At 69.1% G+C, this 113,706-nt stretch carries 101 protein-coding genes, 1 pseudogene and 2 riboswitches (2 of these 104 cut by a window edge); of the genes and pseudogenes, 50 read left to right on the top strand and 52 right to left on the bottom strand.

Annotation, left to right across the window (positions count from 1 at the left end; all coding sequences use genetic code 11):
* Positions 1 to 4, bottom strand: partial view of a TonB-dependent receptor gene (locus EIK80_RS04190; RefSeq protein WP_125155692.1) — the start only. It extends 3,080 nt beyond the left edge of the window; 4 of the gene's 3,084 nt are visible here — the first part of the coding sequence; its start codon is at positions 2 to 4; its stop codon lies off the left edge, out of view.
* Positions 5 to 406: 402 nt separating this feature from the next.
* Positions 407 to 688 (bottom strand): DUF1272 domain-containing protein, encoded by a 282-nt coding sequence (locus tag EIK80_RS04185; protein WP_125155691.1) that lies wholly within the window; start codon positions 686 to 688, stop codon positions 407 to 409.
* A 272-nt stretch (positions 689 to 960) separates the two neighbouring features.
* Between EIK80_RS04185 and carA the strand changes: the two genes are divergently transcribed.
* Together carA and EIK80_RS04175 are read left to right on the top strand one after the other, a co-directional pair.
* A complete protein-coding gene (carA, locus tag EIK80_RS04180) occupies positions 961 to 2,145 on the top strand; it encodes a glutamine-hydrolyzing carbamoyl-phosphate synthase small subunit (RefSeq protein WP_125155690.1) in 1,185 nt (394 codons plus the stop codon).
* A 12-nt stretch (positions 2,146 to 2,157) separates the two neighbouring features.
* The gene (locus tag EIK80_RS04175; RefSeq protein ID WP_125155689.1) at positions 2,158 to 2,517 is read left to right on the top strand and encodes a hypothetical protein; all 360 of its coding nucleotides are present in this window, start codon (positions 2,158 to 2,160) and stop codon (positions 2,515 to 2,517) included.
* A gap of 116 nt (positions 2,518 to 2,633) precedes the next feature.
* Here EIK80_RS04175 and EIK80_RS26580 read toward each other — a convergent pair.
* Positions 2,634 to 2,738 (bottom strand): annotated as a pseudogene (locus EIK80_RS26580) (hypothetical protein); the annotation flags it as partial.
* Between the two features lie 60 nt (positions 2,739 to 2,798).
* The gene (locus tag EIK80_RS04170) at positions 2,799 to 3,032 is read right to left on the bottom strand and encodes a flagellar basal body rod C-terminal domain-containing protein (RefSeq protein WP_125155688.1); all 234 of its coding nucleotides are present in this window, start codon (positions 3,030 to 3,032) and stop codon (positions 2,799 to 2,801) included.
* A gap of 358 nt (positions 3,033 to 3,390) precedes the next feature.
* On the opposite strand from EIK80_RS04170, the gene EIK80_RS04165 reads away from it, so the two are divergent.
* From EIK80_RS04165 to EIK80_RS04155, 3 genes are read left to right on the top strand one after another with little or no spacing between them, the layout of a single operon-like run.
* The gene (locus EIK80_RS04165) at positions 3,391 to 5,109 is read left to right on the top strand and encodes a M20/M25/M40 family metallo-hydrolase (RefSeq protein ID WP_125155687.1); all 1,719 of its coding nucleotides are present in this window, start codon (positions 3,391 to 3,393) and stop codon (positions 5,107 to 5,109) included.
* 34 nt (positions 5,110 to 5,143) lie between these two features.
* Positions 5,144 to 5,842, top strand: a complete 699-nt coding sequence (locus tag EIK80_RS04160; RefSeq protein ID WP_125155686.1) for a DUF998 domain-containing protein — start codon at positions 5,144 to 5,146, stop codon at positions 5,840 to 5,842.
* Between the two features lie 29 nt (positions 5,843 to 5,871).
* Positions 5,872 to 6,444, top strand: a complete 573-nt coding sequence (locus tag EIK80_RS04155; protein ID WP_125155685.1) for a hypothetical protein — start codon at positions 5,872 to 5,874, stop codon at positions 6,442 to 6,444.
* Positions 6,445 to 6,508: 64 nt separating this feature from the next.
* Here EIK80_RS04155 and EIK80_RS04150 read toward each other — a convergent pair whose 3' ends face one another.
* Both EIK80_RS04150 and EIK80_RS04145 read right to left on the bottom strand, forming a co-directional pair.
* Entirely contained in the window at positions 6,509 to 7,537 is a 1,029-nt protein-coding gene (locus EIK80_RS04150; protein WP_125155684.1) for an AI-2E family transporter, read from the bottom strand.
* Between the two features lie 86 nt (positions 7,538 to 7,623).
* A complete protein-coding gene (locus EIK80_RS04145) occupies positions 7,624 to 8,244 on the bottom strand; it encodes a TIGR02466 family protein (RefSeq protein ID WP_125155683.1) in 621 nt (206 codons plus the stop codon).
* Between EIK80_RS04145 and EIK80_RS26950 the strand changes: the two genes are divergently transcribed.
* The 7 genes from EIK80_RS26950 to EIK80_RS04110 all read left to right on the top strand — a co-directional run bounded on the left by EIK80_RS26950 (position 8,243) and on the right by EIK80_RS04110 (position 15,971).
* Positions 8,243 to 8,626 carry an antitoxin gene (locus EIK80_RS26950; protein ID WP_125155682.1) on the top strand — a complete coding sequence of 128 codons (384 nt, stop codon included), beginning with the start codon at positions 8,243 to 8,245 and terminating at the stop codon, positions 8,624 to 8,626. The genes EIK80_RS04145 and EIK80_RS26950 overlap by 2 nt on opposite strands.
* 2 nt (positions 8,627 to 8,628) lie before the next feature.
* The gene (locus EIK80_RS04135; protein ID WP_125155681.1) at positions 8,629 to 8,907 is read left to right on the top strand and encodes a type II toxin-antitoxin system RelE/ParE family toxin; all 279 of its coding nucleotides are present in this window, start codon (positions 8,629 to 8,631) and stop codon (positions 8,905 to 8,907) included.
* Positions 8,908 to 8,926: 19 nt separating this feature from the next.
* Entirely contained in the window at positions 8,927 to 10,849 is a 1,923-nt protein-coding gene (gene uvrC / locus EIK80_RS04130) for an excinuclease ABC subunit UvrC (protein ID WP_233586436.1), read from the top strand.
* A gap of 154 nt (positions 10,850 to 11,003) precedes the next feature.
* Positions 11,004 to 11,378: a type IIL restriction-modification enzyme MmeI gene (locus EIK80_RS04125; protein ID WP_125155679.1), complete on the top strand. Its 375-nt coding sequence runs from the start codon at positions 11,004 to 11,006 to the stop codon at positions 11,376 to 11,378.
* Positions 11,291 to 14,428, top strand: a complete 3,138-nt coding sequence (locus tag EIK80_RS04120; protein WP_158624638.1) for a DNA methyltransferase — start codon at positions 11,291 to 11,293, stop codon at positions 14,426 to 14,428. Before EIK80_RS04125 ends, EIK80_RS04120 begins: the two co-directional genes overlap by 88 nt.
* On the top strand, positions 14,425 to 15,303 hold the full coding sequence (locus EIK80_RS04115; RefSeq protein WP_125155677.1) for a restriction endonuclease: 879 nt from the start codon (positions 14,425 to 14,427) through the stop codon (positions 15,301 to 15,303). Before EIK80_RS04120 ends, EIK80_RS04115 begins: the two co-directional genes overlap by 4 nt.
* A gap of 98 nt (positions 15,304 to 15,401) precedes the next feature.
* Positions 15,402 to 15,971, top strand: a complete 570-nt coding sequence (locus EIK80_RS04110; RefSeq protein WP_125155676.1) for a sigma-70 family RNA polymerase sigma factor — start codon at positions 15,402 to 15,404, stop codon at positions 15,969 to 15,971.
* Positions 15,972 to 16,096: 125 nt separating this feature from the next.
* Here the strand turns inward: EIK80_RS04110 and EIK80_RS04100 are convergent, their stop codons facing one another.
* Positions 16,097 to 17,290 carry an aminotransferase class V-fold PLP-dependent enzyme gene (locus tag EIK80_RS04100; RefSeq protein WP_125155675.1) on the bottom strand — a complete coding sequence of 398 codons (1,194 nt, stop codon included), beginning with the start codon at positions 17,288 to 17,290 and terminating at the stop codon, positions 16,097 to 16,099.
* Positions 17,266 to 18,057: a tryptophan 2,3-dioxygenase gene (locus EIK80_RS04095; RefSeq protein ID WP_125155674.1), complete on the bottom strand. Its 792-nt coding sequence runs from the start codon at positions 18,055 to 18,057 to the stop codon at positions 17,266 to 17,268. The genes EIK80_RS04100 and EIK80_RS04095 overlap by 25 nt, the downstream gene beginning before the upstream one ends.
* A 152-nt stretch (positions 18,058 to 18,209) precedes the next feature.
* Here EIK80_RS04095 and rsgA point away from each other — a divergent pair, with 152 nt between their 5' ends.
* From rsgA to EIK80_RS04070, 5 genes are all read left to right on the top strand, one after another.
* Positions 18,210 to 19,286, top strand: a complete 1,077-nt coding sequence (gene rsgA, locus EIK80_RS04090; RefSeq protein WP_125155673.1) for a ribosome small subunit-dependent GTPase A — start codon at positions 18,210 to 18,212, stop codon at positions 19,284 to 19,286.
* A 99-nt stretch (positions 19,287 to 19,385) separates the two neighbouring features.
* Complete coding sequence (locus tag EIK80_RS04085; protein ID WP_125155672.1) at positions 19,386 to 19,724, top strand: hypothetical protein; 339 nt, start codon at positions 19,386 to 19,388, stop codon at positions 19,722 to 19,724.
* A gap of 86 nt (positions 19,725 to 19,810) precedes the next feature.
* Positions 19,811 to 20,854: a glycosyltransferase family 2 protein gene (locus EIK80_RS04080; protein WP_125155671.1), complete on the top strand. Its 1,044-nt coding sequence runs from the start codon at positions 19,811 to 19,813 to the stop codon at positions 20,852 to 20,854.
* The gene (locus EIK80_RS04075; protein ID WP_125155670.1) at positions 20,851 to 21,300 is read left to right on the top strand and encodes a GtrA family protein; all 450 of its coding nucleotides are present in this window, start codon (positions 20,851 to 20,853) and stop codon (positions 21,298 to 21,300) included. Before EIK80_RS04080 ends, EIK80_RS04075 begins: the two co-directional genes overlap by 4 nt.
* Positions 21,288 to 22,013, top strand: coding sequence for a bifunctional 2-polyprenyl-6-hydroxyphenol methylase/3-demethylubiquinol 3-O-methyltransferase UbiG (locus EIK80_RS04070; RefSeq protein ID WP_125155669.1), 726 nt, complete (start codon positions 21,288 to 21,290; stop codon positions 22,011 to 22,013). The genes EIK80_RS04075 and EIK80_RS04070 overlap by 13 nt, the downstream gene beginning before the upstream one ends.
* A gap of 202 nt (positions 22,014 to 22,215) precedes the next feature.
* On the opposite strand, the gene EIK80_RS04065 is transcribed toward EIK80_RS04070, so the two are convergent.
* A complete protein-coding gene (locus EIK80_RS04065; RefSeq protein ID WP_233586414.1) occupies positions 22,216 to 24,156 on the bottom strand; it encodes a hypothetical protein in 1,941 nt (646 codons plus the stop codon).
* Between the two features lie 88 nt (positions 24,157 to 24,244).
* The gene (locus EIK80_RS04060; RefSeq protein ID WP_125155668.1) at positions 24,245 to 25,993 is read right to left on the bottom strand and encodes a DUF6311 domain-containing protein; all 1,749 of its coding nucleotides are present in this window, start codon (positions 25,991 to 25,993) and stop codon (positions 24,245 to 24,247) included.
* Positions 25,994 to 26,158: 165 nt separating this feature from the next.
* Between EIK80_RS04060 and EIK80_RS04055 the strand changes: the two genes are divergently transcribed.
* Both EIK80_RS04055 and EIK80_RS04050 read left to right on the top strand, forming a co-directional pair.
* Positions 26,159 to 26,695 (top strand): hypothetical protein, encoded by a 537-nt coding sequence (locus tag EIK80_RS04055; protein ID WP_125155667.1) that lies wholly within the window; start codon positions 26,159 to 26,161, stop codon positions 26,693 to 26,695.
* A gap of 111 nt (positions 26,696 to 26,806) precedes the next feature.
* Positions 26,807 to 27,952, top strand: a complete 1,146-nt coding sequence (locus EIK80_RS04050; RefSeq protein ID WP_125155666.1) for an alkaline phosphatase — start codon at positions 26,807 to 26,809, stop codon at positions 27,950 to 27,952.
* Between the two features lie 145 nt (positions 27,953 to 28,097).
* Here EIK80_RS04050 and carB read toward each other — a convergent pair whose 3' ends face one another.
* The 3 genes from carB to EIK80_RS04035 form a co-directional block, all read right to left on the bottom strand.
* Positions 28,098 to 31,397 carry a carbamoyl-phosphate synthase large subunit gene (gene carB, locus EIK80_RS04045; RefSeq protein ID WP_125155665.1) on the bottom strand — a complete coding sequence of 1,100 codons (3,300 nt, stop codon included), beginning with the start codon at positions 31,395 to 31,397 and terminating at the stop codon, positions 28,098 to 28,100.
* Between the two features lie 288 nt (positions 31,398 to 31,685).
* On the bottom strand, positions 31,686 to 32,885 hold the full coding sequence (locus EIK80_RS04040; protein WP_125155664.1) for a patatin-like phospholipase family protein: 1,200 nt from the start codon (positions 32,883 to 32,885) through the stop codon (positions 31,686 to 31,688).
* Positions 32,886 to 33,160: 275 nt separating this feature from the next.
* Entirely contained in the window at positions 33,161 to 33,370 is a 210-nt protein-coding gene (locus EIK80_RS04035) for a cold-shock protein (protein ID WP_099575950.1), read from the bottom strand.
* A 366-nt stretch (positions 33,371 to 33,736) separates the two neighbouring features.
* Between EIK80_RS04035 and EIK80_RS26320 the strand changes: the two genes are divergently transcribed.
* Positions 33,737 to 33,913 carry a hypothetical protein gene (locus EIK80_RS26320; RefSeq protein ID WP_199743367.1) on the top strand — a complete coding sequence of 59 codons (177 nt, stop codon included), beginning with the start codon at positions 33,737 to 33,739 and terminating at the stop codon, positions 33,911 to 33,913.
* Positions 33,914 to 33,940: 27 nt separating this feature from the next.
* Here EIK80_RS26320 and EIK80_RS04030 read toward each other — a convergent pair whose 3' ends face one another.
* Both EIK80_RS04030 and pgsA read right to left on the bottom strand, forming a co-directional pair.
* Positions 33,941 to 35,722 (bottom strand): SLC13 family permease, encoded by a 1,782-nt coding sequence (locus tag EIK80_RS04030; protein WP_125155663.1) that lies wholly within the window; start codon positions 35,720 to 35,722, stop codon positions 33,941 to 33,943.
* An 85-nt stretch (positions 35,723 to 35,807) separates the two neighbouring features.
* Positions 35,808 to 36,425, bottom strand: a complete 618-nt coding sequence (pgsA, locus tag EIK80_RS04025) for a CDP-diacylglycerol--glycerol-3-phosphate 3-phosphatidyltransferase (RefSeq protein WP_125155662.1) — start codon at positions 36,423 to 36,425, stop codon at positions 35,808 to 35,810.
* Positions 36,426 to 36,649: 224 nt separating this feature from the next.
* Between pgsA and EIK80_RS04020 the strand changes: the two genes are divergently transcribed.
* Positions 36,650 to 38,335, top strand: coding sequence for a sensor histidine kinase (locus EIK80_RS04020; protein ID WP_125155661.1), 1,686 nt, complete (start codon positions 36,650 to 36,652; stop codon positions 38,333 to 38,335).
* An 89-nt stretch (positions 38,336 to 38,424) separates the two neighbouring features.
* Here the strand turns inward: EIK80_RS04020 and EIK80_RS04015 are convergent, their stop codons facing one another.
* The gene (locus EIK80_RS04015) at positions 38,425 to 40,092 is read right to left on the bottom strand and encodes a hypothetical protein (protein WP_125155660.1); all 1,668 of its coding nucleotides are present in this window, start codon (positions 40,090 to 40,092) and stop codon (positions 38,425 to 38,427) included.
* Between the two features lie 282 nt (positions 40,093 to 40,374).
* On the opposite strand from EIK80_RS04015, the gene EIK80_RS04010 reads away from it, so the two are divergent.
* Complete coding sequence (locus tag EIK80_RS04010) at positions 40,375 to 40,824, top strand: hypothetical protein (protein WP_125155659.1); 450 nt, start codon at positions 40,375 to 40,377, stop codon at positions 40,822 to 40,824.
* On the opposite strand, the gene EIK80_RS04005 is transcribed toward EIK80_RS04010, so the two are convergent.
* Both EIK80_RS04005 and EIK80_RS04000 read right to left on the bottom strand, forming a co-directional pair.
* On the bottom strand, positions 40,821 to 41,231 hold the full coding sequence (locus tag EIK80_RS04005) for a hypothetical protein (RefSeq protein ID WP_125155658.1): 411 nt from the start codon (positions 41,229 to 41,231) through the stop codon (positions 40,821 to 40,823). The two genes, EIK80_RS04010 and EIK80_RS04005, sit on opposite strands and share 4 nt — an antisense overlap.
* A 75-nt stretch (positions 41,232 to 41,306) precedes the next feature.
* Entirely contained in the window at positions 41,307 to 41,960 is a 654-nt protein-coding gene (locus EIK80_RS04000) for an arylesterase (RefSeq protein WP_125155657.1), read from the bottom strand.
* 57 nt (positions 41,961 to 42,017) lie between these two features.
* Between EIK80_RS04000 and EIK80_RS03995 the strand changes: the two genes are divergently transcribed.
* The 8 genes from EIK80_RS03995 (at position 42,018) to EIK80_RS03960 (ending at position 50,314) form a co-directional block, all read left to right on the top strand.
* A complete protein-coding gene (locus tag EIK80_RS03995; RefSeq protein ID WP_125155656.1) occupies positions 42,018 to 42,707 on the top strand; it encodes an ABC transporter ATP-binding protein in 690 nt (229 codons plus the stop codon).
* Positions 42,704 to 45,226 carry an ABC transporter permease gene (locus EIK80_RS03990; protein WP_125155655.1) on the top strand — a complete coding sequence of 841 codons (2,523 nt, stop codon included), beginning with the start codon at positions 42,704 to 42,706 and terminating at the stop codon, positions 45,224 to 45,226. Before EIK80_RS03995 ends, EIK80_RS03990 begins: the two co-directional genes overlap by 4 nt.
* A 91-nt stretch (positions 45,227 to 45,317) precedes the next feature.
* Positions 45,318 to 45,980 (top strand): glutathione S-transferase family protein, encoded by a 663-nt coding sequence (locus tag EIK80_RS03985; protein WP_125155654.1) that lies wholly within the window; start codon positions 45,318 to 45,320, stop codon positions 45,978 to 45,980.
* A gap of 230 nt (positions 45,981 to 46,210) precedes the next feature.
* Positions 46,211 to 46,684: a transcription elongation factor GreA gene (gene greA / locus EIK80_RS03980; protein WP_125155653.1), complete on the top strand. Its 474-nt coding sequence runs from the start codon at positions 46,211 to 46,213 to the stop codon at positions 46,682 to 46,684.
* A 139-nt stretch (positions 46,685 to 46,823) separates the two neighbouring features.
* Positions 46,824 to 47,969 (top strand): mitochondrial fission ELM1 family protein, encoded by a 1,146-nt coding sequence (locus EIK80_RS03975; protein WP_125155652.1) that lies wholly within the window; start codon positions 46,824 to 46,826, stop codon positions 47,967 to 47,969.
* A 46-nt stretch (positions 47,970 to 48,015) separates the two neighbouring features.
* Positions 48,016 to 48,240 (top strand): hypothetical protein, encoded by a 225-nt coding sequence (locus tag EIK80_RS03970; RefSeq protein ID WP_125155651.1) that lies wholly within the window; start codon positions 48,016 to 48,018, stop codon positions 48,238 to 48,240.
* A gap of 157 nt (positions 48,241 to 48,397) precedes the next feature.
* Positions 48,398 to 49,408 (top strand): UDP-2,4-diacetamido-2,4,6-trideoxy-beta-L-altropyranose hydrolase, encoded by a 1,011-nt coding sequence (gene pseG / locus EIK80_RS03965; RefSeq protein WP_125155650.1) that lies wholly within the window; start codon positions 48,398 to 48,400, stop codon positions 49,406 to 49,408.
* 51 nt (positions 49,409 to 49,459) lie between these two features.
* Positions 49,460 to 50,314, top strand: a complete 855-nt coding sequence (locus EIK80_RS03960) for an SDR family NAD(P)-dependent oxidoreductase (protein WP_125155649.1) — start codon at positions 49,460 to 49,462, stop codon at positions 50,312 to 50,314.
* On the opposite strand, the gene pseI is transcribed toward EIK80_RS03960, so the two are convergent.
* Positions 50,311 to 51,363, bottom strand: a complete 1,053-nt coding sequence (gene pseI / locus EIK80_RS03955) for a pseudaminic acid synthase (protein WP_125155648.1) — start codon at positions 51,361 to 51,363, stop codon at positions 50,311 to 50,313. The two genes, EIK80_RS03960 and pseI, sit on opposite strands and share 4 nt — an antisense overlap.
* Positions 51,364 to 51,483: 120 nt before the next feature.
* On the opposite strand from pseI, the gene trxB reads away from it, so the two are divergent.
* The gene (trxB, locus tag EIK80_RS03950; RefSeq protein WP_125155647.1) at positions 51,484 to 52,491 is read left to right on the top strand and encodes a thioredoxin-disulfide reductase; all 1,008 of its coding nucleotides are present in this window, start codon (positions 51,484 to 51,486) and stop codon (positions 52,489 to 52,491) included.
* Positions 52,492 to 52,503: 12 nt separating this feature from the next.
* Here the strand turns inward: trxB and EIK80_RS03945 are convergent, their stop codons facing one another.
* Positions 52,504 to 53,742, bottom strand: a complete 1,239-nt coding sequence (locus EIK80_RS03945; RefSeq protein ID WP_125155646.1) for a cell wall hydrolase — start codon at positions 53,740 to 53,742, stop codon at positions 52,504 to 52,506.
* Positions 53,743 to 53,758: 16 nt separating this feature from the next.
* Positions 53,759 to 54,238, bottom strand: coding sequence for a Dps family protein (locus EIK80_RS03940; RefSeq protein ID WP_125155645.1), 480 nt, complete (start codon positions 54,236 to 54,238; stop codon positions 53,759 to 53,761).
* Positions 54,239 to 54,298: 60 nt separating this feature from the next.
* On the opposite strand from EIK80_RS03940, the gene EIK80_RS03935 reads away from it, so the two are divergent.
* Positions 54,299 to 56,698 (top strand): PAS domain-containing sensor histidine kinase, encoded by a 2,400-nt coding sequence (locus EIK80_RS03935; protein WP_199743366.1) that lies wholly within the window; start codon positions 54,299 to 54,301, stop codon positions 56,696 to 56,698.
* Positions 56,699 to 56,831: 133 nt separating this feature from the next.
* On the top strand, positions 56,832 to 60,161 hold the full coding sequence (locus EIK80_RS03930) for an amidohydrolase family protein (protein WP_125155643.1): 3,330 nt from the start codon (positions 56,832 to 56,834) through the stop codon (positions 60,159 to 60,161).
* Positions 60,162 to 60,203: 42 nt separating this feature from the next.
* Here EIK80_RS03930 and EIK80_RS03925 read toward each other — a convergent pair whose 3' ends face one another.
* From EIK80_RS03925 to EIK80_RS03910, 4 genes are all read right to left on the bottom strand, one after another.
* A complete protein-coding gene (locus tag EIK80_RS03925) occupies positions 60,204 to 61,187 on the bottom strand; it encodes an amidohydrolase family protein (protein ID WP_199743365.1) in 984 nt (327 codons plus the stop codon).
* A 58-nt stretch (positions 61,188 to 61,245) separates the two neighbouring features.
* On the bottom strand, positions 61,246 to 63,198 hold the full coding sequence (locus tag EIK80_RS03920; RefSeq protein WP_199743364.1) for a prolyl oligopeptidase family serine peptidase: 1,953 nt from the start codon (positions 63,196 to 63,198) through the stop codon (positions 61,246 to 61,248).
* An 85-nt stretch (positions 63,199 to 63,283) separates the two neighbouring features.
* Positions 63,284 to 65,998, bottom strand: coding sequence for a TonB-dependent receptor domain-containing protein (locus tag EIK80_RS03915; RefSeq protein ID WP_125155642.1), 2,715 nt, complete (start codon positions 65,996 to 65,998; stop codon positions 63,284 to 63,286).
* Positions 65,999 to 66,128: 130 nt separating this feature from the next.
* Positions 66,129 to 66,220, bottom strand: a riboswitch (glycine riboswitch).
* A 3-nt stretch (positions 66,221 to 66,223) separates the two neighbouring features.
* Positions 66,224 to 66,311, bottom strand: a riboswitch (glycine riboswitch).
* A 266-nt stretch (positions 66,312 to 66,577) separates the two neighbouring features.
* A complete protein-coding gene (locus tag EIK80_RS03910; protein WP_158624637.1) occupies positions 66,578 to 67,621 on the bottom strand; it encodes an ABC transporter substrate-binding protein in 1,044 nt (347 codons plus the stop codon).
* A gap of 79 nt (positions 67,622 to 67,700) precedes the next feature.
* Here EIK80_RS03910 and EIK80_RS03905 point away from each other — a divergent pair, with 79 nt between their 5' ends.
* Positions 67,701 to 68,369 (top strand): response regulator transcription factor, encoded by a 669-nt coding sequence (locus tag EIK80_RS03905; RefSeq protein WP_125155640.1) that lies wholly within the window; start codon positions 67,701 to 67,703, stop codon positions 68,367 to 68,369.
* Positions 68,366 to 69,742, top strand: coding sequence for a sensor histidine kinase (locus tag EIK80_RS03900; protein ID WP_125155639.1), 1,377 nt, complete (start codon positions 68,366 to 68,368; stop codon positions 69,740 to 69,742). The genes EIK80_RS03905 and EIK80_RS03900 overlap by 4 nt, the downstream gene beginning before the upstream one ends.
* Before the next feature lie 43 nt (positions 69,743 to 69,785).
* On the opposite strand, the gene EIK80_RS03895 is transcribed toward EIK80_RS03900, so the two are convergent.
* The gene (locus EIK80_RS03895) at positions 69,786 to 70,379 is read right to left on the bottom strand and encodes a hypothetical protein (protein WP_125155638.1); all 594 of its coding nucleotides are present in this window, start codon (positions 70,377 to 70,379) and stop codon (positions 69,786 to 69,788) included.
* A 316-nt stretch (positions 70,380 to 70,695) separates the two neighbouring features.
* Between EIK80_RS03895 and mprF the strand changes: the two genes are divergently transcribed.
* Entirely contained in the window at positions 70,696 to 73,299 is a 2,604-nt protein-coding gene (gene mprF, locus EIK80_RS03890) for a bifunctional lysylphosphatidylglycerol flippase/synthetase MprF (RefSeq protein ID WP_125155637.1), read from the top strand.
* 28 nt (positions 73,300 to 73,327) lie between these two features.
* Here mprF and EIK80_RS03885 read toward each other — a convergent pair whose 3' ends face one another.
* Both EIK80_RS03885 and EIK80_RS03880 read right to left on the bottom strand, forming a co-directional pair.
* Positions 73,328 to 74,635: a cytochrome P450 gene (locus EIK80_RS03885; protein WP_125155636.1), complete on the bottom strand. Its 1,308-nt coding sequence runs from the start codon at positions 74,633 to 74,635 to the stop codon at positions 73,328 to 73,330.
* Between the two features lie 38 nt (positions 74,636 to 74,673).
* Positions 74,674 to 75,918 carry an MFS transporter gene (locus tag EIK80_RS03880; RefSeq protein ID WP_125155635.1) on the bottom strand — a complete coding sequence of 415 codons (1,245 nt, stop codon included), beginning with the start codon at positions 75,916 to 75,918 and terminating at the stop codon, positions 74,674 to 74,676.
* A gap of 326 nt (positions 75,919 to 76,244) precedes the next feature.
* Between EIK80_RS03880 and EIK80_RS03875 the strand changes: the two genes are divergently transcribed.
* Positions 76,245 to 76,898, top strand: a complete 654-nt coding sequence (locus tag EIK80_RS03875) for a TetR/AcrR family transcriptional regulator (RefSeq protein ID WP_125155634.1) — start codon at positions 76,245 to 76,247, stop codon at positions 76,896 to 76,898.
* Positions 76,899 to 77,275: 377 nt separating this feature from the next.
* On the top strand, positions 77,276 to 79,519 hold the full coding sequence (locus tag EIK80_RS03870; protein ID WP_125155633.1) for a TonB-dependent receptor: 2,244 nt from the start codon (positions 77,276 to 77,278) through the stop codon (positions 79,517 to 79,519).
* 151 nt (positions 79,520 to 79,670) lie between these two features.
* Here the strand turns inward: EIK80_RS03870 and EIK80_RS03865 are convergent, their stop codons facing one another.
* Positions 79,671 to 80,321, bottom strand: a complete 651-nt coding sequence (locus tag EIK80_RS03865; protein ID WP_125155632.1) for a class II aldolase/adducin family protein — start codon at positions 80,319 to 80,321, stop codon at positions 79,671 to 79,673.
* The gene (locus tag EIK80_RS03860) at positions 80,321 to 81,265 is read right to left on the bottom strand and encodes a carbohydrate kinase family protein (RefSeq protein ID WP_125155631.1); all 945 of its coding nucleotides are present in this window, start codon (positions 81,263 to 81,265) and stop codon (positions 80,321 to 80,323) included. The genes EIK80_RS03865 and EIK80_RS03860 overlap by 1 nt, the downstream gene beginning before the upstream one ends.
* Before the next feature lie 79 nt (positions 81,266 to 81,344).
* Between EIK80_RS03860 and EIK80_RS03855 the strand changes: the two genes are divergently transcribed.
* Positions 81,345 to 82,619 (top strand): aminotransferase class III-fold pyridoxal phosphate-dependent enzyme, encoded by a 1,275-nt coding sequence (locus tag EIK80_RS03855; protein ID WP_125155630.1) that lies wholly within the window; start codon positions 81,345 to 81,347, stop codon positions 82,617 to 82,619.
* A 149-nt stretch (positions 82,620 to 82,768) separates the two neighbouring features.
* On the opposite strand, the gene EIK80_RS03850 is transcribed toward EIK80_RS03855, so the two are convergent.
* Positions 82,769 to 84,316, bottom strand: a complete 1,548-nt coding sequence (locus EIK80_RS03850) for a N,N-dimethylformamidase beta subunit family domain-containing protein (RefSeq protein ID WP_125155629.1) — start codon at positions 84,314 to 84,316, stop codon at positions 82,769 to 82,771.
* 361 nt (positions 84,317 to 84,677) lie between these two features.
* On the opposite strand from EIK80_RS03850, the gene EIK80_RS03845 reads away from it, so the two are divergent.
* Positions 84,678 to 86,978, top strand: a complete 2,301-nt coding sequence (locus EIK80_RS03845) for a TonB-dependent receptor (protein ID WP_125155628.1) — start codon at positions 84,678 to 84,680, stop codon at positions 86,976 to 86,978.
* Between the two features lie 87 nt (positions 86,979 to 87,065).
* Here the strand turns inward: EIK80_RS03845 and arsC are convergent, their stop codons facing one another.
* The 4 genes from arsC to EIK80_RS03825 are packed head-to-tail and all read right to left on the bottom strand — an operon-like array spanning position 87,066 to position 89,056.
* Complete coding sequence (gene arsC, locus EIK80_RS03840; RefSeq protein ID WP_125155627.1) at positions 87,066 to 87,479, bottom strand: arsenate reductase (glutaredoxin); 414 nt, start codon at positions 87,477 to 87,479, stop codon at positions 87,066 to 87,068.
* Positions 87,476 to 88,150: an MIP/aquaporin family protein gene (locus EIK80_RS03835; protein ID WP_125155626.1), complete on the bottom strand. Its 675-nt coding sequence runs from the start codon at positions 88,148 to 88,150 to the stop codon at positions 87,476 to 87,478. The genes arsC and EIK80_RS03835 overlap by 4 nt, the downstream gene beginning before the upstream one ends.
* 4 nt (positions 88,151 to 88,154) lie before the next feature.
* Positions 88,155 to 88,688, bottom strand: a complete 534-nt coding sequence (locus tag EIK80_RS03830; protein WP_125155625.1) for an arsenate reductase ArsC — start codon at positions 88,686 to 88,688, stop codon at positions 88,155 to 88,157.
* Complete coding sequence (locus EIK80_RS03825; RefSeq protein WP_125155624.1) at positions 88,685 to 89,056, bottom strand: helix-turn-helix transcriptional regulator; 372 nt, start codon at positions 89,054 to 89,056, stop codon at positions 88,685 to 88,687. Before EIK80_RS03825 ends, EIK80_RS03830 begins: the two co-directional genes overlap by 4 nt.
* Before the next feature lie 55 nt (positions 89,057 to 89,111).
* On the opposite strand from EIK80_RS03825, the gene arsH reads away from it, so the two are divergent.
* The 4 genes from arsH to nadC all read left to right on the top strand — a co-directional run bounded on the left by arsH (position 89,112) and on the right by nadC (position 93,657).
* Positions 89,112 to 89,840: an arsenical resistance protein ArsH gene (gene arsH / locus EIK80_RS03820; protein ID WP_125155623.1), complete on the top strand. Its 729-nt coding sequence runs from the start codon at positions 89,112 to 89,114 to the stop codon at positions 89,838 to 89,840.
* 244 nt (positions 89,841 to 90,084) lie between these two features.
* On the top strand, positions 90,085 to 91,173 hold the full coding sequence (gene nadA / locus EIK80_RS03815; protein ID WP_199743363.1) for a quinolinate synthase NadA: 1,089 nt from the start codon (positions 90,085 to 90,087) through the stop codon (positions 91,171 to 91,173).
* Between the two features lie 124 nt (positions 91,174 to 91,297).
* Entirely contained in the window at positions 91,298 to 92,812 is a 1,515-nt protein-coding gene (locus tag EIK80_RS03810) for an L-aspartate oxidase (RefSeq protein WP_125155621.1), read from the top strand.
* Positions 92,809 to 93,657, top strand: a complete 849-nt coding sequence (nadC, locus tag EIK80_RS03805) for a carboxylating nicotinate-nucleotide diphosphorylase (RefSeq protein WP_125155620.1) — start codon at positions 92,809 to 92,811, stop codon at positions 93,655 to 93,657. Before EIK80_RS03810 ends, nadC begins: the two co-directional genes overlap by 4 nt.
* Here nadC and EIK80_RS03800 read toward each other — a convergent pair.
* The 3 genes from EIK80_RS03800 to EIK80_RS03790 form a co-directional block, all read right to left on the bottom strand.
* Positions 93,654 to 94,070, bottom strand: a complete 417-nt coding sequence (locus tag EIK80_RS03800; protein WP_125155619.1) for an MAPEG family protein — start codon at positions 94,068 to 94,070, stop codon at positions 93,654 to 93,656. The two genes, nadC and EIK80_RS03800, sit on opposite strands and share 4 nt — an antisense overlap.
* Before the next feature lie 85 nt (positions 94,071 to 94,155).
* Positions 94,156 to 95,007 (bottom strand): prephenate dehydratase, encoded by an 852-nt coding sequence (locus tag EIK80_RS03795; RefSeq protein ID WP_125155618.1) that lies wholly within the window; start codon positions 95,005 to 95,007, stop codon positions 94,156 to 94,158.
* On the bottom strand, positions 95,004 to 95,741 hold the full coding sequence (locus EIK80_RS03790; RefSeq protein ID WP_125155617.1) for a 3-deoxy-manno-octulosonate cytidylyltransferase: 738 nt from the start codon (positions 95,739 to 95,741) through the stop codon (positions 95,004 to 95,006). Before EIK80_RS03790 ends, EIK80_RS03795 begins: the two co-directional genes overlap by 4 nt.
* 165 nt (positions 95,742 to 95,906) lie before the next feature.
* Between EIK80_RS03790 and EIK80_RS03785 the strand changes: the two genes are divergently transcribed.
* Positions 95,907 to 96,605, top strand: coding sequence for a cytochrome c family protein (locus EIK80_RS03785; RefSeq protein WP_125155616.1), 699 nt, complete (start codon positions 95,907 to 95,909; stop codon positions 96,603 to 96,605).
* 115 nt (positions 96,606 to 96,720) lie between these two features.
* On the opposite strand, the gene EIK80_RS03780 is transcribed toward EIK80_RS03785, so the two are convergent.
* Together EIK80_RS03780 and EIK80_RS03775 are read right to left on the bottom strand one after the other, a co-directional pair.
* Entirely contained in the window at positions 96,721 to 97,569 is an 849-nt protein-coding gene (locus tag EIK80_RS03780) for an NlpC/P60 family protein (protein WP_125155615.1), read from the bottom strand.
* Positions 97,566 to 98,972, bottom strand: coding sequence for a M17 family metallopeptidase (locus tag EIK80_RS03775; protein ID WP_125155614.1), 1,407 nt, complete (start codon positions 98,970 to 98,972; stop codon positions 97,566 to 97,568). Before EIK80_RS03775 ends, EIK80_RS03780 begins: the two co-directional genes overlap by 4 nt.
* 85 nt (positions 98,973 to 99,057) lie before the next feature.
* Between EIK80_RS03775 and EIK80_RS03770 the strand changes: the two genes are divergently transcribed.
* Complete coding sequence (locus EIK80_RS03770; protein WP_125155613.1) at positions 99,058 to 99,876, top strand: tetratricopeptide repeat protein; 819 nt, start codon at positions 99,058 to 99,060, stop codon at positions 99,874 to 99,876.
* Between the two features lie 4 nt (positions 99,877 to 99,880).
* Here the strand turns inward: EIK80_RS03770 and EIK80_RS03765 are convergent, their stop codons facing one another.
* Complete coding sequence (locus EIK80_RS03765) at positions 99,881 to 100,507, bottom strand: TetR/AcrR family transcriptional regulator (RefSeq protein ID WP_125155612.1); 627 nt, start codon at positions 100,505 to 100,507, stop codon at positions 99,881 to 99,883.
* A 72-nt stretch (positions 100,508 to 100,579) separates the two neighbouring features.
* Here EIK80_RS03765 and EIK80_RS03760 point away from each other — a divergent pair, with 72 nt between their 5' ends.
* Entirely contained in the window at positions 100,580 to 101,464 is an 885-nt protein-coding gene (locus tag EIK80_RS03760) for an aldo/keto reductase family oxidoreductase (protein ID WP_125155611.1), read from the top strand.
* Between the two features lie 66 nt (positions 101,465 to 101,530).
* Here EIK80_RS03760 and EIK80_RS03755 read toward each other — a convergent pair whose 3' ends face one another.
* The 10 genes from EIK80_RS03755 to EIK80_RS03710 all read right to left on the bottom strand — a co-directional run bounded on the left by EIK80_RS03755 (position 101,531) and on the right by EIK80_RS03710 (position 111,207).
* Complete coding sequence (locus tag EIK80_RS03755; RefSeq protein ID WP_125155610.1) at positions 101,531 to 101,728, bottom strand: hypothetical protein; 198 nt, start codon at positions 101,726 to 101,728, stop codon at positions 101,531 to 101,533.
* A gap of 86 nt (positions 101,729 to 101,814) precedes the next feature.
* On the bottom strand, positions 101,815 to 102,798 hold the full coding sequence (locus EIK80_RS03750) for a type II secretion system F family protein (protein WP_125155609.1): 984 nt from the start codon (positions 102,796 to 102,798) through the stop codon (positions 101,815 to 101,817).
* Positions 102,799 to 102,811: 13 nt separating this feature from the next.
* Positions 102,812 to 103,789, bottom strand: a complete 978-nt coding sequence (locus tag EIK80_RS03745) for a type II secretion system F family protein (protein ID WP_125155608.1) — start codon at positions 103,787 to 103,789, stop codon at positions 102,812 to 102,814.
* A 3-nt stretch (positions 103,790 to 103,792) separates the two neighbouring features.
* Positions 103,793 to 105,298 carry a CpaF family protein gene (locus EIK80_RS03740; RefSeq protein ID WP_125155607.1) on the bottom strand — a complete coding sequence of 502 codons (1,506 nt, stop codon included), beginning with the start codon at positions 105,296 to 105,298 and terminating at the stop codon, positions 103,793 to 103,795.
* Complete coding sequence (locus EIK80_RS03735; RefSeq protein WP_125155606.1) at positions 105,299 to 106,864, bottom strand: CpaE family protein; 1,566 nt, start codon at positions 106,862 to 106,864, stop codon at positions 105,299 to 105,301.
* The gene (locus EIK80_RS03730) at positions 106,864 to 107,547 is read right to left on the bottom strand and encodes a CpaD family pilus assembly lipoprotein (protein ID WP_125155605.1); all 684 of its coding nucleotides are present in this window, start codon (positions 107,545 to 107,547) and stop codon (positions 106,864 to 106,866) included. Before EIK80_RS03730 ends, EIK80_RS03735 begins: the two co-directional genes overlap by 1 nt.
* 9 nt (positions 107,548 to 107,556) lie before the next feature.
* Entirely contained in the window at positions 107,557 to 109,215 is a 1,659-nt protein-coding gene (locus EIK80_RS03725; RefSeq protein WP_370450181.1) for a type II and III secretion system protein family protein, read from the bottom strand.
* 20 nt (positions 109,216 to 109,235) lie between these two features.
* Positions 109,236 to 110,132, bottom strand: coding sequence for a Flp pilus assembly protein CpaB (gene cpaB, locus EIK80_RS03720; protein WP_125155603.1), 897 nt, complete (start codon positions 110,130 to 110,132; stop codon positions 109,236 to 109,238).
* A 205-nt stretch (positions 110,133 to 110,337) separates the two neighbouring features.
* Entirely contained in the window at positions 110,338 to 110,850 is a 513-nt protein-coding gene (locus tag EIK80_RS03715) for a prepilin peptidase (protein ID WP_125155602.1), read from the bottom strand.
* A gap of 180 nt (positions 110,851 to 111,030) precedes the next feature.
* Positions 111,031 to 111,207 (bottom strand): Flp family type IVb pilin, encoded by a 177-nt coding sequence (locus tag EIK80_RS03710; protein ID WP_125155601.1) that lies wholly within the window; start codon positions 111,205 to 111,207, stop codon positions 111,031 to 111,033.
* 317 nt (positions 111,208 to 111,524) lie between these two features.
* Between EIK80_RS03710 and EIK80_RS03705 the strand changes: the two genes are divergently transcribed.
* From EIK80_RS03705 to EIK80_RS03695, 3 genes are all read left to right on the top strand, one after another.
* Entirely contained in the window at positions 111,525 to 111,959 is a 435-nt protein-coding gene (locus EIK80_RS03705) for a pilus assembly protein N-terminal domain-containing protein (RefSeq protein WP_125155600.1), read from the top strand.
* Positions 111,960 to 112,048: 89 nt separating this feature from the next.
* A complete protein-coding gene (locus EIK80_RS03700) occupies positions 112,049 to 112,606 on the top strand; it encodes a TadE/TadG family type IV pilus assembly protein (protein ID WP_125155599.1) in 558 nt (185 codons plus the stop codon).
* A complete protein-coding gene (locus EIK80_RS03695; RefSeq protein ID WP_125155598.1) occupies positions 112,603 to 113,184 on the top strand; it encodes a TadE/TadG family type IV pilus assembly protein in 582 nt (193 codons plus the stop codon). Before EIK80_RS03700 ends, EIK80_RS03695 begins: the two co-directional genes overlap by 4 nt.
* Positions 113,185 to 113,187: 3 nt before the next feature.
* Here EIK80_RS03695 and EIK80_RS03690 read toward each other — a convergent pair whose 3' ends face one another.
* A protein-coding gene (locus EIK80_RS03690) for an aminotransferase class IV (RefSeq protein ID WP_125155597.1) crosses the window boundary here: on the bottom strand, positions 113,188 to 113,706 show its 3' portion. It continues 258 nt past the right edge of the window; the window shows 519 of its 777 coding nt (coding positions 259-777); the start codon falls outside the window, past its right edge; the stop codon is at positions 113,188 to 113,190.

The following is a 113,706-nucleotide window of genomic DNA, read 5'->3' as shown; positions in this document are numbered from 1 at the left end:
ACATGTTTCTCTCCCCATGACAGTGCTCTGAGCACTTGTTTCGTTGTCGCCGTACGGCTGATCGGCCGCCCCTTCCCGGTTGGCCGACGATTACGCTCCGCTTGGCGGTGGTAGCGGTCACACTCGACACGGTTACGAGGTAAGTCCTCTCAAGTCAATGTGGTCTGACCTCGCTGTCATGCCCCTTTCACAAGCTTCGCGGGGAGTGAGGCGCCAGAGCCACGCTCACGCGCCGGCCGAGGGAGACCCGTTCGCGATCCTGGCGTGTTCAGGAGGCGTTGGCGGCCGCGCGGGCGAGACGACGCCGACGCGCCGCGCGACGCGGCGGACGTGGGTTCATCGTCATAAAGGGTGTGAAGGCGCCAGACCGGAGCCGTTCATCGATCCGGCTGGACCGGAAACGGCCCTAGTTCCAGCCGGCCGGGCGCTCTGGGTCGCGGCGCGCGGCCGGCGCGTAGCGATGACCCCTGTTCACCCGCCGCAGCGAGGCCGGGTACCGGTGCAGCTGGGCGTCGGGGCGGATCGGCCGGGCCACCAGACCGCCGCCGCAGTCTGGGCAGATCTCCTCGAACCGGACGTCCGCGCAGTCGGCGCAGAAGGTGTGCTCGAAGGTGCAGATTCGGGCCGCGGCGCTGGCCGGCGGCAGGTCCGCGTCGCAGCACTCGCAATTGGGGCGCAGTTCGAGCATGGGGCCGTCCTCCCGTGTTCGTCTGGTGCTTCAGGTCTTTTGCGCCTGGAAGCCTTGTACCATAAGGGCTTTTGAGCCCGTCGCGCGAGGGTGCGCGTTCGTCGATCACGGGAATGTGGCGCCAAGCGAAATCCGCGTGATCAGCGGGGGTTGACCCCCTGCCCCATAGCCCCTAGACACCCCGCCGTTTGCGCGGCGGGCAGGGGTTACCCCTGGCCCGCTTTTTTGCAAAAATGAACATCCGTCAGAATGCGTCAGGAGCGCTCCACAGAATGTCCCAAGACCTTCTCCCCGGCGTCGCTCTTCTTCCAGGCGTCACCGGCGTTCTGGCCCTGGCCGACGGCACGATCCTGCAAGGCGTGGGCTGCGGCGCGGTTGGCGACGCGGTCGGCGAGGTGTGCTTCAACACCGCCATGACGGGCTATCAGGAGATCCTGACCGACCCGTCCTACATGGCCCAGATCGTCGCCTTCACCTTCCCGCACATCGGCAATGTCGGCACGAACGCCGAGGACGTCGAGCAGATCACCGGCGTGGCCGAGACGGCCGCCCGCGGCGCCCTGTTCCGCGAGGTCCCGACCGAGCAGGCCAACTGGCGCGCCAACAGCGACTTCGACGCCTGGATGAAGACCCGGGGCGTCATCGGCCTGGCCGGCGTCGACACCCGCGCCCTGACCCGCAAGATCCGCGAGACCGGCATGCCGCACGGCGTCATCGCCCATTCGCCGGACGGCAAGTTCGACCTCGAGGCTCTCGTCGCCAAGGCCAAGGCCTGGGCCGGCCTGGAAGGCCTCGATCTGGCCAAGGACGCCTCGACCACCCAGACCTTCACCTGGGACGAGGGCCTGTGGTCCTGGCCTGAAGGCTACGCCAAGCTGGACAAGCCCAAGTACGAGGTCGTGGTCATCGACTATGGCGTGAAGCGCAACATCCTGCGCGCCCTGGCCCATGTCGGCGCCCGCGCCACGGTGGTGCCGGCCTCGACCTCGGCCGAGGACATCCTGGCCCGCAACCCGGACGGCGTGCTGCTCAGCAACGGCCCCGGCGACCCGGCCGCGACCGGCGCGTACGCCGTGCCGGAGATCCAGAAGCTGGTCGAAAGCGGCAAGCCGGTGTTCGGCATCTGCCTGGGCCACCAGATGCTGGCCCTGGCCCTGGGCGCCAAGACCGTGAAGATGGAACAGGGCCACCATGGCGCCAACCACCCGGTCAAGGACCTGACCACCGGCAAGGTCGAGATCGTCTCGATGAACCACGGCTTCACCGTGGACAGCGAGAGCCTGCCCGAACCGGTCCAGGAGACCCACGTCTCGCTATTCGACGGCACCAACGCCGGCATCCAGCTGGCCGACAAGCCGGTGTTCAGCGTCCAGCACCACCCGGAAGCCTCGCCCGGCCCGACGGACAGCCTCTATCTGTTCGAACGCTTCGCGGGCCTGATGGACAAGGCGAAATAGGATTCGACAGCGGTGTTCGGGATCGAAAGCATCGAACCCAACACCGGCCTCGAGCGCCTGCGGGCGCTCCACGACTACGCGCTGTTTCCCGAACTGTTCGACGCCATCGCCGACGGCGCGATCATCTATTACGAACCGGCGCTGCGCGAGTTCACGCTTCCCAACGCCGACGGGGTTTCGGCCTATGTGCTGAACCACTGCCCGCTCACGGGCCGTCGCCTGCCGCCGTCCCTGCGCGACGAGTGGTACGACGCCCTGGAGGCCGCGGGCGCCATTCCCGTCGACGCGGCGCCGCCGGTCGACTTCCTGGCCCCGCCCGCCTACCGCGCCGACGCCTGGTGGCGCGACACCGATCTGGCCAAGCTGGACTGAGGGGCTGGACTGAGGGGGCAGGCTGGACCGGGGCCCGCGCGGCCGTTCCGACGGGGCTTTTCACCCCCTCATCAGGCCCTCGATGGCGCTTCCTCCCGCAAGGGGAGAAGGCAAAGGGGGGCCGCCTCCCGCAAGACTAGGGGGCAAAGCGGGAGGCGGCGGCCAGACACCCTGGGCAAGGGGGGCGCACTTCGGGCGTCTGGCGGGGCGCGCTTGTCCAGGCCCGGGGGACGCCCCGAGCGAAGACAGGCCTTTAACGCTGGAACTGAAAGACTGGGCGCTCAGACCTTGAGGTCGAGCAGACGCTTGTTCATCTCGTCGGCCACGCGAACCACCGCCGCATTGGCCTTGAAGTCGGTCGCGGCGCCGATCTGCTCGGTGCGCTCCTTGACGTAATCGACGTCCCCGAGACTCTCAGCGGCCTGGGCGTCCGAAGCCGCGACCCGCTGGGCCGAGGCGTTGAGCCGGTCGGCGGCGGCCATCATGCCCGAGGCGGCGATTGAGAGAGCCTGCATGGGGTGTCTCCGTTCTACGCCTTGGTTATCTGGCCGGTTGGGTTAAGACCTTACAACCAAAAATGGTAAAATTCACGACTTGGTCATCTTTTTTAGCGGCGGTTAACCTTTTGAGCGGCCCTTTCCGGGCGACCGCGACAGGGTGAATCTTCCGCCAACCAAACCCAGCGCGAACGCCGTTTTCGCAAGGCGCGCGCCCCCGCGGCGATGCGAGGCGTCAAGGCCGCCGTCGGCGCAAAACCCGTCCAACATTACAAAACGTTCAGGCTCGGCCGTATCGACAAGCCGCCATCGTCCCGACATGGTTCGCCCCTTCGCGGGCCGGGGGCGGTCCGCTCCCCCGGGAGTCTCCTTAGAAATGTCGTTCACGCGTCATGTCGCGCTCGCCAGCGCCGCCCTGCTCATGGTGGCGCAACCGGTTCTCGCGGCCACACCGGCCAAGCCCGTCGCGGCGGCCCAGAAGATCGCCAGGAAGGCCGCGCCGGCCTCGGACTTCGTTCCCTCGCCCGAGGCCATCAAGGCCCACATGACCTTCCTGGCCGACGACCTGATGGAAGGCCGCGAGGCCGGCACGCGCGGCTATGACATCGCCGCCAACTATGTCGCCGCCCAGTACGCCCTGCTGGGCGTCAAGCCGGCCGGCGACAAGACGGCGACCGGCGTCTCGTACCAGCAGCACGTGCCGCTGATCGCCTTCCGCGGGGCCGGCGAGGGTTCGTTCGGCCTGACGGGCGCAGATGGCCAGACGGTCGCCCTGAAGTACGGCGAGGACTATCTGCCCAATCCGCAGGCCCAGGCCGCCGACCTGAAGGTCGACGCGCCGCTGGTCTTCGTCGGCTATGGCCTGGTCAATCCGGCCACGGGCCGCGACGACTACGCGGGCCTCGACGTGAAGGGCAAGATCGTCGTCATGCTGAACGGCGCTCCGTCGTCGCTGCAGACCGAGGAACGCGCCCACTTCGCCAACCCCAACACCAAGCGTGAGGAAGCCGCCAAGCGCGGCGCCGTCGGCGTCGTCACCCTGTCGAGCCCCAGCGCCGAGAAGCGCCGTCCGTTCGCGGCCGGGGTCGGCATGATGCGCGGCTGGCGAGTGATCTGGCGCGACGCCAACGACGTCGGCGCCATCCGCGCGCCGAGCGCCCCGGCCCTGGCCTCGATCAGCCAGGCCGGCGCGGCCAAGCTGTTCGCCGGCGCCCCGGCGGCCCTGGCCGACGTGATGGCCGAGGCCGAGAAGCCCGAGGGCGCGGTCAAGGGCTTCGCCCTGACCTCCAAGGCCAGCATCGTCGTGAAGACCGAGATCGAGAAGCGCGAGAGCAGCAACGTCGTCGGCCTGATCGAGGGCGCGGACCCGGCCCTGAAGGCCCAGACGATCATCCTGTCGGCGCACCTGGACCACATCGGCGTCCGCGAGAACGCCAAGCCCGGCGAGGACAAGATCAACAACGGCGCGCTCGACAACGCCTCGGGCATCGCCACCCTGCTGGAGGTCGCGCGCGGCTTCAAGAACAGCAAGGTCAAGCCCAAGCGCTCGATCATCCTGCTGGCCGTCACCGGCGAGGAGAAGGGCCTGGTCGGCTCGGACTACTTCGCCAACAACCCGACCGTGAAGAAGGCCGACATCGCCGCCGACGTGAACCTGGACATGCCGGTGCTGCTGTACCCGTTCACCGACGTGATCGCGTTCGGCGCCGACCGCTCGACCATCGGCGAGGCCGTCAAGCACGCCGCCGGCCGCGTGGGCGTCGCGCTGTCCGGCGACCCGATGCCGGAAGAAGGCCTGTTCACCCGCTCGGACCACTACCGCTTCGTCGAGCAGGGGATCCCGTCGGTGTTCCTGATGACCGGCTTCCAGAACGGCGGCGAGGCGGCCTTCAAGGGCTTCCTGAAGGGCAACTACCACCACCCGGGCGACGACCTGAACCAGCCGATCGACTACCAGGCGGCCGCCAAGTTCGCGCTCGTGAACTACGAGATCGCCCGCGAGCTGGCCAACGCCCCGGCCCGTCCGGTCTGGAAGAAGGGCGACTTCTTCGGCGGCACGTTCGCGCCAGCGGGGCATCCGTCTTCCGCCAAGTGATTTGGGGCGGAGTAAGCCGGGCAGAAAAGCACGATTGACCCGGAGGGCGGCGGAAGGGATTCTGCCGCCCTCTTTGTTTTTGATGACGGACCTGCAAAGCGTGACCGCCCGCACTGGCGCCTTCCTGAAGATCGGCGTGATCGCGCCGGCCATCATGGTGGCCGACGTGGCGCTGGCCCAGCGCCTGTTCCCGGGCTTCGACGCCGGGGCCCAGTTCATCAGCGAGCTGGGCGGCCCCAAGGCGCCCCTGCCCGAAATCTTCAATTACGGCATGATGATCGCCGGCGTCGCGGGCCTGCTGGCCGGAGCCGGCTTCACCCACGCCCTGGAGCACGCCGGCGGCCGGCGCCAGGTCTCGGCCTTCGCGGGCCTGTTCGTGGCGCTGACGGGCCTGGGGGCCTTCTTCGCGGGGGTGTTCCACTGGCCCGACCCCATGCATCGCGCCTGCGGCGTGGGCCTGGCCATGCAGTTCGCCCCGCTGTTCACCGCCTGGGCCCTGTGGGGCAGACCGGGCTATCGGCGGCTGGCCCAGTTCTCGCTGGGCTGGTTCTTCGGCCTGCTGCTGGTCTTCGCCCTGCTGACCGGGGTGTGGAACGTCCGCACCGGCTACGACGTCGGCTACTGGCAGCGCGGCCACGCGTTCCTGGGCCTGCTGTGGCTGGCCATCGCCGCCTGGAGCCTGGAGAAGGGCTGGAAGGCGAGCGCCCTGGCGACCGAGCCGGCGGCGGTCTAGGGTCTCCCGACAACGGGAGAACGCCCACCATGACCGGATATCGTTTCGCGACCCTCGGATTGGCCGCACTGGTCCTGACCGCCTGCTCGCAGCAGAAGACCGAGGACCAGCCGGCCGCCACGCCGACCCCGGCCGTGGGCGACGAGACCCGCGCGCCGGCCGTCACCCCCGCCGTCCCCGCGCCCGTGGCCGCCGCCCCCGACGAAGGCGCGACGGTCGGCGGCGACGGCTCGCAAATCCAGCTGTCGGACCTCACCCTCGCCGACCAGCAGGCCCATCCGCTGAAGGGCGAACTGAGCTGCCATTTCCGCGACAAGGCCGGCGCCCTGCTGCTGGTCGCCTCGGGCTTCTCGGGCGTCAAGGAACCGGGCTTCGGCCTGGTCAAGGTGCTGGACTCCGTCGAGCAGGTGGTCGCGCCGGGCGGCTACGACGCCATGGTCAAGGGAACGGCCTTCGGCGGCCAGGGCAAGACGGTGACCATCGCCATCACCGGTCCGGCGACCGGCGGCGGCGAGTCGCCGCCCTCCCCCGCCACGCTGACCTACGACCGCGCCGACGGGGCCAAGCGCGTGTTCGCGGGGACCTGGACCTGCGGTCCGTAGGCGCCGCCTGGAGCATTTTCGACGAAGCGGACGGCGGTTCGCGCCGACCGCGATGCGAGCGCCCCTACTCCGCCGACTCCATCGGGGTCGGATCGCCGTCGTGCGAGATCAGCACCGCCAGCCAGCGCAGGTCGTCGTACTGGGCCAGGGCGTACATCAGGGCCAGGGTTAGCGGGATGGCCAGGAACGCGCCCGGCACGCCCCAGATGACCGTCCACATGCCGACCGCGATCAGACTGGCGGCCGGGTCGATGTTCTGGCTGTCGGCCTGCATCTTGGGCAGCACCAGATTGCCGACCACCGACGAGACGATCTGGATGCCGACGAAGACGGCGATCGCCGGCGTCAGACTGGGAAACTGCAGCAGGGCGAACAGGGTCGGCCCGACGCTGCCAGCCATCACGCCCAGTACCGGCAGGTACGAGAACAGCAGGATCACCAGGCTCCAGAACAGGGCGTTGTCCAGGCCCACGGCGAACATCACCACGCCCGAACCGACCGCGATCATCAGGCCGGTGACCGACTGGACGTACATGTAGCTCTCGACGCCCGAGAAGCTGCGCTCCAGCACCGAGGCCAGACCCCGTCCGCCGCGCTCGGCGACGATCCGTTCGACGCGCTTCTCGATCATCGGCCTCGAGATCAGCAGGAAGAACAGGAAAATCAGGGTCAGGCCCAGCCCCGCCGAGGCGTCCTGGACGCTGCCCAGCAAGCGGTCGGCCAGGGGCGCGAGCTCGACCTTCTGGGCCAGGGACTCCAGGCTCAGGGTCCCGCCGCCGGGCGGGTGGACAAGGGCCAGCAACTGGTCGATCCGCGCCAGCATGGCCGGCATCTCGGCGACGATCCGCGAGGCGCCCTCGATCACCATCGCCATGCTGGCGGCGATGATCCCGCCCACGATCACGGCGGTGATGGCGAACACCATCCAGCGCCGCGCCCTGGGCAGCAACCGCACGACCCGATCGCTCAGCGACGTGATCAGGATGGCCAGCACCAGCGCCAGGGTAAAGGGCCACAGCACGGCGCGAAACACGTACAGCAGACCCGCCCCCACGGCGAAGTTCACCAGAAAGGATGTGCCGGTCTTGCTCACTTGATCTCCGCGAATCCGGTTCGAAGGCGATCATCGCCCGCGCGCGACCGGATGTCCCTGGCCGAAGCGCCCGCCGCCACGCGCGCCTACCGCCAGGCGTAGTTGAAGCTGACGCTGATCCGCTGCTCGTCGGCCTGGTTGGTGGTCACCTCGTGGCGCAGCCAGCTCTCCCACATCAGCACCGCGCCCGCCGACGGCCTGACATAGATGAACGGCCGCAGGGTCTCTGGCGCGTCGTCGACGCGGGTCGGGGCGGCCATCATCATTGGCAGGCGCGGATCCTCGAACTTCAGGGCCGAGGCGCCCGGCGGGATGGTGACATAGACCGTGCCGGAGATGACGCTGTGGGGGTGGATGTGGCCGCTGTGCGAGCCGCCCGGCTCCAGGATGTTGATCCACAGGCTGTCCATGACCAGCTTGCCGCCGGCCAGGTCGAAGGCCAGGTCCTTGGCGAAGGCCGCCGCGTGCCTGTCCAGCTTCTTCTTCAGCGTCTCGAACAGGCTGTCGCGCTGCGGCAGGTCGTTCAGCGAGGCGTAGGAGGTATAGCCCAGATAGCCCTTGTTATAGGCCCAGGCCTGACCGGCCTCGTCGTCCTCGGCGATGGCAATGCAGGCGTCGTGCAGCTCGTCGATGAACGCCTCGGCGTCCTTGTCGCTGGCGAGGCTGGCTTCATAGAGCGGCGTGACGAAGAGCGGGCGCGTGGTCATGGACGGCGTCATAGCGCCCCTTGTGATTGACGACAAACCGCCGATGGAACATAGTCAGAACATGGCCGAGAGCGGACTGACGGTACGGATCGACGCGGCGCTCGCCGAGCGCCTGCGCGCCCGCGCCGAGGCAGCAGGGCTGAGCGTCGAGGCCTATGCGCTCGATATCCTGCGGCGCGATGTCGACCCGCCAGGTGTCAAGGACGCCGAAGCCCGATGGGACGAAGCGCCAGCGCGCGTCCCGTCAGGCAACGGCTTCGGTGAGGACGACGAGGCCTACGCCGATGAGCTGGATCGCATCTGCCAGGAGACGCTGCGCACCGGCGGCGTTCCCTGGGAAAAGGTGGAAGCGCGCCTCAGGACCCTCGGCAAGCCACGCTAGCGATGTTTCGCATCCTCGTCTCGGATAGGGCGTGGGCGGATATCGATCGCCTGGAGACCTGGCTTTGGGATCATGGCGCGACCTACGCCACGGATCTTGGCCATCAGCTCGCGGACGCGATTCTCGAACTGCGCGAGTATCCGTTGCGGACACGGCTGTCTGGAGGCCGCAACCGCGAGCTCCTCGTCGGATTTCACGCCAACCAATACGTCGTGCGCTATCAGGTTCACGGTGACGACGTCGTCGTTCTGCGGATTCACCACGCCCTGGAAGATCGCTGAACGCGCCGGACTCGCCTATATCTGCCCCGTGACCGACACGACGACCGACACCCCCGCCTCCCCTCGCCTGTCCGGCGCCGCCCTGATCAAGGACGAGGTCACGCGCCTGCCCGACGCGCCCGGAGTCTACCGGATGATCGGCGAGGCCGACGAGGTGCTCTATGTCGGCAAGGCCAAGAGCCTGAAGAAGCGCGTCGTCCAGTACGCGCAAGGCCGCTTCCACACCAACCGCATCGCCAACATGGTCGACGCCACGCGGGCCATGGAGTTCATCACCACCCGCACCGAGGCCGACGCCCTGCTGCTCGAGATCAACCTGATCAAGCAGCTGAAACCGCGCTTCAACGTGCTGCTGCGCGACGACAAGAGCTTCCCCGAAATCGTCATCCGCCGCGACCACGACGCCCCGCAGCTGCGCAAGCACCGCGGCGCCCACACCATCAAGGGCGACTATTTCGGGCCATTCGCCAGCGCCTGGGCGGTCAACCGCACGCTGAACACCCTGCAGAAGGCGTTTCTGCTGCGCTCGTGCAGCGACAGCGTCTACGAGACGCGCGACCGCCCCTGCATGCTGCACCAGATCAAGCGCTGCGCCGCCCCCTGCACCGGCCTGATCGGCAAGGACGACTACCAGGCCCTGGTCGACCAGGCCGAGGCTTTCCTGCGGGGCAAGTCCCGCGCGGTGATGTCCAGCATGGCCAGGCAGATGGAAGAGGCCGCCGAGGAGCTGGAGTTCGAGCGCGCCGCCCGCCTGCGCGACCGCATCCGCGCCCTGTCCAGCGTCGCCCAGGAAACCCAGATCAACCCTGAGACCGTCGACGAGGCCGACGTCGTGGCCCTGCACGTCGAGGGTGGCCAGGCCTGCGTCCAGGTGTTCTTCTTCCGGGCCGGCCAGAACTGGGGCAACCGCGCCTATTTCCCGCGCGTCACCGGCAATGCCGAGGAGGGCGAGGACGAGAGGGGCGAGACCACCACCGAGGAGCAGCGCATCCTCACCGCCTTCCTCGGCCAGTTCTACGACGACAAACCGATCCCGCGCCTGATCCTGGCCAACCTGCAGCCGGCCGAGGCCGAACTGCTGTCCGAGGCCTTCGCCCTGAAGAGCGGCCGCAAGGTCGAGATCGCCGTCCCCAGGCGCGGCGAGAAGGCCGACCTCGTTCAGCACGCCCTGACCAACGCCCGCGAAGCCCTCGGGCGAAAAATGGCCGAGGGCAGCGCCCAGACCAAGCTGCTGGCCGGCGTCGCCGAGGCCTTCAAGCTGGACGCGAGCCCTGAGCGGATCGAGGTCTATGACAACAGCCACATCCAGGGCACCAACGCCGTCGGCGGCATGATCGTGGCCGGGCCGGAAGGCTTCATGAAGGGCCAGTACCGCAAGTTCAACATCCGCTCGACCGAGCTCACCCCCGGCGACGACTATGGCATGATGAAGGAGGTGCTGAAGCGCCGCTTCGCCCGCCTGGTCAAGGAGGAGGAAGAAGGCGACAGCGACAACCGCCCCGACCTCGTGCTGGTCGACGGCGGCAAGGGCCAGCTGGACGCGGCCCTGGAGATCATGGCCGACCTGGGCGTCGACGACATCGCCGTGGTCGGGGTGGCCAAGGGCCCCGACCGCGACGCGGGGCTGGAGCGCTTCTTCATCCCCGGCCAGACCCCGTTCATGCTCGAGCCCAAGTCGCCGGTGCTCTACTACCTGCAGCGCCTGCGCGACGAAGCCCACCGCTTCGCCATCGGCGCCCACCGCACCCGCCGCTCCATGGACCTGAAGAAGAACCCGCTGGACGAGATCGAAGGCGTCGGCCCGGGCCGCAAGAAGGCCCTGCTCCACGCCTTCGGCTCAGCCAAGGGCGTCGGCCGGGCCAGCGTCGAGGACCTGGTCAAGGTCGCGGGGGTCAGCCAGGCGCTGGCCGAGCGGATCCATGGGTTTTTCCGGAAGGGGTGAGGCCCTCCCCGCCCCCTTGCGGGAGAGGGTGGCCTGAAAGGCAGGGCGAGGGGTCGCGCGAGCCCCGCCCGACCCGCAAGGGGAAAGGACGCCCTCGCCAAGCGCCGCCGAAGCCGTCTAGGTTGAGATCACTACGGGGGGCGTACTGGGCACCATGACGCTAGACGACTTCATCGCGCGCTGGACCTCGCGAACGGGCGGGGCCGAGCGCGCCAACTACCAGATGTTCTTCACGCAGTTCTGCAGCGTGCTGGGCCTGCCCGAACCCGATCCGGCGGAGGCCGATCGCAGCCGCAACGACTACGTCTTCGAACGCGCCGTGCGCTCCACCACCCTGGACGGCGCCAGCGCCAAGCGCATCGACCTCTACAAGAAGGGCTGCTTCCTGCTGAGGCCAAGCAGTCGCACGCCAAGGGCGGCGACAAGGCCGCGCCGGAGCAGTTGGCCCTGGGCCTGGGCGCCGCCCCCGAAGCCAGCGAGCCGGAGCAGCTGGGCCGTCGCGCGGCCAACCGGAACTTCGACGTCCTGATGCGCAAGGCCTACAACCAGGCCGTCGACTATGTGCACCTGCTGCCGACCGACCACCCGGCCCCGCCGTTCCTGATCGTGGCCGACATCGGCCACTGCCTGGAGATCTACGCCGACTTCTCGGGCACGGGGCGCGGCTACGCCTATTTCCCGGACCGCAAGGGCTATCGGATCTATCTGGACGAGCTTCGCGATCCCAAGGTCCGCGAACGCCTGCAGAAGATCTGGACCGATCCGCACAGCCTGGACCCGTCCCGCGAGGCCGCCCGCGTCACCCGGGAGATCGCCGAACGTCTGGCCGCCGTCTCCAAGTCGCTGGAGGCCTCGGGCGCCAAGGCCGCGGACGTCGCCCACTTCCTGATGCGCAGCATCTTCACCATGTTCGCCGAGGACGTGGAGCTGCTGCCCAAGGACAGCTTCCGGGGCCTGCTGCGCAAGTCTCTGGACAGCCCCGACCGCTTCCCCCAGCGGGTCAAGGAGCTGTGGAAGGCCATGGACCAGGGCGGCGAGTCCCTGGCCATCGACGCCAAGGTCCTGCGCTTCAACGGCGGCCTGTTCAAGGACACCACGGCCTTCGCGCTGGGTCGCGAGGAGATCGGCGAGCTGCTGGCCGCCGCCGAGCGCGACTGGCGCCAGGTCGAGCCGGCCATCTTCGGCACCCTGGTCGAGCAGGCCCTCGACCCGGACGAGCGCCGGCGCCTCGGCGCCCACTACACCCCGCGCGCCTATGTCGAGCGGCTGGTCAATGTCACGGTCATGGAGCCCCTGCGCGACGACTGGCGCGCGGCCCGCACCAAGGCCGAGGCCCTGTCCGACCAAGGCGACCTGGCCGGCGCCCGGGCGGCGGTCAAGGCCTTCCACCACCAGCTTTGCACCACCCGCGTGCTGGACCCGGCCTGCGGCACGGCCAACTTCCTCTATGTGTCGCTGGAGCTGATGAAGGTGCTGGAGGCCGAGGTCCTGGAAACCCTGGCCCAGCTGGGCGAGTCCGAGGGCCTGGGCTTCGAGACCGTCGATCCGCACCAGTTCCTGGGGATCGAGCTCAATCCCCGCGCCGCCGCCATCGCCGAGCTCGTCCTGTGGCTGGGCTATCTGCAACAGCATTATCGCAGCCGCGACGGCCACCCGTCCGAGCCGATCCTGAAGGCCTTCAAGAACATCGAGAACCGCGACGCGGTGCTGACCTGGGACGGCTATCCGGTTCCGGCGGTGGAGGTTCGCAATCAGCAGCGGGTCGAGGCGTTTCCGAACGCCCGGCGGCCGGAGTGGCCGGAGGCGGAGTTCATCGTGGGCAACCCGCCGTTCATCGGCGGCAAGGACCTGCGTGCGCGCCTGGGCGACGGCTATGTCGAGGCGCTGTGGGGCGTCCACAAGGCCATGAACGACAGCGCCGACTTCGTCATGTACTGGTGGGACAGCGCCGCCGAGATCCTGGCCCGCAAGAAGACGATCCTGCGCCGGTTCGGCTTCGTCACCACCAACTCGATCACCCAGGTCTTCCAGCGGCGGGTGATGGAGCGGCACCTGAACGGCAAGCCGCCGATCAGCCTGATCTTCGCCATCGGCGACCATCCCTGGACCAAGGCCGGACGCGAGAGCGCGGCGGTGCGGATCGCCATGACCGCTGCCGCAAAGGGCAAGCTGGATGGCGTGGCTTGGGAGGTCGCGACCGAAACCGGTCTCGACACCGACGAGCCGTTCCTGACCTTCACGGAGAAGCGCGGGAAGGTGAACTCGGACCTGACGGTGGGCGTGGATGTGACGCGCGCGGCCCCACTTCTGGCTAACGAAGGTGTCTGTTCACCGGGCGTGAAGCTGCACGGTTCGGGATTTATCGTTACGCCTACGGAAGCTCGGCACCTCGGCTTAGGCGTCAGGCCAGGGCTAGACCGGTACATACGCCTCTATCGAAACGGCAGAGATCTCACGTCCCACTCGCGTGGTGCCATGGTGATCGACCTATTCGGTCTAAGCTCGGACGAAGTCCGAAAGGAATACCCCGAGGTCTATCAGCACCTTATGGAGAAGGTGAAAGCTGAGCGAGAAGCTCAAGCAGCACGCTCGCCGACGAAAGACGCAATATCATATGTGCAGAGTTGGTGGCTTTTCGGTAAGCCGAGGGCCGACCTTAGAAATGCCCTTGCTGCGCTCAACCGCTACATAGTCACCGTAGAAACAGCTCAACATCGCTGCTTTGTATTCCTCGATGAAGCAGTCATTCCCGATAACCGGCTAATTTGTGTTGCAAGCAAACGAAGCGAAGATCTTGCAGTTCTATCGTCACGTCTCCACGTCGTTTTTGCGCTGGCGACTGGCGGCTCGTTGGAAGATCGGCCGGTTTATACAAAGTCCAAAGGCTTCGACCCCTTCCCTTTCCCCGACCCGCCGGAGGACATCAAAGTCCGCCTGCGTAACCTCGGCGAGGAACTCGACGCCACGCGCAAGACCGTGCTGGCCGAGAACGACGACCTGACCCTGACCGGGCTCTACAACCTGCTGGAAAAGGTCCGCGCCGGGGCCGAGCTGACGCCGGTCGAGCAGGACCAGAAGACGCGCGGCCGGGTGCTGATCCTGAAGGAGTTGCACGACCAGATCGACGCGGCCACGGCCGACGCCTACGGCTGGCCGCGCGACCTGACCGACGAGCAGATCCTGGAGCGGCTGGTGGCGCTGAACGCCGAGCGGGCGCGCGAGGAGGCGGCCGGTCATGTGCGCTGGCTGCGGCCCGACTACCAGATCCCCCGCTTCGCCAAGGGCGCGGCCGCCAAGAGCGGCGACCTCGACCTGGGCGAGGCGCCCGCCGAGGCGGACGACGAGCTGCTGGACTTCCCCAAGGACGCCGCCGACCGCCCGCCGGCCGTGCTGGCCGCCCTGGAGGCCGCCGGCGAGCCGCTGGACGTCCCCGCCCTGGCCCGCCGCTTCAAGAAGGGAGGCAAGCGTATCGAGCAAGGCGTGGTCAAGGCCCTGACCAGCCTGGTCCGCTGGGGTCACGTCACCGCCCTGCCCGACGGCCGCTTCGCCGGCCGCTCCCAGCGTAAGGAGGCCGCATGACCGCCCCCGCCGTCCCCTCCTACGACGCCTACATGTGGCCGATCGTCGAGCGGTTGCGGGCGCATGGGCGCTCGATGACCAACGAGGAGATGCTGGACGACGTCAGCGCCCATATGGGCCTGTCGGAGGCGGTGCGGTCGGCGCCGCACGGGAACTCGGGCCAGACCGAGGTCGAGTACCGGATGGCCTGGGCTCGGACCTATCTGAAGAAGATCGGGGCGCTGGAGAACAGCGGTCGGGGCGTCTGGACGCTAACGCCGAAGGGCGCGGCGATCACCGAGGCCGAGGTGCGCGGCGGTCCTCGCCAGGTGCAGCAGGATTACGCGGCCCAGCGCGCGGCCGCCCCGCCGCGCTTCTCCCTGGACGACACGCCCAGCCCATCGACCGCCTTCGACGCGGCCGAGGAGATCGCGGACGACGCCTGGCGCGGCGCGCTGATGGCCCGGCTCCTGGCCCTCGACCCGTCCGCCTTCGAGCGGCTGTGCCAGCGCCTGCTCCGCGAAGCCGGCTTCTCCAAGGTCGAGGTGACCGGCAAGACCGGGGACGGCGGGATCGACGGCACCGGGGTGCTGCGGATGAACCTGCTGTCGTTCCAGGTGATCTTCCAGTGCAAGCGGTGGCAGGGCTCGGTCGGGGCGCCGACGGTGCGGGACTTCCGGGGCGCGATGGTCGGGCGGGCCGACAAGGGGCTGATCCTGACGACCGGGACCTTCACCGCCGAGGCCCGCCGCGAGGCCGTCCGCGACGGGGCGCCGGCCATCGATCTGGTGGACGGCGAGATGCTGTGCGACCTGCTGCGCCAGCATCGCCTGGGCGTGCGGGTCGAGATGGTCGAGCGGGTGACGATCGACGCCGTCGCCCTCTCCGCGATTTGAAAGAGACTTGGCCCCACCTGAAAGAACACCGTTCTCCGGCGCAACCAATGTTCTCCAGCCTCGTTTGATAGCTTGAGTGTTTTCAAGCGGGGACCGTCATGGACCATCAGGACCAAAAGACCTTCGAGCGTGACCTGGTCGCGCTGATTCCGCATCTGCGCGCCTTCGCCCGTTCGCTGTGCGGCGACGCCACCGCCGCCGACGACCTGGCGCAGGAAGCCGTGGCCAAGGCCTGGGCCAGCCGCAACAGCTTCGCCATGGGCACCAACATGAAGGCCTGGACCTTCATGATCCTGCGCAACCAGTTCTATTCGGAAAAGCGCCGCAGCTGGCGCTCGGTCGGCCTGGACCAGGAAACCGCCGAACGGACCCTGGTGGCCAACACCAATTTCGACGGCGCCATCGCCCTGGACGACCTGCGCCAGGCCATGCTGATGCTGCCCGAGAACCAGCGCGAGGCGCTGATCCTGATCGGCGCCGGCGGCTTCTCGTATGAGGAAGCGGCCGAGATCATCGGCGTCGCCGTCGGCACGGTGAAGAGCCGCGTCAGCCGCGCCCGTTCGGACCTGGTCCAGATCTTCGAGACCGGCAGCTACGAACGCGACGGCAAGCCGGTGCACGAGGCCATGGGCTCGATGCTGCGGGCGCTGGAGCGCTTGGCGGCCTAGGCTAGATCCTGCCCCGCAACGCGGGGGAGGTGGCCCAGAGGGCCGGAGGGGGCCACCGCGACATTCGCCAAGCTCGCCCCCTCAGTCGCTCCGCGACAGCTCCCCCGCAACGCGGGGGAGCATCTTTAGGCTAGCGCCCGGCATATCCCGCAGAACGCCGCCACATCCCCTTCGTCGTGATAGACCGACAGCCCGATCCGCAGCACGTCGTCGCGGACGTCGGTCACCACACCTTTTTCGGCCAGCGCCTGTTTCCAGACGCTGGCCTTTTCGTGTCGCAGGGCCAGGAACCGCGCCTGAGGGCCCTCGCCCGGCGGGTTCAGCACCACGGCGTCCTTCAGCGGTCCGGCCTCGCCGTCGGCGATCCTGTCCAGCAACAGCCGTTGCAGGCGCCCGACATGGGCGGCGATCGCCGGCGTGCTCAGGCCCTGCGCCTCCAGCATCCGCCCCGCCGCCACGAAGCGATAGAGCCCCGACGGATCGAAGGTCGCGCCCATGAACCGGCCGGCGTCGCGGACATAGCCGACTCCGCCCGGCGGGCCCTCCAGGTCGCCGAACTCGGCGTACCACCCGGTCAGGACCGGGCGCGGACCGAAGCCCTCCGGCGCGTGCAGGAACGCCGCGCCCTCCCCGGCCATGGCGTATTTGTAGCCGCCGGCGACATAGAAGATCCGGTCCGCCACCGCCGACAGGTCGGTCGGGACGGCGCGGAAGCCGTGATAGCCGTCGACGGCGACCCACGGCCCCTCGGGCCGGGCCAGCTCGGCCAGCTCCCACACCCGCTCGAACACGAAGCCGGTCTTGAAGAACACGTGGCTGACGAAGATCAGGTCGTAGGTCCCGGTCCGCGCGGCCGACAGGAACCGCTCGGCGAAGTCGGGGCGGTCGGTCTCGACCAGGGTCAGCTCGATCTGTCCGGCCTCGACCCAGCGCTGGGCCTGGCGGCGGAACGAATGGAACTCGCCGTCGGTCGACAGGACCCGGATGGGCTGGCCGGGCGAAGGGCGCGCGATCGCCGACGCCAGCACCGCCAGTAGGGCGTGGGTGTTGGGCGCGAAGACCACGCTGTCGGCGCCGGGCAGGTTCAGCTCGCGGGCGACCAGGCCTTGGGCGGCCGGATAGACCTGGCCCAGCGCCTTGTCCCACTTGTGGTCGGCCAGGACGACGGCGTCCTCCCAGGCCTCGACCTGGCCGGCCAGGGTGGCGTCGGGCCAGAGGTGGTGGCTGTGGGCGGCCATGTGCAGCCGGCCAGGGACGGCGAGGGCCTTGGAGAACAGGTCCTTGCGCGCGGTCATCAGAGTTTCGTCCTTAGCGACCACAGCTCGGGGAAGGCCCGGCGGCGCAGCGTCGAGGCCAGATAGCCGACGCCGTCGGTGCCGCCCGTCCCGGGCCGGCCGCCGATGATCCGCTCGACCGTCAGCACGTGCTTGTGGCGCCAGGTGACCAGGGCGTCGTCCAGGTCGACCAGCTTCTCGGCCAGCTGGTACAGCTCCCAATAGCGCTGCGGGTCGCGATAGACCTCCAGCCAGGCGGCCTCCACCTCGGGCGAGGGCGCGTAGGTCTGGCTGAAGTCGCGGTTCAATGCACGATCCGGCACGGCCAGGCCGTGCCGAGGAAGTTGCGCGATGGCCACGTCGTAGAGGCTGGGCGCGTCGAGCGCGGCCTGCAGCTGCCCCAGGGCCGAGGACCCCTCCTCGTGGAACTTCAGGAAGCTCTGGTCCTTCAGGCCCAGCAGATATTCCAGCGTCCGGAACTGGTGCGACTGGAAGCCCGAGGACGAGCCGAGGTCGCCCCGGAAGCTCAGATAGTCGGCCGGCGTCATGGTCGCCAGGACATCCCAGGACAGGGTCATCACCGTCTGGATCCGCGACACCCGCGCCAGGGCCTTGTAGGCCGGCTCGACGTCGTGGGCCGCGATCAGCCGCTTGGCCAGCTCGACCTCGTGGATGATCTCCTTGAGCCACAGCTCCTTGGTCTGGTGGATGACGATGAACAGCAGTTCGTCGTGCCGGTCGCTCTGCGGCTTCTGGGCCGCGAGCAGTTCGTCCAGCGCCAGATAGCGCGCGTAGGTCATGTCTTTCGCCATGGAGACCCCTATGCCGCTTTTCGCGGCGCCTCGCTACTCCGGGCGGGTGACACGGATGGCTGGCCGTCGGGAGCGGGCGCCCCTAGAATGCCCGCCACCAAGCCGCACTCCCAGAACCGCCTCAAGGAGCCCTGGCGTTTGAAAGCCTCGACTTGATCACGCAATATGGATGGTCCGACGCGCTGGCGCGGGACTTCAAGCCGCACGCCCGCGCCGGCTACGTTCCCGGGCGCGTCGTCGTCCAGCGGCGCGACGGCTATCTGGTGACCGCCGACCGGGGCGAGTTGCGCGCCAAGCTGTCCGGCCGCCTGCGCCACGAGGCCCGCGAGATCGGCCATCCCGCCGTCGGCGACTGGGTGGCGATGTCGGTCAACGCCGCCGAGCGCACCGCCACCATCCACGCCCTTCTGCCGCGCCGCACCGCCTTCATCCGCCGGGCCGCCGACAGCCTGCAGACGCCGCAGGTCATCGCCGCCAATGTCGACCTGGCCTTCATCGTCACCTCGATGAACGGCGACCTCAACCCGCGCCGGATCGAGCGCTACCTGGCCGCGGCCTGGCAGAGCGGCGCGCGGCCGGTGGTCGTGCTGACCAAGTCGGACCTGTGCGCCGACACGGGCCCGCAGACCGCAGAGATCGAGGCCCTGGCCGCCGGCTGCCCGGTGGTCAGCATATCGGCGCGGCAAGGGGTCGGCCTGGACGCCCTGCTGGCTCATCTGGCGCCGGGCGAGACCTGCGTGCTGATCGGCTCGTCCGGTGTCGGCAAGTCCACCCTGGTCAATGTGCTGCTGGGCGAGCAGCGCATGGCGACCGCATCCGTCCGCGAAGGCGACGACAAGGGCCGCCACACCACCAGCCACCGCGAGCTCGTTTTGCTGCCCGGCGGCGGGCTGATCGTCGACACCCCCGGGGTGCGCGAGATCGGCCTGGTCGACGCCGAGGACGGCGTCAGCGTGGTGTTCGACGACATCGAGCAGCTGACCCAGACCTGCAAGTTCAGCGACTGCGCCCACGCCAACGAACCCGGCTGCGCCGTGCGCGCGGCCCTGGACGATGGGACGCTGGATCCCGACCGTTGGGCGCACTTCCAGAAGCTGGGGCTGGAGCTGGCCGCCATGGAGCAGAAAGCCGAGCGCCTGGCGCGGGACGCCGAGCGGCGACGCCAGGGCGGGCTGCAGAAGGGCTATCGCGCCACCAAGAAGGACGTTCGCGGCGGCGCCGATCGCTGATCGCGCCGCGCCGCCGCACGCCGTTCTCTGAGAATTTGGACCCTTCCCCCGGCCGAACGGGTTAGGGGTGGAGCTCCAGACCGAAGAGAGACCCTTGCCATGCCCGCTTTCACCATCGTCACGACCAGTGCGACCCAAGGCAGCGATGCGGCGGAGGTCAGCTCGCTGGCCGATGAGTTCGGCAGCGACAGCGAAGCCCTGGGCTATTCGCGCCGCATGGCCGACGAGATGCTCAGCATGGCCAACCAGCTGTCGCTGGACTTCGACTACAGCCATGTCGGCCTCTATGAAGGCGACCTGATCGACGAGGAGGTCGATCCCAGCCACGCCGCGTTCCTGGGCGCGTGGGTGCTGGATGAGGAAGGCATCGCCTTCCTGCCGGCGGACGAGTTCCGCGACGGGACCGACGAGACCGAGGCGGAAGCCGAAGCCTCCTGACCTTGAGCCCGCCGGCCCGCTTTCAGAAGCGGGCCGGCGGCGCTTTCCCCTCCCCCTCCGCGCGTAACCTCGCTAAACCCTTCCTCATGGTTCAGTCGTCCGCGTCCGTCATCGCCGCGCCCCCTGTCGCGCCCCAAGCCGCGCTTCAGCCCGCTTCCGTCGCCACGCGCTCGCGCGTCGGCAAGACGCTGTCGATCGTCGCCCCCTGCTACAACGAGCAGGAGGTCCTGGACCTGTTCTTCGACCGCATCGACGCCGAGCTGGCCAGGCTGGGCGTCGACTACGAGATCGTCTGCGTCAATGACGGCAGCCGCGACCACACTTTGGCGGTGCTGCTGAAGCACCATCAGCGCGACCCGCGCATCAAGGTCATCAACCTGGCCCGCAACTTCGGCAAGGAGGTCGCCCTTTCGGCCGGCCTGGACGCGGTGACCGGCGACATGGTGGTGCCGATCGACTGCGACCTGCAGGACCCGCCGGAGCTGATCGGCCAGTTCATCGAGGCGTGGGAAGGCGGGGCCGACGTGGCCTATGGCGTGCGGGTCGACCGCAGCAGCGACACCTTCGTCAAGCGCCTGACGGCCCAGGGCTTCTACAAGGCCTTCAACCGGATGTCCGACGTCGACCTGCCCTACAACGCCGGCGACTACCGGCTGATGGATCGGCGCGTGGTCGAGGTGCTGCGCCAGCTGCCCGAGCGCAACCGCTTCATGAAGGGCCTGTTCGCCTGGGTCGGCTTCAAGCAGACGCCGATCCCCTACGCCCGCCCGGAGCGCGCGGCCGGGACCAGCTCGTTCCGCTACTGGAAGCTCTGGAACTTCGCGCTCGACGGCATCACCTCGTTCAGCACCGCCCCGATCCGGATCTGGAGCTATGTCGGCCTGATCGCCGGCCTGCTGGCGGCCTCTGCGGCCGTGTTCCTGGTGCTGCGCACCCTGCTGGAAGGCAACAAGGTCCCCGGCTATCCGTCGCTGATGGTGGTGATCCTGTCCGGCTTCGCCATCCAGATGCTGGCTATCGGCTCGCTGGGCGAGTACGTCGCGCGCATCTATCAGGAAGTGAAGGGTCGGCCGCTGTACGTGATCATGGACCGCTACGGCTTCGATCGCGCGCAAGGTCCGGACGCGTGAGCGCCCTGCTGACCCCGGCCCGACGCGAGTTCCTGGTCTCGGCCCTGCGCTATGGCGTAGCGGGCGTGGCCAACACCCTCGTCGGCCTGACCATCATCCTGGCCCTGGACGTCGGGCTGCACGTCGATCCGCACATCGCCAACGCCGTCGGCTATGCGGTCGGGGTCTGCGTGAGCTTCGCCCTGAGCAAGCTGTTCGTGTTCAAGGCCCGCCGCGCCGCGCGCTCGGCGCCGCTGCGCTACGGCGTGGCCGTGGCCGCAGCCTTCGCTCTGAACCAGGGCGTGCTGACCCTGGCCCGGATGGTATTGCCGCACGGCGCCCTGTTCGATGTCGCCGCCCAGGGCGCGGCCGTGGCAAGCTATACCGCCGCGCTCTTCCTGCTGAGCCATTTCTGGGTCTTCGCCCACCAACCCACCGCCGACCGGGACCCCGCATGGACCGCCTGATCTACGACCGCATCCGCGAGCTGGAGACCGACCACTGGTGGTTCGTCGGCCGCCGCAAGATCCTGCGCGGCCTGCTGCAGCGCCTGGCCCCGCCGGCCGGCGCGCGCATCCTGGAGGTCGGCTGCGGCGCGGGCGGCAATGTCCCGCTGCTGCGCGAGTTCGGCGAGGTGAAGGCCCTGGAGCCGGACGACGAGTCGCGCGCCTACGCCTCCGAGCGCCTCGGCCTGGCGATCGACACCGGCCTGCTGCCGGACGGCCTGCCCTACGCGCCGGAGACCTTCGACCTGGTCTGCGCCTTCGACGTGGTCGAGCATGTCGACGACGACGCCGGCTCGGTGAAGGCCCTGGCCAGGCTGGTCAAGCCCGGCGGCGCGATCCTGACCACGGTGCCGGCCTATCAGTGGATGTGGAGCCACCACGACGTGCTGCACCACCACAAGCGCCGCTACCTGCTGCCGCGCTACCGCGCCCTGTTCGAAGAGGCGGGCCTGAAGGTCGAGACCGCGACCTATTTCAACACCCTGCTGTTCCCCCTGGCCGCCGTGCAGCGCACCGCCAAGAAGCTGCTGAAGGACGACAGCGCCGACGACGCCATGCCGCCGTCGTGGCTGAACAAGGCCCTGGCCGGCGTGTTCTCGCTGGAGGCCCCCCTGGCCGTCGGCGGCGGCCTGCCGTTCGGCCTGTCGATCGCGGTGATCGCGCGGAAGGCTTAGCGAAATCGGCAGGTCGGCCGCCTGCTGGAAGCGGACATTGTGATCGTCTGTAGGGGGGTGGAAGTCGCCCCCCAAACAAACCCCTCTCTCATAGAGAGAGGGGTTCTAGAGTCCGCTCAGGGTCGAAGCACGCCATGGGCTTCCGGCCGGCCGGCGGACATTCGGATCACGACCGCCGACCACTGTCCGTCTCGGCAACCCCCTACCGCATGACCGGCGTCGGGATGATCCGCATCGCCTCCAGGCCCACGCCCAGTTGGCGGTCGTCGGGGCCCGCGCCCAGCTCGCGCGGGGTCTTCGGATCGTGGATGTCGAAGGTCACCTTCACGGTCTCGCCCTTCAGGGCTTCCGGCGGCAGGGCCAGCAGGTAGTCGTGGCGCAGCGCCGTGTGCAGGCCGAAGGTGAAGGTCTCCGGCTGACCGCCCGGGACCGAGACGGTGACCGTGCGCGACGGCGACTGCGGCGGCAGGAAGCCGAAGGCCGCGACCTGCACCGAGGCGCTGGAGAGCGTCCGCTGAGCCGGCGAGATCGGCAGTTCGACGACCGCGCGCTTGCCGCCGGACCAGACGCCGCCGCCTTCCGGCAGGCCCCAGCCCTCGCGCAGATAGGGCACGCCCGAGCCGCCCGCCTTGAACAGCAGCGACCGCGGCTCGATGCACGGACCGATCATCACCACGACCAGGCCGACGGGCTTGCCCGAGCGGCAGCCGGGCTTGTCATAGGCGTCGCCCGGCAGGGTCACGATATAGTCGACGTCGCCCGGACGGTCCGGTCGGCCGTCGGCCAGCAGGCTCAGCACATTGCCGCCGTGGGGCGAGCGCAGCATGGCGATGGTGGCCATGTAGGTGGTCACCGGCTTCACGTCGGACGCCGAGAACATCACCTTCTCGCCCTCCAGGCCGCGCGTCAGGCGCACCTCGCGCACGTCGTGGAGGATGGCGTTCAGCCGGGGGACGTCCAGGGCGCTGGGCCGCAGGAACAGGCACAGCATCAACACCAGCTGAGCGGCGAAGGCCGGAGCCGGGCCGAGCGCGGAAACCCAGGCGGGTCTATTGTCTTCGGCGGGGGCCTCGGCGGGGACCGCGCGCACGCCCAGCACGGTCAGGAACCAGAGCGGCGTCACGAAAGCCAACAGGGTGAAGACCCCGAAGCTGTGCTTGAGGACGGCGTATTCCGAGCCGTCGCCCTTGAACACGTACATGCCGTACTGGGCCAGCATGGCCAGGGCCGCGGCCGCGCCCAGGCAGGCCAGCAGCACGGTGGCGGCGGTCGGGCCGGCGTCGGCCTCGACCGCGCCGGGATCGCGGCGCAGCTCGACCAGCAGCACCCAGGCCGACAGCAGGGCCAGCACGATGGCGGCGGCGGCCAGGCCGTTCAGCGGCATGGCGGTGGCCAGGTGCAGGCTGCCGTTGTTGGCCGCCATCCAGCGCATGCGCCAGAAATAGGGGCTGCCGACGACGCCGCCGGCGATGGCGACAAGGCCCACCAGCCCGACCCAGTCGAAGCGGCGGGCGTGGATCAGGTCGCGCAGCCAGGCCAGGCCCAGCATGGCCATCAGGGCGCCGGCCAGTTTCAGGGTCGGCACCAGGTGGAAGCAGCCGCAGAACAGCACCGCGGCGGTGGCGTAGACCACGTAGAGCGGACGCGAGCGGGGCAGCAGCGCCGCGCCGCCGACCAGGCACAGCATGGCCACGGCCTCGCCGACGATCTGCGGGAAGAAGAAGTTGTTGACCAGCTCGGCCCCGAACGCCCCGCGCACGGCGAAGATGTTGACGAGCATGAAGCCGAGGCTGGCGACCAGATAGGTCAGCGACACTCGCCGCGCCTGGTCGAACAGCACCAGCCAGACCACCGCCGCCGACAACACCCCGGCCATCAGCAGGGCGTTCAGCTCGGACCAGCCCAGGGTGGCGAACAGGGCCGCGAACCGGTGGCTGAGCTTGGGGTAGATGAACATCTCGGCCATGAATTCATGGCCCTTCTGCGGGATCAGGAAGGCGTGGCGCACGACCTCCATGACCTGCAGGTGGTAGGAGCTGTCCACCGACAGCGACAGCAGGCGGTCGGTCGACAGCAGGCCGGCCAGCAGCACGCACCAGACCGCCGCGCCGACGCCCCACATCCACTTGGTGTTGTTCGCCACTGGATCCCTCAACTCGATTCTCGCGCGCCCCACGCGCGAGGTTTTCTAGCAGCAAAACGCTAGGGTGAAAGCTTTGGAGGCCAAGGCCTCAGGGCGCCGCCAGCTCGCCGGGCTTCACGGGCGTCAGGCCCGGGATTCCCGCCAGGTCGCGGCCGCAGGCCACGCCAGGACCGAAGTGGTGGCAGTCCGTCCGCTTGGCGATGGGCGCCAGCACGCCGCCGCGCGCCACCCCGTCGGCCACCACCACGGTGATGCGCCGGTCGCCGGGCGCGGCGTCGACGAAGGTCTCCGGCCGGGTGACGATGCAGGGCGGGTCGCTGTCGCGCGCGGTGGGGAAGGTGTTGCCCGTGCCGCCCACGCGGCCGATGGCCTGGAACATCTGCCGCATGACCCTCAGGTCGCGCCAGTTGGCCGAGCAGTAGTAGGTCGGAACGAAGACCCAGGGCCGGTTGGCCGTTTTCGGGCTGGACACCAGGGCGACCGGATAGCTCAGCGGGTCCAGCGAGGCGAAGGTCTCGCGCACGCCGTGGCGCAGATGGCTGGTGTCGACGGCCTGCACGGCCAGGACGGCGGCCAGCACCGCCATCCCCGTCCGGCGCGGCAGGCGGCTGGCCCAGGTGACGGCCAGCGCCAGCAGCAGGTAGCCGACCGCCCAGAAGAACCGCCCGTAGGCGCGGAAACCGCCGATCACCTCGGCGATCTCGCCCTTGGGCCGCGGCAGGTCATAGATGTGGGTCTTGAAGGCGTAGGCCGACCAGCCCACCGCCCAGACCGTCAGGCCGAGCATGGCCAGGGTCATCGGCGCCCAGCGCACCCAGAAGGCCTTGGAGACGCCGCCCTGTCGCACGGCCAGGGTGGCCTGGAAGCCGGCCATGGCCAGGACCAGCAGCAGGGCGCCCGCGCCCAGATACTGGAAGCCCTCGAAGCTCTGGCCGCCGGTGGCGTCCATCACGCCCTCGTACCACGAGCCGTTCCAGGCCTGGCCGGCCAGGGTCGAGGCCTGCGGCCAGAACGGCCCGACCAGGTTCATCGAATAGAGGCCCAGCGCCGTCGCCGCCCCCGTCCAGCCCCGGCCGTCCCGGTAGTCCAGCAGCCAGACCGAGACGGCGATCGCCGCGCCGGCCAGGACCACGGCCCCGGCCACGCGACCCCAGGCGCCGGCCCGGCGCTGCAGCAGCTCGGCCAGCAGGGCCGCGCCGAACACCGCGCCCACCGGCGGCAGGTGATAGGCGTGGACCCCAACCACCAGGGCCAGCAGCGCCGCGAAGCCCGCGATCCGCCGCCAGGTCAGCCCCTCGCGCGCCGACCGCACCGACAGGGTCAGGGCCAGCAGCAGGATCCAGTGGCCCGACAGGGCGATATGGCCGAACTGTCGGGCGATCCAGGCCGGAACCATCAGCGCCATCAGTCCGCCCAGCAGCAGCGTCCAGCGGTCGGTGACGCCCAGGGCCCGCAGCAGGCCGATCATGCTCCAGGCCTGCAGCGGATAGGACAACAACAGGAACAGGCCGATCGGGTTGAACACGTGCGACAGGCCGGTCGCCTTCAACACCAGGGACAGCCAGGGGATGCTGTCTGTGAAGACGATCGAGATCGGCTTGTCGCCCAGCCCGCTCACCGCGGTCAGCGGCCAATGCCAGGGCTGGCGCAGAAAGGCCTCGTAGCCCGCGTTCATCACGGCCATGTCGCCCTTGGGCCGGGTCCAGAACACCGCCTTGGCCGAGGCGATGTCGAAGCCGAACATGAAGCCGCACAGCACGACCGGGATCAGCGTCGCCGCCAGGGCGAACAGGATCCGACTCCCATCGCTTTTGGGATCGACCTTGAACGAAACCATGCGCTCCCCCGAGAACTCGAGGCCCTGCTTAACATCGAAGCTTCGCCCCGCGCAGCCCCGCCGATGGCCGGGGCGTCGCCGGAACAATTACACTTGTAAATAGTTTAGACTTGTAATTCTCAAATTCATCGTCAAACCTCGCCAGGGACGGATGGGAGGCAGGCCATGACGGTGCGGGATTTCGGGACGCGGACCACGCGGCGGCGGTGGACGCCGCTGATCTTCTCGGGCGTGGCCGTGATCGGGATGCTGGGGGCCTTGCTGTTCACCGGCTTCGACCTGGCTTCGTTCGAGCGCGACAACGCCTTCCTGCCCCGGCCCAGCCCCGAACAGCTGGCCCGCTATCGTCCCCGCGCCCAGACCGAGTGGCGGATCGTGCGGGCCAATCTCGACAGCCGCCTCGACCAGACCCTGCCGCTGGAGCTGGGCGCGGTGTGGGCCACCCGGAAGGGCCGGATCTGCGGGCTGGTCAACGGCCGCGGCAGCTTCGGCGGCCTCTCCAGCATGGTGCGGTTCTACACGGTCGACCAGCGGCCGGTGTTCCACCAGGACGTCGAGCACGTCGCCTTCCAGAAGGCCTGGTTCGAGTGCCGCCGCGACCAGTATGTGGCCCTGCACGCCGGGACCATGGAGCCGGGCTTCTGCGGCAGCGAGGCCGGGCGGCGGCATTGCTACAACGTGCGGAACGGCGCGCGGGAATAGGTCGACGGCCTCGGGCGCCAGACTTCGGCTGTCATGGTCATGTCACACCGATCGCGCCCCGTAGCCGCTAGAAGCCGTCTCCATCGAACCTTGCTTCCCTGGGAGACGTCCATGCTCAAAGGTCTTTTGGCCGCCGCCTCATTGTCGCTGGCGATCGGATCGCCCGCCCTGGCGCAGCCCGCCCCTCCGCCGAAGGCCAAGAACGTCATCCTGTTCCTGGCGGACGCAGGCGGCGTTTCGTCGGTGAGCGCCGCCAGCCTGCTGGGCTATGGCGAGCCCTTGAAGCTGCGCGTCCAGCACTGGCCCAACCTCGGCCTCAGCGACACCACGCCGGTCGACCAGTTCGTGTCGGACTCGGCCAACGGCATGTCGGCGATCATGACCGGCGTGAAGACCCGCAACGGCGTGATCAGCCAGTCGCCCGCCGCCGTGCGCGGCAAGACCGACGGCGAGCCGACCAAGACCCTGCTGGAATACGCCGAGGAACACGGCCTGCGCACTGGCGTCGTCACCTCCCAGCCGATCACCGACGCCACGCCGGCGGCGACCTACGCCCATTCGAACGATCGCGGGAAGTGGGGCGAGATCTTCCAGCAGGCCTTCGCCCCGCGCTACGGCGACGGCGTCGACGTGCTGTTCGGGACCGGCCGAGCCAAGATCGGCCAGCAGCTGGCCACGGCGGGAACCGGTTTCGACCAGATCGCCAAGGCGCATGATCGCCCCGTCTACGCCCGGCTGGAGGACGCCCCGCCCGCCAATGCCAGGCCCGTGGTCGTGGCCGACCAGATCGACACCCGCGCGGCGACGCTGCGGGCGCTGGACGTGCTGAAGGGCTCGCCCAAGGGCTATCTGCTGGTGGTCGAATGGGACGCCCACACCGACGACCCGCGCGAGGGCCTTCAGCACATCGTCGACTTCGACAAGCTGATCGCCGAGGTCGAGACGCGCGTCGACCTGAAGGACACCCTGCTGGTGTTCACCGCCGACCATTCCTTCGGCCTGCAGGTGGACGGCGGCCGGCGCGGCGAGCCGCTGCTGGAAGGCTACGAGGCCTGGAAGGCGACCCAGACGCCGGGCGCCAAGGAGGAGGACGTCATCCGCCTCAAGAACGTCATGGTCAACCGGAGCCACACGGGCGAGGAAGTCGCCGCCCTGGCTGTCGGCCCCGGGTCCGAGCGGGTGCGGGGCTACTTCCCCAACACCCACCTGTTCGACGTGATGATGGACGCCTGGGGCTGGAAGAAGGACGGGAAGTAGCTTCCGCATAGATCCTCCCCCGCGCTGCGGGGGAGGTGGCCCAGAGGGCCGGAGGGGGCCAGCTCGGCCTGGGCAGCACTCGCCCCCTCAGTCGGCTCCGCCGACAGCTCCCCCGCATCGCGGGGGAGCATCTTCAGCTAAGCCCCTACTCCGCCGCGTAGCTCTGCAGCGGGCGCACGTCCAGGACCTCTTCGGGCGCCACCGCGATGGCTTGCGCCGCCGCCAGGGCCCCGGCCGAGGTCGTGTAGTACGGCACCTTCATCATCAGGGCGGTGCGGCGGATCTCGAAGCTGTCCTCCAGGGCCTGCTTGCCCTCGGTGGTGTTGAACACCAGCTGGACGCCGCCGTTCTTCATCACGTCGACGATGTGCGGACGGCCCTCCAGGACCTTCTTCACATAGTCGACCTGGACGCCCTGCTCGGCCAGATAGGCGCGCGTGCCCTCGGTCGACAGCACCGTGAAGCCGGCCGCCTGCAGCAGTTTCACCGGCTCGACGATCCAGGGCTTGTCGCTCTCCTTGACCGAGACGAAGGCCACGCCCTTGCGGGGCAGCTTCACGCCGCCGCCCAGCTGGCTCTTGGCGAAGGCGCGGGCGAAGGCGGGAGCCATGTCGGCCTCGCCCTCGCGCTTCCAGTCCAGGCCCATGACCTCGCCGGTCGAGCGCATTTCCGGGCCCAGCACCGTGTCGACGCCGGCGAAGCGGGCGAACGGGAAGACCGCTTCCTTGACCGCGATGTGGTCGTAGGGGACGTCCTTGAGGCCGAAGCTGGCCAGGGTCTCGCCGGCCATGATCTTGGCGGCGATGGCGGCGACGGGCTGGCCGATGGTCTTGGCCACGAACGGCACGGTGCGCGAGGCGCGCGGGTTCACTTCCAGCACATAGATGCGCGGATTCTCGCCGTGCGGCTCCTCGATGGCGAACTGCACGTTCATCAGGCCGCGGACGTTCAGAGCCAGGGCCATCTTCACCGTCTGGCGCTTCAGTTCCTCGACCGTTTCGGCCTTCAGCGAGAAGGGCGGCATCGAGCAGGCCGAGTCGCCCGAGTGGACGCCGGCTTCCTCGATATGCTCCAGCACGCCGGCCACGAACACGTCCTTGCCGTCGCACAGGGCGTCGACGTCCACCTCCGTGGCGCGGCTCAGATAGTGGTCCAGCAGGATCGGGTGCTCGAACGAGATCTCGCCGGTGTTGGCGATGTAGCGTTCCAGGTGCTCGTGGTCGCGGATGATCTCCATGCCCCGGCCGCCCAGCACGTAGGACGGACGCATCACGAACGGGAAGCCGATCTTGTCGCCTTCGGCCCGGGCCTCGTCCCAGGTGCGGGCGATGGCGTTCTCGGGCTGGGCGATGTCGAGGCCGTTCAGCAGTTGCTGGAAGCGCTCGCGGTCCTCGGCCAGGTCGATGGCGTCGGGGCTGGTGCCCAGGATCGGCACGCCGGCTTCTTCCAGGGCGTGGGCCAGCTTCAGCGGGGTCTGGCCGCCGAACTGGACGATGACGCCGGCCAGCGTGCCCTTGCTCATCTCGACATGCAGCAGCTCCAGCACGTCCTCGGCCGTCAGCGGCTCGAAGTACAGGCGGTCGGAGGTGTCGTAGTCGGTCGAGACGGTCTCGGGGTTGCAGTTGACCATGATCGACTCGATGCCGATGGCGTCGAGCGCGAAGGCCGCGTGGCAGCAGCAGTAGTCGAACTCGATGCCCTGGCCGATCCGGTTGGGACCGCCGCCCAGGATCACCGCCTTCTTGCGGTCGGACGGCTCGCTCTCGCACTCGGGAACCTGGCCCAGGGCGCCGGTCTCGTAGGTCGAGTACATGTAGGGCGTCGAGGCCAGGAACTCGCCGGCGCAGCTGTCGATGCGCTTGAAGACCGGGCGGACCGACAGCTCCTGACGCAGGGCGCGCACGGCGCCTTCGGTCGAGCCGGTCAGCTTGGCGAGGCGCGCGTCGGAGAAGCCTTGGGCCTTGAGGGCGCGGAAGCCCGCGGCGTCCTTGGGCAGGCCGCCGGCGCGGACCCAGCCTTCCTGGCGGATCAGCTCGGCGATCTGGCGCAGGAACCAGGGCTCGTAGGAACAGGCGGCGTTGACCTCTTCCACGGTCAGGCCGTGGCGGAAGGCCTGGGCGATGACGCGCAGGCGGTCGGGAGTCGGGGTGCCCAGGGCGCGGATCACCGCGGCCTTGCCGGTGTCGGGATCGTCGGCGCCGTGGATCTCCACCTCGTCGAAGCCCGACAGGCCGGTCTCCAGGCCGCGCAGGGCCTTCTGGACGCTTTCCTTGAAGGTGCGGCCGATGGCCATCACCTCGCCGACCGACTTCATGGCCGTGGTCAGCAGCGGTTCCGAACCCGGATACTTCTCGAAGGCGAAGCGCGGGATCTTGGTGACGACATAGTCGATGCTGGGCTCGAACGAGGCCGGGGTCGCGCCGCCGGTGATGTCGTTCTTCAGCTCATCCAGGGTGTAGCCGACGGCCAGGCGCGCGGCGACCTTGGCGATCGGGAAGCCGGTGGCCTTCGAGGCCAGGGCGGACGAGCGCGACACGCGCGGGTTCATCTCGATGACGACCATGCGGCCGTCCTTCGGGTTCAGGGCGAACTGGACGTTCGAGCCGCCGGTCTCGACGCCGATCTCGCGCAGCACGGCGATCGAGGCCGCGCGCATCCACTGGTATTCCTTGTCCGTCAGGGTCAGGGCCGGGGCGACGGTGATCGAGTCGCCGGTGTGGACGCCCATCGGGTCGATGTTCTCGATCGAGCAGACGATGATGCAGTTGTCCGCCGTGTCGCGGACCACTTCCATCTCGTATTCCTTCCAGCCGAGGACGCTTTCCTCGATCAGGACTTCCGTGGTCGGCGAGAGGTCCAGACCGCGCGCGACGATCTCCTCGAACTCCTCGACATTGTAGGCGATGCCGCCGCCGGTGCCGGCCAGGGTGAACGACGGACGGATGATCGCCGGCAGGCCGACGAACTCCAGGCCTTCGCGGGCCTCGTCCATGTTGTGGGCGGCCTTGGACTTGGGGCTTTCGAGGCCCAGCTTGTCCATGGCGTCGCGGAACTTCTGGCGGTCCTCGGCCTTGTCGATGACCTCGGCCTTGGCGCCGATCATCTCGACGCCGAACTTGGCGAGCGTGCCGTCGGCTTCCAGGGCCAGGGCCGTGTTCAGCGCGGTCTGACCGCCCATGGTCGGCAGCAGGGCGTCGGGACGCTCCTTCTCGATGATCTTGGCGACCATCTCAGGCGTGATCGGCTCGATATAGGTCGCGTCCGCCACGTCCGGATCGGTCATGATCGTGGCCGGGTTCGAGTTGACCAGGATGATCCGGTAGCCCTCGGCCCGCAGCGCCTTACAGGCCTGGACGCCCGAATAGTCGAACTCGCAGGCCTGACCGATGACGATCGGGCCGGCGCCGATGATCAGGATCGAGGAAAGGTCGGTTCTCTTGGGCATGGCTAACTCGCGCAAAGACACGGTCGCGCACATCCGCGCGCCCGCTGTCGACCATCTTGCAGGTTAAGCCGCCCGTTTAGAGACGGAGTCGGCCCGGCGCAACCCCCGCGTCTCACGAGGCGGTTAACGCCAGTCTTGCCGAACGAAGTTCAGCGAGCGTCGCAGCTCTTCAGGTCGAAGAACTGGCGCGGAAGGCTGTCACGGTCCGCGTCGTCGCGCGGCGACGGTCGGCGCGGTTCTGAGCGCATGGACCGCCTTTTCGGCGGCGATGCGGCGAACATGAAGGCTCTAGGGGTTCGCCGCCGCCGAGGCGTCCTTCGACGCCGCGGCCGCCGCCTTCGCCTCCGCCGAAGGATCGGTGGGCGCGACCCAGGCGGCTCCCGTCTTGCCCATCTTGTAGCCCAGGGTGAACAGCGACCGCAGGCTCTTGGACGAGAAGTCCAGGCCCGAGAAGTCGCCCTGCGCGTCGTCCGGGATGGCCGTGTACTGGAAGACCCCGCCGTTGCGGCGCGTGAACGCGGCGTTGGCGGTCAGGTTGGTGCGCATCTGGGCCTTGTTCATGGCGATCCACGAGCGCCCCAGGATCGACAGGGCGTCGCCCTTGGTGAAGCCGAAGCCGCCGTCGATCTGACCGTTGACGATCACGCGCACCTCGCCGGGCCCGGCCTTGTCGCGCCCAGGCAGGATCGACAGCAGCAGGGCCTCCGGCGCGATGAAGAAGGGCGTGGTCACGCTGCCGTCGACATGCATCTCCGAGAGCTTGCGATTGGCGCCCTGGACCTCGATCAGGCTGGGCGGGAACACGCCCGGAATGCTGGCTGAGGCCACCAGCACGTCGCGGAACAGCTGCAGGGAGGCCGCGTCGCCGCGCGCGGCGATGGCGCCCATGTCCCAGATCACCGTCTGCTCGGTGTCGAGATTGGTCGTGGCGATCAGCAGCCGCCGCCCCTTGGCGTTCTCCAGGGCCACGGCGTAGAGCATGGGGTAGTCGACATACTTGTCGACCAGCTGCCGCAGCGCGTGGTTGCGGAAGACGCTGGGCGCGAAGAACAGGTCCAGCCCGCGCCTCTGCAGGATGCGGTCGACGGCGTCGCTGGTGTAGGCCTGGGTCAGGCGCCGATCCCAGTCCTTGCCCAGAAAGGCGAAGGGCGCGGTCAGGGCGCCGGTCGAAACCCCGGTGACGATGTCGAACTCCGGCCGGGTTCCGGCGTCGGACCAGCCAACCAGAACGCCCGCTCCGTAGGCGCCGTTCGAGCCGCCGCCCGAGATCGCCAGCACATTGACCTTGCGCCCCGCGATGCGGTCGTGAACGCCCTGGGCGAACTTCAGGCTGGCCTCCGGATCGACCGCGCTGAAGCGGACATCGACCAGGCCGCTCGGGGCGACCGACCCCAGGTCGGAAGCCGTGAACGCATCGCGCGGGAGGGTGCCGCAGGCCGTGAGGACCAGGACGAGGGTCAGAGCGGCTAAGGCGCGAAGGCCGCGCATGGGGCGTCTCCGGATTTGGGGCGATGATTAGCCAAATTGGCCCGCCAGGGGAATGACCCGTCTGCCCCAGGCCGATGCTTGCAAGTCATTATTGATAGAAAATGAGACGATCTCGCGTGGCGGATGATGGTCACGGAGGCGCGGGCCGAACGCGCGCGGCGCGCCGAGCGGCCGAATGAAAGCGGGCGAGTAAAGAGGGCGGCCCAAACGAAAACAGGCCAGCGCGAGCGCTGGCCTGTTGACTTGAACCCGTGGGTCCAACCGCGTCGGGTCGATTAGACCGCTTGCAGTTGGCCGGCCGAGGTCTTGCCGCTGCGGCGGTCGACTTCCGGCTCGAACGAGATCTTCTGACCTTCGTTCAGCGAGCCGAGGCCCGCGCGTTCGACGGCCGAGATGTGCACGAAGATGTCCGCGCCGCCGTTGTCCGGCTGAATGAAGCCAAAGCCCTTGGTGGAATTGAACCACTTCACGGTGCCAGTAGCCATGGTGAGTATCCTTGTAGACAAGTGTGTTCGTCGGCCGAAAACGTCCCGATCGACGATCAAATTTCGTTGGAAGTTCGGAAGGCGCGTCCGGCGCTCCACCACGGGAGCAAGGAATAGCAGGCCGAGCGGCAGCGAATTCGATACCCCACAGTCGGCGATTTTATTTCAGAAATCAAGGCCGGAATTTCCGGTCTACTTAACGGGAATCTCGGCCCCCCGCTGGGCTTCAAGCTTTGCCTCGTCAGCCGGCCGGACGTCACCGACGCGCCCGCCCGCCCGCTCGAAGATCGCGGCTCGCGCGAAATCGGTCTTGCGAGACTCGTAATTGCAATTCATTCTCATAAGCATCATCGCGAGGAGACGACGATGGTTCTGCGGGAGACGGGCGCCAGCTGGCTGGCGTCGATGATGCGGGCCGAGCGCGAGCCCGAAGAGCGGAGCGCGCCGGAACCGGCGTCGCTGCTGGACGGCGCGCCGGAGCCGGAAATGGTCGAGGCGCTGGAGCGATGGACGTTCTCCCGCGGGAGAACGGTCGCGGAGTGACCGAGCGGGGCCCCCTCCCCCTCCGCCTCACTTCGCGAACGGCCATATCCAGGCGATCAGCCATGGCGCGATCAGCAGGATCAGCGCGGTGAGCGGCGCGCCCAGCCGGGCGTAGTCCCCGAATCGATAGCCGCCCGGGCCCAGCACCAGGGTGTTGCACTGGTGGCCGACGGGCGTGAGGAAGTCGCAGCCCGCCCCCACCGCCACGGCCATCAGGAACGGATCGGGCGACAGGCCCAGCCGCTGGGCCACGCCCATGCCGATCGGGGCGGCGATCAGCACCGTGGCGGCGTTGTTCAGGAACGGCGTGGCCGCCATGGCCACGGCCATCATCGCGGTCAGGGTGGCGATCGGCGGCAGGCCGTGGAAGGCCCCCGACAGCCAGGCGGAGATCAGGTCGGCGCCGCCGGTCTTCTGCACCGTGTCGCTGACCGGGATCAGGGCCGCGACCAGCACCAGCACCGGAGCCTCCAGGGCCGCGTAGGCCTCGCGCATCCGCAGGGCGCCGACGGCCACCACCAGCACCGCCGCGCCGAAGAAGCCCGCCGCCACCGGGACCAGGCCGGTCGCCACCAGCCCCATGGCCACCGCCAGGATCACCACCGGCGCCAGCGCGTGCCGCACTCCGCCCAGCCGCACCTCGCGCTCGGCCAGCGGCAACAGGCCCAGGGCCTGCAGCGCGCCCGGCAGCGACTGCTCGGCGCCCTGCAGCACCACGAGGTCGCCGGCCTTCAGGCGGATGGTCGCCAGGCGGCCGGCCATGCGGCGCCCGCCGCGCGACACCCCCAGCAGGTTGACGCCATGGGTGTCGGAAAGGGTGACGCCGCGCGCCGACTGGCCGATCAGGTCGCTCTCGCGGCCGATCACCGCCTCGACCACGCGGATCTCCTCGGTCGGCTCGTTCATGGCCACCGGCCGGTCGGCGTCGCGCAGGCGCAGCTTGGCCGCGACGATCAGCTGGTTCAGCTCCTGCTGCTCGCCTTCCAGCAACAGCACGTCGCCGGGATGGATCTTGAGATTGGCGTGCGGCGCCTCGATGCGCTTGCGTCCGCGCAGGATGGCGACCACCGAGACCGCGCCCTCGGCGGCTCTCTTCAGGGCGCCGACGCTGCCGGCCTGGAAGCTCCAACCCTCGGGGACCTCGACCTCGGTGACATAGGCGCTGGCCGCCAGGGCCGCGTCGACATCGATGGCCGCCTTGCGGTCGCGCGGCAGCAGCCGGTAGGCGAAGGTCAGATAGGCGACGGCGATCACCGTCAGGATGCCGCCGACCGGGAAGAAGTCGAACATCCTGAACGGCTGACCCAGGGCCTCCTGGCGCACCTCCGAGACGATGATGTTGGGCGAGGTGCCGACCAGCACGGCCAGCCCGCCGACCAGCGAGCCGAAGCTCATCGGCATCAGCAGGCGACCGGGCGACACGCCGGTGCGGCGGGCGATCTGCAGGGCGCTGGGCATCATCAGGGCCAGGGCCCCGACGTTCTTGGTGGCCATGGACAGCACGGCCGTGGTCGCGGCCAGCACGGGAACCTGAGTGCGCTCGTCCTTCAGCCTGGGTAGCAGCGGGGCCATGACCAGGTCGACGATTCCCGAGCGCGCGACGGCGGCGCTCAGCACCAGGGCGCTGGCGATGATGATGACGATGTCGTTGGCGAAGCCCTCGAAGGCCGCCTTCACGGGGATCAGGCCCATGGCCATGCCCGCCGCCAGCGCCCCCAGGGCGATCAGGTCGTAACGCCACCGCCCCCACACGAACGCGGCGATGGTGGCCGCGATCAGACCGAACGCGAGGCCTTGGTGCAGTGTCACGTGTGGAGTTCCCCGAAGCTGTGCTTCGGGGAAACGGGCGGAGCGGTGAAAAGATGCTCCCCGCGATACGGAGGAGCATCCGACCCTAGTTCAGCGCCTTGCGCGCGGCTTCCCAGTACTGGGCGCCGGTGATCAGGGTCACCAGGGTCGCCAGCCACAGCAGGCCGTGGGCCACGATCGTGAAGCCGCCCATCACGCTCGGCTCCGGCGACAGGCCGAACGCGCCCCAGCTGGCCAGGATCAGTTCGGCGCCGATGGCCACCAGCTGCAGCGTCGTCTTCCACTTGGCCAGCAGGGTCACCGGCAGCTTGACGCCCTTGCCCGCGCCCACCTCGCGCAAGGCGCTGACCGCGAACTCGCGGAACAGGATCAGGCCGGCCGGCAGCACGACCATGGCGTTGGGCCCCAGCGCCATCAGGCCCAGCAGGGCGCCGCAGACCAGGATCTTGTCGCCGATGGGGTCGAGGATCGCGCCCCAGACGCTGACCGCATCCAGCTTCCGCGCCAGCCAGCCATCGAAGAAGTCGGTCACCGAGGCCACCACGAAGGCGTAGAACGCCCAGCGCTCCAGCCGCAGCTGCGCTTCGGCCGTCAGGGTCTCGCTCAGATACGGCACGGCGCCCGCCGCGGCCGCCAGGGCGACGAACATGAACAGCGCCATCACGAGGCGCGAGCCGGTCAAGATATTGGGCAGGTTCTTCATGGCGCTGTTCATAACGCACAAAAGCCCGAAGGGGCTACGGCCACGCTCCTTGGAGCCCTCATTGGCGCGTTCCGGCCCCGGGATCGCGAGCGGCGAAACCGCTGCCGCCGGCGCCTAACGCGCTTTAACCGAGACGTCTGATTTTTGAGACGCCGGGCGCGACTCGCTTCGCTATACAAGTTCGAAGAGCGGCGAGGCGCTCGTCACGGCGGGGCCGCCCAGGCATGGAAGACCCGGACCAGCGAGGCTTTGGACGGCGGCGCGGCGTCAGTTCGGTGCGCGGCCGGCTCGTGCTCCTGACCGTCAGCCTGTTGGTTCCGGCCCTGCTGTCGATGGGCTTTCTGCTGGCCAGCGCCGACCGCGAATCGCGCGGGCGCCTGTACCAGCAACTGGTCACCACCGCCCGGGCCCTGAACGGCGCCGTCGACCGCCAGGCGGCCGTGGGCGTCTCGACGGCCGAGACCCTGGCCACCGACCAGGCCCTGGTCAACGGCGACTGGGCCGCCTTCCACGCCCGCGCCCGCCGCGCCATGGAGCGACGCCCCGGCTGGATCGTCATCGCCGACGCCGACGGCCAGCAGGTGGTCAACACGCTCAAGCCCTATGGGGCGCCCCTGCCCCGCATCAAGCGCACCCGCGAGGAGGCCGCCGCCTTCTCGGCCGGGCGGAGCAAGGTTTCGGACCTGCTGGACGGCCCCGTCGCCGGCAAGCCGGTGATCACGGTCGGCACGCCGATCGTGGTCAAGGGCCGGTTCTACGTCCTGTCCTACGTGGTCGACGCGGCCTCGTTCGCCTCGGTGTTCCGCCAGCAGCGGGTCCCCGACCGCTGGGTGGCCACCCTGCTGGACAACCAACGCCATGTGATCGCCCGCTCGCGGCTGAACGAGACGTTCACCGGACGCCTGGCCTCCAAGGACATGGAGGAGAACCTCCGCCACTCGACCGAAGGCGTCAGCAAGAGCATCTCGCTGGAAGGCGTGCCGACCATGGTCGCCTATACCCGCTCGCCCCAGACCGGCTGGACCCTGGTGGTGGCCATCCCGCGCGAGGACCTGGCCAGCACGGTCAACCGGGCCGTGGCGGTGGGAACCGGGATCTTCCTTCTGCTGCTGGTGCTCGGCGTGGCCCTGGCGCTGGTCTATTCGCGGCGCATCAACCAGGAGATCCGCCGCCTGGTGTCGGACGCCGGCGCCATCGGTCGCGGCGAGACCCTGCCGCCCGCCGATCCCGACAGCCTGGAGGAGATCGCCGCCGTCCACGCCGCCCTCCGCCAGGCCTCCCGCGAGCTGAAGACCCGCGAGGAGCGCCAGGAGGTGATGATCAACGAGCTGAACCACCGCGTGAAGAACACCCTGGCCACGGTGCAGGCCCTGGCCCGCCAGACCTTCGCCAAGACGCCGAACGCCAAGGACGAGGGCGCGCCGCTCGAGGTGTTCACCGACCGGCTGATCGCGCTCTCGGGCGCCCATGACCTGCTGACCCGCACCGGCTGGCGCGAGGCCGACATGGCCGCCCTGGTCGAGGCCAGCCTGGGCGCGCATGTGGAGCGCGTCGATCGGTCCGGACCCGAGGTGGCCCTGGCCCCGCACACGGCCGTGGGCCTGTCGATGGTGTTCCACGAGCTGGCCACCAACAGCGCCAAGTACGGCGCCCTGTCCGCGCCGGGCGGCCGGGTCGAGGTGACCTGGAAGCGCGACCCGGTCACCGACAACCTGGTCTTCATCTGGCGCGACGTCGGCGGCCCGCCGGTCACCCCGCCCGCCTCGGCCGGCTTCGGCACCCGCCTGATCGAAAGCTCGATCCGCCGCGAGCAGAAGGGCCAGGCCCGGTTCGACTTCCGGCCGGACGGCCTGGTCTTCGAAGCCAATCTGCCCCTGCCCGAGCAGGCGCGATGGAGCAACACGTTCTGAGGACGGAAAGCCCCGCCGGTCCGCCCTTGCGCCGGGAGCCTCCACCGACCGCCCTAACAGCGGACATTCCGGTCGTCTATTCGGGGTGGCTAGCCGCCTTTAGCTTCCGCTAGGCGCTGCGCAACTCGCCTCGCGTTGATCGGCGACTCGGCTGCAATTAGCTCTAGCGCTTCCTTTGCCCGCGTTGCGATCATGACCTCGGGGCTTCCCTGACCGCCCCGATTGGCGAAGCGTAGGGCTTCGCGAACAGCTCGCCGAAGGTCTTCGCCTTTCAACTTCTTGAAGAGCGTCACAAAGTCCTGGGCGCTCAAATTGGCGAGGAACTCCACATCGCGTGTGTTCCAACCGCTTTGACAGCTAATGCGGATCAAGACGTCACCAGCGTCCAGCGCCGGTGGCGCGAACGAAGCGTGCTTCTCCACAAACGCCGCAATCAAATCCGGATCAGTGACATCGCCCTTGAACGCGTATTCACTGAGGTCCCAAAATTCCACCGGCTCGTTGCGGATATCGACATAGTACCGCGCTAAGGCCTTGGCCTGCTCCTCGCGGCCCAATTCCTTGAAGAGCCGGACCGTACCGCTCGCATTAAGCGGCGTGATCGCATTGGCGTTCGCTCGAAACGCCGCGTCCAGGCCGTCGAGCACCGCGTCAGCGTTGTCGTCGAACGAGTCGTGATATTTTGCCCAGGCCTCGTGGACGGAATTTCCTTGATCACCAAACTGCAAGCTGGCCGCTAGGTCATCGGCCGCCGCCTTCAGCTGCGCCTCGTCGAAGAAGCCACGCTCGACACCAGCCATGACCTTCAAGTCGAATTCGTCCGTCGATGAATATTCATACTCGATCAGCAGATCACGCCACTTGGCGTATTCTTCGGAAGGCTGACCGACCAGTCCGGTAAAGCGGTTGAATTTGCGCAAGAATTCGAGTGGTGGAGCGCTATCAGGCTGGAATTTGGAGAAGGTGTAAAGCGCCATGGATGACACCGCCTGCTCAAGGATCCTCCCGTCATAACCGAGAAGGATTTCACCTAGGCGTTTGGCATGTCGCTCGATCTTCTTGATGACCCGGATATTGACGATCGACAGCGTCACGCAATGACGCACTAATCGGTCTCGCAGGGCAATGCCTGGGCTGACTCCTATCTCAGCCGCTTCAGATGGAGAGGGATTGAAGGTCAGCGATATGTCCGCGACCTTCTCCAGCTGCGCTTCGAAGGCTTCCTTGCCATCTCCCGGAATTTTTTCTGCGTTCAGTAATACGATAACCTTGCAGGCCTTCTGTTCCTTTAGTTCGGAGACCAGGCCCAGCACATCGTGTACTGCCAGGCCTTTTCCCGACCGTTCCAAATCATCAATGCAAATGAGCTGAGATCCCATGGTCGCAAATAACACCCGCTCGCTGAGCGCCACATAGTCCTTCACCTTAGGCGTCAAGCGCGCATAAGCCGTGAGCTTTCGCCCGCCAGCTTCGGCCGATTTTATGACCGAGGCGAGGTTTGGCTTTGTGGGCGCCCCTGCGAGCGGAACCGTGTTTTCAAATACAGCACTACGAACATCGTCGAGCGAATTTCGACCAAACAGACTAACGTAAGAATAGCGTTTGAGTCCAATCGCCCCCTCGCTATCCGCCTCTTGAAGGTACTTATTCCACGCGAAAGTCTTTCCAACACCCCACTTCCCGGAAATGCAAAGCACCTCTGCGTCGAAGCTTGCCAAGAACCGACGGATTTCTTTCTCAAGAAGCTCGATCGACATTATACCCCCAGCTGACTTGGCGTCAGCGCAGTCGCGTTAGCGACAGGCTATTACGCTTTTGCCACCCAGGGTAAGACTTCCGCCTCGCCCGACAACGGGACTAATGAAACGTCCGCAGCGGGTCGGGAGCCCCCGCCAGTATTCTTCCGGCAAGCGGCCCCTCAGATCGCCTGTGTCGGGACGATCGTCGATCCCGATGGATTTCCGCCATGGACGCGGGGATGACGGCGTACTGCGTAAGGACCTGACGCGCGCGCACGGAGTCAGCTAAACCCTGTCCGCATGAGCTACACCGACGCCGAGATCGCCGCCCTGGCCGAGGGGCTGCTGGACCGCAGCCTGCCCAAGGACCAGTGGACCCATGCCGCGCACCTGACCGCCACCCTGCGCCTGGTCCGTCTGCGCGACGCGAACCTGGAGCGCGACCTGCCGTGGGTGATCCGCACCTACAATGTCGCGGTCGGCGGCCAGAACACCGAGACGGCCGGCTATCACGAGACCATCACCCAGGCCTATCTGGCCGCGATCCGCGCCTTCGAGGCGGCCCTGCCGCCCGGAACGTCCGACGCCGAGGCCGTCGCCCTGCTGCTGGCCACGCCGCTGGGCGACAAGAACTGGCCGCTCACGCACTGGTCGCGCGAGCGGCTGTTCTCGGTCGAGGCCCGCCGCTGGTGGGTGGACCCCGACCTGAAGCCGCTGGCCCATCCGCCCGCGCCGCGGAACGACCTCTAGTTCTTGGCCCAGGGGATGAATTCGCCCAGCCGGACGCCGCCGGTATAGCCGGCGGCCGCGCCGCGCCCGCCGTTGTCGCCCACGAACAGGTTGTTGCCCTCGCACAGGCTCGGGGTGTCGCCGACGAGCAGCGCGTTGTTCGAGTTCAGGTCGTCGAGGCCCGCGGTCGGCCGGTTGACGTACAGCGTCGGGCTGCCGCGCAGGCGGTAGACGATGGCCGTGCCGTTGATGATCTGCGTGGTGATGATCTTGCGCGTCTCGAGGCAGTTGACCCCGGCGAGAACGGTCCGACCTTCCAGCATCTTGGCCAGCGTCGCCTCGCCCTTGGCGTTCTCGGCCCGCGCGCCGGAGGCCGCCAGGACCCCCATCGCCGCCACCACGGCCCAGACCTTGTGTTGACTACCCATTCCGCGTCGCCCCTTAGCAATCGACATAGAGGGCGCCAGACTCAACCTCAAATAGTCGCAAGTCAATGTCGGATCCTAGGGGCGCCCCTTCAGAGCCCGGGCCACGATCGGAGCCAGGGCCTCGCCGATCTTCCGGGCGCCGGCCGCGTTGGGATGGACGCCGTCCCGCTGCAGCAGGGCCGCGTTGCCGCCCACTCCGGCCAGGATATTGGCGTAGAGCGGGACCCCGAACTCCCGCGCCAGGCTGGGATAGATCGCATTGAATTCGCGGGCGTAGGACACCCCGATGGTCGGGGGCGCGCCGACGCCGACCAGCACCGCGCCGACGCCGCGGCTTTTAAGCTTCTGCAGGACGCCGCGCAGATTGGCCCTGGTCTGGGCCGGCTCGACGCCTTGCAGCAAGTCGTTGCCGCCCAGCGCCACCACGCAGACCCGGGTGTCGGCCGCGACGCTGAAGCCGACCCGCGCCAGGCCGCCGCCGCTGGTGTCGCCCGAGACGCCGGCGGCCCGGACCACGGCCGAAACCCCCAGCTTGCCCAGCGCCGCCTGAAGTTGGGCCGGCATGGCGTCGCGCGCCGGCAGGCCCAGGCCCGCCGTGATCGAGTCGCCTAATACGGTGACGATTTGCGGCTTCCCCGGCGGCTTGGGGGCGGCGGCGATCTGGGTCAGGAGGCCAAGGCCGAGCAAAATGCGGCGACGGCTGGGAAAACGCTGTGCGGTCAGGCTCATGCCTTCCTATGTAGTCAGGCTGCCGGCCGAACAAGGACCGGCCCTACAGGAAACACCATGACCGACGACGCCTCGCCCCTGGTTCCCCCCCTGGTTTTGAGCGCCGTCGCCCTGACCCTGCCCTCCGCCGCCGGACCCGTGAACATCCTGCGCGGCGTCGACCTGGCGGTGAACGCCGGCGAGCGCGTGGCCGTGGTCGGTCCGTCGGGCTCGGGCAAGTCGTCGCTGATCGCGGTGGGCGCCGGGCTGGAGGAGCCGACCGCCGGGACGGTGCGGCTGTTCGGCCAGGACCTGGCGGCGCTGAGCGAGGACGGCCGGGCCCGCCTGCGGCGCGGCCGCGCGGCGCTGGTGTTCCAGTCGTTCCACCTGCTGCCCAACATGACCGCCGAGGAGAACGTCGCCACCCCGCTGGAGATCGCCGGGACGCGCGAGGCCCTGCCCACCGCGCGCGACTGGCTGGGTCGGGTGGGCCTGTCCGGACGGCTGACCCACTATCCGCACCAACTGTCGGGCGGCGAGCAGCAGCGCGTGGCCCTGGCCCGCGCCCTGGCCGCGCGGCCGGCTTTGCTGTTCGCCGACGAGCCGACCGGAAACCTCGATGGCGCCACGGCCGCCTCGGTGGCGGACCTGATGTTCAACCTGGTCGCCGAGGTCGAAGCCGCCCTGGTCATGGTCACCCACGACCCCAGCCTGGCCACGCGCGCCGACCGCATCGTGCGCATGGCCGACGGGCGCATCGCCTCGTGAGCCGGGCGCCTCTCGCCTTCCGCCTCGCCGCCCGCGAGCTGCGCTCGGGCGTGCGCGGCTTCCGCATCTTCCTGGCCTGCCTGGCCCTGGGCGTGGCCGCCATCGCCGCCGCCGGCTCGACCGCCGAGGCCTTCCGCCAGGGCCTGGCCAGCCAGGCGCGCGAGATCCTGGGCGGCGACCTGTCGTTCTCGGTCGAGAACCGCGACTTCACCGACAAGGAGCGCGCGGCCTTCGACAGGCTGGGCGTCACCACCTACGCAGCCGTCGCCCGCGCGATGGCCCAGGCGCCCAGCGGCGAGCGCCGGCTGGTCAGCCTGCGCGGCGTCGACGCCCGCTTCCCCCTGGCCGGGACGGTGACCCTGGAGGGCGCGCCGAACCTGGCCGCCGCCCTGGCCGACCGTGACGGCCTGCCCGGCGCGGCGGTCGAGCCGGCGCTGCTGGATCGCTTGCACCTGAAGATCGGCGACCGGTTCGAGGCCGGCCCGACGACCCTGGTCGTGCGCGCCCGGCTGGTCAGCGAGCCCGACGGCCTGTCGCGCGGCTTCTCGATGGCCCCGCGCGTGCTGGTCCGCGGCGAGGTCCTGGAGCGCTCCGGCCTGCTGGCGCCCGGCGGCCTGACCAGCCGCACCGTTCGGGTGGCGCTGAAGCCCAGCGAGGATCCCCGCGCGATCGGCAAGGCCACGCAGGCGGCGCTGCCAGAGTCTCACCTGCGGGTCCGCGACCGCCTGGACAGCGCCCCCGGCGCCCGGCGGCTGATCGACCAGCTGGAATATTTCCTGGGCTTTATCGGCCTGGCCTCCCTGGTGGCCGGCGGCCTGGGCGTCGCGGGCGCGGTCGCGGCCTATCTGTCGACGCGCGAGCCGGCCATCGCGGTGCTGAAGGCCCTGGGCGCCGAGAGCGGCCTGATCCGCGACCTGCACCTGATCCAGATCGGGGTCCTGGCCCTGCTGGGCGTCGCGATCGGCCTGGCGGTCGGGGCCGTCGCGCCGCTGGTGCTGGGCCAGCTGGCCGGCTCGAGCCTGCCGATCCCGGCGCTGTTCAAGGTCTATCCGTGGCCGCTGGCCAAGGCCGGACTGTTTGGGGTGCTGGCGGCGGCGGCCTTCTCGCTGGTCCCGCTGGCCCGCGCCCGGGTCACGCCGCCCTCGGCCCTGTTCCGCCGCGCGCCCAAGGCCCGTCTGCCGCTGGGCCTGGAAACCCTTGGCGCGGTCGTCGCCGGCGCGGGCCTGGCCGCCCTGGCCGTGGCCACCGCCCCGACCCCGATGGCCGCGGCGATCATGATCGCCGGCGTCGCCGTCGCCTTCGGCCTGCTCACCGTTCTGGGCCGCTCGGCCGCCTGGCTGGCGGGCAAGGCGCGCGGCCTGACGCGAGGCCCCGTCAAGCTGGGCCTGGCCAACCTGGCGGGTCCGGGCTCGGCGGCGCGGACCGCCAGCCCGGCCATCGGCCTGGGCGTGGCCCTGCTGGCTTGCGTGGTGCTGATCCAGTCGGCCCTGCTGGCCCAGGTCAGCGACGTGGCCCCGCGCACCGCCCCGGCCATGGTCTTCACCGAGATCCCCGGCGACCGCGCCAACGCCTTCGACGCCACGGTGGCGGGCGTCATCGGTCCGTTGCGCGAGGACGCCTATCTGCGGATGCCATTCGCGACAGGCCGGATCATCGCCCTGAAGGGCAAGCCGGTCGACGTGAAGGCCATCAAGGCGTCCGAGCGCTGGGCCTTCGACAACGACCTCAGCCTGTCGCTGCTGGCCAAGGAGCCGAGGAACGCCGGCGTGGTCTCCGGCCGCTGGTGGCCCGCCAGCGACGCGGGCCCGCCCAAGGTGGCGCTGAACGCCGAGATCGCCCAGGCGGCGGGCCTCAAGGTCGGCGACACCCTCACCGTCCTGGTGCTGGGCCGCGAGATCGAGGCCAAGGTCGCCGTGCTGCGCAAGATCGACTTCGGCGGCTTCGGCCCCAGCTTCAACCTGATCTTCAACCCCGCGACCCTGGAGGGCGCGGAACTGCGCAGCGTGGCCATCGCCCGCCTGAGCCGCGCGCAGGAAGCGATCCTGACCCGCAAGCTCGGCGAGGTGTTTCCAGGGGTCAATGTGATCAGCGTCCGCGAGCAACTCGACGCGGCGGCGGCCCTGTTCGACCGCCTGGCGCTGGCCGTGCGCGGCGCGGCGGCGGTGGCGGGCCTGGCGGGCCTGCTGGTGCTGGCCGGGGCCATCGCCGCCGGAGCTCGGGCCCGGGCTCGGGAGGCCGCGACGCTGAAGGTGCTGGGCGCCACCCGAACCCAGATCCTGGTCGCCTATGTCATCGAATATGGCGCGGTGGGCCTGATCGCCGGCGCGGCCGGCGTGGCGTTCGGCTTCGCCGCCGCCTGGCCGGTGGTGGTCAAGGTGTTCGAGGCCAGCTGGAGCGTCGATTGGAGCGGGGTGCTGGCGCTGCTGGCCGGCGCGACGGGCCTGGCGACCCTGGGCGGGCTGATCGCCGCCAGCCTGGCGCTGTCGCAACGTCCCGCGCCGGTTCTGCGCGGCGACTAGGTGGAGCGCGCCCGCCGGCGCGAAACCTTGCCGAACCTCGAACACGCGACCATCGTTCGCGCGACAAGATATCCATGATGGGAAACGCCCGATGCTCGTCGTCCACCACCTGAACAATTCGCGCAGCCAGCGTGTGCTCTGGCTGCTCGAGGAGCTGGGCGTCCCCTACGAGGTCAAGCACTACGAGCGCGACGCCGAGACCATGCTGGCTCCGCCCGCGCTGAAGGCGATCCATCCGCTGGGCAAGTCGCCGGTCATCACCGACGACGGCAAGACGATCGCCGAGACCGGCGCCATCGTCGAGTACGTCATCGAGACCTATGGCCAGGGCCGGCTGATCCCGCCCGCCGGCGGTCCCGAGCGCCTGCGCTATACCTACTGGCTGCACTACGCCGAGGGTTCGGCCATGACGCCGTTGCTGCTGAAGCTGGTGTTCACCGCCCTGCCGACCCGCGCGCCGGGCCTGCTGAAGGGTCTGGTCAAGGCGATCGCCGGCAAGGCCCAGCAGGGCTTCGTCGACCCGCAGCTCAAGACCCATATCGACTACTGGGAGGCCGAGCTCTCCAAGACGCCCTGGTTCGCCGGCGCCGAGTTCACCGCCGCCGACATCATGATGAGCTTCCCGCTGGAGGCCGGCGCGGCGCGGGCCGGGGCGGACAGCCGTCCGCACGTAAAGGCCTTCCTGGCCAGGATCCACGCCCGCCCCGCCTATCAGCGGGCGCTGGAGAAGGGCGGCCCCTACGCCTACGCGTGAGCGACGGGCCAGGGGCTTCGAGCGGCGCCGAGGCCCCAGCGGCTTGATAGCGCAACCCTGGGACGTGCGGACGGACGCCTCGGGCGGTACGCTAGCGGGCGCGATCGACCTCAGGCGCCGCCACGCCCCCTTGCTTATCGGAATCTGGCTGCCTATCCTCCCAGCCCCCGGTTGTGAGCGCCCTCGACCGGAAGAATTTCCTCCCAAAGGCGTCCGAGCTAAAATCCGCAATGGAAAAAGTGCCGATGACCGTCGCGGGGTATCAGACCCTCGACGAAGAACTGAAGCGTTTGAAGACCATCGAACGGCCGGCCGTTATCGCCGCGATCGCCGAGGCGCGTTCGCATGGCGATCTGTCGGAAAACGCCGAGTATCACGCGGCCAAGGAGCGCCAGGGCTGGATCGAAGGCCAGATCGCCGAGATCGAGGACAAGATCGCGCGCGCCCAGGTCATCGACGTGTCGAAACTGTCGGGCAAGCAGGTGAAGTTCGGCGCCACCGTCTCGGTTGTCGACGAGGACACCGAGGACGAGGCCCGCTACCAGATCGTCGGCGAGCACGAGGCCGACGTGAAGTCGGGCCGGATCTCGGTGTCGTCGCCGCTGTCGCGCGCGATGATCGGCAAGGAAGTCGGCGAGGTGGTCGAGGTCAACACCCCCGGCGGCACCAAGGCTTACGAGATCCTCAAGGTGGAGTGGCTGTAGGGCGGTCCGCCGCCCCAGCCGCGCCATAAATCGAGTACAATGGAGCGAGGCTGCTCCAACGGGCCCGCCGCATGGCGGGCCCGAGCTCTATTGGTTGAGAGCGGCCTCGTTTCGTTTTGCGTTGCCCGGAGTCGACGACTTGGTCGAAGCTTCGAAACCGCCTCTGAAGGTGTGGGCCGTCTCCGACGGTCGCGCCGGCATCGAGGCCCAGGTCGTGGGCCTGTCGGAGGCGATCGCGCGCCTGGTTCCCTGCGAGGTCACCGTCAAGCGCGTGGGCTGGACGGGCAGCATCGGCCGCCTGCCGTGGTGGCTGAACCTGCTGCCCAAGCGTTGGCTGACGCCGGAGAGCGGCATCCCTCGGAACAAGGATGACGACTGGCCCGATCTGTGGATCGCCGCCGGCCGCGCCACCCTGCCCCTCTCCATCCGCGCCAAGCGCTGGTCGGGCGGCAAGACCTTCGTGGTCCAGATCCAGGACCCCCGCGTGCCGGCCACCATGTTCGACCTGGTGATCCCGCCCAAGCACGACCGCCTGACCGGCGACAACATCCTGCCGATCACCGGCTCGCCGCACCGCGTGACGCCCCAGCGGCTCGAGACCGAGTACGCGGCCTTCGCCGACGTGATCGATCCGCTGCCCCAGCCGCGCGTGGCGGTGCTGATCGGCGGCAAGTCCAAGGCCTTCGACCTCTCCAGCGAGCGGGCGGCCCAGATCGCCCACTCGATCCAGATCCCGCTGGAGCAGGACGGCGGGTCGCTGCTGATGACCTTCTCGCGCCGCACGCCCGAGCCCGCCCGCGCCCTGATGACCGCCCGCCTGCGCCACCTGCCCGGCATGATGTGGAGCGGCGAAGGCCCCAACCCCTATTTCGCCTTCCTGGCCGCCGCCGACTACATCCTCGTCACCGAGGACTCGGCCAATATGGCCACCGAGGCCGCCTCGACCGGCAAGCCGGTGTTCGTGCTGAAGATGGACGGCTCCAGCCTGAAGTTCCGCATGTTCCACGAGGAGCTGGAAAGCCAGGGCGCGGCGCGGCCTTACGGCGGCGCGTTCCACGGCTGGACCTATGCGCCGGTCAACGAGACCGACCGCGCGGCGCGCGAAGTCCTGGCGCGGATCGGGGTGGAGATTCCGGAGCCGGTGGTCGAGGTCGCGGTCGTCGAGGAGGCCGCCAAGCCGAAGCGGAAACCTCGGGCGAAGACGGTCCAGGCGGTTGTGGAAGCGCCCGCCGAGAAACCCGCGCCGAAGCCGCGCAAGCCTAGGGCGGCAAAAGCAAAAGCCTGATTTTTGCCGCTTGCGGCCGCACGAATGTTCGCGTTACGTTCGCGATATGGTTGAGCCGTTCATATCCCGCCCGGGCAAGGCGGCGCGAAACGAGCAGCGCAAGGCGCTAGCGGCGACGTGCAATGCAACGGCCATCGCGTTCCTAGGTTCGTCGCTCCTTCAGCCCTTGGTTTCCGGCCATTCCAATCTGCTGCTGGTGGCCGGAGCGTTGTTGGCCTTCGTTGCCCTGCAAGGAGCCTTGCACTACATTCTTTTTCGCGTGGAGGACTGAATGGCCCCCATCTTTCAATCAATGCTGATCTGCCTTGTGTTCATCGCCTCGGCTTTTGGCGTCCATTGGTTTTTCATGCGGGACTACAATCGCGAGAAGAAGCAGCGCGACCGGGCGTGATAGAGCCCGCATTGTCCTTAGGCCGGCGGTCAACGCCGTGACCCGCATCCTCTTCATCTGCGCGGCCGGCTCGACGGTGGGCGGCGGCCATGTGATGCGGTCCCTGACCTTGGCGCGAGCCCTCGAGGCCCGCGGCGCGACCTGCGCGTTCCTAGTTTCGCCCGAGGTCGCCCCCGAGGTCGCCAAGCTGCTGGACGCCTTCGCGCCGGACATGGCGCGGGCCCAGACCGATGACGGCTTCGACGCCCTGGTGTTCGACAGCTACGCCCTGACCGCCGACGACCACCGCGCGGTCGCCAAGGGCCGCCCTGCGCTGGTCATCGACGACCTGGCCGACCGGCCGCTGGCCGCCGATCTGGTCCTGGACTCCGGCCCGGCGCGGACCGCGCGGGACTATGCCGGCCTCGTCCCGCCGACCGCCCGGCTGCTGCTCGGCCCCGGCTACGCCCCCGTTCGTCCCGCCTTCGCGGCCTTGCGTGAAGCGGCGCTCACCCGCCGCGCCGAGCGGGCGCCCGTGGGCCGGATTCTGGTCTCCCTGGGCCTGACCGATGTCGGCGGCGTCACTGGCCGCGTCGTCGACCTGCTGCGCCCCATCATCGGCGCGGCGAGGCTGGACATCGTCCTGGGCGGCGGCGCGTCCAGCCTGCCGGCCCTGCGAGCCCTGGCCGCCGACGACCCGCGCCTGACGCTGCACGTCGACACCCCGCGCATGCCCGAGCTGATCCTGGCCGCCGACCTGGCCATCGGCGCAGGCGGCTCGACGACCTGGGAGCGCTGCGTCCTGGCCCTGCCGACCCTGACCCTGATCCTGGCCGACAATCAGGTCGCCGCGGCCCGCGCGCTGGAGGCGGCCGGCGTCACGACCTGCCTGGCGGTCGAGGCGCCGGACTTCGACGCCGCGTTCGTCGACGCGTCGCGCATGCTGCTGGCCGACGCCGACAAGCGGGCGGCCCTGTCGCGCGCCAGCGCCGCGGTGTGCGACGGGAGGGGCGCGGAGCGGGCGGCCGAGGCCTTCCTGACCCGCGCGCTCGCCAAAAGCTCCCTCTAGCGAACCGCGCTCAACTCCCCCTATCTTGGCCGCAACCAAGGGAGGGGCGACATGGCGCGAAAGAAATCGGTGGTGATCACCGGGGTATCGACAGGCATCGGCTGGGGAGCCGCCAAGGTGCTGGTCGGCAAGGGCTTTCACGTCTTCGGCAGCGTCCGCAAACAGGCCGACGCCAACCGGTTGCAGGCCGAGTTCGGAGACGCCTTCACGCCCCTGGTGTTCGACGTCACCGATGGTCCCGGCGTCCGCGCCGGCGCGCGCCAGGTCGAAAGAGCCCTGGCCGGCGCGCCCCTGGCGGGCCTGGTCAACAACGCCGGCATCGCCGTGGCCGGCCCGCTGCTGTACCTGCCGATCGACGAATGGCGCCAGCAGCTGGAGGTCAACCTGACCGGGGTGGTCACCGTCACCCAAGCCTTCGCGCCCCTGCTCGGGGCCGGCGGCGCGCAGCCGGCCAAGGATCCTGGCCGCATCGTCAACATCTCCTCGGTCGGCGGCCGCAACGCCAATCCGTTCATGGCCCCCTACTGCACCAGCAAGTTCGGGCTGGAAGGCCTGTCGGAATCCCTGCGCCGCGAGCTCCTGCCCTTCGGCGTCGACGTGGTGGTCGTCGCCCCGGGCGCGGTCGCCACCCCGATCTGGGACAAGGCGGACGAGACCGACACCACCCGCTACGCCAACACCGTCTACGCCCCGGCCCTCGAGCGGTTGCGCGGCTACATGCTGTCGATGGGCAAGTCGGGCCTGCCGGCGGAAAAGATCGGCGAGGCCATCCACACGGCCCTGACCGCCACGAAGCCCAAGGTCCGCTACGTGGTGTCGCCGTCGCCGATGCAGGTGCTGATGACCGAGATCCTGCCTAAGCGGACCCTGGACCGGATCACGGGCAAGCGCCTGGGGCTGATCTAACCCACCATCGACCAGTCCAGCGGCTCGCCGCGCGCGAGGTCGCGCGTGGCGGTCTTGCCCAGGACGTTATCCAGCTCGGCGGGCGGCAGGCCGTTGCCGGGACGGACCGAGCGGATATTGGCGCGGGAAAGCGGCTCACCGGCTTTCACATCGGCGGTGACGTAGAGCGAGCGGCGGAACAGCAGGCTGCCCTGCTCGGCGCCCAGCACGTCGTAGTGGGCCGCGCCCAGCGCGGCCCAGGCGTTCTTGGTGTCGTCGACCAGGGCCTTGAACTCGGCGGGTTCTAGGCTGAAGGCGGCGTCCGGGCCGCCATCGGCGCGGGCCAGGGTGAAGTGCTTCTCGATCACGCAGGCGCCCAGGCTCACCGCCGCCACCGAGGCGGCCGTGCCCGGCGTATGGTCGGACAGGCCGATCGGGCAGCCGAAGCGCGCGGCCATGTCCGGCACGGTCCGCACATTGGCGTCGGCGAAGGTGGCCGGATAGCTCGACACGCAGTGCAGCAGCAGCACCCCCGCCGCGCCGGCGGCCAGGGCCGTGTCGCGGGCGGTCTGCATTTCCCGAAGGTTGGCCATGCCGGTCGAGATGATCAGCGGCTTGCCCTTGGAGGCGGCGTACCGGATCAGCGGCAGGTCGACGGCCTCGAACGAGGCGATCTTGAAGGCCGGGGCGTCCAGGGCGTCCAGCAGGTCGACCGCGGTCTCGTCGAACGGGCTGGAGAAGATCGTCACGCCGCGCTGGCGGGCCCGCTCGAAGATGGCCGCGTGCCATTCGAACGGCGTGTGGGCCTCGGCGTAGAGCTCGTAGAGGGTGCGCCCGTCCCAGAGACCGCCCCTGATCCTGAATTCGGGCCGGTCGACGTCCAGCGTGATGGTGTCGGCGGTGTAGGTCTGGATCTTGATGGCGTCGCAGCCGGTGTCGGCGGCGGCGTCGACCATCGAGAGGCACCGCTCGAGGCTGCCGTTATGATTGCCCGACAGCTCGCAGATCACATACGGCGGATAGTCGGCGCCGATCTTGCGTCCAGCGATTTCGATGAAGGGGGCGGACATGGCGGATCACCCGGGAACGTGGTCACCGCCAGTTTAACCCATCAAAAGTGGATGAGGCGTCAATCGATCTGGGGGCGTCTTCGAGTAGCGCCGGAGCGGAATCGCGCCTAGATATCCGCCATGTCCACGACCGCTCCCCGCCAGACCCGTTGCCTGATCATTGGTTCGGGCCCCGCCGGCTACACCGCCGCCATCTATGCCGCCCGCGCGCTGCTGAAGCCCGTGCTGATCGCCGGCATCCAGCCCGGCGGGCAGCTGACCATCACGACCGATGTCGAGAACTATCCGGGCTTCGCCGACGTCATCCAGGGCCCCTGGCTGATGGATCAGATGCGCGCCCAGGCCGAGCATGTCGGGACCGAGTTCGTCAGCGACATCGTCACCGGCGTCGACCTGTCCAAGCGTCCGTTCACGGTCAAGACCGACAGCGGCCAGGACTGGATCGCCGAGACGATCATCATCGCCACCGGCGCCCAGGCCAAGTGGCTGGGCCTGGAAAGCGAGAGCAAGTTCCAGGGCTTCGGCGTTTCAGCCTGCGCCACCTGCGACGGCTTCTTCTATCGGAACAAAGAGGTGATCGTGGTCGGCGGCGGCAACACGGCCGTCGAAGAGGCCCTGTTCCTGACCAGCTTCGCCAGCAAGGTCACCCTGGTCCACCGCAAGGACGAACTGCGGGCCGAGAAGATCCTGCAGGAGCGCCTGCTGGCCCACCCGAAGATCGAGGTGATCTGGGACAGCGTCATCGACGAGGTCACCGGCCAGACCGACCCCATGGGGGTCACCGGCGCGCGGCTGAAGAACATCAAGACCGGCGAGACCACCGAGGTCGCCGCCGACGGCGTGTTCATCGCGATCGGCCACGCCCCGTCGTCGGAGCTGTTCGCCGGCCAGCTGGAGGTTGGCCCGGGCGGCTATCTGAAGGTCAAGCCGGGCACGGCCTCGACGGCGATCGAAGGCGTCTACGCCGCCGGCGACGTCACCGACGACGTCTATCGCCAGGCGGTGACGGCGGCCGGCATGGGCTGCATGGCGGCGCTGGAAGCCGTGCGCTTCCTGGCCGAGGAAGACCACAAGGTCGCGCATCATCCGATCAGCCATCAAGAGGCGAACAAGATCGGCGTCTGGTGAGCCGGGCGCTCCTCAGTTCAACGGACTGAGCAAGCTCGGCGGTCGCGGCTTCGGTTTCGGCGGAGGCGGCGGCGGCGCGGGCTGAGCCGCTGGGGCTGCGACCACCGCCGGCGCGGGCTCGCTGACCGCCTCCAGCGCCTTGTTGATCCGGGCGATCTCGTCGGCCGTCGGGATCCGCCGCCCCGCCACCGAACCCTGCGCCATCAGACGCTCGCCGGTCGGTGAGTTGGGGTCGGGCGCCATGACCAGCTTGGCGTCGGGCAGGACCAGGTTGTCCACGCCCAGCATCTGGGCCATGGCGCCCGTCGCCACCGGACTGGCCGGCGCGTTCTGGGCGGCCAGGATTTCGGGCGTCGCGGCTTCCAGGGTGCGCGGGTCGGCGGCCATCAGGATGTCGGCGCTGACCGTCTCATTGCCGGAATAGCGGCCGTTGAAGGCCTTCAGCGTCCCGGCCGGGCCGGTCCAGCGATAGAAGATATGCTGGCCGAACTGCTTCAGCTTCACCAGGGTCGGGGCCCAGTAGGGCGCGACATAGTCGGCGTGATAATGGGTGGCCACGCCCACCGGCTTGAACACGAAGCCGCTCAGCGCCCGCTTGGCCACGGCCTGGGCGTTGGCCCACAAGGCGGCCGGCGGCACGCGCGCCAGCGAGCCGTCGCAGGCGAAGCTGAACTGGCAGCCGGTCGCCCGCGCCGCCCCCTCGTAGATCACGCCGCAGATCGACTTCGGATAGCCCGGATGGCGCATACGGTTGATCACCGTCTGGGCGACGGCCATCTGGCCCTCGCCCGGCTCGAACCCGGCCTCGTAATAGACCGCCTGGGTCAGGCAGTTCAGCGCCTTGGCGCGCGCGTCGGCCGAGCCGGTCAGCACGAATGGCTTGGCGAACTCCAGATCCTCCGGAACCGCCGGCCGCAGGGCGTTGATGACCCGCGCCTCGTCGAAATCCGGCGCCCGGTCGCCCAGGCGGGGGATGTCCTTGAGATCGATGACCTCCCAGCCCTCGACGCGGCCCCAATAGTCCTTGTGCGGGCGGGGATCATGACGCCTGGCCAGGGCCAGCATCGCGGGGTCGAAGTCCGCGACATAGTGGCGCAGCGCCCGCTCGGTGAAGCTGCCCGTCACCCGCATCAGTCCGGCCTCGCGCCCCGATCCGGCCGGCACGTAATAGGTCGCGCAGGCGGAAAGGCCGCCGACGACCAGCACGGTCGCGGCGGCCTTCCAGGCCCGAGGCTCTGTCAGGGTCCCCACCCCGCCCCCGGTCAGCTTACTTGCCACCCAGGGTGGAGCGAAGCATCCAGGCGTGCTTTTCGTGGGCCTGGAGGCGCTGGGTCAGAAGGTCGGCCGTGGCCTCGTCGCCGGCGTCGTCGGCGGTCGGGAAGCTGTCGCGCAGGGTGCGGATCACCGTTTCGTTGTCGGCCAGAAGCTCCTTGAGCATGGCCTCCCACTCGTTTTCGGGATTGCCGTCCTTGATGCTGGAGAGGTTGCCGAACGCGCCGTAGCCTTGCGGGGCCAGCTCGCCCAGGGCGCGAATGCGTTCGGCGATGTCGTCCAGGGCCGCCCACTCCTCCTGGTACTGACCTTCCAGCAGAACGTGGAGCGATTGGAAGTTCGGACCGCGAACATTCCAGTGATAGCCATGGGTCTTCAGATAGAGCGCATAGCTGTCGGCCAGGACCTTGTTCAGCGCGGCGGCGATGTCGGCGCGCTGCTTGGCGCTCAGTCCGGTGTTCAAGGTATCGGCCATCACTGATCTCCCGTGTTGCGTGCTCTAGGTAAGCGTGTCCATCTTCATGGCAAGACATCTTTGCGGGGAGCGAAGGTGGAGAAGAGAGACGCCCCGAACTTGGCTTCCGACGAGCACCGTCGAATCCATGCTCTAGTTAGCGCTTGGCTCATCCCTCCGGTTCCACCGCCGGCGTGGCGATGCGCCATCGTCGCGCTCATTGGCGTGGCCATGGCCGTGCTGATGCGCGTCGCGCTGCTGGGCCTGCACGGCGGCGTCGGCGCCACCCAGCCCTTCTTTCCGCCCATCATGCTGGTGACGCTGTACGCCGGCTGGCGCTGGGGCCTGGTCCCCATGGCCGCCGGCGCCGGTTTCGCCACGTGGCTGTGGAGCGACCAGGGCGCCGTACCGATGTCCAGCGACGAGCTGACCACCATGGTCATCTACCTGCTCTGCGCGGTCATGGTGCTGGTCGCCGCCGAGGGACTGCGCGGGGCGATGCGCGGCCTGGCCCAGGCGCGGGAGGAGCGCGCCGAGGCCGAGGCCCGGCTGCGCGTCACCCAGACCGCGGCGGGCGTAGGTCCCTGGGACTACGACCTGCTGACCGGCGCGGTCCATATGTCGCTGGCCGCCCGCCGGGGCATGGGCGTGCCGGACGACGCGGTGATCCGCCTGGACGACATCCCCCGCTACATCCACCCCGACGACCGCGCCATGATCCAGGCGCAGGTGCGGCGGGCCCTGAAGGACTTCGGGGACTACGAGGTCGAGTACCGCCTGGCCGACACCAGCCAGGGCGAACGGTGGATCCACGCCCGCGGCGAGGTTGTCCGCGACGAGGACGGCAAGCCGATCCGCATGATCGGCCTGAACTTCGACGTCACCACCCGCCGCCGCGCCGAGGAAAGCGTGCGCGAGAGCGAGGCCCGCTTCCGCATGCTGGCCGACAGCGCTCCGGCCCTGATGTGGGTCACGCGCCCCGGCGGCATCCGCGAGTTCGTCAACAAGGCCTATGTCGAGTTCGCCGGCCTGGACTACGAGGCGGCGGTGACCATGGACTGGCGCACGCGCCTCTATCCCGAAGACCTGCCCGACATCCTCAAGGCCCAGGTCCAGGGCGAGGCCTCGCGCAAGCCGTTCCAGCTGGAAGGGCGCTATCGCCGGGGCGACGGCGAATGGCGCTGGCTGAAGTCGTTCTCGCGACCGCGCTTCGACGCCAGCGGCGCCTTTGTCGGCTTCATCGGCATCGCCTTCGACACCACCGACGCCAAGCAGGCCGAGGCCAAGCTGACCGGGATCAACGAGCTTCTGGAGGAGCGCGTCGCCGCCGCGGTGGCCGAACGCGACGCGGCCCAGGCCGCCCTGCTCCAGGCCCAGAAGCTGGAAGCCATCGGCCAGCTGACCGGCGGGGTGGCTCACGACTTCAACAACCTGCTGACCGTCATCATCGGGGCCCTGGACGTCGTCGAGCGCCATCCGGAGGACGAGCGCCGGCGCGCGCGGATGATCAGCGCCGCCCTGGCCGCCGCCAGGCGGGGCGAGAAGCTGACCCAGCACCTCCTGGCCTTCGCCCGCCGCCAGCCGCTGAAGCCCGAGGTCTGCCGCGTCGATCGGCTGATCGCCGAATCCGAGGGCCTGCTCAAGCGCGCCCTGGGCGACGCCTACACCTTCACCCTGCGCCTGGGCGGCGGGGTCCGCTCGGCCAGGATCGACGCGGGCCAGTTCGAGGCGGCGCTGCTGAACATGGTCGTCAACGCCCGCGACGCCACCCCGCCCGGCGGCGAGGTCATCATCGAGAGCCGCCCCGTCACCCTGACCCGCAAGCAGGGCGAGCTGGAGCCCGGCCGGTACCTGCGCGTGGCCGTGCGCGACACCGGCATGGGCATGGACGCGGCCACCATCGCCCGCGCCGTCGAGCCGTTCTTCACCACCAAGGCCCCTGGTGAAGGCACCGGGCTGGGCCTGTCCCAGGTTTACGGCTTCGCGCGGCAGTCGGGCGGCTCGGTCGACATCGAGAGCAAGCCGGGCCAGGGCGCCAGCGTGGCCCTGCTGCTGCCGATCGACGAGGGTTCGCCGGCGGCCGACGCGCTTCCCGCCGTCGACCACGTCCAGGCCCAGGTCCCCACGCGGGTGCTTCTGGTCGAGGACGATCCCCAGGTCGCCGAGCTGGTCGACGCCATGCTGCACGACCTGGGCCACTCGGTGGTCCGCGCCGGCGGCGTCGACGAGGCCCTGAAGCGCCTGGCCCAGGACGACGACATCCAGCTGGTCCTCAGCGACGTGATCATGCCCGGCGGCATGAGCGGCGTCGATCTGGCCGAGACCCTGGCCGCCACCCGCCCCGGCCTGCCGGTGGTGCTGTGCTCGGGCTACACCGGCGGCGACCAGGGCCGCGCCCGGGCGGGCGACTGGCCCTTCCTGAGCAAGCCGTTCTCGCTGGAGAGTTTGGCGCAGGCGCTGGCGCAGGCGCGACCGCATTAGGGGGCTTCGAAGGCGCCGCCGCCCTCGGAGATCTCCGCCGGCTCAAACCTTCCAACCTCCACCGTGACTCCGAGCGGCTTCGCCCCTAGGGTCCCGTTCCACGCTCGTGGATTGTGTTGAGGGGGTATTGGGAATGGATCGTCGGCTGACGGCGCTGGCCGCCTTGTTGTTGATGTCGGGCTCGGCCCTGGCGCAGACCGCGCCGCCCGCTCCGGCGCCCGCCGCCGATGCGGCGAAAGCCGACAAACCCGAGAAGTGGAACGTCAACGCCCCGCCCGGCGTGACCACCCGCGAAGTGCGCATCGCCGTCGACAACGGCACCTGGATGAATGTCGACGTCTCGCGCGACGGCAAGCTGATCGCCTTCGACCTGCTGGGCGACATCTACACCATGCCGATCGCCGGCGGGACACCGAAGCGGATCGCCGAGGGCCTGGCCTATGACCACCAGCCGCGCTTTTCGCCGGACGGCAAGCGCATCGCCTTCACCTCCGATCGCGGCGGCGGCGACAACATCTGGGTGATGAACCTGGACGGCAGCGACAAGCGCGCGGTGACCAAGGAGGACTTCCGCCTGCTGAACCAGCCCAGCTGGAGCCCGGACGGCCGATTCATCGTCGCCAAGAAGCACTTCACCACCGGCCGCTCGCTGGGCACAGGCGAGGTGTGGATCTACCACGTCTCGGGCGGCGGCGGCGTGCCGCTGGTCAAGCGCGCCAGCGAGGTGCTGCAGAAGGAGCTGGGCGAGCCGATCTACGCCGCCGACGGCAAGAGCATCTTCTACGTCCGCAACGTCACCTCGGGCCCGATCTTCGAATACGCCCAGGACTCCAACACCGACCTGTTCGACATCGAGCGCTACAACCTGGAGACCGGCGAGGTGACCACCGCCGTCTCGGGCGTCGGCGGCTCGGTGCGCCCGACCCCGTCGCCGGACGGCAAGAAGATCGCCTTCGTCCGCCGTGAGCGCGCCAAGTCCAAGCTCTATGTGAAGGACCTGACCTCGGGCGAGGAGAAGAAGGTCTACGACGCCCTGGACCAGGACGTGCAGGAGACCTGGGCGGTCACCGGCGTCTATCCGAACATGGCCTGGACGCCCGACGGCGCCAGCGTGGTGTTCTGGGCCGGCGGCAAGATCCGCCGCGTCAATGTCGCGGACGGCGCCAACAGCGTGATCCCGTTCAAGATCGACGACACCCGCGTGGTCATCGACGCCATCCACCCGAAGGTCGAGATCGCCCCCGACAGGTTCCAGACCAAGATGCCGCGCTGGGCCAGCGTCTCGCCGGACGGCAAGTCGGTGGTGTTCGAGACCCTGGGCAAGCTGTGGATCAAGCCGACGGCCGGCGGCGCCGCGCGCCGGCTGGTCTCCGGCGACGAGGCCGAGTTCGAGCTGTTCCCGGCCTGGTCGCGCGACGGCAAGACGGTGGTGTTCGTCGGCTGGACCGATCAGGGCCTTGGCCACATCCGCACCGTCTCGGCCAGCGGCGGCGCGGCCAAGGACGTGATGAGCCAGCCGGGCCACTTCGCCGTCCCGCAATTCTCGCCGGACGGCAAGACCATCGTGTTCGAGCAGCGGCGCAGCGGTGGGCTGACCTCGTCGCGCTGGTCGCAGAACCCGGGCGTCTATCGCGTGGCCGCCAGCGGCGGCGCGCCGGTGAGAATATCCCGCGACGGCTCCGAGCCCCAGTTCGGCGCGTCCAGCGACCGCGTGTTCATGGTGATGTCCGAGAAGGGCAAGCGCCAGCTGGTCAGCACCAACCTGGACGGCGAGGCCAAGCACGTCCACGCCAGCGGCGAGATGGTCAACGACTACCAGGTCGCGCCCGACGGCCAGAACGTGGCCTTCCGCCAGAACTACGAAGCCTTCGTCATGCCGCTGCTGCCGGGCGCGCAGGACGTCTCGGTCGACCAGAAGGGCGGCCCCCTGCCCGTCACCCGGGTCAGCGCCGAGGGCGCGGACTTCATCAACTGGTCGAACGGCGGCGCGCGGATCCACTGGAGCATGGGCCCGACCCTGTTCACGGCCGACACCGAGGCGCTGTACGCCAACGCCCCGGCTCCGGCCGACGCTCCGAAGGACGGCGCCAAGGAGTCTGGCAAGTTCAAGCCGGTCGCCACGGGCGTCTCTCTCTCCATGGAGGTCGCCGCCGACAAGCCGACGGGCGTCGTGGCCCTGACCGGCGCGCGCATAGTCACCATGGCCAGCAAGGACGGCGGCGTGATCGATGACGGGGTCATCGTCATCAACGGCGACCGCATCGTCTCGGTCGGCCCCAAGGCCGGCGCGGCCATCCCCGCCGGCGCCAAGGTCATCGACGTGGCCGGCAAGACCATCATCCCCGGCCTAGTCGACGCCCACGCGCACGGGCCGCAGGGCGAGGACGATCTCGTGCCGCAGCAGAACTGGTCGTCGATGGTCAACCTGGCCATGGGCGCGACCACGATCCACGATCCGTCGGCCCGCGCCGCCGAGATCTTCGTCGCGGGCGAGATGCAGCGGGCCGGCAAGATCCTGGCCCCGCGCACCTTCTCGACCGGCGAGATCATCTATGGGGCCAAGGCGCCGGAGGTCTATGCCGAGATCAATACGCTCGACGACGCCCTGGCCCATGTCCGTCGCCTGAAGTCGCAGGGCGCCCACAGCGTCAAGAACTACAACCAGCCCCGCCGCGAACAGCGCCAGATGGTGGTGATCGCCGCCCAGAAGGAGGGGATGGAGGTCGTGCCGGAGGGCGGCTCGCTCTACAGCATGGACATCAGCCTGGTGCAGGACGGCAACTCGACGGTCGAGCACAACCTGCCGGTCGAACACTTCTACGACGACGTCGTGTCCCTGTGGTCGCAGAGCAAGACCAACTACACCCCGACCCTGGTGGTGGCCTATGGCGGCCTGGCCGGCGATCCCTACTGGCGCCAGCACATGGACGTCTGGAAGCACCCGCTGCTGTCCAGGCACGCCCCGCCGGCCCTGCTGGCCGCGCGCAACGTCCGCCGGACCTCGGCGCCGGAAGAGGACTATGTCGACGGCGCCACGGCCCGCGAGGCCAAGAAGCTGGCCGATCGCGGCGTGCAGGTGGCCATCGGCGCCCACGGCCAGCAGGCGGGCCTGGGCCCCCACTGGGAGCTGTGGTCGTTCGTGCGCGGCGGCTGGACTCCGGTCGAGGCCTTGGCGGCCGGCACTATCAGCTCGGCGCGCAGCCTGGGCTACGATAAGGACGTCGGCTCGCTGGAGCCCGGCAAGCTTGCCGACCTGCTGGTGCTGGACGCCGATCCCACGGTCGACATCCGCAACAGCGACAAGATCAACCGCGTGATGCTGGGCGGACGGCTCTACGATCCGACGACGCTGAACGAGGTCGAGACCGGCAAGCGCGTCCGCCAGCCGTACTGGTGGGAGCGTTCCGGCGAGGCCTACGGCGGCTCGCAACCGGCTGAGTCCACGACCGAGGATGTCGGTTAGGCGAGCGGACCGTCCCGCAGACCCGAAGACGGCGGGCCCTCTCTAGGGCTCGCCTTTTTCGCGCGTCGATCCGGTGACGATCGCCCACTCGCCGGGCGACAGTTCCGGCCCCGCATAGGCGGTGGCGAAGTAGGTCTTGAGGTCGCCGGCGAACGGCCAGTCCGACCCGGCGACGAAACGGTCCGGACCGATCCGGCGGATCAGGCCGGCCATCCGGGCGCGGTCTTCCGGCGTCGCGTTGTCCTTGAACACCTGGGCCAGGTCGAAGCGGACGTTGCGGAGGCGCGTCGGATCCTTCTCGAACGCGTCGGCGAAGGCGCCCAGGGCGTCCAGCGTCACCGCATCGATCCCGCCCCAGCCCGCCGCGTGGGCGATGACCACGGGCCGGCCGCCGGCGGCCGGCAGCACCTGGTCGATGAAGGCTTCGACGTCCCGCGCGCCATAGTCGGCCGCGCCGGTGCGCATGTGGATCATGATCGTCCAGCCATTGGCGGCCGCGGCGTGGAAGACCGCCGCCAGCTTGGCGATCTGGGCCGGATCGCGCAGATCCACGCCGGAATTGGTCAGGTGCAGCTTCAGCCCCGTCACCGCGCGGTCGCCCTTCCAGCGGGCGATCTCCGCCAGGGCGTCGGGCGCGGTGGGATTGACGCTGACGAAGGCGGCGAAGCGGTCGGGCCGGCTCCGCGCCAGGGCGACCGTGAAATCATTGGCCTCGCGGACCACTCGGGCGGCGTCCGGCTGGGGCGGGCCCAGGGGACTCTCGGCCAGATAGGCGGTCGACATCAGCCAGCCCGTCCGGATCCCCGCGCCGTCCATCGCCTTCAGGGCGTCGGCGGCGGTCAGCGGCGCGGTGAAGCGCGGGTCGCACGGGCTCTTGCGCTTGGGGCTGGCGCAATAGGCCGGCAGGATGTCGAGGATCGCCGGCGAATGGACGTGCATGTGGTGGTCGATCGCCGGTCCCGCCCAAGACCGACCGGTCGAAAGCAGCAGCGCCAAGGCCGTCGCGCAACGCAAGAAGGTCGACAAGGTCCCGCATCCTTCCAAGAAAAAGGCGCGGAACCTCGGTCCCGCGCCCTCGCCCGTCCTACTGGCCCAGCAAGGTCTTTCGCCAGAACATGATGCTGGTCCAGAAGTAGTAGTCCTCGTTCTCCTTCTTGCGGAAAACGTGACCCTCGTTCTTGGCCAGCACGTGCCAGACCGAACCGCCATTGGCCCGGACGGCCTTGATCATCTGGTCGGCCTCGGTCGGCGGCACGCGCGGGTCGGTCCCGCCCGTGGCCACCAGCAGCGGCGTGGTGATCTTGTCGACGCTGGTCAGCGGCGAGATCTTCATCAGCTGGGCGCGCTGCTTGGGATCGCGCTCGTCGCCATACTCGACCCGGCGCAGGTCGCGGCGATAGGCCTGGGTGTTCTCCAGGAAGGTGACGAAGTTGGAGATCGCCACGTAGCAGTTGGCGCCCTTCAGGCGCGGGCTGTAGTGCGTGGCCGAGGCGTAGCACATGTAGCCGCCGTACGAGACGCCGTTGACCGCGAAGCGGCTGGCGTCCAGGGCCGGGTCCTTCTCCAGCGTGTCGAGGAAGGCGCCGATGTCCTTCACCGAGTCCTCGCGCTTGAACGGGCCGTTGTCGAGATTGACGAACCGCGCGCCATAGCCGGTGGAGCCGCGCACGTTCGGGAAGAACAACGCGATGCCCAGCTCGTTCAGCAGGTAGTTGTTGCCGCCCAGGAAGTCCGGACGGGTCTGGCCTTCCGGACCGCCGTGGATGTCGACGATCAGCGGACGCTTGCCGGGGAACTTGGCCGGGTCGGGCTGGTAGAGGAAGCCCGAGACCTTCTCGCCGTCGAAGCTGGCCACCTCGACCAGCTTGGGCTCGACGTTCAGGCTGGGATCCAGGCCGCCGGTCTCGCTGTGGGTCCACTGGGTGACGGCCAGGGTCTTGGGATCGATCGAGAAGGCGTCGCCCGGCACCTTGGCCGAGGCCATGCTGAGACCGATCTCGCCCCACGGCGCGATGTCGATCGCCGCGCCGATGCTGTAGGGGATCACGCCGGCCGGCAGGCCCGTCACCGGGCGCACCGCGCCGGTGGCCAGGTCCAGCACCCGCACGCGCGACACGCCGGCCTCGTTGATGGCGTAGACGGCGAACAAACCGTCGGGCGAGACGGCGAAGTCGCTGACGTCCCAGCGCGGCTCCTTGGAGACCGGGACGAAGCCGCCCTTGCCGTCCAGCTTGCCCAGGCGCTGGAAGTCCGAGTCCTTGTTCGAGGTCAGCCAGACCGAGCCGTCACGGGCGTACTTCGGATCGACGTACGACACCTTGGCATTGGGATCGGTCAGGGGCTTCATCTTGCCGCTGGCCAGGTCCAGTTCGTAGACCATGGCCTCGTTGACCGACATGCGGTTCAGCACCAGCGCCTTGGAACCATCCGCCGAGAAGTCGGCGATGTTCCAGCCGCCGCCGGTGACCTGAGCGACCAGGTGGTCGGTCTTGGGGTCCTTCGGGTCGACGACATAGAGGTCCATGTCCGCGCCGTTGCGGCGCGACGAGGCGTAGCCGACCCGCTTGCCGTCCGGCGACCAGGCGCCGAACCAGTTGCGGCTCTTGCCGTCGGTGATCAGGCGCGGCCGGCCGGCCTCCAGCACGTAGAGCTGATAGAACTCGTCGCCGCCCTTGTCCTTCTGGATCACCAGCGTGTCGCCCTTGGGCGACAGGGCCGCGGCCAGAACCGGCTCGTTCTCGAAGCTGATCTGGCGTCGCGCCCCGTCGGGCTTGGCCACGACATGGACCTGATCGGAGCCGCCGAAGCGGGTCTTGATCAGCATCGAGCGGTCGGCGGTGTTCCAGCCCAGGAAGTTGGCGTGGCGCGCCTGCAGATAGGGCGCGGCGGCCGCGACCAGCTCTTGCGGAATGGCGGGCGCGCCGTCGACGACGATGGCGGCGGGCGGCGCGACGGTCTGGGCCGCCGAGGGGGTGGCAAGCGGAGTCGCGGCGGCGGCGGCCAGGAGGGCCAGCGCCAGGGCATGACGAGAGATCATCTGGAGAATGCCTCTGAAGAAAGGGGAAGCGCCGCCGGCGGGGGAAGCCAGGGGGGAGCAGCCGGCGGCGCGATGTCGGGCGGGACTAGAAACGCATCCGCGCGCCGACGGTCACATAGCGACCGATCACGTCGTAGTAGGGCGAGTACAGCGACGAGACGGGCGGGTCCTTGTCGAAGAGATTGGTCGCGTTGGCGTAGAGTTCGACCTCATGGCCCATGACCTCGGGCAGCTTGGCCTGAACGCCCAGGTCGACATAGGTGTAGGCCTTGATGTGGCCGTTCACGAGGTCGACGGTGTTGTTGTAGTTGCCTGGCGAGATGTAGCGCGCCCGCAGGTTGGCGCTGAACACCTTGCCCGACCAGTCGAGCGCCGCGGTCATGCGGCTCTTGGGCGTGCCCAGGCCGAACGAATAGCCTTGCGACTTGACGTACTCGATCTTGCTGACGCCGTCGTTGGTGGTCAGGCTGTTGACCCAGGTCATCAGCCAGCGGGCGCGGATGCGGCCGGGCGCGTCGGGGATCAGGCGGTCGAGATTGGTCGCGTACGAGATCTCGGCGTCGACGCCGTCGGTCTTGTAGTTGGCCAGGTTGACGTAGGTCGAGACGATCCGCGAGATCCCGCCGGTGGCGTCGCGGGTGACCCGCGAACACATGTCGGCATTGCCGTTGGCGCAGCGCGTGACGATGTCCTGCGCCGAGACCGTGGTGATCACGTTGTCGATGTCGATGTCAAAATAGTCGACCGAGATGTTGAAGCCCGGCAGGGCCGGCGGCGAATAGACGAAGCCGGTCGTGAAGGTCTTGGCCGTCTCGGGCGTCAGGTTCGCGTTACCGCCGCCATTGGTCAGCACGTAGACGCTGGAATTGGTCTTCGGGTCGACGATGGTGTTGTAGCCGGTCGTGCTGGTGGTGAAGAGCTCGGTCAGGTTGGCCGAGCGGATGTCGCGCGACTTGGTGATCCGCCCCCGGAAACCCGGGAAGAACTCGTTGGTGGCGCCCAGCTTCCACGACCAGATCGAGCCGGTCGTGTTGTAGTCGGACACCCGCGCGGCGGCGTTGACTTCCAGCTTGTTCAGAACCGGGACGTCGCGCACGACGGGCACCAGCACTTCGGCGAAGGCTTCCTTGACGCTGTAGCTGCCGGCCATGGCCGAGAAGCTGAAGGTGGTGAAGGCCTTGGCCGCGTCCAGGTCGCCCACCCGGCGGTCGACCGACTCCTTGCGGGCCTCCGCGCCGACGGCGACCGAGACCGGGCCGGCCGGCAGGCTGAAGGGCTCGCCGCGCAGGCTGAAGCCGCCGACGTCCAGCTTGCTGGTTTCGCGCATCGACGGCGTGCCGGTCACATAGTCCAGCGCCGCTTGCGAAGGCGCGCCCTGGCCGAACAGGTTGATCGGCACGCAGTTGGTCGAGGCGTTGGTCAGGGCGACCCGGCAGATCGGCTGGCCGGTGGTCGGGCTGATCACCGAGTCGACGGCGTTGGCGTAGTTCTGGGTCAGGAAGAACCCAGGGGTGTCGATATTGTTCTCGTTCTCGCCGTGGCTGTAGTAGGCGCTCCAGCGCCAGCCGTCGCCGAAGGCGCCGTCGAACGCGATGGTGCCCTGGGTCGAGACGCGCTCGAAGTCGATCGTCGGATAGGCCTCGGTGTTGAAGCGCCCCATCGTGAACGAGGTCTGCCCCGCCGCCGCCAGGGCCGCCTTCACGGCCGCCGGCAGATAGGCGTTGTCCGACTTGATCGTCAGGTTGCCGCGGTTGTGGTCGCCGAACCAGATGTAGTTGTTCCACATCCGCGAGCGGCGCAGCTCGGCCGTCATCTTGACCTTGTCGGTCAGGTCGTAGGTGACGCTGGCCATGGTGGCGTAGCGCTTCTGCGGCGTGACGAGAGGCGAGAGGTCGTCATTCGACGGGCCTTCGCCGCCGACCGAGTTGGTGCCGATCACGGTGCCGGCGTTGAAGTCGCGCAGGCTGCCGTCGGGATTGAAGGCCTTGCCCTTGAGGACGCCCGACATGATCAGGCCGCCATAGGCCGCGTTCGAGAAGCCGACGTCCGGAGCCAGCACGAAGCGGCCCGCGCCGTTCGACACCGTGGCCCAACGGCCGATGTTCGGCCGGCTGTTCTTCGGGATGACGCCATCGTTGTCGATGTACTCGCCGCCGATCACGAAGTGGCCGCGGCCGTCGGCGAAGCTCTTGCCCGCCGCCGCCTCGAGACGGACCTGCTTGGCGTCGTGGTACGAGGACTCACCGCCCTCCACGCCCAGCTTCAGGCCGGTGAAGGTGCGGTCGATGCTGATATTGACCACGCCGGCCACGGCGCCGGAGCCCCAGGCGGCCGAAGCGCCGCCGGTCACGACGTCAACGCCCTTGGTCAGGACGCTGGGGATCAGGTTCAGGTCGTTGTCGCCCGAGAAGCGGCGGCCATCCAGCAGCACCAGGGTGCGGCTGATGCCCAGGCCGCGCAGGTCGACCGGCGCGTTGCCCGCGCCCGTGTTGGTGCCGGTGGTCTGGGCCGAGGTCGTGGCGCGGAACTGCGGCAGGTCGTTCAGGGCCGCGGCGATGTTCGGACGGGCGCCGACGCTCAGGTCCTGGGCGGTGACCCGCACCGTCGGGGTGGGCGCCTCGAAGCCGGCGCGGTCGATGCGCGAGGCCGTGACGATGATCTCGCCGACGCTGGTGTCATCGGTCTTGGCGGCGTTCTGGGCGGCGTCCTGAGCGAAGGCGGCGCCGTGCAGGGCCAGGACGGCGGGAACCAGGCTGCAACCCAGCAGCAGGCCCCGGCGAGTTTGGCGTGAAAGAGTCAAGGTAAGATCCCCTATGTTTCAGCAGTCGACAGTCGCTCTCTCCCGCGCGCCCGTTTGTTCGGTCGCGTCGGTCGCGTCGCTCGGGAAGACGTGCGCCTTCCCGGACTCCGCCAGGCGGTTCCTCTGCCCCCGCTGTCCCTTGGCCTGAGAGATTCAGGCGCGGTCGCGCCCTTGCTCCTTCGGCGAGGCCGCTCACTTGTGGAGCGGTCCTGCTTTCCAGCGTCCTCGTGCTCTGCGGTCCCTGTTGCCTGAGCGTTTCCGGGGCGGTTGCGCCTTCGGCGTCGGGCTGACCCGATCTCTTCCGCGAGAGCCAGGCCAATACGACCGGCTCGCCCGATCGCGTCAAAGCGTCGAAATCCGGTACAATGTTGCCCGACGCGCGATGAGGGCGAAAGGAATCCCCCTGAGCTCAACCGGCGGGCACGACTCGCGTTCGTCCGTCGCCGCGCGATCCGCGAAGGTGACAGGTCGGTGACAGCTTGGGCTGATCGGGACCAGGGGCGAAAACCGCGAAGCTTTCGTGAACTTGGCCAGGTGTGATTATTTTTTAGGCGAACTATGGGCTATTTTTAAGCAACATCAGCGATCGGCGGACGCGGCTTTCCAGCGCGCCAGCAATTCAGCGCGCCGCCCCTGGTCGAAATTGGCCAGCAGGGCGGGACCGACACGGATCGGCCGGCCGGCCGCGCCCAGCGCCGGCGCGCCGCCGGCGGGGCGGATCGGCGTCAGCCTGGCCTGGGCCAGTCGCCTCTGCCCCTCGTCCGACATCAGATAGTCCAGAAACACCCGGGCCGCCTTGGGATGTGGCGCCGAGCGGGTGATGAAGGCCACCCGCGAGAGCGACAGATGATAGTCGCTGGGCACGACATAGCCGATGTCGGCGTTGCGATGGCGCGCCCACCAGTCGGCGTAGAAGCCGTTCATGTCGTAGGCCAGATCGTGCGCGCCCGACAGACTGGTCAGCAGCGGCGCGCCCGGGACGAACAGGCCCGGCTCCGATTTGGCCAAGGCGTCGTACAAGGGCCAGGCGTCCGGATAGGCCTGCAGGTCGCTCGACAGGTACATGAACCCGACCCCGCTCTTTTCGGGATCGTACATGGCGATCTTGCCGCGCCAGCGTTCGGGGTTGGCGCGCAGGGCCGCCAGCAGCGCCGCGTGGCTGCGCGGCACCTCCGACTCCTTCAGCGCCTTCCTGTTGTAGGCGAAGACGATCGGCTCGGCCGTCACGCCGAAGCCCTGGTCGCGCCAGACGGCCCAGGCCGGCAGGCCCTTGGCCTCCGGACTGCGATAGGTCTGGGCGTAGCCGTCGTTGATCAGCTTGACCTGGATGTCCATCGACGAGCTCCAGGCCACATCGGCGACGGGCGCGCCCGCGTCCGTCTCGGCGATAAGGCGCGCCTGCATCGGTTTGGCGGCCAACTCGACGAAGCGGACCTTGATCTTGGGAAAGCGCTCGCGGAAGCCCTCGCCGATCACCTGGTGGACATCGGTGTTGAGATAGACGACGAGCTCGCCCTCGCGCTCGGCGGCGCGAATATCCCAGCCGCTGGTCGCCTGGCCGATCGACTTCGGCGCGCAGCCGGCCAGGGCGGACGCCAGGGCCAGCGCCGCCACGATCGCCACGGGCCCGCGTCTCTTGACCTGATGAGGCAATCGGCGTCGGATGATGATCTCCCCTGCGTGTTCGGTTCCTACATCCCCGATGAAGATACTGGTTGTCGAGGATGATCCGCCTCTGCGTCGCTCCCTGACCGCGACGCTGGAGAGCGAGGGGCACGAGCCCGTCTGCGCCGAGACCGGCGAGGCCGCCCTGGCCCTGGCCCTGGCGCACGGGGCCGACTTCGACGCCGTCATCCTGGACATCGGCCTGCCCGACATCGACGGCTTCGAGATCCTGGGCCGGCTGCGGCGCGAGGGCGTGCTGACCCCGATCGTCATGTTGACCGCGCGCGACGCGGTGCGCGATCGCATCGCCGGCCTGGACATGGGCGCGGACGACTATGTGCTGAAGCCGTTCGACCCGTTCGAGCTGGTGGCCCGGGTGCGGGCGGTGGCGCGGCGCAAGGGCGGCTACGCCACCCGGACGGCCCATGTCGGCGCCCTGGTCTGCGACTGGGAAGCCGGCGCGGCCTGGATCGGCGAGCGGCGGCTGGACCTGCGCCCGCGCGAGTGGGCCGTGCTGAAGGCCCTGGCCGCGCGTCCCGGCCGGGTCGTCGAGCGCGACCGCCTGGCCGCCGACGTGTTCCCCGACGAACAGGCCCCCTCGCCCAACGCCCTGGACGTCCATGTCGGTCGACTGCGACGCAAGCTGGCGCCGGACGGCCCGCGGCTGAGTACGCTGCGGGGCGTGGGCTACCGGATCGATCCATGAAGGCCAGGCCTTGGAAGGGCGGCCGTCCCAGTCTGGTCGGGCGCCTGCTGCTGGCGCAGGTCGTTCCCCTGGCCCTGCTGGGCGCGGCGCTCGCCCTGGCCGGCGCCCTTGCCGCCCGCGCGGTGGTCGAGAAGTCTTCCGACCGGCTGCTGGCCGGATCCGTGACCTCGATCGTCGCCCAGATCGGCGTGCGGGACGGTCAGGCCCAGGTGGCCCTGCCGCCCTGGTCCCTGGCCCTGCTGGACAGTCCCGAGCGCGACGCGGTGTTCTACGCGGTGCGCCAGGGCTCGCGCCTGGTCACCGGCTATGACGACCTCCCCCGCCTGCCCGCGCCCGCGCCGAACGAGACCAGTTTCAGCTATGCGAGGATGCGCGGCTACGAGGTGCGGATCGCCCAGTCGACGGTGATGGTGCCGGGCGTGCGCGAGCCCGTCGTGGTGGCGGTGGCCCAAAGCCTCGACTCGCGTCGCGCCAGCGTGCGCGAGCTGCTGTCCACCCTGATCGGCCTGCCTGTGCTGCTGGTCGCCGTGGCCGCGGCTCTGGTCGTGCCGGCCGTCGGCTGGGGCCTGGCGCCGCTGCGCCGCCTGACGGCCGATCTGAAGCGCCGCGCCCAGGCATCGCGCCCGGACCTCGCGCCGATCGACGCCGCCGACACCCCCGCCGAGCTGTCGCCGGCCGTCGAAGCCTTCAACCACCTGATGAGCAGCCTGGAGCGCTTCACCCGCGCGCTGGAGCGCTTCTCGGCCGACGCCTCCCATCAGTTGCGAACGCCCCTGTCGGTCATCGTCGCCAACCTCGCCCTGCTGGAGCGCTCGGCCGCCACGCCGCGCGACAAGGCCCTGCTGGGCGACTCGCGAGACGCGGCGGCCAACCTGCGCCAGGTGCTGACGCAGTTCCTCGCCCTGGCCCGCTCCGAGGCGACCGCGGCCGATGGCGAGGCCGATCTCGCCGCCCTGCTAAAGACGATCCAGGTCGAAGCCGCCCGCGCGTTTCCCGAGGTCGAACTGCTGACGCGCCTGCCCGCCGATCTGGGGCTCGCACGCGGCAACGCGGTGCTGATCGGCGAGGTTCTGCGCAATCTGGTCTTCAACGCCTGCGCCTATGGCGGGGGCAAGGTGCGTATCGTGGCCAGGATGGATGGAGACGGACCCAGGGTCGTGATCTGGGATCGCGGCCCCGGACTGGACGAAGACGCGTTGCGCGACGTGTTCGCGCCCTTCAACCGGGGGAGCGCGGGCCAGGGGTCGACCGGCGCGGGCCTGGGCCTGGCCATCGTGCGTTCGATCACCCGGCGCCTGGACATCGATCTCGAACTGCGCGCCCGCCATCCCAGGCCGGGCCTGGTCGCCGACCTCCGCTTCCCGGCGGCATAGGATCGAGGAGGGGGGCGCGGCGCCGGCGGACTCCGGCGTCCGATCAGGCGACGGACGGCGACCGGAGGCGCTCGCGGAACGCCTCGATCCTCTCGCGATAGCCGTCGGCGTCGCCGTACTCGAGGAACTCGTAATAGCGCTGATGAGGATCCGGCACCCGCAAGGCGTGCTTGATGGGGCACCAGTATTGTTCGGTTCGGCTGGCGATTTCCCGGACATAGGCGATGACGCCGTTCGCGTAGGCGCAGTAGGCGCAGTTCAGGATCTCGATCCAGTTCAGATAACCGAGGCGTTGACGATCGAAGACAATGTACGTCTTTCGAGGCACCTGAGGTATGCGATAGGCCCGAAAGCAGATCGCCTGATAGAGGCTCGCCCAGGCGTCGATCATGAGGACGGGGAGGATAAGCGAATAGATCACCGGCGCCGTGATCATCGCGCTGAGCGTCGATTGCTTGAGGTAGCGCGCCGCGCTGGTGCGAAGACCGCGATGAGCGATGGTGACCCCATGCTCGAATTCGACGACCCGCTCGCGCAGGCGCCAGCCGAGACGTTTCCGGCCCGCCTCGATCTCGCGGTCGAGCTCGCTCTGAAGTCGCACGATCTCGGCGGCGAGTTCCTTCATGCGCTGTGTCATGGCCCCTCCTGGATTGAGCCGCTCAAGATGTCAGTATTTCCGATCCGTCGATACGGAGGCCCTGCTTGCTCGCCCTTGCGCCAGATCAAGACCGACCGAGCCGGGGGGCGTCCTATGACCCATGTTCAGCCCAGGCGCGGCTTGTTAGGGAACCGCTCGCCTTCGCGGCGTCGCTGCGGACCTCCGTATCACCGTGACCATCGCAACGCGCGGGTATTCATGCTTGCCCCAATAACGGCGCCCTATCTTCGCCACGCCTCGAGGCGGGATCGGCCCGGACGGTCGGACACCCCGGAAAGCGGCTTCGCCCTTGGACATGTCTAGCGCCACGACGAAACCGCCCGAGGCCGGCCAGAGCGCTCGCGACGCCTGGCGCGAGACTTTGCGGCGGATGCTGGCCAGGCTTCACTACGCCGTGGCGTCCGACGCCTTCAGGCTGAGCTTCGCGGTCGCCGTCTTCCTGGGCGCCTTGTGGCTGCTGCGGCGCGAGGTGCAGACGGCCTCGCCGTCGGCGATCCAGGCCGCCTTCCGGGCGACTCCCCCCTGGGCTATTGGCGCCGCCGTCGCCACGACCCTGCTCAGCTATCTGTGCCTGGCGGCTTCGGAGCAACTGGCGCTCGGCTATCTGGGCCGGCGGCTCGCGGCGTGGCGGGTGATCCTCGTCACCTTTGTGTCCTACGCCCTGTCCAACGGGCTGGGGTTCAGCCTCGCCACGGGGGCCGCCGCGCGTCTTCGCTTCTACCGGGCCTGGGGCCTTGGCGGGTCGGAGATCGGCGCGGTCACCCTGCTGGCCGGCGCCGCGGTCACGCTCAGCGGCGCGGTCGCCGCCGGATTGGCCCTGCTGGCGATCCCCGGCCTTCCGCCGCCCCTCTACGGGCTGGCGGCGATTCTCATCGCTCCCGCGGGGCTCTGGATCGCCCGCCTCCCGAAAAAGGGCCGCCTGCTGCCCGCCATCGAACTGGCCACCCCGTCGCTGAAGACGCGCCTGGGGGCGCTGGGCGGCGGGCTGCTGGACTGGGCGCTGTCGGGCCTGGCCTTGTTCGTCCTGCTGCCCGGGTCCTCGGCCGATCAGTTCGCCGGCTTCCTGGCGGTGTTCATCCTGGGCAGCGTCGTCAGCGCCGCGTCCGGCGTGCCGGGCGGCGTCGGCGTCTTCGAGGCGGTCGTCCTGAGCCTCAGCCATCGGTTCGCCCTGCCCCACGAGACCGTCGCGGCCCTGATCCTCTACCGCCTGATCTACGCCGTGGGGCCGCTGAGCCTGACCGCCCTGGGCCTGGGCGCCTATCAGCTGGGCCGGCTCGCCCAAGGCCGCGCGAGCGCGGGCCTTCGCTCCATCACCCGCGCCCTGGCGCCCCCCGTGGTCGCCGGCCTGGCCTTCTGGCTGGGCGCGGGCCTGCTGCTCGCCTCGGCCAACCTGTCCGTTCGCCTGACCCCGGCCTCCTCCTTCCTGGCGGCGTTTCCGTCTTCGCATCTGGTCTCCAGCATCCTCGGCGTGTTGCTGCTGCTCGCGGCCATCTCGCTCTGGCGGCGATTGGAGGCCGCCTATGTCCTGACGCTGCTGCTCGTCGTCGGCGGCGCGGCGTTCGAGCTCTGGAAGGGGCTCGGGCTGGCGAGCGCCGCGCCCCTGTTGCTCCTGGGCGTCGCGCTGGCGCCCTGCCAGTTCGCCTTTCGCAGACGCTCCGCGGCGTTTCACGATGTGGCGTCGGCGCCCTGGTTCGCGGCGTGCGGACTCGCCGGGGCTTCGGCCTTCACCCTGGCGCTGACCGCCCGGCAGGCCGGCGACCACACCCGTCAGCCCTGGTGGGCGCTGCTGCGCGGCGCCGACGCCGCGGGGCCGGTGGGCGTGGCGGCCGGCCTGGCCGCGCTGGGACTGCTGGTCGCTGTCTGGCGCCTGCTCAGCCCCAGCCGGTCGCGCGCCGCCCCGTCGTCGCCGAAGGACATCGCCCGCGCCAAGGCCATCATCGCCGCCGCCAAGGCGGTGTCCTGCGACGCCTTCCTGGCGCTGCTGGGCGACAAGTCGTTCGTCTTTTCGCCCTCCGGCCGCAGCTTCGTCATGCACCGGCCCATCGGCGCCCACTGGATCGCGATGAGCGATCCGGTCGGACCGCCCGACGATCGCCCGGCGATGATCGACGCCTTCGTCGAAGCCGCCGCCGACTCCCAGGCGAGCCCGGTGTTCTACGCGCTGGATCAGGACAGCGTCCCGGACCTGATCGACGCGGGATTCCTGATCCACAAGATCGGCGAAAGCGCCTTGGTCGACCTGGCGACCTTCAGCCTGCAGGGCAAGGCGCGCGAGGATCTGCGCCACGCCGTCAATCACGCCCAGCGAACCGGGCTGGCGTTCGAGATCCTGGAGCCGAACGATCCGCTGACGCCCTGGACCGAGCTGAAGGCCGTGTCGGACGCCTGGCTCGCGGCGCATCATGGCCACGAGCTGAGCTTCACCCTCGGATGCTTCGATCCGGCCTATCTGCTCAACTTCCCCATCGCGATGCTGCGCGGGCCCGACGGCGTTTCGGCCTTCGCCAACCTGGTCGCCACGCCCGACGGACGCCGCCTCTCCGTCGATCTCATGCGCCATCGCCCGAGCGCCCAGCACGGCGTGATGGACGCGCTGTTCGTGTCGATCATCCTCTGGGGGCAGGCGCGCGGCTTCGCCGAATTCGATCTGGGCATGGCCCCGCTCTCCGGCCTCGAGTCGCATTCGGTCGCGCCGCTCTCGCGACGCGTGGAGGCCTGGGTCTACCGTTCGGCCGAACGGGTCTACGGGTTCCAGGGCCTCCGGGCCTACAAGCAGAAGTTCGGTCCCCACTGGAGACCGGTCTTTCTGGCGACTTCGGCCAGCGTGACCCCGGCCGTGGCGCTCGCCGAGGTCGGGCTACTGACCCAGAAGGGCCTCGACGCCAGGTCGATCCGATGAGCCCTGGCGAGGCCCGCCGGGCGGCTCGTCATCCGGGCCGGCGCTCAAGGATCACCGGCAGGCGCCTGAGCTGGCACATGGCGTGGTTGCCGATCCAGTCGTCGGCGTCGCCGGCCGCCTGGACCTCGATCCGGCGTTCGATCAGGGACTCCGCCAGGCTCCTGGCGAGCAGTCCGGCCACGAAACGCCCAGGACAGATGTGCGCGCCGCCGCCGAACGTGGTCGAGCCCTGCTGGGGACGGTCCAGGTCGAAGGCGTCAGGGTTCGGGAAGGCGTCGGGATCGCGGTTGGCGGCGCCCCACATCATCGTCACCCGGGTTCCCGCGGGAATGGTCCGCCCATCGTAGTCGAGGTCGGCGCTGACGACGCGGTTGAGATGAATGACGGGCGGCTCCAGCCGCAGGCACTCGGAAACCGCCGCGGCGGTCTTCTCCGGCTCCGCGCGAAGTCGGTCCGTCACCTCGGGATGATCCATCAACGTGCGGATGGTGTTGGCGGCGGCCAGGGCGGCCGTATGGAATCCATCGAACAGGTTACCCGCGAGGAAGGCCCCCACCGTCTTGGGAACATAGCCGCCATGGTCGAGATCGTCGGCGATGTCGACCGCGGCGAGGTCCCGGGCCATGTCCGAGACGAACGGACAACCGCCCGCCTCCAAGGCGCGCTGGCCCGCGCCCTCGACGAGGCCGCGATAGGCCTTCGCGGCGGCGTCGGCCTGGCCTATGCCGTCCGCGTCCGGCCGCAGGAACAGCATGGGCGTCATCTTGCGCGCCTCCGTCGCCGCGCCCAGAGCCTCCGCGTCGGTCATCCCGATCAGTCCGCCCCAGTAGAGGCCGATCAGCGGCTCGGCGATCCGCTCGACGAGATCGACGGGCTCGCCCAGCGGAATATCGTCAAGGATCCGCCCGGCGATCTGGCGGGCGGCGTCGGCCCGCGCGGCGGTCGGCTTGGGCCCGATTTGGTTGAGAAGCACCTTGCGCAGGGTGGCGTTCAGAACGCCGTTGGCGCCGAAGAGCTGGTTCTTGATCAGGTCGGCGATGGCGAAGCCGACCGGCTTTTCCTCGAGCGGTTCGGCGCCGAGCAAGCCCGGAAAGAGCTGGTTGGGCGCCAGGGCCGAAAGCTCGGGCCGGGCCGCCAGAGCCCGGAGATCGGCGTGGCGGAAGACCACGAGCGCGCCGCCGTCGCCCTGCAGGAACCGGGGACCGCCGGGCTGGAACGCCCTGGCGCAGAACCGCCGGAACGCCATGCGGCCGCCGTCATAGCCGTAATCCTCGAGCGTCGGCAGCGCGCCGATGTCCAGAACGGGCGGCTGATCGACTACGATGTCGTCGGACATGGTCTTCTCCTTTTCGCGCCGCGCGCGGGCGGGGTTGGTCAGGCCGCGCGCCGCGTCGGTCCGGGGGCAGCGGCGAACGCGGATTTGGCCTGGCGCCGGACACGCGAAAGCCACAGCGTCATCGCCAGGACGAACGAGGCCGCCAGGCACGCGCCCGCGGCGACCAGCGCGCCGCGAACCTCGTGGGCGCCGACAAAGAACGAGCAGAGCATCGGCCCGGCGGCCGCGCCGACGGCCTGAACGCTGGGGGCCAGCAGAACCGCCCGCCGCGAGGGGTCCGACTCGATGATGAACGGCGCCTGCAGCGTCTGCAGGAAACCCCACGCCAGACCGTGCAGGCCGGCGAAGGCGAGGAACACGCCGGGCCCCGGCAGGACCCACAGGCCGACCAGCACCGACAGGAACACCGGCAGACAGACCAGGAACGCGCGGTGATAGGGGATCCGCTCGGCCACCACGGCCGCCAGGCCAGAGCCGACGATGGAGCTGCCCAGGGCCAGGGCGACGGCCAGCCCGCCCTGGACCGGCGTCAGGCCCGACTGGCCGGCCAGCTGCTCGACATAGGCCAGGAACCCGATGAAGAACGAAAACAGGAGAAAGACGGCGGCCAGGCTGACATAGGCCGCCTTCGGGATCGGCTCGGCCAGCACGGGCTCATCGCTCGTGTTTCCCGCCAGCGGCGCCAGACTGGCCGGCAGGACGAACGCGACCGCCGCCGCCAGGACGGCGCTGGCGCCCAGGGTCGCGAAGCCCGCGTTGGCGCCGAGCGACGGCGAGACCAGAAGCGGTATGCCGGCCGCGCACGCCACCTGCAGCACCGCCTGGCTGACCAGGAAGATCCCGCTCCAGCGGCCCGGCGTCGGCGAGCGCACGATCATCAGCGTGGTCAGCCAGACGAGGCCACCTTCGGCCAGGCCCGCCAGCGCCCGGATCACCAGGACCCCCAGCCCCGAGACCTCCAGCCCGGCGAGGTTGATGACGGCCAGGACCAGCGCGGCCACGAAGCCGACCAGCTTGAGCCGGCGCGGCGGCAGGAAGGCGTCCGCCAGCCCGACGCCCAGCCCGATGGCGAGAAACTCGATGGTCACGCTCCAGCCCAGCTGGTTGACGTCGAGCCGGCCCGCGTCGACCAGCCCCCCAAGAACCACCGGCTGGACGCCCGCCATGATCAGGGCGACCGATCCGATCGCCAGGAAAGCCGCGATCTGCGCGGCCGTCGGTCGGCTGCCGATCCAGCCGTCCTCGGCTCGCGCGCCGCGCGCCTGGGTGTCCTCGAGCGACATGCATTCCTCCAACGGGCCGTGGATCGGTTCTTCGACGGGTCTTCGCCCGACGGCCCTAAAGGTAGCTTTTGCTATCTCAAGAGTATCGTCAACCGGTCTCCCACCGGATCGCTTCGACCGCATTGCCGCTTTGCTGGGCGCCGGCCTACGGATCGCCCGCGCCCCGCTTCCCCGTGGGACGCGAACGCCCTGGCCAATAGGATAGTTTGGGCTACACTAAGCAGGCGCGGGCGACGCACGCCGCGACGGCGACAGGTTCTCTTGACCCGGCCCCGTTGCTATTCGACTGCACGCCGCCGATCCGCGGCGCTCTTCAAGGACCCCTGGTGAGCACCCCTGACCTCGAAGCCAAGTCACGGCCGTCCCGGCGCAACGGCATCAACACCTTCGAAGCGATTCTCGCGACGACCGGCGAACTGTTGGCCGAGGTGGGTTTCGAGCGCCTGACGACCAATCTCGTCTGCGAGAGGGCGGGACTGACGCCGCCGGCCCTCTATCGGTACTTTCCGAACAAATACGCCCTGCTGACAGAACTGACCCGCCGGCTGATGGACGCCCAGGACCAGGTCGTCTTCGCCTGGGTGGAGTCGGGCGGCGCCCACTGGACCACCCTCGCCGCGGCCGTCGAAAGTCATATCCGGCTGCAGAAGGAGATCATCACCGTCACCCGCGCCTTTCCGGGCGGGCTCTGGATCCTGCGGGCGATCCGCGCCATGCCGCCCCTGCAGGACGTGCGCGTCGAGTCGCGGACGGCGGTGCTGGACCGGATCTTCGCGTTTCGCGTCAAGGACGGCCCTCCGGTCGACGAAGAGCGCCTGAAGCTGTCCATGCGCGTCTCCGAATTGATGAGCTACGCGGCCATGGAGATGCTGGTGGAGGATCCCGAGCTCGACGAGGACATGGTCATCGAGGAAGTCGCCTGGATGATCGGCCGCTACCATTTCGACCTCCCCCGCCGGTCACAGCTCTCCAAGGACTGACCGCCCGAGCGGATCGCGCTTCGGCCTCGCGCGAGGCTTGATCGCCTTCCCGGGTCCCGAACGACCGGATCCGGCCACAGCCCAAAGACGGCGGCCCTGAGCCCATAGTCCCCCAGCCTTGAGCCCCGGAGCGCGCGCTCGGGCCGGCGCGAGCGTGGCCGAAGGTCACGACAAGCCCGCGGGCCATCTCTCCCCTTTCCGGTTCCCGGTCGTCCTTCGAGCGGTTTGGCGCGGTTTCGCCTGCAAACCGGGCGCCTGAACCGCCGCGCCGCGCCAGACGGTCCGGTCGCTTGCGCTACGCCCCCTTGCGTCGGGATAGTTTTTATTATCGTAATGGCCTGGACCGGTCGGAGTACTGGATAGACGGGGAGTTGAATATGAAAGCGGGTATGTTTCTGAGCTGCGCCGCGCTGGCGTTGTCCGGCGGCGTCGCGGCGGCCCAAACCCACGACAGCACGGCGATCGAGGAGATCGTGGTCACGGCCCAGAAGCGGTCGGAAAACCTGCAGGACGTGCCTGTGTCGGTCACCGCCCTGACGGGCGACGCCCTGGCGGCGCGCGGCGTCAACAACGTCCTGGCGCTCAACAACCTGGCCCCGGGCATGCGGATCAGCGCCGCCGACGCGGCCGCCAATCCCAAGATCTATATCCGCGGCGTGGGCCTCAGCGACTTCAACCCCAACGCCTCCAGCGGCGTCGGCGTCTATGTCGACGGCGTCTATATCGGCTCGCCCCTGGCCCAGATGGCCGGCTTCTTCGACCTGGCGCAGGTCGAGGTGCTGCGCGGGCCGCAAGGCACCCTTTATGGCCGCAACACCAACGGCGGCGCGATCAACATCACCACCAAGCGGCCCAGCCAGACCTTCGGGGCCGACGCCTCGCTGGAATACGGCAGCTTCAACGCCGTGACCGCCGATCTTGGCGTCGGCGGCCCGATCATCGCCGACAAGCTGGCCTTCCGCGTGGCCGCCCAGTACGCCAAGGACGACGGCTATACCTACAACCGCGTGACCGGCCACGATCTCAACGCCGCCGACCACTGGGCGGGTCGTCTGTCGCTGCTCTACACGCCGAGCACGGATTTCGAGCTGCTGACCCAGGTCAATCGCTACGTCAATCGCGGCGACGCCACCGCCCCGCAACACCGCGCCCTGTTCCCCGCCACCGCCGCGGCGACCGGAGCGGACGGATTCTGCGCGTCCAACGCCTACGCCAGCGGCGCCTGCACCGACCTGCTGGGCTATGCCGACACCGACAACAACAGCCGGGCCGTGGACGCCAACCTGGAGGGCAAGGACAAGGTCGACCTGTTCGGCGCCTCGAGCCAGGCGACCTGGAAGCTCGGCGGCGTGTCCCTGGTCTCGGTGACGGCGTGGCAGTGGGCTCACCGCAACGACCTGGAGAACACCGACGCCAGCCCGCTGCAGATGGTCGAGATCAACTACCGCTCGCGCCAGCGCCAGTTCACCCAGGAGCTGCGCCTGCAGTCGGACGACGCCTCGGCGCGCCTCAACTGGGTGTTGGGCGTCTATTACATGGACGAGCGGGTGGAGGATAACACCCGCCAGGACGTGCTGCGCGACCTGCGGCCGCTGTTCATCACCCCCGAAAACCCCACCGGCCTCAGCCTCGAAAACAGCGTCGGGACCTTCGGCTATCCCTACACCCAGAAGACCAAGGGCTACGCCGTGTTCGGCCAGGCCGACTACAAGATCACCGACCGGCTGACCGGCACGGTGGGCCTGCGCTGGTCGGCCGACGACAAGTCCATGGACTACAAGAGCCAGGCCGAGGACGGCCTGATCGTCATCCTGACCTCAAAGCAGAGCAAGACCTTCTCGGCGGTCTCGGGCCGGCTTGGCCTGCGCTACGAACTGAGCGACGACGCCAATGTCTACGCCACCTACAACCGCGGCTATAAGAGCGGCGGCTTCTTCGGCGGCCTGGCGACCACCGCCGAGGAGATGCAGCCCTACGACAACGAGACCCTCGACGCCTACGAACTGGGCCTGAAGTCGGAGTTCCTGAACCGCCGGGTGCGCCTGAACGTGTCGGGCTTCTACTACGACTACAAGAACCAGCAGGTCTTCGCCCAGACCACGCGCAACGGCCTGACCGTGCTGGTGCTCGACAACGCCGCCAACTCCAAGGTCTACGGCGGCGAGGCCGAGATCACCGCCCGGCCGATCCAGCCCCTGACCCTGAGCGCGGGCGTGTCGCTGCTGCACGCCAAGTACGGCGACTACTTCACCGAGGGCAAGGACTTCACCGGCAACTGGCTGCCGCAGTCGCCGAAGGTGACGTTCAACGCGGCCGCCACCTGGGTCGCGCCGCTGGCGAACGGCGCGTCGGTCGTGGCCAATGTCGACGCCAACTATTCGTCGAAGGTCTATTTCGACAACTCCAACGCCCCGCGCCTGTCGCAGGACGCGGTGTGGATCGCCGGCGCCCAGCTCAGCTGGCGCTCGCCCGACCAGAAGATCGAGGCCGGCGCCTTCGCCCGCAACCTGTTCGACAAGACCTACAAGGTGGCGATCTCCAATATCGACAGCCTGGGCGTGGATCTCCTCAGCTACAACCGGCCGCGGAGCCTCGGCGTCTTCCTGCGCTACCACTACTAGAGCATTTTCCGATCCAACTGGATCGGTGAAATGCTCTAGCGTTCTGTTTTGACGCATTTTCTGACGACGAACCGGCATCCACTTCGTCGGAAAATGCTCTAGCGGGGACCGGAGCCCGCCCAGCCGCTTGGCGTTGGGCGGGCTCCGGCGCTCAGCGCTGTCCGTAGGATCGGAACCGCTGCAGGATGCGGCTCATCTCGTCCTCGGACAGCAGGTTGGGGCCGCCGATCGCCAGGGTTCCCCAATAGACCGCCGCCTGCTCCTCGACCTCCTCGGTGATGGCCAGGGCGAAGTCGAGATTGGGCGCGGCGACGATCTGGCCATGATTGGCCATCAGGGCGGCGTAGCGGCCGTCCAGCGCCTCGACCACGGTCGCGGCCAGTTCCTCCGAACCGAAGGTGGCGTACGGCGCGACCGGCACGCTGCTGCCGCCGCTGACGGCGACCATGTAGTGCATGGGCGGGATCTGGAGGCCGGCGCAGGCCAGGATGGTGGCGTGGCGCGAATGGCAATGCACCACCGCCCCCACGTCGGGGCGCCGATCGAGAATCCCCTTGTGCATCCGCCATTCACTGGAGGGCTTCAGCGCCCCTTCCGGCGACGAGCCGTCGGGACGGACCAGCACCATGTGCTCGGCGGTCAGCCGCGCGGCCGGCACGCCCGTCGGCGAGACCAGCATGTCGTCTCCGCACCGGGCCGAAACATTGCCCGAGGTGCCCCTGTTGAGGCCGCGCGCATCCATCGCCTGCATCACCTGCGCCATGCGCTCGCGCAGAGCCGCCTCCTGATTTGTCACGCTCATCACACCATCTCCCTCAAAGTCATCTGGCGCATCGCCGCCTCGGTGGCCTCGAAGCTCTCGAGCTTGCCCAGGGTGGCCAGGCCCTGGGCGACCAGCGCGGCGGTGGCCGTGCCGAAGCGCGCGGCGTCCAGCGGCGTCCAGCCCCGCGACAAGGCGGCGATGAACCCCGCGCAATAGGAATCGCCGCAGCTGGTGGTGTCGACCGGCGTGATCGCGTGGGCCGGCAGGGTCGTGCTGACGCCGTCGAGGACCACCACCGAGCCCCGCCCGCCGTTCTTGATGACGCAGCCCTTGGCGCCCCACGACCGGAAGGTCTCGGCGGCGGCGAAGAGGTCCTCCTGGCCGGTCAGGAACACCGCCTCGGCGGCGCTGGGCAGGAAGTAGTCGACATGCGGCAGCAGGCGCTTGACCTCGTCGATCGCCGAGAGCTGGGGCGCGATCAGGTCGCAGGTCACGATCGCCCCGGCCCGCGAGGCGGCTCGGACGATCGCCTCCCCCTCGCCGCCGTCGAGCTTGGGACCGCCGACGCCGCCATAGTGCAGAAAGCCCACCGCGGCGGCCGTCTCCAGCGCGCGCGGGGTGACGCGGGCCAGCATGCCCGCGCCCAGCGCGTGGAAGCCCGGACGAACGCCGCTGGAGGAGACCGCCAGCAGGGTCGTGGAGCTGGGCAGGCCCGGCAGAACCTCCAGGTCGGTGACGTCGACCCCGGCGTCGGCCAGGGCCGTGAGGATGAAGCGACCGATCAGGTCGTCGCCCACCGCCGAGATCAGCCGGCTCGACACGCCGAGGCGAGCCGCCAGCAGGGCCGGAGCGGCCGCCGTGCCCGCCGGAGCGCAGGCGATCCCCTCGATCAGCCCCGTCACCTCTTCCTTCGGCAACACGTCGATGGCGCGCGCCACCACGTCCAGGGTCGTCAGCCCGATACAGGCCAATCCGTTCTTCATGCGGCGTCCTCCCTACGCATTGACAGCCAATATGGCTCAGCCATTATAATAGTCAAAACTATCTTATAAGGGGCTGAACTTGACCTGGACGAACAGCAAGGATGCGGCGCTTCGGGAACGCGCCATGGCGGTGATCCCCAATGGGATGTACGGCCACCAGTCGGTCATGCTGCTGCCCGACGACTACCCGCAGTTCTTCGACCGCGCCGAGGGCGCCTATCTCTGGGACGTCGACGGCAACCGCTATGTCGACTTCATGTGCGGCTACGGCCCCAACCTGTTCGGCTACGGCAACGCCGCCATCGACCAGGCCTATGTCGAGCGCATGAAGCGGGGCGACACCATGACCGGTCCCGGCCAGGCCATGGTCGAACTGGCCGAGGCCATGACCGCCCAGGTCAGCCACGCCGACTGGGCGATGTTCTGCAAGAACGGCACCGACGCCACGACGATGGCGATGATGATCGCCCGCAACTTCACCCGGAAGAACACCATCGTGCTGGCCAAGGGCGCCTATCACGGCGCCGCGCCGTGGTGCACGCCGCTGAAGAACGGCGTCACCGAGGCCGACCGCGCCAATCAGGTGTTCTACGAGTACAACAACGTCGAGAGCCTGGAGGCGGCGGTCAAGGCGGCCGGCTCGGACCTGGCGGCGATCTTCGCCTCGCCCATCAAGCACGACACCTTCGTCGATCAGGAGCTGCCCGATCCAGAATACGCCCGCCGGGCCCGGGCGCTGTGCGATGAGCACGAAGCGCTGCTGATCGTCGACGACGTCCGCGCCGGCTTCCGCCTGGCCCGCGACTGCAGCTGGTCGCTGGTCGGGGTCAAGCCGGACCTGTCGGCCTGGGGCAAGGCCATCGCCAACGGCCATCCGATCTCGGCCCTGCTGGGCGCCGACAAGGCCCGCTTCGCGGCCGCCACCATCTACGCCACCGGCTCGTTCTGGTTCTCGGCCGCGCCGATGGCCGCCTCCCTGGCGACGATGAAGCTGATCCGCGAGACCGACTACCTGGAGCGCACCATCGCCCTGGGCGAGCGCCTGCGCGCGGGCCTGGACGAGGCGGCCGACCGCCACGGCTTCTCGCTGCGCCAGACCGGTCCGGCCCAGCTGCCGCTGATCATGTTCGACGAGGACCCGACCGGCGCCAAGGCCTACTTCTGGAACAACGCCCTGCTCAAGCGCGGCGTCTATTTCCACCCCTGGCATAATATGTTCATGACCACGGCCATGACCGACGCCGACATCGATCACACGATCGAGGCCGGCGACGAGGCCTTCAAGCTGCTGAAGGCCGCCGGTCCCCTGCCGCCGGTCGAGAAGCTGGTCTTCCTGCATTCCATGGTCGACTGACGGACTTTCCCGCCTGGACGCGGCGCCGCCAGACTTGCCCTGGCGGCGCTCTGCGCGATGCGTTCAGGCCTCGTTCGCGCGTCGCCATGACAAAGGGCCCCTCCTGGCGAGGGGCCCTTCTTTTTCGACGGAACGCCCGACGGCGCGGTTCAGGCCGAGGGGGCGCGGGTGACGCCGAAGCGCCGCAGGACATTGTGGGTGATGACCTCGATGAACGGGTCGCCCGCGGCCAGGCCGTGAGCCCATTCGGTGGTGCCGCTGTTGAACACCTCGCCCTTCCCGCGCTTGAAGCTGGCCAGCACCGCATGGCCGCGCAGCACCTTGGCCTGGGCCTCGGGGCCGGCGTCGCCGTAGGTGACCTGGGCGATCACGTCCAGCTTCTCGGGCGGGATGATCGGATTGTATCCGCGGCCGGCTTCCTCGCCGAAGGCGCAGGGCGCGACGCCGATGATCTCCAGGGTCTCCGGCACGCCCAGCATCGGCACGGCCTTGGGCAGGCCGTCGTCGCCGAACTGGAAGCGGCAGCCGTCGCTCTCGTAGCCGATCAGCGGCAGCTCGCCGCCGATGACGTCGCCGTAGAACAGGTCCGAGCCCTCCAGGGCCCAGTGGCGATCGTCATAGACCGTGAAGCCGGCCTGGCCGCGCGACACGCACATGCCCAGGCGATGATAGCCGGCGAAGACGAAGCTCAGGCCCGTCAGCGCGGCCTCGGGCCGCTGGAAGGCCGGGTGCGACCACAGGTGCGTGGCCTTCTCGGGCGGGACGTCCTCGGCCTCGAAACCCTTCCACTTGTGGCAGACATAGGTCTTGCCGTCGTTCTCCCAGCGCACCTTCCAGAAGCAGCTGTTGCCCGACAGGATCGCGGCGGCGCCGCCGGCGTCGACGAAGCGCTCGACCTGGTCGCGCTGGCCGCCCGACCAGTATTCGCTGTGGCCCACGAACAGCGCCGCCGCGTAGCCTTCGAGGAGATCCTGTTCGGCGTCGAGGTCGTAGTCGGTGGCGAAGTCCAGCACGTAGCCGTTCGACTCCGCCCAGGCCACGAAGGCGTGCTCCCACTTGTGCAGGAAGCCGGCCGAGCCGTCGTAGGGCGAGGCCCGATGCTCGACCATCCAGGCCATGTCTGAGGCCCAGGGGGCTTCCTCGAACCCGCGCTTGCGCAGGTTGATCAGGCGCGGCGGGTTGGGCGGCGGCGCGACGATCAGGGGCGGAAACGGCCGCTGGGTCGACAGCACGCCGATCGCCTGGTCCATGGCCTGGGCGAACGGAACCTGCCCGCTCATCAGGCCCGAGACGTTCGAATAGGCGTTGGCGCCGCCCCAGTAGTTGTAGGCCTGGTAGGTGTTGGTCGACAGCACCATCAGGGCGCTCGAGCGACGCACGCCGACCGGCGGCTTGACGACCACGAAGTGATGGGCCTCCCCGCCGCTCGCGTCGGTCAGGACGATATCGTAGTAGCCCGAGGCCCATGCCTCGCCGACCTCGATTTCAAGGGCGACGGGCCAGCCGCAGCCGTCGCGATCGGCGTGGGCCGGAACCGGATGATCGCCGACGCGCACGTCGTCGCGCTCCAGGACCGTCAGGCGCTCGGCGCCGATCCGGGCGATCGACAGGCGGCACGGACCGTTCTCGGCGCTGGCATGGAGGGCGAAGCGCTCGCCCGGGCGCACGCTCAGGCGATCGGTATAGCAAGCGAGCATTCGGTTCCCCTCTGAACTCCGGCCAAGCCGCGCGGATACGAGACGCCGGAAGCGCCCGCGCTTGGCGCCGGGCCATGGAGTAGTTTTTACTACCTTATTCGGAATAATCGCAAGCGGGGACGAGCAAGGAAGGGCGCCGCCATGGTCGCGGTCGACGAGGCTTCAGGCCTGTTGAGCGCTCGCGGCTGGACACCCCCATTGGCGCCAAAGCCACACCCCGCCAAAAGTAAGTAATCCTTCACTGAACCGACATCGATTTCCCGCTATAGCGCCTGAGCGCTAGGGCGCGGGGAGAGTCTCCTCGCCGCCGGCGCGTCTTAGACGGCCATCAAGGCCGCGAACGAGGGTCTCTCAAAACACCATGCGTACTCCCCAAACCAACAAGCTCGCCCTGCTTCTGGGCGCGGCCGCCGCGACCCTGATCGCCGGCGCCGCCCACGCCCAGTCGGCCGCTCCGGCCGATGCCGCCTCGACGGCGCTGGACGAGATCGTCGTCACCGCCGAGCGCCGCTCGGAAAACCTGCAGAAGGTGCCGCTGTCGGTGGCCGCCGTGGCCGGCGAGCAGCTGCGCGCCATCACCGCCGACGGCAGCGACATCCTGGCCCTGTCGGGCAAGGTCCCCAGCTTCTACGCCGAGACCACCACGGGCCGGATCTTCCCGCGCTTCTACATCCGCGGCCTCGGCAACATCGACTTCTACCTCGGCGCCTCGCAGCCGGTGTCGATCATCCATGACGACGTGATCATGGAGCACGTGGTCCTGAAGTCGAACCCGCTGTTCGACATCGGCCAGGTGGAAGTGCTGCGCGGTCCGCAAGGCTCGCTGTTCGGCCGCAACACCACCGCCGGCATCGTCAAGTTTGACACCATCAAGCCGAGCGAGGACTTCAACGCCCGCTTCTCGGCCTCGTACGGCACCTACGGCACGACCACCTTCGACGGAGGCGTCGGCGGCCCGCTGGCCGAAGGCCTGATGTTCCGCGCCTCGGTGCTGTACCAGCACCGCGACGACTACGTGGACAACACCTATGCCGGCGCCAGCGCCGACGGCACCAAGACGCCCGAGAAGAACGCCATGGGCGGCTTTGACGAGAAGGACGCCCGCATCCAGGTGCTGGCCAAGCCGAACGACAAGCTGTCGGTCCTGGTCTCGGCCCACGCCCGCAACTACAAGGGCACCTCGACCCTGTTCCTGCGCCAGGCCCTGACCAAGGGTTCGAACAAGAGCAGCGCGCCGCGCGACCAGGTCGCCCTGGACGAGGCCAACAACAACCCGCAGGCCTACGACACCTACGGGACCTCGGCCCATGTCGACTACGACTTCGGTCCGGTCACCCTGACCTCGATCAGCGCCTATGAGTCGACCAGCGGCTACAGCCGTGGCGACACCGACGGCGGCGCGGCGGCCAACTTCCCGGTCAACGGCGTCCCGAATGGCTTCGGCCAGTCGATGGGCCAGATCCGCGACCTCGACCAGCTGACCCAGGAAATCCGCCTGGCCAGCAACGGCGAAGGCAAGCTGAAGTGGCAGGTCGGCGGCCTGTACTTCGACTCGCGCGACACCACCGACTTCTATCAGCGCGGCTATTTCCTGCTGCCGACCTCGGCCGGCTACAACCCCAACAACTGGGTGCGTCTGAACAACCTGAACACCTCGTGGGCGGTGTTCGGCCAGGTCAGCTACCGTCTGACCGATGCCCTGACGATCACGGGCGGCCTGCGCGACACCTACGACGCCAAGAAGACCGTCCTGGTGAAGACCTCGAACAACGCCGCCAACGTGTCGACCTACGGCGGCCGCCGCTACGTGCGGATGGCCGACGAGCAGGTCAGCTGGGACCTGTCGGCCAACTACCAGGTCAATCCGGACGTCAGCGTCTACGCCCGCGCGGCCAAGGGCTTCCGCGGCCCGACCATCCAGGGCCGCTCGGCGGTGTTCAACGCCGACTTCACCACGGCCGACTCCGAAACGATCCAGTCGTACGAAGTCGGTTTCAAGAGCTTCCTGCTCGAAAACACCCTGCGCCTGAACGCCTCGGCCTTCACCTATGAGGTCAAGGACATCCAGCTGAACGGCAACGACAGCAACGGCAACGGCGTGCTGTTCAACGCCGACAAGGCCCAGGCCTACGGCGTCGAGGCCGACCTCGAGTGGCGTCCGGTCCGCAACCTGCTGCTGACGGCCGGCGCCAGCTACCTGCACAGCGAGATCAAGGACAAGCGCGTCTACGCCCAGGTCTGCGCGCTGAACGGCGTGGTGGTCTGCACGGTCGAAAACCCGACGATCAAGGTGGGGAACAACACCTTCGCCCAGATCGACGGCCAGCCACTGCCGAACGCCCCGAAGTACAACCTGAACTTCACGGGCCGCTACGACATCCCGGTCGGCGACGCCGGCCGCGTGTTCGTGGCCACCGACTGGAACGTCCAGGGCTACACCAACTTCGTGCTCTACAAGACCAAGGAGTTCTACTCCAAGGGCAGCTTCGAGGGCGGCCTGAAGCTGGGCTACGAGAACCTCGACAAGGGCTACGAGATCGCCCTGTTCGGCCGCAACATCACGAACGAGAAGAACCTCAAGGGCGTGATCGAGAACTACATGGCCGCCGTCTACAACGAGCCCCGCATCGTCGGCGTCTCGCTCAGCGCCAAGCTGAAATAAGCGTTTCCTCCCCCGTCCGACCGGCTCGCTGGCCGGACACTCTTCTGGCCCCGGAGCGCGCTCCGGGGCCTTTCTTTTGCGCGGCGGTCAGAGGGTGACGACCTCGCCGTCTTCCTTCGTGAAGCTGGCGGGCTTGCGGTCCAGAAGGTCGAACACGACCTCGGACGGCCGGCACAGCTTCACGCCCTTGGGGGTGACGACGAGCGGGCGGTTCACGAGGATCGGATGTTCGACCATGGCGTCCAGGATGCGCGCCTCGGTCACGTCCTCGGCCAGCAGTCCCAGCTCGGCGGCGGGCGTCCCCTTCTCGCGCATCAGCTGGCGGAAGGTCAGGCCGGCCTCGGCGGCCAGTTCGCGCAGCTGGTCGTGGGTCCAGCCCGCCTTGAGATATTCGACGACCTTGGGCTCGTAGCCCGCCTCCCGGATCATGGCCACGACGTTGCGCGAGGTGCCGCACGCCGGGTTATGGAAGACGACGACGGGAAATTCGGTATCGCTCATGGGGTCTTGTCCGTCTGGAGGAGCCAGCCGAAGACGCCGGCCGCGAGAAGCGCGCCGACGAGCTGGGCGAGGATGAAGGCCGGGACGCAGGACGGCGCGATCCCGGCGAAGGTGTTGGACAGGCTTCGGGCCAGCGTCACCGCCGGATTGGCGAAGGATGTCGAGGCGGTGAACCAGTAGGCGGCGGTGATGTAAAGGCCAACCGCCATCGGCGTGCTATCCGGCCTGAACCGCACGGTCCCCAGAATGGTCGCCACCAGGCCGAAGGTCGCCACGACCTCGGCGAAGACCTGGGCGCCGCCGGCCCGCAGCTTGGTCGACACCTGGACGATCGGCTCGTCGAACATGGCGTGCGCGGCCCAGACACCCAGCACGGCGCCGACGATCTGGACGACCGGATAGGCCAGGGCCAAGCGCCACGGCAGGTCCCGTCGCAAGGCCGCGACCAGGGTCACCGCCGGGTTGAAGTGCGCCCCGGAGATCGGGCCGAACACGCCGATCAGCACCACCAGGGCCGCGCCTGTCGCCAGGGTGTTGCCCAGCAGGGCGATGGCGACGCTGCCGCCGGCCAGGCGCTCGCCCATGATCCCGGATCCGACCACCACGGCCAGCAACAGGGATGACCCCAGGCCCTCCGCGACCAGGCGGCGCGCGACGCTGAACTCCCCCATCCGGTCAGGCCGCCGGGTCGTCGGCGAGCGTGGTCCGGCCGATCTCGTCCAGGCGGCGCTGCAGCGACAGGCGGTCCAGGGCGTTCATCGGCAAGGCGCAGAAGAGGGTGATGCGATTGTTGAGCTGGCGGTAGGCGTCGGCGAAGGCCAGGGCGATCTCGGCCTCGGAGCCCGTCGCTTGGCTCGGGTCGGGGATGCCCCAGTGGGCGCTCATCGGCTGGCCGGGCCAGATCGGACAGACCTCGCCAGCGGCGTTGTCACAGACGGTGAACACGAAATCCAGTTCCGGGGCCTCGGGATTGTTCGCCAGCGAGAACTCGTCCCAGTTCTTCGAGCGAAGGTCGTCGGTCTTGTAGTTCAGGTGCTTGAGGAGATTGATCGCGTGAGGATTGACGACGCCGCTGGCCATCGAACCCGCCGAATAGGCCTTGAAGCGGTCCGCGCCGACGCGGTTCATGATGCACTCGGCCATGATCGAACGCGCCGAGTTGTGGGTGCAGAGGAAGAGGACGTTCATCGGGCGATGCTCGGTGCTCATGCAGGCTCCTTTTCCGTGAGACAGGTTCCGTCGCAGGCCTCGGCCCTGGCGACGATCGCGCCCAGCGGGGCGCAGATCTGGGGGGCGCCGTCGCAGCAGTCCTCCATCAGAAAGCCGAGCAGACCGCTCATCGCGCCGAAATCCGCCGAATAGATGATCGACCGGCCCTCGCGCCGGGACGTGATCAAGCCGGCGTGCGACAGGACGTTGAGATTGGCCGACAGGCTGTTGGGCAGGACGTCCAGCGTCCGGGCGATGTCGCCCGCGGCGATCCCGACCGGGCCGGCCTTCACCAGCAGGCGGAAGATCGCCAGGCGCCCGTCATGGCCCAGGGCGGAGAGCATGTTGACAGCGGCTTTCGATTCCATATTTCCAATATGATCGAATTATTAGACAGTTCAATGACGCTGTTTGGAGTCGCCCGTGACCGAGTTTCCCGCCCTCGACCCTAAGTTCCTCGCCCAGGTCGATCAAAGCCGGCTCGCGGTGGCGACCCCCGCCGTCCACCCGCCCCGCATCCTGCTGCTGTACGGCTCTCTGCGGGAGCGCTCCTTCAGCCGGCTGCTGGTCGAGGAAGCCGCGCGCATCCTCCAGGCCTTGGGCTGCGAGACCCGCATCTTCGATCCCCGCGACCTGCCGCTGCCCGACGCCACCGGCCCGGACCACCCGAAGGTCCAGGAGCTGCGGGCGCTGTCGCAATGGTCCGAAGGCCAGGTCTGGTGCAGCCCCGAGCGCCACGGGGCGATCAGCGGGATCATGAAGGCCCAGATCGACTGGATTCCGCTGGAGATCGGCAGCGTGCGGCCCACACAGGGCAAGACCCTGGCCGTCATGCAGGTCAGCGGCGGCTCGCAATCGTTCAACGCGGTCAACACCCTGCGCCTGCTGGGCCGCTGGATGCGGATGATCACCATCCCCAACCAGTCCTCGGTCGCCATGGCCTACAAGGAGTTCGACGAGAACGACCGCATGAAGCCGTCCAGCTATTACGACCGGATCGTCGATGTGATGGAGGAGCTGGTCAAGTTCACCCTGCTGACCCGCGACCGCGCCGACTACCTCGTCGACCGCTATAGCGAGCGCAAGGCCAACGGGCGCATTCCCGAGCATGTCGCCCTGGGGGCCGAGGCCATGAGGCACGAGACGGCTTAGGGCCCGTGGCGGGCGCCGAAGCCGCCCACGCTTCGACGCGAAGCGCGAGGCTGGCTGACCGCTTTCTTGTCGACCGGGTTTGCAATCCGCGCCGCAAGGTCTATATGTGACGGGTCGGTTATGCTCACTTTCAGCATAACCCGGACGCCGAGAGTCGCGAACGCCCCGATCGGGAACGCTCAAGCTGGCTCCGGCGTTTTTTGAGGCCCTGGAAATGCTCACTTTGAGCATAACGGAGTATCAGATGGCTGACGGGTTCGCCGCTCCGCTCGAGTTCACCGCCCAGGTCGAGGCGGAAACCGCCGGCGTCTGGGACAAGGTCAAGCACCACGTCACCCCGATGGAGTGGCGCGTCCAGGCCCCGTTGATCGCCGAGATCAACCGCCTCAAGCGCGAGAAGAACGCCGCCATCCTGGCCCACAACTACATGACGCCGGACATCTTCCACGGCGTCGGCGATTTCGTCGGCGACAGCCTGGCCCTGGCCAAGGAAGCCGCCAAGAGCGACGCCCAGATCATCGTCCAGGCCGGCGTCCACTTCATGGCCGAGACCAGCAAGGTCCTCAGCCCCGAAAAGAAGATCCTGATCCCGGACCTGAAGGCCGGCTGCTCGCTGGCCTCCTCGATCACCGGCGCCGACGTGCGGCTGATCAAGCAGCGCTATCCGGGGATCCCGGTTGTCACCTATGTCAACACCACCGCCGACGTGAAGGCCGAGACCGACATCTGCTGCACCAGCGCCAACGCCGTGCAGGTGGTCGAGTGGGCCGCCAGGGAATGGGGCGTCGACAAGGTCATCCTGATCCCCGACGAATATCTGGCCCGCAACGTCGCGCGTCAGACCGACGTCAAGATCATCGCCTGGGCCGGTCACTGCGAGGTGCACAAGCGCTTCACCGCCAGCGACATCGCCGACATGCGCGCGGCCTGGCCCGGCGCCGAGGTGCTGGCCCACCCCGAGTGCCCGACCGAAATCCTGGAAGCCGCCGACTTCGCCGGCTCGACCGCGGCGATGAACGACTACGTGGCCCAGCGCAAGCCGGCCCAGGTGGTGCTGATCACCGAGTGCTCGATGGCCAGCAACGTCCAGGCCGAGAGCCCCTCGACCCAGTTCATCGGCCCCTGCAACATGTGCCCGCACATGAAACGGATCACGCTCCAGAACATCCACGACGCCCTGGTCCACGAGCAGTTCGAAGTGACGGTCGACGCCGACATCCTCGACCGCGCGCGCCTGGCCGTGCAGCGGATGATCGACCTGCCGCCCCCGGCCGTCCCGGCGCGGTACGACCTGGTCAAGGCCCGGCATCACGTGAATGTCGAGCTGATTTAACGAACTGGCTCCCTTCCCCCTTGCGGGGAAGGTGGCCGCGAAGCGGTCGGATGGGGGTGTCGGCTCTGAGCCGAGCTTACACCCCCAACCCCTCCCCGCAAGGGGGAGGGGAGTGGAGTGTGGAATGATCGAACGCGTAGACTTCGACGGCCCCGTCATCCTCGGCGCCGGCTTGGCCGGCCTCAGCGCCGCCCTCGCGGCGGGCAAGGCCCTCGTCCTGTCGCCGACGCCGCTGGCGACCGGCTGCTCCAGCGCCTGGGCGCAGGGCGGCATGGCCGCGGCGTTGTCCAGCGAGGACAGCCCGGCGCTGCACGCGGCCGACACCATCGCCGCCGGCGCGGGCCTCTGCGATCCCAAGGCCGTCGACCTGCTGACCCGCGAAGGCCCGCAGGCCGTCCGCGACCTGGCCGCCCTCGGCGCGCCCTTCGACCGCAAGACGGGCGGCGAGTTCGTGCTCAGCCTGGAAGCGGCCCACGCCAAGGCCCGGGTCGCCCGGGTCGGCGGCGACGGGGCGGGCGCGGCGATCATGGCCGCCGTCATCGCCGCCGTCCGCGCCGTCCCGACCATCGAGGTCCGCGAGACCGCCCGCGCGCGTCGGCTCCTTCAGGACGCGACCGGCCGCGTGGTCGGGGTCCTGGCCGAGATCGACGGCGCGCTGGTCGAGATCCGCAGCCACAGCGTGATCCTGGCCACCGGCGGTATCGGCGGCCTCTACGCGGTCACCACCACGCCGAAGGAAGTGCGCGGCGAAGGCCTCGGTCTGGCCGCCCTGGCCGGCGCGACGATCGCCGATCCGGAGTTCGTGCAGTTCCACCCCACGGCCATCGACATCGGCCGCGATCCCGCCCCGCTGGCCACCGAGGCCCTGCGCGGCGAGGGCGCGATCCTGCGCAATGTCGACGGTCGCGCCTTCATGGCCGACTACCACCCGGCCCGCGAGTTGGCCCCGCGCGACGTGGTGGCCCGCGCCATCCACGCCGAGCGCGAGAGCGGGCGCGGAGCGTTCCTCGACGCCGTCGCCGCCGTCGGTCCGCACTTCCCCAAGGAATTCCCGGCCGTGTTCGAGGCCTGCCGCGCGGGCGGCCTGGACCCGCGCCGCGAGATGATCCCGGTCGTCCCGGCCGTCCACTACCACATGGGCGGGGTCGCCACGGATCTCGACGGCCGCGCCAGCCTGCCGGGCCTCTACGCGGCGGGTGAGTGCGCCTCGACCGGCGTCCAGGGCGCCAATCGTCTGGCCTCCAACAGCCTGCTGGAAGCGGCCGTGTTCGGCGCCCGCGCCGGCCACGCGGCGGCGGCCGAGGGTCAGGCGGGCGGCGAACCGGTCAGCCTGGAGCCCCTGCCCGACCTGCCCGACGCCGCCTTCCAGGTGCTGCGCAAGGCCATGAGCCGCGACGCCGGGGTGATCCGCGACGAAGCGGGCCTGACCCGCCTGCTGGAGCAGATCGACGCCCTGGAGCCCGCCTACGGCCCCTGCCCGCCCCTGGTCGCCGCCCGGCTGATCGTCGACGCCGCCCTGACCCGCCAGGAAAGCCGCGGCGGCCATTATCGCCGCGACTTCCCCGCGACCGCCGAGCCGGTCCGCACCTTCGTCACCCTCACGAGCGCGGACGCCGCCGTCCGCTACGCCGCCGAATGATTATCCAGCCTCTGGACGACATCCTCGTCCGCCCGATCGTCGACCACGCCCTGGCCGAGGACCTGGGTCGGGCCGGCGACATCACCGGCCAGGCCTGCATCGATCCGGACGCCCGCCTGTCGGTGGTCTGGGCCAGCCGGCAGGACGGCCGTGTCTCGGGCCTGTCCTGCGCACGCCTGGCGCTGGCGGCGCTGGATCCGACCGCGACCTTCGAGGTCGCGACCCCGGACGGCGCGGATGTCATGCCCGGCGCGATCCTGGCGAGGGCCGAAGGTAACGCCCGCGCCGTGCTGGCCGCCGAGCGCACGGGGCTGAACCTGCTGGGCCGGCTGTCGGGCGTCGCCACCCTGACGCGGGCCTATGTCCGCCTGGTCGAGGGCGCGGGGGCGACCATCGTCGACACCCGCAAGACCACCCCAGGCCTGCGTGCGCTTGAGAAATACGCCGTCCGCTGCGGCGGCGGGGTCAATCACCGCTTCGGCCTGGATGACGCCATCCTGATCAAGGACAACCACGTCGCCGCCTGCGGCGGGGTCGGCGAAGCCGTCCGCCGCGCTCGCGCCCATGCCGGCCACCTAGTCAAGGTCGAGGTCGAGGTCGACGGCCTGGACCAGCTGGACGAGGCCCTCAAGCACGGCCCGGACGTGGTGATGCTGGACAATTTCAGCCTCGACGACCTGAAGACCGCCGTGCGCCTGGCCAAGGGCCGCGCGGTGCTGGAGGCCTCGGGCGGGGTGAACCTGACCACCGTCCGGGCCATCGCCGAAACCGGCGTCGACGTGATCAGCGTCGGGGCGCTGACGCACTCCGCGCCGGTGCTGGATATCGGGCTGGACGCGGTCTAGAAAACCCGCATCAGCCCCCGGACCACCATCGCCGCCAGCACCCCGGTCGAGATCACGAACAGCAGGAACCGCACCGGCACCAAGTTGAGGCTGACCTGCAGCAGGCTGTGCAGCACGCGCACGCCGACATAGACCCAGGCGAGATGAACGGCCATCGGATCGGCGTGGCCCGCGACCTGGATGGCCAGCGCCGCCGCGTAGAAGATCGTCGGCTGCTCCATCAGGTGGTTGTAGTTGTCGGCCGCCTGCCGCGCGGAATCCGGCAGGATGTCCAGCGAGCCCGGAAAGCGGGCGTCCTGCGGCTTGACCCCGGCCTTGTGCATCGCCGGGATGCGCTGGACGTACATCCAGACCCACATCACCAGCGACCAGGCCACCAGCGCCATCACCGGCGCGATCATCGAACTGCTCACGTGAACCCTCCCCGTCTTTTGCGAGGAGGGTAGACAGATAACATTGATATCGAAAGGGTGACGTTGGGGAGGGTCGGCGCCCGCCTCAGCCCCCCCGGTCCCGGAACGGATCGGCCGGATAGACCCCCAGGATCTCGAACTTCTCCGAGAAGAACTTCAGCTCGTCCAGCGCCAGGGCCAGAGAACGGTCCTCCGGCCGGCCGTCGACCTCGGCGTAGAAGAAGGTCGCGGTGAAATTCCCGCCTTCCATGTAGCTTTCCAGCTTGGTCATGTTGACGCCGTTGGTCGCGAAGCCGCCCAGGGCCTTGTAGAGCGCCGCCGGCAGGTTGCGGACGCGGAACACGAAGCTGGTCACGCAACGGTGGGTGAAGTCCGGAGCCGGCGGGCTCTTGTCGGCGGTCATCACCAGGAAGCGGGTGGTGTTGTGGCGCTCGTCCTCGATGTCCCGGGCCAGGATGTCCAGGCCGTAGATCTCGGCCGCCAGGGCCGGGGCGACCGCGCCGTGGGTCGGGTTGGGCTTCAGGGCCAGGGCCTTGGCCGCGCCGGCCGTGTCGCCCGCGGCCTCGGTCTCGACGCCCAGGCGCTTGAGGCTGTTGCGGCACTGGCTGAGCGCGATCGGCATCGAGCTGACCACCTTCACGTCCTCCAGCTTGACGCCCCTGTTGGCCATCAGCTGGAAGCGGATCGGCTTGAAGCGCTCGCCGATGATCTTCAGGCCCGAGGCCGGCAGCAGGTGGTGGACGTCGGCGACCCGGCCGGCGATCGAGTTCTCGATCGGGATCATGCCCAGGGCGGCGATCCCGGTCTTGATGGCCTCGAACGCCTCCTCGAAGGTCTTGCAGGGATAGGCCTCGTAGTCCGGGAAATAGGTCCGGCACGCCTCGTGGCTGTTGGCGCCGGGCTCGCCCTGGAACGCGATCTTCTTGAGGATGCTCATGCGTTTTCCTCGGCCTGCTTACGGGCCGCTTCGAGGTCGGAAGGATTGTCGACGGAAATGGGCGCGCTCGTCGCCACGGCGGCGCGGATGGTCAGGCCCAGCTCCAGGGCGCGCAGCTGCTCCAGCTTCTCGCGCTTTTCGAGGGCCGAGGGGGCGGCGTCGTTGAACACCACCAGCGCCTCGCGGCGATAGCCATAGAGGCCGATGTGGCGCCATACCGGCCCGTCGCCATAGAGGGTCGAGCGGGTGAAATAGAGCGCGCGGCCGCTTTGGCCGTCGTCCTCCATGGCCAGAACGGCCTTGACCACGTCCGGGTTGCCGCGGTCGGCTATCGAGGCTTCGGGCGCGACGACGGTGGCGATATCGGCGTCTTCGAACTCCTTAAGTATCCGAGCGCAGTCGCTCAGCACGGCCGGATCGACGAACGGCATGTCGCCCTGCAGATTGATCACGACGTCATGTTCGAACCCCGGATCGAGTTGCGCCAGCGCCGCCAGGATGCGGTCCGAACCCGACGGCAGATCGGGGTCGGTCAGCACCGCCACGCCGCCAGCGGCTTGAACCGCCTCGACGATTTCGCGATCACCGGCCGCCACGGCGACCGGGCCGACGCCCGCCGCCAGGGCCTGGTTCAGAACCCGGACGATCATCGGGGTCCCGCCGATGTCGGCCAGCGGTTTGTTGGGCAGACGCGTCGCCGCCATCCGCGCGGGGATCAGGACGATCGGGTTCATGGCGGTTCTGGGCCTCAAATCTTTGCGGACCGGTTGCGCGAGGGGCGGTAGCGTGTAAGAGACGCGAGCGCAACATGACGTGCGCTGGAGACTCGTATCGCGAGTCCGAGGCGCTGGTTCAAAGCCCGCCCTGGGGTGGGCCGACAAGAGGCTGACTAGGCTGAAATGAGCGACCTGACGTTCAACAAGATCGCTGGCGGCGTGCTGCTGACCGGCCTCATCATCTTTGGTCTGCGGGAAGCGTCGGACATCGTCTTCAAGAAGCATGAAGTCGAGAAGGCCGGCTACGAGATCGCGGTCCAGGAAGATTCCGCCGGCGGCGGCGCCGCCGCGGCCGACACCCCGCCCGATTGGAACGCGGTCCTGACCCCGGCCAACGTGGCCGCCGGCGCCGCCGTCTCGGCCAAGTGCGCCGCCTGCCACAAGCTGGACGCCTCGAACGCCAACGCCACCGGTCCGGGCCTGTGGGACGTCGTCGGTCGCAAGCCCGCCGCCCACCCGGGCTTCAACTATTCGGGCGCGATGAAGGACTTCTCGGCCAAGACCCCGGTGTGGGACTACGACGCCCTGTACACCTTCCTCAAGGCTCCCGGTAAGGACGTCCCCGGCACCAACATGACCTTCGTGGGTCTGAAGAAGCCGGAAGACCGCATCGCGATGATCGCCTACCTGCACAGCCTCGGCTCGAAGCTGCCGGTCCCGCCGCCGCGTCCGGCCGCCGCCGCCGCTCCGGCCGAAGGCGCGCCCGCCGCCGACGCCGCGGCCCCGGCCGCGCCGGGCGGCACGACGGCTCCGGCCGCTGGCGCCGCCACGGCCCCCGCCGCGCCGGCCGCCGGTGGCAATACGGCCCCGCCGAAGGCCTAAGCCTTCCAAGGCCGACAAGATCGAAGAGGCCGCGCAGCGAAAGCTCCGCGGCCTTTTTGTTTGGCTGTGAGTTTGCCTTAAATACACACGCTCCCCCTCCCTGAAGGAGAGGGAGTTAAACCCGCCGATATCCCAGCACCGCGCCCGTCGGCGTCGCTTCGATCCGGGCGATCGCCTCGGCCAGGGGCTCGATGGCCGTGGCCATGTGATGGGCGTTGGCGTGGAGGATGGTGTCGGGGTCCAGCAGGATGGCCACGTGGCCCTTCCAGAACACCAGGTCGCCGCGCCGGCGGTCGGCCTCGGCGATCTCGGCGAAGAAGCCCCGCTGCATGTCGGTGTCGCGCGGACAGGCGCGGGCGCAGGCGTAGAGCGCCTGCTGCACCAGGCCCGAGCAGTCCAGGCCCAGGCTCTCGCGGCCGCCCCACTGGTAGGGCGCGCCCAGGAAACGCATCGCGACGGCCACGTAGTCCTTCTCGCCGCGGCCGATCGGGGTCAGGTGGTCCTCGACGAACCAGCCCGTGCCGGCGGCCTTGGCGAAGCGGCCCTCGCGCGCCTCGATCGTCACAAGGCTGTTGAGGCTGTAGAGCCCCTCCGGCCGCGACTTGATGTCGGGTTTGCCGAAGGCGTAGGTGCGGATCGCCGACACCGCGTGGGTCGGCGGATGGCCCTGCTCGACCAGGTCGCCGGTCGCGACATAGCCGACATAGCCGTCGCGCGGGGCCTGGCCCCAGGCGAAGCCGTCCTTTTCCTCCAGCACCCGGAAGATCTCGCCGAACAGCAGCTGGTCCCACTGCTCGGCGTCGGGCGCGGCGGCGGCGCGGATGGCGCTGGCCGGCGCGGCGCAGACCATCACCCGGCTGGCCTCGTAGCGTTCGGCGGGCGCCAGGCCCTCAAGGCGCTGATCGGCCAGGTCCGGCCGGGCCAGGGTGATGCGGGTGTCGCCACTGAACTTGTCGAACGTCATGCGAAACGGCCCTTGAGCATGGCGAAGGCGGCGCGGATCGCCTGGACTTCCCCGCCAACCGGGAATCCGGGGCGGCCCTTGGGGTTCCAGGCGAAGACGTCGAAGTGGGCCCAGGGTCCCACACCTTCAGCATTTGGGGCGAAGCGCTGCAGGAACAAGGCCGCCGTGGTCGCGCCGGCCTGGGCCCAGGCGTCGGGATCGTTCTTGAGGTCGGCGATGTCGCTGTCCAGGGCCTCGCGATAGGCCTCGGTCAGGGGCATCCGCCACAGCGCGTCGGCGACGGTCTTCGACGCCGTCTCAAGCTGGCCGGCCAGCTTGTCGTCCGGCGTCCAGAACGGGATCACGAACGGCCCCATGGCCATGCGCGCCGCGCCCGTGAGGGTGGCGAAGTCCAGGGTCAGGGCGGGCTTCAGCTCTGCGGCGCGGGTCAGGGCGTCGGCCAGGATCAGGCGGCCCTCGGCGTCAGTATTGCCCACCTCCACGGTCAGGCCGGCGCGGGTCTGCAGCACGTCGCCCGGCCGCATGGCGTCGCCGGCGATGGCGTTCTCGACCACGGGGGTCAGGATGACCAGGCGCACCGGCAGGCCGGCCTCCATGACCATCCGGGCCAGGGCCAGGGCGTGGGCGGCGCCGCCCATGTCCTTTTTCATCAGCCGCATGCCGGCCGAGGGCTTGATGTCCAGGCCGCCGGTGTCGAACACCACGCCCTTGCCGACCAGCGCCACGACCGGGTGCGAGGCGTCGCCCCAGCTCAGTTCTATCATCCGGGGCGCGCGGGCCTCGACGGCGGCGCGGCCTACGGCGTGGACGGCGGGATAGCCCTGGGTTAGCAGGTCGTCGCCGGTGACCACGGAGACCGTCGCCCCGTACTTCTCGGCGATCTCGCGGGCGATGGTCTCGATCTGCAGCGGCCCCATGTCGTTGGCCGGCGTGTTGACCATGTCGCGGGCCAGGGCGCAGGCGTGGGCCGTGGCGGTGACGGCGGCGGCGTCGACGCCCCTGGGCGCCACCAGCCGGGCGATCGGCTCGCCGCGCTTCTTGTAGCGGTCGAAGCGATAGGTCCCCAGGGCGAAGGCCAGGGCCGCCTGCTCCGGATCGATTCCCTTGGGCAGCTTCGAGAGGGCGTATTCCCCGGCCGGAAGCTTGCCGGCCAGGGTCCGGAACAGCGACAGATCAACGCGGCCGGCGCCGACGCCCAGCAGCACCTGCTCGACGGCGCCGCTGGATCCGGGCACAGCCAGCACCTGGCCAGCCTTGCCCGTGAACGCGTTGGCGGCGGCGTAAGTCCTTACCGGCGCGCGCTTTCGGGCGAGAAACGCCTCCAGTTCGGCCTCGCTCACCGGATGGACCGGGATCGCCTGCCCTTTGGCCTCGGCCAGGATCGGATGCGTCGCGTCGGACATCGACGAAGTCCTTTAAAATTATGCTTAACGATTCCTTGAGGGCCGCGCCCGGACAATGGGCGAACCTTCTGGAGACATGTCTTCCATGTGTCGCAAGCGCGCGCTCGTCGCAACCCTGCTCGCCCCGGCCGTCCTGCTGATCGCGCCGGCCGCCTTCGCCGCCGACTCCGCCAAGCCCGCCCAGGCCGAGGCCGCCAAGGCCGCGCCGGTGAAGGCCTCGCCGCAGCAGCGCGCCGAGGCCCGCCGCCTGGACCCGCTGGCCCGCGCCGCGTTCTGGGGCGCCGAATTCGAGACCGACCCGGGCGACGCCGAGGCCGGCGCCGCCCTGGCCCAGTCCCTGCGCGCCCTGGGCCGCAATGACGACGCCGCCGAGGCCGCGACCAAGGCCCTGGTCGCCCATCCCGACGACGCCCCGCTGCTTCTGGAGCTGGCCCGCGCCCACATCGCCCGGGGCCAGGGCTTCTACGCCATCGAGCCGGCCCGCAAGGCCGCCGCCCTCAATCCCAGGGACTGGCGTCCGCTGACCTTGCTGGGCGTGGCCTACGAGCAGGCCGAGCGGGACGACGAGGCCGAGGCCGCGCATCGACAGGCGCTGGCCCTGGCCCCCGCCGAGGCCACGCCGCTGGCCAACTACGCCATGCATCTGGCGGCCAGGGGCGACCTGGCCGGCGCCGAGGTCCAGCTGCGCCGCGCCGCCGCCCTGCCCTCGGCCGGCGTCCAGGTGCGCCAGAACCTGGCCCTGGTGGTCGGCCTGCAAGGCCGCCTGCCGGAAGCCGAGAAGCTGGCCCGCGCCGACCTGCCGCCCGAGCAGGTCAGCAACAACCTGGCCTATCTGCGCGCCGCCATCGGCCAGGCCGGTTCCGGCCGCAGCTGGGACGCGATGAAGGCCGGCGGCGGACAATAGCCCCTCAGGCCCTGCCGGCCTCCAGATACGCCGTCAGCAGCAGCACCAGTTGGCCTTGCAGCCGCGCCTCGAAGGCGGGCGTGGCCTGGCCGTCCAGGATCGAGCGCACCGGCCCGACCAGGGCGTTCAGCGCGATCGACGCCGTCATGGCGGGGTCCTCGAACCGCGCGTCAGGCGCGGTGGCCAGCAGGACCGTCACCGCCGCCTCGATGCGCTTGTAGACGCGGGCCGCCAGCTCGAACCCGCCCCGCTCGCCCGCCACCGCGTAGAGCGCCCGGGACTCGCCAGCGTCGCGCAACTTGGCCGCCATGTAGCCCTCGACCAGGGCCTCGGCCATCCGGGCCACCGGCAGGCCCCGGCTGTCGAGGCAGACCCGCTCCATCGCGTCGGCGATGCCGCTCAGGTGCCGCTCCAGCACCGCGGCCAGCAGGGCGTCGCGGTTGGGGTAGTACTGATAGACGCTGCCGACCGACATGCCGGCCCGCTCGGCGATCCGCGTGGTGGTGCAGCGGCTGAGACCCTCACGGGTGAGAACCTGAATCACGGCGGTGTGCAGCGCCTCGATCGTGGCCGCCGACCGGGCCTGGACCGGCTGTTTCCTTGGCCTTAGCGGCGTTGCGAGGGCGGTCATCGAAAGCGAATTCCAAAACTGAAGGATTCTTCAGATGCTACGCCTCGCTCCACAACGCAAGGAACGAGCAACATGACCAGCAGCATCGACGCCTCCAGCCTGGATCGGGCCGGGACCTTCAAGCTTGGCGACCGCACCGTCCGGCGGCTGGGCTATGGGGCGATGCAGCTGGCCGGCCCGCATGTGTTCGGCCCGCCCAAGGACCGCCCGGCGGCGCTGGCCGTGCTGCGCGAGGCCGTAGCCCTGGGGGTCAACCACATCGACACCAGCGACTATTACGGCCCTTACGTCACCAACGAGATCATCCGCGAGGCGCTGCACCCCTATGCCGACGACCTGGTGATCGTCACCAAGATCGGCGCGCGTCGGGGCGACGACGGCGCGTGGCTGCCGGCGACCTCGCCCGCCGAACTGCGGTCGGCGGTGCACGACAACCTGCGCCGTCTGGGCCTGGAGGCGCTGGACGTGGTCAACTACCGCGCCATGTTCGACATGATGGGTCCGGCCGAGGGCTCGATCGCCGAGCCGTTGGGCGTCCTGGCCGACCTGAAGCGCGAGGGGCTGGTGCGCCAGATCGGGATCAGCAACGTCACGCAGGCCCAGGTCGCCGAGGCGCGGAGCCTCGCCGACATCGCCTGCGTGCAGAACATGTACAATCTGGTCCACCGCCACGACGACGCGATGGTCGACGACCTGGCCAAGGCCGGGATCGCCTACACGCCGTTCTTCCCGCTGGGCGGCTTCTCGCCGCTGCAATCCTCGGCCCTGTCGGCCGTGGCCGAGCGTCTCGGCGCCACGCCGATGCAGGTAGCCCTGGCCTGGCTGCTGCGCCGGTCGCCCAACATCCTGCTGATCCCGGGCACCTCGTCGGTCGCCCACCTGCGCGAGAACCTGGCGGCGGCGGACCTGGAATTGTCGGACGCGGTGATGGCGGAGCTGGAAGCCGTGGCGACCTGAACGCCTAGGCGCCGCCGCGAACCTCCGCCGGGATCGCCGTCCGGTCTCCGGTCGCGCGCGGCGTGATCAGGCTCCCAGCGCCTGGGTGAGCACCCGGCTGGCCCTGGTGAGAAAGCCCAGCAGCGGCGCCGCCACCATGTTCTTCATGGCGAACGCCAGGAACGCCGCCAGGCCCGCCAACAGCGCCGTCTCGATGGCCGCGCCGCCCTCCTCGGCCGCCGCGAACGCGCGAACCGGAGGGCCCTTTCCCGATTGGTGTTTCATCCCACTGTCCCAAACCGAAACTGAACGGTCGGGTCAGCGCAAGCCGCGCGCCACGCGTTGGACGGGTCTTTCCGGGGTGGGAAACCTCAGTGCTTCCCGAAGATATCCTGCACCTTCAGGATCGCCGGGCCCAGGATCATGACGAACAGCACCGGCAGGAAGAACACGATCATCGGCACGGTCAGCTGGGCCGGCAGGGCCGCGGCCTTCTTCTCGGCGGCCGAGAGGCGCAGCTCGCGGTTTTCCTTGGCCATGACGCGCAGGGCCGTGCCCAGCGGCGTGCCGTAGCGCTCGGCCTGGATCATGGCGGTGGCCACGGACTTGATGCCCGGATGGTTGGTGCGGCGCGCCAGGTTCTCGTAGGCCAGGCGGCGGTCGGGCAGGTACGACAGCTCGGCGGTCAGCAGGGACAGCTCCTCGGCCAGCTCCATCGACGAGGCGCCGACCTCCGAGCCGACCTTCTGGATGGCCGCCTCGATCGACATGCCGCTTTCCACGCAGATCAGCAGCAGGTCCAGCGCGTCGGGAAACGCCGCCACGATCGACTCGCGGCGCTTCTGGGCGATGTTGCTGATGTAGACGTTGGGCGCGTAGTAGCCGAGCGCCAGGGCCGCGACGCAGGCGCACAGCTTCTGCATCGGCAGCAGGCCGAAGCCGTTGACGACATTGAGGTAGAACCCAACCACCCCGGCGAACACGAACGGCGCCACGAAGCGGAAGAAGTAGAAGGTGGTGACCGGCCGCGGGCCGCGGAAGCCGGCCTGGGCCAGGTTGTCGACGACCTTGGGATCCTCCAGCAGCCGCGACAGCTGCAGCCGCTCGACGACGTTCTTGTAGAGGCCCTCGTCCTGGTGACGCAGGGTGCCGCCGCCCGCGCCGCGCGAGGCGATGCTCTGGCGCGACCTTCGACGCAGCTCCTCGCGGCGGTTGGCCACCGACTTCAGGCGACCCTCGAGGTTGTTGTCGCGCAACACCGGCGAGGCCAGGGTGATGATCGTGGCGAACGTCACCAAGGCGATGAACGCCGTCAGCAGGTTCCCGGGATCGGTCAGGGAAGCGACGAGACTCACGGCGGTCCTCCCCTCAGAACTTGAAGTTGATCATCTTGCGCATCACCAGGACGCCCATGGTCATCCACAGGACGCCGCCCAGGATCATCAGATGGCCGCGCGGGTCGGTGAACATCGGCTTCATGTAGGCCGGCGAGGTGATGCTGATCAGCATGACGACGCCGGGCGGCAGGCAGCCGATGATCGAGGCCGAGGCGATCGCCTCGGCGGAGAGCGCCTTGATCTTCTCCTTCATCAGCTTGCGCGCGCGCAGGACGGTGGAGAGGTTGCCCAGCGCTTCGGCCAGGTTGCCGCCGGTCTTGGCCTGGATGCCCAGCACGATCGAGAAGAAGCGCAGCTCGTTGGTCGGCATGCGCTCGTACATCTTCTCCAGGGCCGCATCCATCGGCACGCCCATGGCGATGTTCTCGGTCAGGGTGCGGAACTCGCCGCCCAGGGGCTCGGGGCTCTCCTTGCCGATGATCTTCAGGCAGTCGTGGACCGGCAGGCCCGACTTGATGCCGCGCACGATGATGTCGATGGCGTCCGAAAAGGCCTCGGTGAACTTCTTGGTCCGCCCCTTGGCCAGGAAGCCCAGGACCCAGCGCGGCAGGCCCAGGCCCGCGGCGAAGCCCCCGGCCAGGGCGATCAGCAGGCTCTGGCTCAGCACGAAGACGATCAGGGCGACGATCACCGCCAGGCCGCCGCTGATCATCCAGAACATCCTGACGTTCTCGCCCAGGCCGGCGGCCTGCAGGCGCGAGACGAGGCTCAGCGTGGCCTTCTTCTGCTTGCGCTCCTGTTCCTTGAGCGCCTTGAGGATGTTCTGGCGTCGGGCGTCGGGCGTGTTGGCGGCGGCCTTGGCGCGCACCGCGGCCTGGCGCTCGCCGCCGCCGGCGATCATCTGGGCGCGCTTGGCGGCCTTGGCCTGGCCGCTGTCCCCGCCGGCGAAGGCGAAGCCCAGGCCCGCGATGGTGATGAACCCAAGGATCCCGGCGAGGATGAACAGCATCGCCTACTCCGCCGCGTCGAGGGCTTCGGCCAGCTCGCGCTCCAGGCCGTAGTAGCGGGCGCGATCCCAGAAGCGCGGGCGGGCGATGCCGGTCGAGCGGTGCTTGCCCACGACCTTGCCGTGCTCGTCCTCGCCGGTGATCTCGTAGACGAACAGATCCTGGGTGACGATCACGTCGCCTTCCAGGCCGACCACCTCCGTGATGTGGGTGATGCGGCGACTGCCATCGCGCAGACGCGCCGCCTGAACGATGACGTCGACCGAGCCGACGATCATCTCCTTGATGGTCTTCGAGGGCAGGCCGTAGCCGCCCATGGTGATCATGCTCTCGATCCGGCTGATGGCCTCGCGCGGGCTGTTGGCGTGCAGCGTGCCCATCGAGCCGTCGTGGCCGGTGTTCATGGCCTGGAGAAGATCGAACGCCTCCGGGCCGCGGACTTCGCCGACGATGATCCGCTCGGGACGCATCCGCAGGCAGTTCTTGACCAGGTCGCGCATGGTCACCGCGCCCGAGCCTTCCAGGTTGGGAGGCCGGGTTTCCAGGCGCACCACATGCGGCTGCTGCAGCTGCAGTTCGGCCGCGTCCTCGCAGGTCACGACCCGCTCGGTGGGGTCGATGAAGGCGGTCATGGTGTTGAGCAGGGTGGTCTTGCCCGAGCCCGTGCCGCCCGAGATGACGATGTTGCAGCGGCAGGCGCCGATGACGCCCAGGACCCGCGCCCCTTCCGGACTGATGGAGGCGTACTCCACCAGGTTCTTCATGGTCAGCTTGTCCTTCTTGAACTTCCGGATGGTCAGGGTCGGACCATCCAGAGCCAAGGGCGGAGCGATGACGTTGACGCGCGAGCCGTCGGGCAGGCGGGCGTCGCAGATCGGCGAGCTTTCGTCGACGCGCCGGCCGACCTGGCTGACGATCCGCTGGCAGATGTTCATCAGCTGCATGTTGTCGCGGAAGCGGACATTGGTCAGCTGGACCTTGCCGCCCACTTCGATGAACACCCGGTGGGCGCCGTTGACCATGATGTCGGCGATGTCGTCGCGGGCCAGCAGGGGCTCCAGCGGGCCATAGCCGAGAACGTCATTGATGATGTCCTGGACCAGGTGCTCCTGCTCGGCCACCGACATCGAGACGTTCTTGATCGCCACCAGCTCGGCGACGATGTCGCGGATCTCCTCGGCCGCCTGCTTCTGGTCGAGCTGGGCCAGCTGGCTCAGGTCGATGGTGTTCAGCAGGGCGTTGAAGATCGTGGTCTTGGTGGCGTGATAGTAGTCGCTCTGCTCGCGAACGATGTTGGTCGTCTGGGCGGCGGCGATCCCCTGCGCGGCGCGCAGCTGATCCAGGCCCAGCGTCGCCTTGGGAGCGGGGCCGTTGACCTTCGGCGCGGGCGCGTTCGGCGCGGCGGCCGGCTCGATCCGCTGAGGACGCGTGGCGATGGCCGCGCCGCCCGCCGGGGCGGGGGGCGGCGCCTTCTGTTCGGCGGGGGCTGACGGGTCGCGCTTGCCGAACATCTACTTCTTCTTGAACAGGCCCGAGAGCACGGAGGACTTCTGCGAGGGCGGCGGCTCGCGGCGGCTGATCAGGCGCGCCAGGTGCTCCAGACCTTCGGCGGCCTTCGACTTGGGCGCCACCTCGGCCAGCATCTGGCCGTTGTTGGCCGCCTGGCCGTAGGGCTTGGGATCGAACGGCAGCACCAGCGAGGGCTGGACGCCCAGGGCCTCGCCGAAGTCCTTCACCGGGATCTCGGGACGGCCGGGCACGCCGACCTGGTTCAGAACCAGGCGCGGCGGCACGTCGTTGGGCCGCGACGCCTTGACCAGGTCGATGATGTTCTTGGCGTTGCGCAGGGAGGCGAGATCCGGCGTCGCCACCACGACCAGATCGTCGGATCCGACCAGCACCCGGCGGGTGGCGGCGTTCCAGACGTGCGGGATGTCCAGCACCACGAAAGGCGCGGCGCCGCGGATCTTCTGGGTCGCCTCCTCGTAGGCGTCGGCGCCGATGTCGTAGTCGTCGTCCAGCGTGGCCGGCGCGGCGAACAGCGACAGGCGGTCGCCGCAGCGGACCATCATGCGGTCCATCAGCACCGGGTCCAGGCGGTCGGGCTGGGTCAGGGCGTCCAGGACGCCTTGCAGCGGATCCTGGTTGAAGTCGAGGCCGGCGGTGCCGAAGGCCAGGTCGAGGTCGACCAGCACCGTGGCGGTCTGCATCTTCTCGGCCATCGCCCAGGCGAAGTTGTGCGCCAGCGTCGAGGCCCCCACCCCGCCCTTGGCGCCGACGAAGGCGATCTGGCGGCCGATGAACGGCGCGGACGGATCGGCGTAGAGGCCGCCGACGGCGCGGATCACCTGCAGCGGCGAGAGCGGCTGGGTCAGGTACTCGCTGACCCCGCGGCGCATCAGCTCGCGATACAGGGCGATGTCGTTGGTCTGGCCCAGCACGACCACCTTGGTGCCCGGGTCGCAGACCTGGGCCAGGCTGTCCAGCAGGTGCAGCAGGCGCTGGGCGCCGTCGATCGTCTCGACCATGACCAGCGAGGGCGTCGGCTGGTTCTGGTAGTAGTCGACGGCCGCCTCCAGCCCGCCGTCGCGGACGATGGTCGAGGCCCGGGCCATGCGGCGATCCGCGGCGGCGTGCTCGACCAGGGCCGCCGTTTCCGGGCGGGCGCAGAAGGCGTGGATGGTGATGCGCGGGATCGCCGCGTCGCCCAGGCCGCCGTCCGAGATCGGCTCGTGATAGACCGGAGCGGCCGCCTCGGCGATGTCGAGGTCGTCGTCAGGGGCGGCGACGGCCGGTTGCGGCGCGCGCCGTTGCGGGGGCGGCTGAGGGGCCGGGGCGGCGCGTTGCGCCTGCGGCTGGGACGGGGCCTGCGGCGCCGGACGCGGGGCCTGGGGCGCGCGCGGCTGCCCCCCTTCCGGACGGGCCGGCGGGAAGTCGGCGAACGGGTCGTCGAAGCCGCCCACGGTCGGGTTCAGCGACGGCGGGGCGGAGGCGCGCCAGGGATCGCTCGCGCCGGTCGTGAACTCGTCGGCGGCGTCGAAGCCCAGGTCGAAGGGGTCGTTGTCGGACGGCCGCATTACGGGATCGCCTTCGAGATCGAGCCGCTGGCCTGGTCGTCCTTCTTGGAACTGGTCACCTCGCCCTTGCGGTAGAGGCCCAGCACCGTGTCGCGGCGGCCGGCGTCGGGCGGCGTCATGTCGCGCGGACGGATCAGATCCTCGGGATTGGCGACCTGGGCGGCAAGGTTGGCGGCCAGGGCGCAGCCGAAGTTGTCATAGGCTTCGTTGTTGCGGGTGGCGGCCAGGTTTTCCCAGCGCTGTCCGCACTTCAGCTTCTCGGCCTCGTAGCGCAGGAAGCCGACGCGGATGGTGTCGTCCTCGGGGCCGGTCGGGTTGAAGCCCACCACCCGCACGCGCGAGCCCGGCGCGCCCAGGGTGACCAGGCGGTCGCGGATCTGGGTCGCCATGGCGCCCGAGCTGTTGGGCGAGGTGACGACCAGCTCGCGGGCCTCGGCCCGCAGCCAGCGGTCCATCAGGGCCTCCAGCGCGGCCGACTGGTTGGCCGACAGGCCGGTGGCGTGCGGGGCCAGCACGATCTCGTCCGGCGCGGAGGTGACCTTGATGCGGTCCGTCCACTGCTGGGTGTCGGTGGCGGCGGCCTTCGACGGCCCCTGATCGGACGGCGCCGTCGAGGCGCAGGCGGCCAGTCCGGCGAGGGCGAGGGCCGCCAGGACGGTCTTGACGAAAGGCGTGTGCGTCATGGCGGCGTCCTACTCGATCACATAACCAACGGGGCCCTGGTACGCGCGCCCGACGTTCGCGCCGGCCGGCGCCTTGACCACCTTGTTGAGACGTCCCAGCAGGACCGTGCTCATGTCGTTGGCGAAGACCAGGCCGTCGGCCGGCGTCTGCAGGTTCTGCGGACGGGTCGGGTCGACGATGTACGGGGTGACGATGATCACCAGCTCGGTCTGGCCGTTCAGGAAGTCGCGCGACCGGAACAGCGTGCCCAGGATCGGCATCGAGGTCATGCCCGGGAGAGAGTCGATCGTCTGCTTGGTCGTCTGCTGCAGAAGGCCGGCGATCATCAGCGAGCCGCCCGACGGGATCTCGACGGTCGTCTCGGCGCGACGCACCGAAAGGCCCGGCACCGTCAGGGCCGTCGAGGCCGAGCCGGCGGACACCGTGAAGGCGCCCAGGCTGGACAGCTCGGAGACCTCGGTCGAGATCTTCAGCGAGATGCGGCCGCCCGACAGCACCACCGGGGTGTAGCCCAGGCCCACGCCGTACGGCTTGAACTCGATCGAGATCTTGCCGGTCTGGTCGCTGCCGGTCGGGACCGGGAATTCGCCGCCGACCAGGAAGTGGCCGGCCTCGCCGGACACGGCCGTCAGGTTCGGCTCGGCCAGAGTGCGAACCAGGCCCACGCGCTCGAACGCCTGGACCATGCTCTTGGCCTGGTTGAGGCCGGTGCTGCCGGCCACGTTCCGGATCGTCGACAGCGGATCCTTGGGATCCACGAAGTCGTAGGCCTTCAGCGTCTCGGAGGTCGTGCAGACGCCGTTCACACAGCTCGTCAGCGGCACCTTCACGTCGCGCGAGATCACCGGCGCCTTGGTGGTGTCGCGGCTGTAGCCGCCGGTCACGCCGCCCAGCAGGGCGCCGTTGACGCCATAGGTCGGCGACAGGCCGAAGCTGAACTGGTCCTGGCCCAGCTGGCCCATGATGGCGTTGAGGTCGAAGCCCAGCTGCTTGATGACGTTGCGCTGCACCTCGATGATGCGGACCTGCAGCATCACCTGGTCCTTGCCGGCGATGGTCAGCATGTTCAGCACGTTCTCCGGCTTGCCGGTGAACTGGGCGGCGATGCGCGAGACGGCCTCGGACTCCGCGGCGTTGCGCACGGCGCCGGTCAGCACGACGCTGTCGCGGATCGGCTGGACCTGGATGCGGGCGTCGGGCAGCACCCGCGCCAGGGTGGCGGACAGCTGGTCGACCGGCTGGCTGACGCGGATGTTCAGCGACACGATCCGGCGGCCGGCGGCGTCGAAGAAGGCCGCGTCGGTGACGCCCTCGGCCAGGCCGACGACATAGACGCGGCGCTTGTCACGCAGCACGGCGTCGGCGACCAGCGGGTTGGTGACCAGCAGGTCGCGGACGTCGCTGGGCAGTTCGATGATCGCCGACTTGCCCCGCGCCAGCTCGACCGTCGCCGCGCTCTGATCGGCGGTGAGGACGATGCGGGTCACCTGCTCGCCGACCGGCGGCGCCATCGGCATGACCGGCGGCGGCGGGGCCGGACGCGAGCGGGCGGCGGGACGATAGACGTGCGAGCCGCCGATCGGACCGTCGGCGAAGGCCGGCGCGGTCGAGGACAGGCCCAGCAGCAGGGCCAGATGGACCGTCACGATGCGACGCTTGAGGGACATTTCAGCTTTCACCGGGCGGATCATGGACGCACCGAGACGTTGGAGGTCTGGCCGCCCCGATTGATGCGGATGGTGGAGTCCGCGACGGCCGCCTTCTGGGCGAGGCCCGAGGGGCCGCCCAGATCGGTATAGGCGCGCAGGGCCAGGGTCACCGGACCGCCGGCCTTGGCGCGGGTCAGGGCCTCGGCCTCGGTCGGGCCGACCTCGAGGGTGGCGGTGGCCGCGACGATCGACTTGGCGTCCTTGTCGGCGGACGTGGACTGGTCCAGGGCCAGGACGCGGATGTTCTGCAGGACGGTCTCGGCCTGGACGACCCGGCCGTTGGCCGAGCCGCTGTCGCCGGTGGCGTTGAACTGGGCCTCGTGTGTCACCAGCACGTCGACGCGGTCGCCGGGCAGGATGAAGCCGCCGGCCGCGGTCTCGGACGTGACCGGCACGGCCATGGCGCGCTTGCCGGGGGTCAGGACGACGGACAGGTAGCCGCCCTCGCCACCGCGCACGATCTTGCGGTTGGTGATCGGCTCGCCAGTCAGGATCGGGTCGCGGACGATCGCGCCCTCGACGATCTTGGCCGGATCGCCACCGATCATCTGGTCGGCGGCGCCGGTGACGGCGGCCTTGGCGGCCTCGACCTTGCCGTCGGGCGCGGCCGGGGCCGCGCCATTGGTGATGAAGGCGCCGCTGAGGGCGTCGGACGGCCAGGCCTGCCAGGCGACGTCGGCGGCCACCAGGCGCGTGCCGATCGGCAGGTCGCGCTTGGCCACCAGGACCTGGGTCATCGGCTTGCCCGGCGCGGCGGGCGCGGCCACGGCGACCGGGGCGGCCGGCTTGCCCCCCAGCGCGCGCTGCAGGACCACGGCCAGGCCGATGGCCGAGACGGCGGCGATCAGGACGATCAGGAGGCGAACGGGACTCATGGCGCGGGCTGAAACTCAAGGGGGAACCGAACGGCCGCCGTCCGGCGAGCGCGCGCGATTCGTCAGTCAGCCTTTCTGGCCACGCTCCATGCTCGCCCGCGCATGGTTAACGGCTGCTAAAAGTTTTCACCGTTCAGGTGGCGAGCCGCGCGGCAGGGTGTCGCGGAATGAGTCAGCGCGCGGCGGGGCTCAACTCAGGAGAGTCTCAGCCCAGGGCCGCGACGGCCAGGGCGCCGTGCGGGAAGGCCCACAGGGCGCCGGCGGCGATGGCCACGCCGTACGGCAGGTCGCCGTCCTTGGCCGCCAGCTTGCGCAGCCAGGCCGGCCCGCCGGCCACGGCCGGAACCAGATAGCCCGAGCGCAGGGTCAGGATGGCGAGGGTCAGGACGCCGCCCGCCAGGCCGGTATAGACCAGGAACAGGAAGGCGCCGGGCCAGCCCATCCACAGGGCGCAGACGGCGAACAGCTTGCCGTCGCCGCCGCCGATCCAGCCGGCGGCGAACATCCCCATTCCGAGGACCAGGGCGGCGAAACCCACGGCCAGGCACAGGCCGATCTGGGCCAGGGGCGCGCCGCTGACCAGGGCGGCCGGGACGAAGGCGGCGATCAGGGCCAGCGAAATCCAGTTGGGGATCGTGTAGCTGATCAGGTCCTTCAGGCCGCCGATGATGGCCAGGACCGGAAAGATCAGCAGCAGCGGGATCTGGATAGCTTGCATGCTCTGGCGCCTTGTCAAATCCCTGTCGGGGACCCTTTCCATACCGGGTCATTCTGGGACGGACGGATGAAGCAATCGTTTCCCGCGTCTCGGCGGGAGCCTGGAACATCTGTCATCCAGGCAAAGAAAAAGGGCCGAGGCTGGAGCCTCGACCCTTTTCTTTTCGAGCGTTAACTGGACTTAGGTGCCAGCGGTCTCGACCTTCGTCTTGATGTCGTTGAACTTCGTGTTCAGCGCGCCACCCAGGGCGCCGACGCCCGTGATGATGACGACGGCGATGAGGGCCGCGATCAGGCCGTATTCGATGGCCGTGGCGCCCGATTCATCCTTCAGAAAGCGCGTGACGAACTTGGTCATGTCTAGATCTCCTAAAGTCAGAGCTGGTTGATTTGAGGCTTCAAGCCGGCTCGACTTGCTAACCCCCGAAAACACGATCAATTTCGCCGAGCTCACTTAATGCTGAGTAAACACCAGTTGGTTTCTCAGATTTTTCTTTTGGTTTATTTGAGTTTACCATTATCTGTTCTTAACCATGGCCCACCCAAGATCGATCAATCCCTTTTGAATCAAGGACTTTCTCAAGCGACGCTTGGACGCACGTGAACGGCCCTTAGTCTTTTGTTGACCAAACCAAAGGATGCTGAGGCACGTTCGGATCCGAGATCGGAAACCTCATGCGCCGCCTTTCGCTCGCCATCGCCGCCGTCCTGACCCTCTCGGGGGCCGCCGCCAACGCCCAGACGGGCGTCCTGCCGGCGAAGACGACCTCGGCCGACCTACCGCTGGGCGCGGGCGAGGCCTTCTATATGAGGGTGGGCGGCGCGGTGCGGGACGTGGTGGTGGCCGATCCCACCATCGCCGACGTCAGCATCGTCAACGAGCGCACCCTGGTCGTGATGGGCAAGCGTGCGGGCGTCACCACCCTGATGGCCTTCGGGGCCGGCGGCCGCACCCTGACCAACCGCCAGGTGGTGGTCTCCGAGGTCGGCGACGGCGGCGTCACCATCTATCGCGGCGCGACGGCCAACAGCTATGCCTGCGGGGCCGCCCGCTGCATGCGCGTCGGCGCGGCCGGCGCGGCCCCCGGCCCGGCCTCGGGCACGCCGTAGCGCCCTCCCCACGCGAGCGCGCGCTCTAACCAGTGGTTAGGATCGTCCGGCTAGACTGGCGGACGATCATTTCAGGGTCCGCGCGCCGCATGGCCTACAATCACATCTTCGCTCGCGCCCGACGCCGGCTGACCCGCTTCGCCGGCCGCTTCGCGCGCGCCGAGCGGGGCGCCACGGCGGTCGAGTTCGCCCTGGTCTTCATGCCCTTCCTGATGCTCGTCTTCGCGCTGATCGAGTTGGCCCTGGTCTACATGGTCTCGCTGCTGCTCGAGAACGCCGTCATCGACGTGGGCCGCACCATCCGCACCGGCGAGGTGCAGACCAACGGGGGCACCGCCGCCACCTTCAAGGCCGCCGTCTGCAACAAGATCGGCCCGATCGGCGCGATGAGCTGCGACAGCGCCCTGCAGCTCGACGTGCGGACCTATGCCGACTACTCGGCCAGCGCCAGCTCGGCCTCGGCGACCGACGCGGTGCCGACCAACATGCAGTGGAACCCCGGCACAGCCGGCTCGATCGTCCTGGTCCGCGCCTACTACACCTGGCCGCTGATCTCGCCGCTGATGCAGACCGGTTTCCAGAAAGCCAACGGCCGATGGATCGTCTACGCCGCCACCGCCTTCACCAACGAGCCGTACGACCAATGACCCGCCGCGCGTCGCCCCGGCTGAAGCAGGCCTCTCTGAAGACCTTCTGGCGCGACACCCGCGGCGTCTCGGCCATCGAGTTCGCCCTGATCGCTCCGGTGCTGATCCTGATGTATTTCGGCTTCGCCGAAACGACCCAGGCCATGATGGCCCAGCGCCGCCTGTCGAACATCACCGCGCAGATCGGCGACATTGTCGCCCAGAACCCCCAGACCGGCCCAAAAAAGATGACCGACATCTTCAACATCGGGAATCTGATCATGGCGCCCTATCCGGCCGCCGGCCTGAAGATGTGCGTCTATAGCGTCGTCTCCGACTCCAAGGGCAAGAACACCGTCGCCTGGGTGAAGCCCAACCCCGCCGGCGTGGGCATGGCCGGCTGCCCGGCCAAGGGCGCGACCGTCGCCGACATCTCGACCGGCGTGCTGGCGGCCAACCAGAGCATCATCGTCTCGCGGGCCACCTACGACTACAGCTCGCCGACCAAGCTGGTCATGCCCACCACCATGACCTTCAAGCGCAACTACTATCTGCGCCCGCGCCGCTCCGACACGGTGACCTGGGTCGACACGCTCTAGACGTCAAAACAGAACGCCATAGCGCTCGACCAGCCGGTGCGGGGCGTAGGTCCGCTCGCCCAAGGGGGTGACGAGCCGCGAGAGCGGGCGCAAGCCGATCAGGCTGTTGCTCAGGAACACCGCCTCGGCCCGATCCAGCGCCTCGACCCCGACGGCCACCGCCTCGACCCGTTCGGCCGCCATCAGCCGCGCCCGGGTGATCCCGGCCAGCGCGCCGCAGTCCAGGCGCGGGGTGAACAGCCGCCCGCCCTCGATCCAGAACAGGTTGGCCGCCCCGGCGCAGGCGATCTCGCCGCGATTGTTCAGCATCACCGCCTCGTCGGCGCCGGCGGCGCTGGCCTCGGCCCGGGCCAGGACATTGTCGAGGTAGCTCAGGGTCTTCAGGCGCGAGGCGGGCGAGCCCTCGTTGCGGCGCGTGGTCGCCACGATCGCGCTGGCCGGCGCGGTGACGGGCGCGGACGGCGCGGCGGTGGCGAACAGGCGCGGCAGCGGCGCGGCCGGGCGGTCCAGCCCCCGGCCGCC

Source organism: Caulobacter sp. 602-1 (assembly GCF_003931565.1).
In the GTDB taxonomy this organism is placed as follows: domain Bacteria; phylum Pseudomonadota; class Alphaproteobacteria; order Caulobacterales; family Caulobacteraceae; genus Caulobacter.
The sequence above is the reverse complement of the archived record's forward strand: the minus strand, read 5'-3'. Positions and strand labels throughout refer to the sequence as shown.

Coding starts and splice junctions, on each gene's coding strand:
- EIK80_RS04185 (WP_125155691.1), bottom strand. CDS start 688: ATGCTCGAACTGCGCCCCAATTGCGAGTGCTGCGACGCGGACCTGCCG.
- carA (WP_125155690.1), top strand. CDS start 961: ATGTCCCAAGACCTTCTCCCCGGCGTCGCTCTTCTTCCAGGCGTCACC.
- EIK80_RS04170 (WP_125155688.1), bottom strand. CDS start 3,032: ATGCAGGCTCTCTCAATCGCCGCCTCGGGCATGATGGCCGCCGCCGAC.
- EIK80_RS04165 (WP_125155687.1), top strand. CDS start 3,391: ATGTCGTTCACGCGTCATGTCGCGCTCGCCAGCGCCGCCCTGCTCATG.
- EIK80_RS04155 (WP_125155685.1), top strand. CDS start 5,872: ATGACCGGATATCGTTTCGCGACCCTCGGATTGGCCGCACTGGTCCTG.
- EIK80_RS26950 (WP_125155682.1), top strand. CDS start 8,243: ATGGACGGCGTCATAGCGCCCCTTGTGATTGACGACAAACCGCCGATG.
- EIK80_RS04145 (WP_125155683.1), bottom strand. CDS start 8,244: ATGACCACGCGCCCGCTCTTCGTCACGCCGCTCTATGAAGCCAGCCTC.
- EIK80_RS04135 (WP_125155681.1), top strand. CDS start 8,629: ATGTTTCGCATCCTCGTCTCGGATAGGGCGTGGGCGGATATCGATCGC.
- EIK80_RS04125 (WP_125155679.1), top strand. CDS start 11,004: ATGACGCTAGACGACTTCATCGCGCGCTGGACCTCGCGAACGGGCGGG.
- EIK80_RS04115 (WP_125155677.1), top strand. CDS start 14,425: ATGACCGCCCCCGCCGTCCCCTCCTACGACGCCTACATGTGGCCGATC.
- EIK80_RS04110 (WP_125155676.1), top strand. CDS start 15,402: ATGGACCATCAGGACCAAAAGACCTTCGAGCGTGACCTGGTCGCGCTG.
- EIK80_RS04095 (WP_125155674.1), bottom strand. CDS start 18,057: ATGGCGAAAGACATGACCTACGCGCGCTATCTGGCGCTGGACGAACTG.
- EIK80_RS04085 (WP_125155672.1), top strand. CDS start 19,386: ATGCCCGCTTTCACCATCGTCACGACCAGTGCGACCCAAGGCAGCGAT.
- EIK80_RS04080 (WP_125155671.1), top strand. CDS start 19,811: ATGGTTCAGTCGTCCGCGTCCGTCATCGCCGCGCCCCCTGTCGCGCCC.
- EIK80_RS04070 (WP_125155669.1), top strand. CDS start 21,288: ATGGACCGCCTGATCTACGACCGCATCCGCGAGCTGGAGACCGACCAC.
- EIK80_RS04060 (WP_125155668.1), bottom strand. CDS start 25,993: ATGGTTTCGTTCAAGGTCGATCCCAAAAGCGATGGGAGTCGGATCCTG.
- EIK80_RS04055 (WP_125155667.1), top strand. CDS start 26,159: ATGACGGTGCGGGATTTCGGGACGCGGACCACGCGGCGGCGGTGGACG.
- EIK80_RS04050 (WP_125155666.1), top strand. CDS start 26,807: ATGCTCAAAGGTCTTTTGGCCGCCGCCTCATTGTCGCTGGCGATCGGA.
- carB (WP_125155665.1), bottom strand. CDS start 31,397: ATGCCCAAGAGAACCGACCTTTCCTCGATCCTGATCATCGGCGCCGGC.
- EIK80_RS04040 (WP_125155664.1), bottom strand. CDS start 32,885: ATGCGCGGCCTTCGCGCCTTAGCCGCTCTGACCCTCGTCCTGGTCCTC.
- EIK80_RS04035 (WP_099575950.1), bottom strand. CDS start 33,370: ATGGCTACTGGCACCGTGAAGTGGTTCAATTCCACCAAGGGCTTTGGC.
- EIK80_RS26320 (WP_199743367.1), top strand. CDS start 33,737: ATGGTTCTGCGGGAGACGGGCGCCAGCTGGCTGGCGTCGATGATGCGG.
- pgsA (WP_125155662.1), bottom strand. CDS start 36,425: ATGAAGAACCTGCCCAATATCTTGACCGGCTCGCGCCTCGTGATGGCG.
- EIK80_RS04020 (WP_125155661.1), top strand. CDS start 36,650: ATGGAAGACCCGGACCAGCGAGGCTTTGGACGGCGGCGCGGCGTCAGT.
- EIK80_RS04015 (WP_125155660.1), bottom strand. CDS start 40,092: ATGTCGATCGAGCTTCTTGAGAAAGAAATCCGTCGGTTCTTGGCAAGC.
- EIK80_RS04010 (WP_125155659.1), top strand. CDS start 40,375: ATGAGCTACACCGACGCCGAGATCGCCGCCCTGGCCGAGGGGCTGCTG.
- EIK80_RS04005 (WP_125155658.1), bottom strand. CDS start 41,231: ATGGGTAGTCAACACAAGGTCTGGGCCGTGGTGGCGGCGATGGGGGTC.
- EIK80_RS04000 (WP_125155657.1), bottom strand. CDS start 41,960: ATGAGCCTGACCGCACAGCGTTTTCCCAGCCGTCGCCGCATTTTGCTC.
- EIK80_RS03995 (WP_125155656.1), top strand. CDS start 42,018: ATGACCGACGACGCCTCGCCCCTGGTTCCCCCCCTGGTTTTGAGCGCC.
- EIK80_RS03985 (WP_125155654.1), top strand. CDS start 45,318: ATGCTCGTCGTCCACCACCTGAACAATTCGCGCAGCCAGCGTGTGCTC.
- greA (WP_125155653.1), top strand. CDS start 46,211: ATGGAAAAAGTGCCGATGACCGTCGCGGGGTATCAGACCCTCGACGAA.
- EIK80_RS03970 (WP_125155651.1), top strand. CDS start 48,016: ATGGTTGAGCCGTTCATATCCCGCCCGGGCAAGGCGGCGCGAAACGAG.
- EIK80_RS03960 (WP_125155649.1), top strand. CDS start 49,460: ATGGCGCGAAAGAAATCGGTGGTGATCACCGGGGTATCGACAGGCATC.
- pseI (WP_125155648.1), bottom strand. CDS start 51,363: ATGTCCGCCCCCTTCATCGAAATCGCTGGACGCAAGATCGGCGCCGAC.
- trxB (WP_125155647.1), top strand. CDS start 51,484: ATGTCCACGACCGCTCCCCGCCAGACCCGTTGCCTGATCATTGGTTCG.
- EIK80_RS03940 (WP_125155645.1), bottom strand. CDS start 54,238: ATGGCCGATACCTTGAACACCGGACTGAGCGCCAAGCAGCGCGCCGAC.
- EIK80_RS03930 (WP_125155643.1), top strand. CDS start 56,832: ATGGATCGTCGGCTGACGGCGCTGGCCGCCTTGTTGTTGATGTCGGGC.
- EIK80_RS03920 (WP_199743364.1), bottom strand. CDS start 63,198: ATGATCTCTCGTCATGCCCTGGCGCTGGCCCTCCTGGCCGCCGCCGCC.
- EIK80_RS03905 (WP_125155640.1), top strand. CDS start 67,701: ATGAAGATACTGGTTGTCGAGGATGATCCGCCTCTGCGTCGCTCCCTG.
- EIK80_RS03900 (WP_125155639.1), top strand. CDS start 68,366: ATGAAGGCCAGGCCTTGGAAGGGCGGCCGTCCCAGTCTGGTCGGGCGC.
- EIK80_RS03895 (WP_125155638.1), bottom strand. CDS start 70,379: ATGACACAGCGCATGAAGGAACTCGCCGCCGAGATCGTGCGACTTCAG.
- mprF (WP_125155637.1), top strand. CDS start 70,696: ATGTCTAGCGCCACGACGAAACCGCCCGAGGCCGGCCAGAGCGCTCGC.
- EIK80_RS03885 (WP_125155636.1), bottom strand. CDS start 74,635: ATGTCCGACGACATCGTAGTCGATCAGCCGCCCGTTCTGGACATCGGC.
- EIK80_RS03880 (WP_125155635.1), bottom strand. CDS start 75,918: ATGTCGCTCGAGGACACCCAGGCGCGCGGCGCGCGAGCCGAGGACGGC.
- EIK80_RS03870 (WP_125155633.1), top strand. CDS start 77,276: ATGAAAGCGGGTATGTTTCTGAGCTGCGCCGCGCTGGCGTTGTCCGGC.
- EIK80_RS03865 (WP_125155632.1), bottom strand. CDS start 80,321: ATGAGCGTGACAAATCAGGAGGCGGCTCTGCGCGAGCGCATGGCGCAG.
- EIK80_RS03860 (WP_125155631.1), bottom strand. CDS start 81,265: ATGAAGAACGGATTGGCCTGTATCGGGCTGACGACCCTGGACGTGGTG.
- EIK80_RS03850 (WP_125155629.1), bottom strand. CDS start 84,316: ATGCTCGCTTGCTATACCGATCGCCTGAGCGTGCGCCCGGGCGAGCGC.
- EIK80_RS03845 (WP_125155628.1), top strand. CDS start 84,678: ATGCGTACTCCCCAAACCAACAAGCTCGCCCTGCTTCTGGGCGCGGCC.
- arsC (WP_125155627.1), bottom strand. CDS start 87,479: ATGAGCGATACCGAATTTCCCGTCGTCGTCTTCCATAACCCGGCGTGC.
- EIK80_RS03835 (WP_125155626.1), bottom strand. CDS start 88,150: ATGGGGGAGTTCAGCGTCGCGCGCCGCCTGGTCGCGGAGGGCCTGGGG.
- EIK80_RS03830 (WP_125155625.1), bottom strand. CDS start 88,688: ATGAGCACCGAGCATCGCCCGATGAACGTCCTCTTCCTCTGCACCCAC.
- EIK80_RS03825 (WP_125155624.1), bottom strand. CDS start 89,056: ATGGAATCGAAAGCCGCTGTCAACATGCTCTCCGCCCTGGGCCATGAC.
- nadA (WP_199743363.1), top strand. CDS start 90,085: ATGGCTGACGGGTTCGCCGCTCCGCTCGAGTTCACCGCCCAGGTCGAG.
- EIK80_RS03810 (WP_125155621.1), top strand. CDS start 91,298: ATGATCGAACGCGTAGACTTCGACGGCCCCGTCATCCTCGGCGCCGGC.
- nadC (WP_125155620.1), top strand. CDS start 92,809: ATGATTATCCAGCCTCTGGACGACATCCTCGTCCGCCCGATCGTCGAC.
- EIK80_RS03795 (WP_125155618.1), bottom strand. CDS start 95,007: ATGAGCATCCTCAAGAAGATCGCGTTCCAGGGCGAGCCCGGCGCCAAC.
- EIK80_RS03790 (WP_125155617.1), bottom strand. CDS start 95,741: ATGAACCCGATCGTCCTGATCCCCGCGCGGATGGCGGCGACGCGTCTG.
- EIK80_RS03785 (WP_125155616.1), top strand. CDS start 95,907: ATGAGCGACCTGACGTTCAACAAGATCGCTGGCGGCGTGCTGCTGACC.
- EIK80_RS03780 (WP_125155615.1), bottom strand. CDS start 97,569: ATGACGTTCGACAAGTTCAGTGGCGACACCCGCATCACCCTGGCCCGG.
- EIK80_RS03775 (WP_125155614.1), bottom strand. CDS start 98,972: ATGTCCGACGCGACGCATCCGATCCTGGCCGAGGCCAAAGGGCAGGCG.
- EIK80_RS03770 (WP_125155613.1), top strand. CDS start 99,058: ATGTGTCGCAAGCGCGCGCTCGTCGCAACCCTGCTCGCCCCGGCCGTC.
- EIK80_RS03765 (WP_125155612.1), bottom strand. CDS start 100,507: ATGACCGCCCTCGCAACGCCGCTAAGGCCAAGGAAACAGCCGGTCCAG.
- EIK80_RS03760 (WP_125155611.1), top strand. CDS start 100,580: ATGACCAGCAGCATCGACGCCTCCAGCCTGGATCGGGCCGGGACCTTC.
- EIK80_RS03755 (WP_125155610.1), bottom strand. CDS start 101,728: ATGAAACACCAATCGGGAAAGGGCCCTCCGGTTCGCGCGTTCGCGGCG.
- EIK80_RS03745 (WP_125155608.1), bottom strand. CDS start 103,789: ATGCTGTTCATCCTCGCCGGGATCCTTGGGTTCATCACCATCGCGGGC.
- EIK80_RS03740 (WP_125155607.1), bottom strand. CDS start 105,298: ATGTTCGGCAAGCGCGACCCGTCAGCCCCCGCCGAACAGAAGGCGCCG.
- EIK80_RS03735 (WP_125155606.1), bottom strand. CDS start 106,864: ATGCGGCCGTCCGACAACGACCCCTTCGACCTGGGCTTCGACGCCGCC.
- EIK80_RS03730 (WP_125155605.1), bottom strand. CDS start 107,547: ATGACGCACACGCCTTTCGTCAAGACCGTCCTGGCGGCCCTCGCCCTC.
- EIK80_RS03725 (WP_370450181.1), bottom strand. CDS start 109,215: ATGTCCCTCAAGCGTCGCATCGTGACGGTCCATCTGGCCCTGCTGCTG.
- cpaB (WP_125155603.1), bottom strand. CDS start 110,132: ATGAGTCCCGTTCGCCTCCTGATCGTCCTGATCGCCGCCGTCTCGGCC.
- EIK80_RS03715 (WP_125155602.1), bottom strand. CDS start 110,850: ATGCAAGCTATCCAGATCCCGCTGCTGCTGATCTTTCCGGTCCTGGCC.
- EIK80_RS03710 (WP_125155601.1), bottom strand. CDS start 111,207: ATGACCAAGTTCGTCACGCGCTTTCTGAAGGATGAATCGGGCGCCACG.
- EIK80_RS03705 (WP_125155600.1), top strand. CDS start 111,525: ATGCGCCGCCTTTCGCTCGCCATCGCCGCCGTCCTGACCCTCTCGGGG.
- EIK80_RS03700 (WP_125155599.1), top strand. CDS start 112,049: ATGGCCTACAATCACATCTTCGCTCGCGCCCGACGCCGGCTGACCCGC.
- EIK80_RS03695 (WP_125155598.1), top strand. CDS start 112,603: ATGACCCGCCGCGCGTCGCCCCGGCTGAAGCAGGCCTCTCTGAAGACC.